This is a genomic window from Mycoavidus sp. SF9855 (genome assembly GCF_024582735.1).
In the GTDB taxonomy this organism is placed as follows: domain Bacteria; phylum Pseudomonadota; class Gammaproteobacteria; order Burkholderiales; family Burkholderiaceae; genus Mycoavidus.
On the sequence record NZ_CP102085.1, the window covers coordinates 340,001 to 455,343 of the forward strand.

General features: G+C 50.5%; 77 protein-coding genes, 2 tRNA genes, 2 rRNA genes and 3 pseudogenes (2 of these 84 running past the window's edge). 45 read left to right on the forward strand and 39 right to left on the reverse strand.

Translation table 11 applies throughout. The annotated features are described in order from the left end of the window. From NQD60_RS01535 to NQD60_RS01585, 11 genes are all read left to right on the forward strand, one after another. Positions 1 to 1,666, forward strand: a 23S ribosomal RNA gene (locus NQD60_RS01535); it begins 1,215 nt to the left of the window's first position. A gap of 88 nt (positions 1,667 to 1,754) precedes the next feature. Beyond that, positions 1,755 to 1,868 (forward strand): 5S ribosomal RNA (gene rrf, locus NQD60_RS01540). A gap of 346 nt (positions 1,869 to 2,214) precedes the next feature. Further along, on the forward strand, positions 2,215 to 2,865 hold the full coding sequence (locus NQD60_RS01545) for an SCP2 domain-containing protein (protein ID WP_257100778.1): 651 nt from the start codon (positions 2,215 to 2,217) through the stop codon (positions 2,863 to 2,865). After that, positions 2,865 to 4,415 (forward strand): ubiquinone biosynthesis regulatory protein kinase UbiB, encoded by a 1,551-nt coding sequence (ubiB, locus tag NQD60_RS01550; protein ID WP_257100779.1) that lies wholly within the window; start codon positions 2,865 to 2,867, stop codon positions 4,413 to 4,415. Before NQD60_RS01545 ends, ubiB begins: the two co-directional genes overlap by 1 nt. Positions 4,416 to 4,443: 28 nt before the next feature. Beyond that, positions 4,444 to 4,797 (forward strand): FmdB family zinc ribbon protein, encoded by a 354-nt coding sequence (locus NQD60_RS01555; RefSeq protein WP_257100780.1) that lies wholly within the window; start codon positions 4,444 to 4,446, stop codon positions 4,795 to 4,797. Positions 4,798 to 4,799: 2 nt separating this feature from the next. After that, positions 4,800 to 5,438 (forward strand): DUF502 domain-containing protein, encoded by a 639-nt coding sequence (locus NQD60_RS01560; RefSeq protein ID WP_257101228.1) that lies wholly within the window; start codon positions 4,800 to 4,802, stop codon positions 5,436 to 5,438. 109 nt (positions 5,439 to 5,547) lie between these two features. After that, the gene (aspS, locus tag NQD60_RS01565; protein ID WP_257101229.1) at positions 5,548 to 7,350 is read left to right on the forward strand and encodes an aspartate--tRNA ligase; all 1,803 of its coding nucleotides are present in this window, start codon (positions 5,548 to 5,550) and stop codon (positions 7,348 to 7,350) included. A 21-nt stretch (positions 7,351 to 7,371) separates the two neighbouring features. Further along, positions 7,372 to 7,848 carry a dihydroneopterin triphosphate diphosphatase gene (gene nudB / locus NQD60_RS01570; RefSeq protein WP_257100781.1) on the forward strand — a complete coding sequence of 159 codons (477 nt, stop codon included), beginning with the start codon at positions 7,372 to 7,374 and terminating at the stop codon, positions 7,846 to 7,848. 37 nt (positions 7,849 to 7,885) lie between these two features. After that, entirely contained in the window at positions 7,886 to 9,670 is a 1,785-nt protein-coding gene (locus NQD60_RS01575; protein ID WP_257100782.1) for an acyl-CoA dehydrogenase C-terminal domain-containing protein, read from the forward strand. Between the two features lie 101 nt (positions 9,671 to 9,771). Next, complete coding sequence (locus NQD60_RS01580) at positions 9,772 to 12,192, forward strand: 3-hydroxyacyl-CoA dehydrogenase/enoyl-CoA hydratase family protein (protein ID WP_257100783.1); 2,421 nt, start codon at positions 9,772 to 9,774, stop codon at positions 12,190 to 12,192. A 13-nt stretch (positions 12,193 to 12,205) separates the two neighbouring features. Next, positions 12,206 to 13,405 (forward strand): acetyl-CoA C-acyltransferase, encoded by a 1,200-nt coding sequence (locus tag NQD60_RS01585; protein ID WP_257100784.1) that lies wholly within the window; start codon positions 12,206 to 12,208, stop codon positions 13,403 to 13,405. A 43-nt stretch (positions 13,406 to 13,448) separates the two neighbouring features. Here NQD60_RS01585 and NQD60_RS01590 read toward each other — a convergent pair whose 3' ends face one another. After that, entirely contained in the window at positions 13,449 to 13,847 is a 399-nt protein-coding gene (locus NQD60_RS01590) for an acyl-CoA thioesterase (protein ID WP_257100785.1), read from the reverse strand. A 187-nt stretch (positions 13,848 to 14,034) separates the two neighbouring features. Here NQD60_RS01590 and NQD60_RS01595 point away from each other — a divergent pair, with 187 nt between their 5' ends. From NQD60_RS01595 to NQD60_RS01615, 5 genes are all read left to right on the forward strand, one after another. Then, positions 14,035 to 15,318: a Glu/Leu/Phe/Val dehydrogenase gene (locus tag NQD60_RS01595; RefSeq protein WP_257100786.1), complete on the forward strand. Its 1,284-nt coding sequence runs from the start codon at positions 14,035 to 14,037 to the stop codon at positions 15,316 to 15,318. Between the two features lie 75 nt (positions 15,319 to 15,393). Beyond that, complete coding sequence (locus tag NQD60_RS01600; protein ID WP_257100787.1) at positions 15,394 to 16,311, forward strand: glutamate/aspartate ABC transporter substrate-binding protein; 918 nt, start codon at positions 15,394 to 15,396, stop codon at positions 16,309 to 16,311. A gap of 179 nt (positions 16,312 to 16,490) precedes the next feature. Beyond that, positions 16,491 to 17,231, forward strand: coding sequence for an amino acid ABC transporter permease (locus tag NQD60_RS01605; protein ID WP_257100788.1), 741 nt, complete (start codon positions 16,491 to 16,493; stop codon positions 17,229 to 17,231). After that, positions 17,231 to 17,908 (forward strand): glutamate/aspartate ABC transporter permease GltK, encoded by a 678-nt coding sequence (gene gltK / locus NQD60_RS01610; protein ID WP_257100789.1) that lies wholly within the window; start codon positions 17,231 to 17,233, stop codon positions 17,906 to 17,908. The genes NQD60_RS01605 and gltK overlap by 1 nt, the downstream gene beginning before the upstream one ends. Further along, complete coding sequence (locus NQD60_RS01615; RefSeq protein WP_257100790.1) at positions 17,905 to 18,630, forward strand: amino acid ABC transporter ATP-binding protein; 726 nt, start codon at positions 17,905 to 17,907, stop codon at positions 18,628 to 18,630. Before gltK ends, NQD60_RS01615 begins: the two co-directional genes overlap by 4 nt. Positions 18,631 to 18,792: 162 nt before the next feature. Here the strand turns inward: NQD60_RS01615 and NQD60_RS01620 are convergent, their stop codons facing one another. Next, on the reverse strand, positions 18,793 to 19,980 hold the full coding sequence (locus NQD60_RS01620; protein WP_257100791.1) for an acetylornithine transaminase: 1,188 nt from the start codon (positions 19,978 to 19,980) through the stop codon (positions 18,793 to 18,795). A 24-nt stretch (positions 19,981 to 20,004) separates the two neighbouring features. Continuing rightward, positions 20,005 to 21,039, reverse strand: a complete 1,035-nt coding sequence (locus NQD60_RS01625) for a CDP-6-deoxy-delta-3,4-glucoseen reductase (RefSeq protein ID WP_257100792.1) — start codon at positions 21,037 to 21,039, stop codon at positions 20,005 to 20,007. Positions 21,040 to 21,095: 56 nt separating this feature from the next. Here NQD60_RS01625 and NQD60_RS01630 point away from each other — a divergent pair, with 56 nt between their 5' ends. The 3 genes from NQD60_RS01630 to NQD60_RS01640 all read left to right on the forward strand — a co-directional run bounded on the left by NQD60_RS01630 (position 21,096) and on the right by NQD60_RS01640 (position 22,997). After that, positions 21,096 to 22,019 (forward strand): NAD-binding protein, encoded by a 924-nt coding sequence (locus NQD60_RS01630; RefSeq protein ID WP_257100793.1) that lies wholly within the window; start codon positions 21,096 to 21,098, stop codon positions 22,017 to 22,019. A 61-nt stretch (positions 22,020 to 22,080) separates the two neighbouring features. Beyond that, entirely contained in the window at positions 22,081 to 22,392 is a 312-nt protein-coding gene (gene grxD / locus NQD60_RS01635) for a Grx4 family monothiol glutaredoxin (protein WP_223693504.1), read from the forward strand. Between the two features lie 5 nt (positions 22,393 to 22,397). Continuing rightward, the gene (locus tag NQD60_RS01640) at positions 22,398 to 22,997 is read left to right on the forward strand and encodes a UbiX family flavin prenyltransferase (protein ID WP_257100794.1); all 600 of its coding nucleotides are present in this window, start codon (positions 22,398 to 22,400) and stop codon (positions 22,995 to 22,997) included. 63 nt (positions 22,998 to 23,060) lie between these two features. Here the strand turns inward: NQD60_RS01640 and NQD60_RS01645 are convergent, their stop codons facing one another. Both NQD60_RS01645 and NQD60_RS01650 read right to left on the reverse strand, forming a co-directional pair. Further along, complete coding sequence (locus NQD60_RS01645; RefSeq protein WP_257100795.1) at positions 23,061 to 24,581, reverse strand: amino acid permease; 1,521 nt, start codon at positions 24,579 to 24,581, stop codon at positions 23,061 to 23,063. 261 nt (positions 24,582 to 24,842) lie between these two features. After that, positions 24,843 to 25,154 carry a hypothetical protein gene (locus tag NQD60_RS01650; RefSeq protein WP_257100796.1) on the reverse strand — a complete coding sequence of 104 codons (312 nt, stop codon included), beginning with the start codon at positions 25,152 to 25,154 and terminating at the stop codon, positions 24,843 to 24,845. 211 nt (positions 25,155 to 25,365) lie between these two features. Between NQD60_RS01650 and NQD60_RS09150 the strand changes: the two are divergent. Both NQD60_RS09150 and NQD60_RS01665 read left to right on the forward strand, forming a co-directional pair. Further along, positions 25,366 to 26,217: pseudogene (locus NQD60_RS09150) on the forward strand (acyltransferase domain-containing protein). A 170-nt stretch (positions 26,218 to 26,387) separates the two neighbouring features. Beyond that, positions 26,388 to 45,074, forward strand: coding sequence for an SDR family NAD(P)-dependent oxidoreductase (locus NQD60_RS01665; protein WP_257100799.1), 18,687 nt, complete (start codon positions 26,388 to 26,390; stop codon positions 45,072 to 45,074). A gap of 449 nt (positions 45,075 to 45,523) precedes the next feature. Here NQD60_RS01665 and NQD60_RS01670 read toward each other — a convergent pair. Both NQD60_RS01670 and fdxA read right to left on the reverse strand, forming a co-directional pair. After that, positions 45,524 to 45,599: transfer RNA gene (locus NQD60_RS01670), tRNA-Asn, on the reverse strand. Positions 45,600 to 45,753: 154 nt separating this feature from the next. After that, a complete protein-coding gene (gene fdxA, locus NQD60_RS01675) occupies positions 45,754 to 46,077 on the reverse strand; it encodes a ferredoxin FdxA (protein WP_223693513.1) in 324 nt (107 codons plus the stop codon). 163 nt (positions 46,078 to 46,240) lie between these two features. Here fdxA and NQD60_RS01680 point away from each other — a divergent pair, with 163 nt between their 5' ends. After that, positions 46,241 to 47,602: a sodium:proton antiporter gene (locus tag NQD60_RS01680; protein WP_257100800.1), complete on the forward strand. Its 1,362-nt coding sequence runs from the start codon at positions 46,241 to 46,243 to the stop codon at positions 47,600 to 47,602. A gap of 102 nt (positions 47,603 to 47,704) precedes the next feature. Continuing rightward, positions 47,705 to 49,102, forward strand: coding sequence for a DNA recombination protein RmuC (locus tag NQD60_RS01685; protein WP_257101230.1), 1,398 nt, complete (start codon positions 47,705 to 47,707; stop codon positions 49,100 to 49,102). Positions 49,103 to 49,104: 2 nt separating this feature from the next. On the opposite strand, the gene NQD60_RS01690 is transcribed toward NQD60_RS01685, so the two are convergent. The 17 genes from NQD60_RS01690 to NQD60_RS01770 form a co-directional block, all read right to left on the reverse strand. Beyond that, positions 49,105 to 49,374, reverse strand: coding sequence for a DUF3566 domain-containing protein (locus NQD60_RS01690; RefSeq protein WP_223693517.1), 270 nt, complete (start codon positions 49,372 to 49,374; stop codon positions 49,105 to 49,107). Between the two features lie 72 nt (positions 49,375 to 49,446). Beyond that, positions 49,447 to 50,301, reverse strand: coding sequence for a peptide chain release factor N(5)-glutamine methyltransferase (gene prmC, locus NQD60_RS01695; protein ID WP_257100801.1), 855 nt, complete (start codon positions 50,299 to 50,301; stop codon positions 49,447 to 49,449). Then, positions 50,301 to 51,383 (reverse strand): peptide chain release factor 1, encoded by a 1,083-nt coding sequence (gene prfA, locus NQD60_RS01700; RefSeq protein ID WP_257100802.1) that lies wholly within the window; start codon positions 51,381 to 51,383, stop codon positions 50,301 to 50,303. Before prfA ends, prmC begins: the two co-directional genes overlap by 1 nt. 75 nt (positions 51,384 to 51,458) lie before the next feature. Next, positions 51,459 to 53,111 carry a PhoH family protein gene (locus NQD60_RS01705; protein ID WP_257100803.1) on the reverse strand — a complete coding sequence of 551 codons (1,653 nt, stop codon included), beginning with the start codon at positions 53,109 to 53,111 and terminating at the stop codon, positions 51,459 to 51,461. A 29-nt stretch (positions 53,112 to 53,140) separates the two neighbouring features. Further along, positions 53,141 to 53,632, reverse strand: coding sequence for a peroxiredoxin (locus tag NQD60_RS01710; RefSeq protein ID WP_257100804.1), 492 nt, complete (start codon positions 53,630 to 53,632; stop codon positions 53,141 to 53,143). 44 nt (positions 53,633 to 53,676) lie between these two features. Further along, complete coding sequence (locus tag NQD60_RS01715; RefSeq protein ID WP_257100805.1) at positions 53,677 to 54,582, reverse strand: polysaccharide deacetylase family protein; 906 nt, start codon at positions 54,580 to 54,582, stop codon at positions 53,677 to 53,679. A 14-nt stretch (positions 54,583 to 54,596) separates the two neighbouring features. Continuing rightward, positions 54,597 to 55,640: a bifunctional UDP-4-keto-pentose/UDP-xylose synthase gene (locus tag NQD60_RS01720; protein WP_257100806.1), complete on the reverse strand. Its 1,044-nt coding sequence runs from the start codon at positions 55,638 to 55,640 to the stop codon at positions 54,597 to 54,599. 51 nt (positions 55,641 to 55,691) lie between these two features. After that, on the reverse strand, positions 55,692 to 56,606 hold the full coding sequence (locus NQD60_RS01725; RefSeq protein ID WP_257100807.1) for a formyltransferase: 915 nt from the start codon (positions 56,604 to 56,606) through the stop codon (positions 55,692 to 55,694). Next, a complete protein-coding gene (locus NQD60_RS01730) occupies positions 56,603 to 57,568 on the reverse strand; it encodes a glycosyltransferase (RefSeq protein ID WP_257100808.1) in 966 nt (321 codons plus the stop codon). Before NQD60_RS01730 ends, NQD60_RS01725 begins: the two co-directional genes overlap by 4 nt. After that, positions 57,565 to 58,719 (reverse strand): DegT/DnrJ/EryC1/StrS aminotransferase family protein, encoded by a 1,155-nt coding sequence (locus tag NQD60_RS01735; RefSeq protein ID WP_257100809.1) that lies wholly within the window; start codon positions 58,717 to 58,719, stop codon positions 57,565 to 57,567. Before NQD60_RS01735 ends, NQD60_RS01730 begins: the two co-directional genes overlap by 4 nt. A gap of 65 nt (positions 58,720 to 58,784) precedes the next feature. Further along, on the reverse strand, positions 58,785 to 59,156 hold the full coding sequence (locus NQD60_RS01740) for an SMR family transporter (protein ID WP_223693540.1): 372 nt from the start codon (positions 59,154 to 59,156) through the stop codon (positions 58,785 to 58,787). Between the two features lie 189 nt (positions 59,157 to 59,345). Continuing rightward, a complete protein-coding gene (locus tag NQD60_RS01745) occupies positions 59,346 to 60,197 on the reverse strand; it encodes a hypothetical protein (RefSeq protein ID WP_257100810.1) in 852 nt (283 codons plus the stop codon). A 31-nt stretch (positions 60,198 to 60,228) separates the two neighbouring features. Beyond that, complete coding sequence (locus NQD60_RS01750; protein ID WP_257100811.1) at positions 60,229 to 61,911, reverse strand: glycosyltransferase family 39 protein; 1,683 nt, start codon at positions 61,909 to 61,911, stop codon at positions 60,229 to 60,231. Positions 61,912 to 62,013: 102 nt separating this feature from the next. Beyond that, positions 62,014 to 62,403: an Mth938-like domain-containing protein gene (locus NQD60_RS01755; RefSeq protein WP_257100812.1), complete on the reverse strand. Its 390-nt coding sequence runs from the start codon at positions 62,401 to 62,403 to the stop codon at positions 62,014 to 62,016. 88 nt (positions 62,404 to 62,491) lie between these two features. After that, positions 62,492 to 63,304 (reverse strand): orotidine-5'-phosphate decarboxylase, encoded by an 813-nt coding sequence (pyrF, locus tag NQD60_RS01760; RefSeq protein ID WP_257100813.1) that lies wholly within the window; start codon positions 63,302 to 63,304, stop codon positions 62,492 to 62,494. A 280-nt stretch (positions 63,305 to 63,584) separates the two neighbouring features. Then, a complete protein-coding gene (locus tag NQD60_RS01765; protein WP_257100814.1) occupies positions 63,585 to 64,670 on the reverse strand; it encodes an ABC transporter substrate-binding protein in 1,086 nt (361 codons plus the stop codon). A gap of 345 nt (positions 64,671 to 65,015) precedes the next feature. Then, on the reverse strand, positions 65,016 to 66,275 hold the full coding sequence (locus NQD60_RS01770; RefSeq protein ID WP_257100815.1) for a 2-hydroxycarboxylate transporter family protein: 1,260 nt from the start codon (positions 66,273 to 66,275) through the stop codon (positions 65,016 to 65,018). A gap of 257 nt (positions 66,276 to 66,532) precedes the next feature. Between NQD60_RS01770 and NQD60_RS01775 the strand changes: the two genes are divergently transcribed. Beyond that, the gene (locus NQD60_RS01775; protein WP_257100816.1) at positions 66,533 to 67,477 is read left to right on the forward strand and encodes a LysR family transcriptional regulator; all 945 of its coding nucleotides are present in this window, start codon (positions 66,533 to 66,535) and stop codon (positions 67,475 to 67,477) included. A 4-nt stretch (positions 67,478 to 67,481) separates the two neighbouring features. Here NQD60_RS01775 and NQD60_RS01780 read toward each other — a convergent pair whose 3' ends face one another. Together NQD60_RS01780 and NQD60_RS01785 are read right to left on the reverse strand one after the other, a co-directional pair. After that, positions 67,482 to 68,786: an MFS transporter gene (locus tag NQD60_RS01780; RefSeq protein ID WP_257100817.1), complete on the reverse strand. Its 1,305-nt coding sequence runs from the start codon at positions 68,784 to 68,786 to the stop codon at positions 67,482 to 67,484. A gap of 292 nt (positions 68,787 to 69,078) precedes the next feature. After that, positions 69,079 to 70,305, reverse strand: a complete 1,227-nt coding sequence (locus NQD60_RS01785) for an L-fuconate dehydratase (protein ID WP_257100818.1) — start codon at positions 70,303 to 70,305, stop codon at positions 69,079 to 69,081. A gap of 427 nt (positions 70,306 to 70,732) precedes the next feature. Between NQD60_RS01785 and NQD60_RS01790 the strand changes: the two genes are divergently transcribed. Further along, positions 70,733 to 72,649: an ATP-binding cassette domain-containing protein gene (locus NQD60_RS01790; protein ID WP_257100819.1), complete on the forward strand. Its 1,917-nt coding sequence runs from the start codon at positions 70,733 to 70,735 to the stop codon at positions 72,647 to 72,649. Positions 72,650 to 72,777: 128 nt separating this feature from the next. Further along, positions 72,778 to 74,763 carry a DNA topoisomerase IV subunit B gene (locus NQD60_RS01795; RefSeq protein WP_257100820.1) on the forward strand — a complete coding sequence of 662 codons (1,986 nt, stop codon included), beginning with the start codon at positions 72,778 to 72,780 and terminating at the stop codon, positions 74,761 to 74,763. A 158-nt stretch (positions 74,764 to 74,921) separates the two neighbouring features. On the opposite strand, the gene NQD60_RS01800 is transcribed toward NQD60_RS01795, so the two are convergent. From NQD60_RS01800 to NQD60_RS01825, 6 genes are read right to left on the reverse strand one after another with little or no spacing between them, the layout of a single operon-like run. Continuing rightward, on the reverse strand, positions 74,922 to 78,245 hold the full coding sequence (locus NQD60_RS01800) for an AMP-binding protein (protein ID WP_306438075.1): 3,324 nt from the start codon (positions 78,243 to 78,245) through the stop codon (positions 74,922 to 74,924). Then, on the reverse strand, positions 78,211 to 81,282 hold the full coding sequence (locus NQD60_RS01805) for an amino acid adenylation domain-containing protein (RefSeq protein WP_257100821.1): 3,072 nt from the start codon (positions 81,280 to 81,282) through the stop codon (positions 78,211 to 78,213). The genes NQD60_RS01800 and NQD60_RS01805 overlap by 35 nt, the downstream gene beginning before the upstream one ends. Next, positions 81,279 to 82,850, reverse strand: a complete 1,572-nt coding sequence (locus NQD60_RS01810) for a carbamoyltransferase C-terminal domain-containing protein (RefSeq protein ID WP_257100822.1) — start codon at positions 82,848 to 82,850, stop codon at positions 81,279 to 81,281. The genes NQD60_RS01805 and NQD60_RS01810 overlap by 4 nt, the downstream gene beginning before the upstream one ends. Positions 82,851 to 82,860: 10 nt before the next feature. Then, positions 82,861 to 83,886: a radical SAM protein gene (locus NQD60_RS01815; RefSeq protein ID WP_257100823.1), complete on the reverse strand. Its 1,026-nt coding sequence runs from the start codon at positions 83,884 to 83,886 to the stop codon at positions 82,861 to 82,863. An 8-nt stretch (positions 83,887 to 83,894) separates the two neighbouring features. Further along, positions 83,895 to 84,533, reverse strand: a complete 639-nt coding sequence (locus tag NQD60_RS01820; protein ID WP_257100824.1) for a nucleoside deaminase — start codon at positions 84,531 to 84,533, stop codon at positions 83,895 to 83,897. Then, on the reverse strand, positions 84,530 to 85,495 hold the full coding sequence (locus tag NQD60_RS01825) for an isopenicillin N synthase family oxygenase (RefSeq protein ID WP_257100825.1): 966 nt from the start codon (positions 85,493 to 85,495) through the stop codon (positions 84,530 to 84,532). The genes NQD60_RS01820 and NQD60_RS01825 overlap by 4 nt, the downstream gene beginning before the upstream one ends. Positions 85,496 to 85,917: 422 nt before the next feature. On the opposite strand from NQD60_RS01825, the gene NQD60_RS01830 reads away from it, so the two are divergent. The 3 genes from NQD60_RS01830 to NQD60_RS01840 are packed head-to-tail and all read left to right on the forward strand — an operon-like array spanning position 85,918 to position 88,835. Continuing rightward, a complete protein-coding gene (locus tag NQD60_RS01830) occupies positions 85,918 to 86,640 on the forward strand; it encodes a YqcI/YcgG family protein (protein WP_257100826.1) in 723 nt (240 codons plus the stop codon). Between the two features lie 32 nt (positions 86,641 to 86,672). After that, on the forward strand, positions 86,673 to 88,007 hold the full coding sequence (locus tag NQD60_RS01835) for a hypothetical protein (protein WP_257100827.1): 1,335 nt from the start codon (positions 86,673 to 86,675) through the stop codon (positions 88,005 to 88,007). Between the two features lie 6 nt (positions 88,008 to 88,013). Then, a complete protein-coding gene (locus NQD60_RS01840) occupies positions 88,014 to 88,835 on the forward strand; it encodes a hypothetical protein (RefSeq protein WP_257100828.1) in 822 nt (273 codons plus the stop codon). Positions 88,836 to 88,937: 102 nt separating this feature from the next. On the opposite strand, the gene NQD60_RS01845 is transcribed toward NQD60_RS01840, so the two are convergent. Continuing rightward, on the reverse strand, positions 88,938 to 90,290 hold the full coding sequence (locus tag NQD60_RS01845; protein WP_257100829.1) for a pyridoxal phosphate-dependent aminotransferase family protein: 1,353 nt from the start codon (positions 90,288 to 90,290) through the stop codon (positions 88,938 to 88,940). 236 nt (positions 90,291 to 90,526) lie between these two features. On the opposite strand from NQD60_RS01845, the pseudogene NQD60_RS01850 reads away from it, so the two are divergent. From NQD60_RS01850 to parC, 3 genes and pseudogenes are all read left to right on the forward strand, one after another. After that, positions 90,527 to 90,664 (forward strand): annotated as a pseudogene (locus NQD60_RS01850) (transposase); the annotation flags it as partial. A gap of 399 nt (positions 90,665 to 91,063) precedes the next feature. After that, positions 91,064 to 91,666, forward strand: a complete 603-nt coding sequence (locus NQD60_RS01855; RefSeq protein ID WP_257100830.1) for a hypothetical protein — start codon at positions 91,064 to 91,066, stop codon at positions 91,664 to 91,666. A gap of 79 nt (positions 91,667 to 91,745) precedes the next feature. Beyond that, entirely contained in the window at positions 91,746 to 94,055 is a 2,310-nt protein-coding gene (parC, locus tag NQD60_RS01860) for a DNA topoisomerase IV subunit A (RefSeq protein ID WP_257100831.1), read from the forward strand. A 13-nt stretch (positions 94,056 to 94,068) separates the two neighbouring features. Here the strand turns inward: parC and NQD60_RS01865 are convergent, their stop codons facing one another. Then, positions 94,069 to 95,277: an amino acid aminotransferase gene (locus NQD60_RS01865; RefSeq protein WP_257100832.1), complete on the reverse strand. Its 1,209-nt coding sequence runs from the start codon at positions 95,275 to 95,277 to the stop codon at positions 94,069 to 94,071. A gap of 138 nt (positions 95,278 to 95,415) precedes the next feature. Here NQD60_RS01865 and uvrB point away from each other — a divergent pair, with 138 nt between their 5' ends. Together uvrB and NQD60_RS01875 are read left to right on the forward strand one after the other, a co-directional pair. Next, the gene (gene uvrB, locus NQD60_RS01870; protein WP_257100833.1) at positions 95,416 to 97,506 is read left to right on the forward strand and encodes an excinuclease ABC subunit UvrB; all 2,091 of its coding nucleotides are present in this window, start codon (positions 95,416 to 95,418) and stop codon (positions 97,504 to 97,506) included. 64 nt (positions 97,507 to 97,570) lie between these two features. After that, positions 97,571 to 97,647: transfer RNA gene (locus tag NQD60_RS01875), tRNA-Arg, on the forward strand. 179 nt (positions 97,648 to 97,826) lie between these two features. On the opposite strand, the gene NQD60_RS01880 is transcribed toward NQD60_RS01875, so the two are convergent. The 4 genes from NQD60_RS01880 to NQD60_RS01895 all read right to left on the reverse strand — a co-directional run bounded on the left by NQD60_RS01880 (position 97,827) and on the right by NQD60_RS01895 (position 102,089). Further along, positions 97,827 to 99,245: an NAD(P)(+) transhydrogenase (Re/Si-specific) subunit beta gene (locus tag NQD60_RS01880; RefSeq protein WP_257100834.1), complete on the reverse strand. Its 1,419-nt coding sequence runs from the start codon at positions 99,243 to 99,245 to the stop codon at positions 97,827 to 97,829. Then, positions 99,242 to 99,586, reverse strand: a complete 345-nt coding sequence (locus tag NQD60_RS01885) for an NAD(P) transhydrogenase subunit alpha (protein WP_257100835.1) — start codon at positions 99,584 to 99,586, stop codon at positions 99,242 to 99,244. The genes NQD60_RS01880 and NQD60_RS01885 overlap by 4 nt, the downstream gene beginning before the upstream one ends. A 121-nt stretch (positions 99,587 to 99,707) precedes the next feature. Continuing rightward, complete coding sequence (locus NQD60_RS01890; RefSeq protein ID WP_257100836.1) at positions 99,708 to 100,880, reverse strand: Re/Si-specific NAD(P)(+) transhydrogenase subunit alpha; 1,173 nt, start codon at positions 100,878 to 100,880, stop codon at positions 99,708 to 99,710. Positions 100,881 to 100,937: 57 nt separating this feature from the next. Next, positions 100,938 to 102,089, reverse strand: coding sequence for a hypothetical protein (locus tag NQD60_RS01895; RefSeq protein ID WP_257100837.1), 1,152 nt, complete (start codon positions 102,087 to 102,089; stop codon positions 100,938 to 100,940). Between the two features lie 94 nt (positions 102,090 to 102,183). Between NQD60_RS01895 and mnmA the strand changes: the two genes are divergently transcribed. The 11 genes and pseudogenes from mnmA to NQD60_RS01950 all read left to right on the forward strand — a co-directional run bounded on the left by mnmA (position 102,184) and on the right by NQD60_RS01950 (position 114,097). Beyond that, complete coding sequence (mnmA, locus tag NQD60_RS01900) at positions 102,184 to 103,284, forward strand: tRNA 2-thiouridine(34) synthase MnmA (protein ID WP_257100838.1); 1,101 nt, start codon at positions 102,184 to 102,186, stop codon at positions 103,282 to 103,284. Between the two features lie 177 nt (positions 103,285 to 103,461). Continuing rightward, the gene (gene purB, locus NQD60_RS01905) at positions 103,462 to 104,859 is read left to right on the forward strand and encodes an adenylosuccinate lyase (protein WP_257100839.1); all 1,398 of its coding nucleotides are present in this window, start codon (positions 103,462 to 103,464) and stop codon (positions 104,857 to 104,859) included. Between the two features lie 433 nt (positions 104,860 to 105,292). Beyond that, the gene (locus tag NQD60_RS01910; protein WP_257100840.1) at positions 105,293 to 105,406 is read left to right on the forward strand and encodes a SapB/AmfS family lanthipeptide; all 114 of its coding nucleotides are present in this window, start codon (positions 105,293 to 105,295) and stop codon (positions 105,404 to 105,406) included. Positions 105,407 to 105,580: 174 nt separating this feature from the next. Further along, positions 105,581 to 108,271, forward strand: a complete 2,691-nt coding sequence (lanKC, locus tag NQD60_RS01915) for a class III lanthionine synthetase LanKC (protein WP_257100841.1) — start codon at positions 105,581 to 105,583, stop codon at positions 108,269 to 108,271. A 154-nt stretch (positions 108,272 to 108,425) separates the two neighbouring features. Then, positions 108,426 to 108,677 (forward strand): annotated as a pseudogene (locus NQD60_RS01920) (cytochrome b); the annotation flags it as partial. Positions 108,678 to 108,799: 122 nt separating this feature from the next. Then, a complete protein-coding gene (gene recA, locus NQD60_RS01925; RefSeq protein WP_257100842.1) occupies positions 108,800 to 109,900 on the forward strand; it encodes a recombinase RecA in 1,101 nt (366 codons plus the stop codon). A 39-nt stretch (positions 109,901 to 109,939) separates the two neighbouring features. Next, on the forward strand, positions 109,940 to 110,389 hold the full coding sequence (gene recX / locus NQD60_RS01930; protein WP_257100843.1) for a recombination regulator RecX: 450 nt from the start codon (positions 109,940 to 109,942) through the stop codon (positions 110,387 to 110,389). Between the two features lie 51 nt (positions 110,390 to 110,440). Further along, complete coding sequence (gene sucC / locus NQD60_RS01935) at positions 110,441 to 111,601, forward strand: ADP-forming succinate--CoA ligase subunit beta (RefSeq protein WP_257100844.1); 1,161 nt, start codon at positions 110,441 to 110,443, stop codon at positions 111,599 to 111,601. Between the two features lie 106 nt (positions 111,602 to 111,707). Beyond that, a complete protein-coding gene (gene sucD / locus NQD60_RS01940; protein WP_257100845.1) occupies positions 111,708 to 112,589 on the forward strand; it encodes a succinate--CoA ligase subunit alpha in 882 nt (293 codons plus the stop codon). Between the two features lie 46 nt (positions 112,590 to 112,635). After that, entirely contained in the window at positions 112,636 to 113,331 is a 696-nt protein-coding gene (locus NQD60_RS01945; RefSeq protein WP_257100846.1) for a TerC family protein, read from the forward strand. Positions 113,332 to 113,506: 175 nt separating this feature from the next. Further along, entirely contained in the window at positions 113,507 to 114,097 is a 591-nt protein-coding gene (locus tag NQD60_RS01950; RefSeq protein ID WP_306438076.1) for a pilin, read from the forward strand. Here NQD60_RS01950 and NQD60_RS01955 read toward each other — a convergent pair. Further along, a protein-coding gene (locus tag NQD60_RS01955) for a DEAD/DEAH box helicase (protein ID WP_257100847.1) crosses the window boundary here: on the reverse strand, positions 114,094 to 115,343 show its final stretch. 3,115 nt of this gene lie beyond the right edge of the window; only the last 1,250 of its 4,365 coding nucleotides appear in the window; its start codon lies beyond the right edge, outside the window — the gene reads right to left on this strand; its stop codon occupies positions 114,094 to 114,096. The two genes, NQD60_RS01950 and NQD60_RS01955, sit on opposite strands and share 4 nt — an antisense overlap.

A 115,343-nucleotide genomic window follows, 5' to 3' on the forward strand; every position in this document is an offset into this window, starting at 1 on the left:
AAGGTATGCTGGAGGTATCAGAAGTGCGAATGCTGACATGAGTAGCGATAAAGGGGGTGAAAAGCCCCCTCGCCGAAAGCCCAAGGTTTCCTACGCAACGTTCATCGGCGTAGGGTGAGTCGGCCCCTAAGGTGAGGCAGAAATGCGTAGCTGATGGGAAGCAGGTTAATATTCCTGCACCGTCGTTAGATGCGATGGGGGGACGGATCGCTAAAGGTTGTCCGGGTGTTGGATGTCCCGGTCCCTGCATTAGAGAAGGCGCTTAGGCAAATCCGGGCGCGGAATTCAAGGATGTGGGGCGAGCAAACGTGAGTTTGCGAAGCAATTGGAAGTGGTTCCAAGAAAAGCCTCTAAGCTTCAGTCTAATGACGACCGTACCGCAAACCGACACAGGTGGGCGAGATGAGTATTCTAAGGCGCTTGAGAGAACTCGGGAGAAGGAACTCGGCAAATTGGTACCGTAACTTCGGGATAAGGTACGCCCTGGTATCTTGACTGGCCTGCGCCAGAAGGGAGAAAGGGTTGCAAAAAATTGGTGGCTGCGACTGTTTAATAAAAACACAGCACTCTGCAAACACGAAAGTGGACGTATAGGGTGTGACGCCTGCCCGGTGCCGGAAGATTAAATGATGGGGTGCAAGCTCTTGATTGAAGTCCCGGTAAACGGCGGCCGTAACTATAACGGTCCTAAGGTAGCGAAATTCCTTGTCGGGTAAGTTCCGACCTGCACGAATGGCGTAACGATGGCCACACTGTCTCCTCCCGAGACTCAGCGAAGTTGAAATGTTTGTGATGATGCAATCTACCCGCGGCTAGACGGAAAGACCCCATGAACCTTTACTGTAGCTTTGTATTGAACTGTGAACCGGTCTGTGTAGGATAGGTGGGAGGCTTTGAAGCGTGAACGCTAGTTTGCGTGGAGCCAACCTTGAAATACCACCCTGGTTTGTTTGCGGTTCTAACCTTGGCCCGTAATCCGGGTCGGGAACAGTGCATGGTGGGCAGTTTGACTGGGGCGGTCTCCTCCCAAAGCGTAACGGAGGAGTACGAAGGTACGCTAGGTACGGTCGGAAATCGTACTGATAGTGCAATGGCATAAGCGTGCTTAACTGTGAGACTGACACGTCGAACAGGTGCGAAAGCAGGTCATAGTGATCCGGTGGTTCTGTATGGAAGGGCCATCGCTCAACGGATAAAAGGTACTCTGGGGATAACAGGCTGATACCGCCCAAGAGTTCATATCGACGGCGGTGTTTGGCACCTCGATGTCGGCTCATCTCATCCTGGGGCTGTAGCCGGTCCCAAGGGTATGGCTGTTCGCCATTTAAAGAGGTACGTGAGCTGGGTTTAAAACGTCGTGAGACAGTTTGGTCCCTATCTGCCGTGGGCGCTGGAAATTTGAGAGGACCTGCTCCTAGTACGAGAGGACCGGAGTGGACGAACCTCTGGTGTACCGGTTGTCACGCCAGTGGCATCGCCGGGTAGCTATGTTCGGAAGAGATAACCGCTGAAAGCATCTAAGCGGGAAACTCGCCTCGAGATGAGATTTCCCGGGAATTCGATTCCCCTGAAGGGTCGTTCGAGACCAGGACGTCGATAGGCTGGGTGTGTACGCACAGTAATGTGCTTAGCTAACCAGTACTAATCGCCCGTGAGGCTTGACCCTATAACTTGTGTGTCTTATCTATTACCTAATTACTTCTTCCCCCCTTTTTGATGAATTGAGATCGCTCTCAGTTCTTCTACCCTTTACGCCTGATGACCATAGCGTGTTGGAACCACCCCTTCCCATCTCGAACAGGGCCGTGAAACAACTCCACGCCGATGATAGTGCGGATTACCCGTGTGAAAGTAGGACATCGTCAGGCTTCTCTCTTTAACCAAAAAGCCTCCCCACAAGGGAGGCTTTTTGTGTTTTATTCGTTTCTTTTTGATGCGTTTTCCTTTCTATATCATCTCAACGATATTTATCCGCCTTTTTATATTCATCAGACATTCCCTTCACGCGCCACAATCACATTTAGAATAACGCGCGTCTTTTCGGTCTTCAACCTAGAAAACTTAAACGAAATATCGAGTCAATAATTGAGCTTCATCTAGGCTCTTTAAAATTAAGCAGAGGGTTTTCACGGTTAACGTCATGAGTCTCTTAGCCATGGGCTACAATACTGCCTCGGAGTGCGTTTTAAGGTTTGTTATATCGCTTTTTTCTTTATGTCTATCGCTGCACATTCGGTCGCTACTGCCATTAATTACTTGCTAAGCCATGAAGCATGGGCACGTGCGCGCCTGATGCCTTATGCTGGCCGTAAAGCTTGTGTGGCTACGCCGCCGCTGCTGATGGTCCTGACCGTGCAAAGAGATGGACGAGTGAGTGTAGATGAACTAAACGAGCAAATGGCACTCGAAGCGCCACCCTGTGATGTTTCTATTACTTTGCCGTCTGCTGCGCTTTTTGCTTCTTTATTTAAAGGGCGTGCGGCCGTGATGAAACAAGTGAAAATAAAGGGCGATGCTGAATTTGCCACACTCTTGGCACAGCTTGCCGAGCATCTGCGTTGGGAACCTGAAGAGACATTAGCGCAGCTGATTGGCGATGCTCCTGCATATCGCCTGATGCGAACGACACGAATGTTGCAGCAACAGTTACGGAATAGCGGGCGCAATTTGCTTGAAGCTGTGACTGAATATCTGTTTGATGAAGACCCGAAACTGGTGCGCGATGCAATGCTCAATAGTTTTGAAGTGGATATCGTTAACTTGAATGATGATGCGGCCCGTCTTGAAAAACGCGTAATCCAAATTGAGCAAAAAATGAAAGTACGGATGCCAATCGATACGTTCCCTCATAGGGTTTCTAACTAATGCAACTGCTGCGTTCTTGGAAAATTATTTTCACCTGCTTGCGCTTTGGCTTAGACCAAGTTGCGTTGTCGCATTTTAAATATCGCTGGGTCAAATTTACGCTTCGGGTCCTGACTGTAGGGCGTAAATTTGATCTGCCGCGTGGTGTACGCTTGCGGCTTGCGCTTGAGACTCTTGGTCCGATTTTTGTTAAATTCGGACAAATTTTGTCGACGCGGCGTGATTTACTCGCACCCGATATTGCGTATGAACTTGCTAAATTGCAAGACCAGGTGCCACCCTTTGATTCACAGCTTGCAATAGAACTCATCGAGAAAGCGCTCGGCCAATCAATCGATACTGTTTTTGATCAATTTGAGCGTGTTCCAGTGGCGAGTGCATCTATCGCTCAAGTCCATTTTGCAAATCTGAAAATCGGTAAATATGCGGGCAAGGAAGTGGCCGTGAAAGTGCTGCGACCCGGCATGTTAACGGTAATAGAAAGCGACCTTGCATTATTAAATAAACTTGCTTGCTGGATCGAGCGTTTATGGACGGATGGCAAACGGCTTAAGCCACGCGAAGTGGTCGCCGAACTCGATAAACACTTACACGATGAGCTTGACCTGATGCGAGAGGCCGCAAATGCAAGCCAGTTACGGCGCAATTTTGCCGGCAGTGGTTTATTGCTTGTGCCTGAAATGTATTGGGACTTTTGCCGCTCAAATGTGCTGGTGATGGAGCGTATGACCGGGGTGCCAATTAGTCAGGTCGAAAAATTGCGCGCCGCGGGTGTCGATATTCCTAAGCTTGCGCGAGAGGGCGTTGAAATTTTCTTTACGCAAGTTTTTCGGGATGGTTTTTTTCACGCAGATATGCATCCGGGCAATATTCAGGTGAGTCTTGATCGCGCGGATTTCGGACGCTATATTGCGCTTGACTTTGGGATTGTGGGCGCTTTATCTGATTTTGATAAAAATTATTTTGCGCAGAATCTCCTGGCATTTTTTAAGCGTGACTATCATCGCGTTGCCATGCTTCACCTTGAGTCTGGTTGGGTCCCACCAGCGACACGCGTAGAGGAACTTGAGGGCGCGATTCGTGCAGTATGTGAGCCTTATTTTGATCGGCCATTAAAAGATCTCTCGCTTGGGCAAGTTTTGTTACGTCTTTTCCAGACATCACGGCGCTTTCACGTAGAAATACAGCCGCAACTAGTATTGCTGCAGAAAACCTTGTTAAATGTCGAAGGACTTGGACGCGAGCTAGATCCAGAGCTTGATTTATGGCAAACCGCAAAACCTTATTTAGAGCGTTGGATGAAGGAGCAAATCGGCTGGCGTGGCTGGCTGGAGCGTCTCAAATATGAGACGCCTCAATGGAGTAAAACATTACCGCAACTGCCGCGCCTAGTGCACCAAGTTTTGGCATCAGCGGCTAAGACACCGCAACATACACATACTCATGAGCTTGTGCAGCAGCTATTGATTGAGCAAAAGCGCACAAATCGTTTGTTATGGATAGGGCTGTTGGCAGGGGTAGTGGGCCTGACGGCATGCTTTTGGCTATAATCTATAAATTAAATCCGGAATATACATTATGCCTATTTACGCTTACCGTTGTGAATCGTGTCATCAGCCACATGAAGCGCTGCAAAAAGTCAGTGCTGCGCCTTTAACCGAATGTCCTGCTTGTGGACAAGCTACGTTGCGTAAGCAGCTAACCGCGGCCGGCTTTCAATTGAAAGGATCTGGCTGGTATGTCACTGATTTTCGCGATAATGCTAAAGCTTCTGAAGCCAAACAAAAAAGTGAAACAAAGCCAAGCGGAGAATCGAGTGAGCCTGCTAAGGCGGCGGGCCCAGCCGACAGTACAGCTAAACCCGCTAGCGTGAGCGCTCCAATTGTAGATAAAACAACTCAATCTCCACCTGCGTTGACAAAGCCATCATGATGATGATCAAAAAAGCCACACTGAAAACTTATTTTTTAACCGGTTTACTGGTTTTAGTTCCACTTGCCATCACTTTATGGCTGCTGGGTTTGGTCATTGGGACTTTGGATCAAACCTTGACCTTATTACCCGAGGCGTGGCGACCGGAGCGTGTGTTGGGCTTTTATCTGCCTGGCATTGGAGCGGTTTTGAGCGTAGGCTTTATTTTGATCGTGGGTATTTTCACGCAAAATTTTATTGGTCAGGCTTTAGTTCAATGGTGGGAAGGACTGCTACGCCATATCCCGGTGGTCGGGCCGCTCTATACGAGCGTTAAACAGGTCTCTGATACTCTCTTGTCGAGCAATGGCAATGCGTTTCGCAAAACGCTTTTAATTGAATATCCGCGTAAGGGCGTGTACACAATAGCCTTTCTCACCGGTACCCCGGGCGGAGATATCGTCAATCATATCAAGGGCGATTACGCGAGTGTGTATGTGCCGACCACGCCCAACCCAACTTCGGGCTTTTTTCTTATAGTGCCGCGTGCGGATGTAGTTGAACTTGATATGACAGTTGATGCCGCATTGAAATACATCGTCTCAATGGGGGTGGTTGCGCCACTGGTGCCGCACCACCGTGCAATTGAGCCGACGGTATAAGGCTAGCCATCGCTTAGGGTGAGTCAGCGTTTGATATTTTGCATAAAGTTTAATCTTTTTGCGTAGGCAAAGTGATTTTTGCTTACGTTCCTTTTATTTCTAATATTTCCTGTTGATGAGAACTGAATATTGCGGTTTGTTAACCGAAGCCTGGTTGGGCAAAACCGTTTCACTCTGTGGTTGGGTGCAACGCCGACGCGATCATGGCGGGGTAATTTTTATTGACCTGCGTGATCGAGAAGGTTTAGTACAGGTCGTTTGTGATCCCGATAGCCCGGCTATGTTTGAAATTGCCGAAAGCATTCGGAACGAATATTGTGTGCAGGTGCACGGCGCTGTGCGGGCTCGGCCTGAAGGGGCAGAAAATACTGACCTTATTAGCGGTAAAATCGAAGTGGTTTGTCAGCAATTGACTGTGCTCAATGCGTCCGCCACACCGCCTTTTCAGTTGGATGACGATACGCTATCGGAAACCACTCGTCTGACCCACCGTGTGCTTGATTTGCGTCGCCCGCAGATGCAGCACAATCTAAAATTGCGCTATCGCGTTGCAATGGAAGTGCGCCGTTATCTTGATGAGCATGGCTTTATCGATATTGAAACCCCAATGCTGACTAAAAGTACACCTGAAGGGGCTCGAGATTATTTAGTGCCTTCACGTGTGCATGCTGGTCATTTCTTTGCACTGCCTCAATCGCCGCAACTTTTTAAGCAGTTGCTAATGGTCGCGGGGTTTGACCGTTACTATCAGATTGTTAAATGCTTTCGTGATGAAGACTTAAGAGCGGATCGTCAGCCTGAATTCACGCAGATTGATTGCGAAACATCATTTCTAAATGAGCAAGAAATTCGTGATTTATTTGAGGTGATGATCCGTACAGTCTTTAAAAACTCAATTGGGGTTGCGCTCGCTGAGTCATTCCCGGTGATGAGTTATGCTGAAGCAATGCGGCGTTTCGGCTCGGATAAACCTGATTTACGCGTTAAGCTTGAATTCACTGAGTTGACCGATGTGATGAAAGACGTTGACTTTAAAGTTTTCAGCGCACCTGCCAACATGGCCGCGGGCCGCGTGGCCGCTCTCTGTATACCGCAAGGTGGCCAGTTATCGCGCGGCGAAATTGACGGTTACACTGAATTTGTGCGCATTTATGGAGCGAAAGGGCTTGCTTGGATTAAAGTCAACGAAGCCGCAAAAGGCCGCGAAGGTCTACAAAGTCCGATTGTAAAAAATCTGCATGATGCGGCGTTAGCTGCCATCCTTGAGCGTACGGGTGCGCAAGACGGTGATTTGATTTTCTTTGGCGCGGATCGTGCAAAGATCGTCAATGATAGTTTGGGCGCCTTGCGGTTAAAAATCGGCTACACCCCTTTTGGCACAGAGAAAGGGTTCTTCGAACCTGGCTGGCAACCGTTGTGGGTGGTTGATTTTCCGATGTTTGAATATGATGACGAAGCGGCGCGCTGGGTCGCTTGTCACCATCCATTCACTAGTCCAAAAGATGAGCACCTTGATTTATTGGCGACGGACCCAGGCCGTTGTACCGCAAAAGCGTATGATATGGTGATGAATGGCTGGGAGCTGGGAGGGGGCTCGGTGCGGATTCATCGCGAAGAAATCCAGCGCAAAGTCTTCGAGGCATTGGCCATTGATGCGGATGAGGCGCAACAAAAATTTGGTTTCTTGCTTGAGGCATTGCAGTACGGTGCGCCACCACATGGTGGCATTGCGTTTGGCCTAGACCGGGTTGTCACTATGATGGCCGGTGCTGACTCAATTCGAGATGTTATCGCTTTTCCAAAAACGCAACGCGCTCAATGTCTACTGACGCAAGCGCCAAGTGAAGTGGATGAACGCCAGCTACGCGAGTTGCATATCCGGCTGCGCTCGACGGAGACGCTTAAAGCTTAAAGTAAAAAATGCACGCTCAGCATGGACTCTTACAAGCTACCGGAATCTGCACTCATTGTTATCTACACCGCCGAACTTGAAGTGCTGCTCATCGAGCGTACCGACTACCCAGGTTTCTGGCAGTCGGTGACTGGCTCGAAAGATCATCAGCAAGAAACACTCGATGAAACTGCCAGACGTGAAGTGCTTGAGGAAACGGGTATTGTCATCGGCAGTTCGCTAGTGCCACTTGATGCGTTGGTCAATTGGCACTGGCAAGTTGCATATCCAATTTACCCGATCTGGCGCCATCGCTACGCGAAAGATGTCACGCATAACACCGAGCATTGGTTTGGACTTTTAGTGCCGCGTGATATAGCAATCATGCTCGCGCCGCGCGAGCATACCGCTTATACTTGGTTGCCGTATCTCGAGGCCGCTGCACGCTGTTTCTCGCCATCGAATCGGGCCGCAATTTTACAGCTGCCAGCGCGCTCGATGCCAAAAATTTCCATATAATGACTTAATAAATAAGCACTTCATACAGGAGAAAAAAATGGGACAGTACACCGCACCTTTGCGTGATATGCAGTTCGTCTTACATGAATTGCTTGATGTGCAAGCTGAGTTGGCGCATTTGCCCGCCCATGCTGGGCTTGATACTGACACCATTGATCAGGTGCTCGCTGAAGCGGGAAAATTTTGTGAAGAAGTGTTATTTCCGTTGAACCATAGTGGCGATCAACAAGGTTGTCATTATAGCGACGGTGTTGTCACCACTCCTGTAGGATTTAAAGCGGCTTATCAAAATTACATAAAAGCAGGGTGGCCGGCGCTTGCCTGTGACCCTGAGCATGGCGGCCAAGGTTTGCCAGTGTTTGTAAATAATGCGCTTTATGAAATGCTTAACGCGGCTAATCAAGCGTGGACGATGTACCCAGGTCTCTCGCATGGCGCTTATGAATGCCTACATGCGCATGGCACGCCAGAGCAGAAAAAAAACTACTTACCCAAGCTGGCTGAAGGGGTTTGGACAGGTACGATGTGTTTGACGGAGCCGCATTGTGGCACAGATCTTGGCCTACTTTATACCAAAGCAGACCCTCAAGTAGATGGTTCATATCGGATCAGCGGCACTAAAATTTTTATTTCGAGCGGTGAGCATGACCTGGCTGAAAACATTATCCATTTGGTGCTTGCGCGCTTGCCAGGTGCACCCGCTGGCACCAAAGGCATTTCTCTATTCGTAGTCCCCAAGTTTGTGCCTGATGCCAATGGTGAAGTGGGTGAGCGTAATGGCGTAAGCTGTGCTTCAATCGAACATAAAATGGGTATTCATGCCAATGCGACCTGTGTCATTAACTTCGATAACGCTCGCGGCTGGTTGGCTGGAGAGCCGCACAAAGGGCTCAATGCGATGTTTGTGATGATGAATGCAGCACGGCTTGGGATCGGTATGCAAGGGCTGGGCCTAACCGAGGTTGCTTATCAAAATTCACTTGCTTATGCGCGGCAGCGGCTGCAAATGCGTGCGTTAAATGGCCCTAAAGCGCCAGATAAACCGGCTGATCCGATCATTGTGCATCCCGATGTACGCCGTATGCTACTCACACAAAAAGCCTATGTCGAAGGCGGTCGCGCTTTTGCATACTGGGTTGCGCTTTTAATTGATAAAGAGCGGTCACATCACAATAAAGCAGTGCGGACTGAGTCTGCAGAATTAGTGGCCTTATTGACCCCAATTGTTAAAGCGTTTTTAACCGACAATGCTTGCGAGGCCACTAATTTGGGTATGCAGATATTTGGCGGACATGGCTATATCAGTGAATGGGGCAGCGAGCAATACGTGCGTGATGCGCGGATAGGTACAATTTATGAAGGCACGAATACCATTCAGTCGCTTGATTTGCTGGGCCGAAAAGTCTTGGCAGATATGGGTGCTAAGCTGAAGAAATTTGGTGCGTTGGTGCAGGATTTTATTGAGCAAGAAGGGGTTAAGCCAGAAATGCAAGAGTTCGTGAATCCATTAGCCGAGCTCGGCGATAAAGTACAAAAACTCACGATGGAAATTGGCATGAAGGCAATCACTGATCGCGATGAAATAGGGGCTGCAGCCACGCCTTATTTACGCGTTGTGGGTCATTTGATTTTTGCCTACTTTTGGGCGCGCAGCGCTCGGATTGCGCTGGACAAACAAGCGACTGGCGATCCCTTTTATCAAGCTAAGCTTGCTACGGCACGTTTTTATTTTGCCAAACTATTACCCGAAACAGCTTGGCAAATCCGTTCTGCGCGCGCCGGCGCAAAGTCGCTGATGGAGTTGGATGAAGCATGGTTTTAATAAAAAAGTGGACGGGTTGTTGAGTTAAACTGGCTGTCAACGCTATGTTTGATTGAGATAAATAATTGCAAAAAACTGTACAATCTTTGCGGAGAAAAAAAGTGGGTCATTTAAGCATTCGAAAAGTTGCTGTGCTTGGCGCGGGTGTAATGGGGAGCCAGATTGCCGCCCACTTAATCAACGCAAAAGTACCTGTAATACTTTTTGACTTGCCGGCTCAACAAGGACCTAAAAATTCAATTGCACAAAAGGCCATCGCGCATTTGCGCAAACTGAATCCGGCCCCGCTTGGCGTGAGCCATGACGCTTCTTATATTGAGCCAGCCAACTACGAGGACGATCTCGCTAAACTCAACGCATGTGACTTGGTGATTGAAGCGATTGCTGAGCGTATTGATTGGAAACATGATTTATACAAAAAAGTGGCGCCGGCCATTCGTCATGATGCAATTTTTGTCTCCAATACTTCGGGGCTGTCGATTAACACGCTTGCTGAAGGCTTAGATGCTGAGCTGAAATTCCGTTTTTGTGGCGTGCATTTCTTTAATCCCCCGCGTTATATGCATTTGGTTGAGCTCATCCCCGCCCAACAGACACGTGCAGATATTCTAGATGGCCTTGAAAGCTTTCTAACTAGCACCTTAGGCAAGGGTGTCATCCGTGCCAAAGATACGCCGAATTTCATCGCCAATCGGGTCGGTGTTTTTTCTGTGCTAGCCACAATCAAGGAAGCGGAAAAATTTGAGCTAGGTTTTGACCTGGTTGATGATCTTACCGGTCGCCGGCTCGGCCGCGCTAAATCAGCGACCTTTCGCACCGCCGATGTGGTGGGTTTAGATACGGTGTCGCATGTGATTAAAACGATGCGAGATAATCTGCTTGATGATCCATTTTTTCCAATTTATAACGAACCTCCCGTGCTTAGCGCATTGGTTGCGCAAGGTGCGCTTGGCCAAAAAAGCGGGGCAGGGTTTTATAAAAAAGAAGGTAAATTAATTAAAGTACTGGACGCTAAACAGGGCGCATATATTGCCAGCGGCGCACGGGCAGATGCTTTAGTTGAGCGTATCTTAAAGCGACCTCCTGCTGAGCGTTTTAAATTGCTGCATGAATCTACCCATCCTCAAGCGCGTTTTTTGTGGGCAATTTTCCGTAATGTTTTCCATTACAGCGCCGTACATCTAGAGCACATTGCGGATAACGCGCGTGATCTTGATTTCGCGGTGCGCTGGGGGTTTGGTTGGAACGAGGGCCCCTTTGAGAGTTGGCAAGCAGCTGGCTGGCGCCAATTGGCCGAATGGGTGCAGGCCGATATTGATGCGGGAGTTGCTTTGTCGAAAGCGCCATTGCCGGCATGGACGCTAGATGGACTCGTCGCCGAACAGGGTGGCGTGCATAACACAGCCGGCTCATGGTCGCCTAAAGCACGTACATTTGTGCCACGTAGCGCGCTCGCAGTCTATACCAAACAGGTATTTCGCGCGCCCTTAAACGGAGAGGTTGCGGCCGATCCGCGCACGGCTGGCAAAACGTTGCATGAAAATGAAGCGGTGCGTATATGGGTTGACGCACGTGCCGGTCAGGATGATATCGCGATTGTTTCGTTTAAGAGCAAGATGAATACAATTGGCCCAGCCGTCTTAGATGGCATAGTACAAGCCATTGAGCTCGCCGAACAAAACCATCGCGGTCTGGTGGTTTGGCAGCCCTCTGCACTGCAAGCGGGGCCGTTCTCAGCTGGGGCAAATTTGGAAGGGTTGGTACCATCATTGATGGCGGGAGGAGCAAAAAAAATTGAACCTTTCGTTGCTCAGTTCCAACAAACCATGCAGCGTGTGAAATATGCAGCTGTGCCGGTGGTCCCAGCAATCGCAGGAATTGCCCTGGGCGGGGGGTGTGAACTGGTCATGCATAGCGCCAAGCGGGTGGCCTATTTTGAAAGCTATATCGGTCTGGTGGAGGTAGGGGTTGGCTTGCTGCCTGCGGGAGGAGGCTTGAAAGAAGGGGCGTTGCGTGCAGCTGAAACGGCTCGGCGCTTGGGCCAGAGAAATTTGCTTGAATTTCTAGTTAAACCTTTTGAGAATATTGCGCGGGCAAAGGTCTCTAGCTCAGCACTCGAAGCTATTGAGTTTGGCTATCTGTTGCCGTCAGATACGATTGTATTTAATCTGCACGAATTGCTGGCAACAGCTCTTAGCGAAGCGCGCGCATTGGCAAACGCGGGCTGGCGCGCGCCTTTGCCGGTACATGCCATTGCTGTGGCGGGGCGAGCCGGGATTGCCACGATTAAAGCGCAACTGGTGAATCTGCGCGATGGCGGTTTTATTTCAGTTCATGATTTCTTAATTAGCAGCAAAATTGCTGAAGTGCTGTGCGGCGGGGAGGTCGAAATGGGAAGTTTGGTTGATGAAGCGTGGTTGCTTAAACTTGAGCGCGCGGCTTTTGTCGAATTACTGGACATGAAGAAGACACAAGAACGGATTATAGGGATGCTGCAAACGGGTAAGCCTGTGCGTAATTGATGGAGCGAAAAAAATGAATAAACAAGTGCAAGACGCCTATATCGTTGCGGCTAACCGTACACCCATTGGCAAAGCGCCGCGTGGAACATTCAGGAATACGCGGCCAGAAGAATTATTGATTCACGCCATACGAGCGGTGGTGGCGCAAGTACCCGAGCTTGATCTACACGTCATTGAAGATGTGATGATTGGCTGTGCGTTTCCAGAAGCTGAACAAGGGCTGAATATCGCGCGTGTCAGCGCATTGTTGGCAGGGTTGCCAGTCAGTGTAGGAGGTGTAACGGTGAACCGTTATTGTGCTTCTGGCGTAACTGCACTTGCCATGGCCGCAGATCGCATCCGCGTCGGTGAGGCGGATGCATTGATTGCCGGCGGTGTGGAATCGATGAGCATGGTGCCGATGATGGGCAATACTCCATCCGTTTCGCCGCATATCTTTGAACGAGATGAACATCTTGGACTGGCGTACGGCATGGGCTTGACGGCTGAAAGAGTGGCGCAACGCTGGAACATTAAACGCGATGCGCAGGACCTTTTTTCATTTGCCTCTCATCAAAAAGCATTGCAGGCGCAAGCTACCGGCGAATTCAATGACGAAGTGGCGCCGTTTGAGGTGATCGAGCGTTTCCCAGACCTTAATCGGCGCGAGCTTGATTTAAGAAAGCAACTCACGTCGCAGGATGAGGGACCTCGTGCCGATACTTCGCTGGAGGCGCTTGCTAAGCTGAAACCCGTGTTTGCGAATGGTGGTTCAGTCACGGCTGGAAATAGCTCGCAAATGTCAGATGGCGCTGCTGCGCTGCTGGTGGTTTCGGAAAAAATACTTAAGCAATTCAATCTCACTCCGCTGGCGCGTTTTGTGAGTTTTGCGGTGCGGGGCGTACCGCCCGAGATTATGGGGATCGGCCCGAGAGAAGCCATTCCGGCTGCTTTAAAAGCAGCAGGGCTTAAGCAGGACCAACTCGACTGGATTGAGTTGAACGAGGCATTTGCTGCACAATCGCTGGCCGTCATAGAGGAGCTTAAGCTTGATCCTAAAAAAGTGAATCCACTCGGCGGGGCGATAGCGTTAGGTCATCCATTGGGCGCCACGGGTGCAATTCGCGCTACCACAGTTGTGCATGCACTGCGCCGACACTCCCTTAAATACGGTATGGTCACCATGTGCGTGGGCGCGGGCATGGGCGCCGCGGGCATTCTCGAGCGAGTTTGAGTGGATTGAGTGCATCACAAGCTCGAGTGAGCTTGTGATGCACTCAATTTGGTGCTGGCAATGCGCGCGGTCGGCGGTCGCTATCTGTGGCGACATAGATGAGCGTAGCTTCTGCTACTTTGAAAATCTCTTCCGCAAAATTGGGCCGCTGCGCGTACACTTCGACCGATACCGTGACCGAGGTGTTGCCAGTTTTGGCGATGTCTGCGTAAAAGCTAAGCAAATCGTCAACAAACACCGGTTGCTTAAAAACCAAGGAATTGATGGCCACAGTGACCACCTGGCCTTGTGCGCGGCGCGTCGCTGGAATCGAGCCGGCAATATTCACTTGCTCCATAATCCAGCTGCCGAATACGTCACCATGTATAGTCGCGTTAGAAGATTGTGGCACCACGCGTAAAGCGAGGGTTTTGCCATGTGGGAGGTGAGGGAGTGAATGCATGTTTTATTTCCGTTGTTATTTACACTAATGTTTCAGTTTTCGGACTTAGTTTTCGCGTACTTTGGATAAATAGTCAATCATTCTGAGACAATATCAAAATTTTGAGCGTAAGCCGCAACTAAAGCGCAAGGTTTATAAACTTTTTTTTAACCAGCGCGCAACTTTTTTCCGGGGATTAAGGAAGTTTATGTCGCAACATCATGTATTACCATCTTACCTTCAGCAAGATGAACTTGGCCCATGGGGCACTTATTTACAACAGATTGACCGCGTTACACCTTATCTAGGCTCATTGTCGCGCTGGATCGAAACTCTTAAGCGACCTAAGCGCGCGCTGATCGTTGATGTGCCTATCGAGCTTGATAATGGCACCGTTGCCCATTTTGAAGGGTATCGCGTGCAGCACAATACTTCAAGAGGTCCTGGCAAGGGCGGGTTACGCTACCACCAAGACGTGACGCTATCTGAAGTGATGGCGCTGTCTGCCTGGATGTCGATCAAGAATGCGGCAGTGAATGTCCCATACGGTGGCGCAAAAGGCGGAATCCGGGTTGATCCGCGGAGACTTTCACGCGGTGAACTCGAGCGGATGACCCGTCGCTACACCAGTGAAATCAATTTCATTATTGGTCCTAACACGGATATTCCAGCGCCTGATGTCAACACTAATGAGCAAGTGATGGCATGGATGATGGATACGTATTCGATGAATCAAGGACGTACCGCAACGGGTGTGGTAACGGGCAAGCCGATTGCGCTAGGCGGCAGTCTTGGACGTAAAGAAGCGACTGCCCGCGGGGTTTTCGTCGTAGCCTGCGAGAGTGCGCGCCAAATTGGTTTGGACATCGCTGGAGCACGGATTGCAATTCAAGGTTTTGGTAACGTTGGCGGGATTGCTGCGCGGCTTTTTTCTGACGCGGGCGCCAAAATCGTAGCAGTACAAGATCATACGGGCACTCTTTACCGGTCAGCTGGGATTGAAGTGCTTAAATTGTTTGAGCACGTTGCTCAAACGGGCGGCATTGTGGGTTTCACAGGCGCCGAGCCGCTAGCTGCGGATGAGTTTTGGGGGCTTGAAACCGATATTTTGATTCCGGCTGCACTAGAAGGGCAAATCACTGAAAAAAATGCACCACGGATTCGCACTAAGATTGTGGTCGAAGGCGCAAATGGGCCAACGACACCATTGGCTGACGATATTCTGAACGAGCATGGCATTCTTGTGATTCCTGACGTTATCGCAAATGCAGGTGGGGTGACCGTTTCATACTTTGAATGGGTGCAGGATTTCTCCAGTTTTTTTTGGAGCGAAGACGAAATTAATCACCGTCTTGAGCGCGTGATGCGTGAAGCGTTCGCATCTATATGGCAAGTTGCGCTTGAACACAAGGTCTCGGTGCGTACAGCGGCTTATATTGTTGCATGTACAAGAATTTTAATGGCCAGGGAGATGCGTGGACTGTATCCTTGAGATATATTTAAACTTTTTACTTTATAAATAAACCATTTGGGATATATAATCTATTTTTCAGAAGGGGGACTTAGTATGAAGTTTAAAAAAATAGTAACGGCATTGATGACGGCAGGTGTGGCGGCAGGTACGCTAACGTTCTCTTATGCACAGGCGCAGAGTGCTAGTACGACGGGCACTTTGCAAAAAATTAGGGATACGGGCACGGTTTCATTGGGGCACAGGGAATCGTCCATTCCTTTTTCCTATTATGCTGAGAACCAGCGGGTGGTGGGCTATGCACACGAATACGCGATGCAGATTGTTAAGGCAATTGAGCAAGAGCTTAATAAACCGCATCTAGATGTGAAACTCACGTCGATCACGTCTCAAAACCGGATTCCATTGCTGCAAAACGGTACGATTGACCTTGAATGCGGTTCCACCACAAACAATCTTGCGCGGCAGCAGCAAGCTGCATTTTCCAACACGATTTTTGTCGTCAACACGCGGCTGCTCACACGTGTTGATTCAGGTGTCAAGGATTTTGCTGATTTGCAGGGTAAGACGGTAGCGACCACAGCGGGTACTACATCTGAACGCATTTTGCGCGCAATGAATCAAGCAAAGAAGCTCGGCCTGAAGATCATTAGCGCAAAAGATCATAGCGAGGCGTTCTTGATGTTAGAAACAGGCCGTGCGGTAGCGTTTATGATGGATGATGCGTTACTTGCAGGAGAGCGTGCTAAAGCAAAAGACCCTAGCAGGTTTGTGATTGTGGGTACGCCGCAATCACAAGAAGCCTATGGTTGTATGTTGCGCAAAAATGACCCGGCATTCAAAAAGTTGGTTGATGACACCATTGCTAAACTGCAAACTTCAGGCGAAGCTATTAAGATTTATCAAAAATGGTTTCAAAAACCCATTCCTCCTCGTAATCTAAATTTGAACTTCCCGCAAAGCGAAGAACTCAAAGCATTGTTCAAGAGTCCGAATGATCAGGCGAAAGGTTAAGCCAGTTTGTTCGTATAGTGGCTGGCAACCATCACTGCCCTACCCGTTATGAGACTTACCAGCAATGGTGGTGCTGCGTTCGAGAGGGCCTCGGACGCAGCTGGGAAAGTTAGGCCTGGATAGTATGAAACAGGAAAAGAACTGTCTTAAAGTACTGTTTCTATAGCAATCTAAGGGTTATGAGTTATCAATGGAATTGGGGCATTTTGCTAAGTGCTGTGTCCACCGGCGAGCTAACGACGTATCTCGGTTGGTTCATTGATGGACTGAAGGTCACTGTTACGCTCTCTTTAGCGGCCTGGATCATCGCGCTTATCGCTGGCTCCCTATTTGGCATATTGCGCACGTTACCCAATAAATGGTTAGCAAGCAGCGGCGCTATTTATGTCGCGGTGTTTCGCAACATCCCCTTGCTTGTGCAATTTTTTATCTGGTATTTTGTGCTGCCAGAGCTTGTGCCTCCGTCACTGGGCGCTTGGTTCAAAGGATTGCCGCCCACGGTGCAATTTTTTTCATCAGCTGTGATTTGCCTTGGCTTATTTACCGGCGCGCGGATTTGCGAGCAGGTGAGAACAGGTATTCATGCCCTGCCGCCCGGCCAAAAAAATGCTGCCCTCGCGCTCGGGTTTACACTGCCGCAAACCTATCGCTATGTTTTAGTACCGAATGCGTATCGAATTATTGTGCCGCCTTTAACGTCTGAATTTTTGAATATTTTTAAGAATTCAGCGGTTGCTGCCACCATTGGTTTACTCGAACTTTCCGCACAAGCGCGCCAACTCAGTGATTATACAGCGCATACCTACGAGTCTTTCATTGTAGTGACCGCTTCTTATGCTCTGATTAATGCGACCGTAATGCTTTTTATGCATTGGGTTGAAAGGACCTCCAGGTTGCCAGGTCAAATTGGAGGGAAATAATGTATCAATTTAATTGGAGCGGAATTGCATCTTCTCTGCCTACCTTAGCGCAGGGCATGCTCATCACAGTCCAAATCACAGTCGCAGCTGTTATTGTTGGCATTGTTTGGGGAGCCATCCTGGCGTTATTGAGACTTTCATCAATCAAGCCGCTTGCTTGGTTTGCGCAACTATACGTGACGATTTTCCGCTCGATTCCGTTAGTGATGGTGCTTTTATGGTTTTTTCTATTGGTGCCGCAATTGCTCAAATCTTTGCTTGATTTGCCGCCTGATATCGATATCCGCTTTGCTTCAGCAATTATTGCATTTTCTTTGTTTGAGGCGGCTTATTATTCGGAAATCATTCGCGCGGGCATTCAGAGTGTCCCGCGTGGGCAGGTCTATGCGGCTAATGCGCTCGGTATGACCTATATGCAATCGATGCGTCTAGTGGTTTTGCCCCAGGCTTTTCGTGCCATGGTGCCGTTACTCTTAACGCAGGGCATTGTACTCTTTCAGGATACGGCTTTGGTCTATGTCATCGGCCTGGCAGATTTTTTCCGCACGGCGACCAATATTGGTGAACGCGATGGGCAACTGGTTGAGATGGTGCTCTTTGCGGGGGCATGTTATTTTGTTATTTGCTTGTTTGCCTCCACTCTCGTCGGGCGTTTTCAAAAAAGGTATGCAAGATGATTTCTCTTAAAAGCGTTTCTAAATGGTATGGCCCATTTCAGGTGCTAACTGATTGTAGTACTGAAGTGAAGCAGGGCGAGGTCGTGGTGGTATGCGGACCCTCTGGCTCTGGCAAATCGACCTTGATTAAAACGGTTAATGGCCTTGAGCCATTCCAACAAGGTGAGATTTGGCTTGATGGTCAGTCAGTGAGGGCCAAGGAAACCAATTTGTCTAAACTACGGGCCAAAGTCGGCATGGTTTTTCAGCATTTTGAACTGTTTCCACATTTATCGATCACGGAGAATCTAACGCTGGCACAGGTTAAGGTGCTCGGCCGCAGTGCAGAGGAGGCTAGGGCAAAAGGCATCAAGTTGCTGCAGCGAGTTGGCCTGAGCGCACATGCGGATAAATATCCGGGACAGCTATCGGGTGGTCAGCAACAGCGGGTGGCGATTGCTCGTGCGCTCTCCATGGACCCCATTGCGATGTTGTTTGATGAACCGACTTCCGCGCTTGATCCAGAGATGATCAATGAGGTGCTTGATGTGATGGTTGAGCTTGCACGTGAAGGGATGACCATGATGTGCGTCACGCACGAAATGGGGTTTGCCAAAAAAGTTGCCCACCGCGTGATCTTTATGGACAAGGGCGCTATTGTTGAAGATGTGCCTAAAGAAGAATTCTTTGAACACCCAAAATCAGAGCGCGCAAAGGAATTTTTAGCGAAGATTTTGCATTGAACTTAAACGTGTTTGCCCTATCACTTTGGGTCTATATTTAATTTGATCTGACATTTATATAGCGCAGGCATGATTCGCCAAGAAATAAAATGGCTGCGCTGACGAATGGCCCTTTATGCTCAGAGCTTAGAAGGGCGGAAAATGATGTTGGCTGATCTTATTTTAAACAATTGAATCAAGCACTTTACGTAGCATCACAAGCATCAAATCAATTTCATCTTTAGTGACATTAAGCGCTGGCATAAAGCGTATTAGGTTAGGCCGCGGTGCATTGAGCAAAAGGCCTGCTGGCTCGAGTTCCCGAGCTTTTTCAACGATTTCATGACCAATCTCTTTACCCAGCAATAGTGCACGTAGCAGGCCCTCGCCGCGTTCGCCGGCAAAACCATACTCATTAGACAATTTCAGCAAGGCGTCACTAAAATAAGCAGCGCGTTCGCGCACGCCAGCCAAAAAATCTGCTTGACTGATATGTTCAAGTATAGCAACGCCTACGGCGCACATAAGAGGGTTGCCATTATAGGTACCGCCCTGTTCGCCAGCCTCGAAACAAGCGACTTCATCACGCGCCAACAGCGCGGCAAGTGGCACACCGCCGCCGATGCCTTTACCTAATGTCATGATATCGGGTTCAATATCTGACCATTGGTAGGCAAAGAGCTGGCCGGTACGACCGCAGCCAGTTTGTACCTCATCGACAATTAACAGCAGATGGTGTTTTTGCGTGAGGGCGCGCAATTGCTGCATAAATTCGCGCGTGGCGCCAATCACGCCGGCTTCACCCTGCACGGGCTCTAGCATGATGGCAACGGTCTTGTCATGAATGCAACGTGCAACCGATGCAATATCGTTGAGCTCAGCTTTTGGAAAGCCCGCTACTTGCGGAGCATACATGGTGTCCCAGCCGGGTTTGCCGCTAGCAGACATGGTCGCCAATGTCCGGCCATGGAAGCTATGATTAAACGTGATAATTTCGTATGCGCCGTTTTTAAATTTACGCCCCCATTTGCGGGCCAATTTGATTGCGCCCTCATTCGCTTCAGCGCCGCTATTGGCAAAAAATACTTTCTGAAAGCAGCTAAAATCAGTCAGCAAGCCGGCAAGTTGCGCCGAGGGTGCGTTATAAAATGCTGGGCCTGGATTAATTAAGCTTTGCGCTTGTGTGGTGAGCGCGTGGATCATTGTTTTATGGCTATGGCCTAAGCAGTTCACGGCCCAACCTTGAATAAAATCGAGATAACGCTTACCTTCGCTATCGTATAACCAAGCACCTTCGCCACGCGTAAAAACAAGCTCAGGCCGGTTAGTGATGGTCATCAGCGAGCGAGTGGGGTAGTCATTAAAATGCATCTTCAAATTCCATTAAACACTGAGTTATGCGACTGGGTTCGCCAAATCTACTTCGCTGGTAAACGCATCGGCGTAAAACGCATCTTGAGGTAGACGATGATGCGCGGTGAAATCGCGCAAAGCGCTTTCAACCATCACCGGCGCGCCGCACGCATAGACTTCATAGGCGGATAAATCGGGCAGATCTGCCACCACTGCCTGATGCACAAAGCCAGTTCGTCCGTGCCAATTGTCTTCAGCTGCCGGCTCGGATAAAACCGGTACAAAAGAAAAATTGGGTAGCGTATTGGCCCATTGCTGAGCCAGTTCGGCCAGATACAGATCTTGGCTGCGGCGTGCGCCCCAATAGAGCGTGACGGGTCGCTCGATGCGTTTAAATATCATATGCTCGACGATCGCTTTGAGCGGAGCAAAGCCCGTGCCTGAGGCGAGTAAAATGATCGGCCGGGTGGTCTCTTCGCGTAAAAAGAAAGTCCCCAGCGGCCCCTCGAAGCGCAGCATATCGCGCTCTTTCATAGCGGTGAAAACATGATCAGTAAACACCCCTCCCGGCATATGGCGAATATGTAGTTCAAGCGGCCCATCATGATGCGGCGGTGTGGCAATTGAGTAGCTGCGCCGCTTACCGTCTTTTAAAATAAATTCAATATACTGGCCTGCGAAATACTGCAACTGCTGATTCGCCGGTAATTGCAAGCGCATAATCATGACATCATCAGCCACCCGCTCAAGCGCATTGACGCGACAGGGGAGTTTTCTAGCAGGCATATCGGTTGCGCCAGCTACTTCACGCACTTCAAGTTCGAGGTCAGATTTGGGCGCCGAGCAACAAAAAAGCGCCATACCTCGTAATTTTTCGTCATTGGACAAAGCTGAGGCTGAATGCGTTGCTTGTTCGATTTCACCGCGCAGCACCGTGCCTTTGCACGAACCGCACGCGCCGTTTTTACACCCATATGGCAAGCCAATGCCTTGCCGTAAGGCTGCTGCGAGCACGGGTTCATTAGGTTCTACTTGAAATTGCCGGCCGCTGGGCCGAAGAGTAATATTAAATGCCATAAAAAGACTGAATGTGACGAAACATTTCTAAGACCCGAATATATAATGATGCCACAATGATTCCAACCCGCAAACTTAAGCGTAAGCGAATCCTCATTATCGGCTGTGGCGATATTGGCTTGCGTTGCGCTAAGTTACTGTTGCCGCGCTACCGTGTGTTGGCCCTAACCCGTCACGCTGAGCGTTGCGTTAGTCTGCGCGCAATGGGTATTGTGCCTATCGTCGGTGACCTTGATCAACGTTCGAGTCTAAAGCGTCTTGCTGGCTTGGCAGATACCGTGCTGCAGTTAGCGCCACCCTTGCCACAAGGTAACGGTGACCCGCGCACGCGCTTCTTGCTGAGTGCCTTGGGCCGCTCATTGGCGCCGCCGGTATGGGTTTATGCCAGCACAACCGGCGTTTATGGTGATTGCGACGGAGCGCTGGTGGCTGAAACCCGGCCAGCGCAACCGGCCAATGCACGCTCGCTCAGGCGTATTTCAGCAGAGACTCAGCTGCGTGCAGCAGGCGCGCGCGCTGTGTTATCACTGCGTATTGTTCGCATTCCGGGCATCTATGCCGATAATCGGTTACCGCTTGCGCGCTTACAAAAAGGCATGTTCGCTCTTAATGCCGAAGAAGACGTGTATACCAATCACATTCATGCTGATGATCTTGCGATGATTGTGTTGCGGATAAAGCGGCTTGGTTGCCCGCAGCGGATTATACACGCGGTGGATGATACGCAAATGAAATTAGGTGACTACTTTGATCTAGTGGCGGATGCGCACGGGTTGCCACGGCCTGCGCGGGTATCAAGCGCCCAAGCGCAGCAATTGCTGGAACCAGGGTTGCTGTCATTTATGCGTGAATCACGCCGCTTAATGAATATTAGGCTTAAAATAGAATTAGGTTATCAACTGCATTACCCGACAGTGCAGCATTTTCTGCTAGAACATATCAGCAATTCTTTTGCTGGCGGCAAACCCGAATCACGCTGATCTTTGCAGAATCGGCTATCATACTAAATTACTACTAGACTTATCATTCAGTACACTTCCTATGGATACTCAGCAGCATATCAAACAACTTGTCACCGAACATCCGGTGGTTCTTTTTATGAAAGGTAGCGCACAATTTCCAATGTGTGGCTTCTCTGGCCGTGCAGTACAGATACTTAAAGCATGCGGTGTTAGCCGTTTACATACAGTCGATGTCTTACGCGACGAAGCAATTCGGCAAGGCATCAAAGAATATTCGGATTGGCCGACGATTCCGCAACTCTATGTCAATGGCGAATTTGTTGGCGGTTCGGACATTCTGGTAGAGATGTACCAGTCAGGTGAATTGCAACAATTATTCACAGCTGAATAGAGCGAGTGCTTAATACGGCATCTAACGCTACGCCGCGCCGCCTAGTCGTCGCCATTACAGGGGCTACGGGGGCGCTCTATGGCGTGCGTATTCTCCAAACAATACGTCGTATTGGCGGCGTCCAAACTCATTTGATTGTATCCAACGCAGGCTGGCTGAGCATTACGCATGAATTAGAACTGACCAAACCTGATCTAAATGCGCTGGCCGATGTGGTTCATAATATACGTGATGTGGGTGCCAGTATCGCGAGCGGATCATTTGCGACAGAGGGCATGATTGTTGCACCGTGTTCAATGAAAACGTTAGCAAGCATTGCTCATGGTTTTTCCGATAATTTAATTACCCGCGCAGCTGACGTGACTTTGAAAGAGCGCCGTCGTCTCTTGTTACTCGTGCGCGAAGCACCATTCAATTTGGCGCATCTACGCAATATGACGGCAGTAACTGAAATGGGTGGCGTGATTTTTCCGCCGCTGCCGGCACTCTACAATAAGCCCACTACGCTTGATGAAATAGTTGACCATACCGTTGGACGGGTACTCAGTTTACTGGGCTTTGAGTCAACGCTAGCCCCAAGCTGGTCTGGCATCCGCAACGCATAATACTTATCCGAACTTTTCAATAATTTACGGCAGCCTTAACAGGCTGCCGTGCGTTATAGTGGCTTAGATTGAGTCAATCTCTATAGGTTTATTTTCCAAACGGCGACGCAGGACACTATTGCGCTTACCATAACTAAAATAAATGATGAGCCCTAACGCCATCCAGATAAATAGCCGCATCCAGGTATCCGCAGGCAAACCCGCCATTAAAAATAGCGCGGCCAATGCTCCGCCTGGCGCGACTAGATAAACGGCTGGGGTTTTAAATACACGTTTGAGTTCTGGCTGGGTAATGCGCAGTACGAGCACGCCGACACAAACAATTAGAAAAGCAAATAGCGTGCCAATACTCACTAATTCACTCACTAAATTAATCGGCAGTAGGCCAGCTAGCGTCATCACCACTGCGCCGGTAATCAGCGTTGTGATATAGGGGGTATGGAAACGCGGATGGATTTTCTTAGCAAAGCTTGGTAGCAAACCATCTTTTGCTATCGTTTGAAAAATGCGCGGTTGGCTCATCAGTAAGACCAAGAGCACTGAGGTCAGCCCAAAAATCGCTCCAAGTTTGACCAGTGGCGATAACCATGGCATACCCAGCGCATCAATACCTACAGCAATTGGATCAGGCACACTTAATTGGTCATAACGGACCACCCCGGTCAGAACATAAGCGACCAGTACATAGAGTGTGGTACAGATGACGAGCGAAGTCAGCAGTCCGAGCGGCAGATTACGGCGTGGATTTTTAGTTTCCTGCGCAACACAGGAAACCGAATCAAAACCAATATAAGCAAAAAATACCACGGCTGCACCGCGTAGCATACCGCTCCAACCAAACTCTCCTGCTTGGCCGCTATTCGGTGGCATGAAATCACCATTAGGGTTAGCGGGCGTTATCCAGTTTGCGGTATCGACCAAGGCAAAGCCCGCCACGATAAAGGCGAGAATAATGGCTACCTTCACCACCACCATAATACTATTGACCCGTGCCGACTCTCGAATGCCAAAAATGAGCAGGAGTGTCATCAGGGCGACGACCAGAATGGCAGGCAAGTTGATCAGTGCGCCAGTATGTGTCCAACCGGTTGCGCTATCGAAGGCGAGCGGTGCTCTAGATAACACATCAGGAATATGAATGCCTAATGAATGCAGAAATCCTACGACATAACCTGACCAGCCAATGGCTACGGTAGTCGCGCCCAAACAATATTCAAGGATCAGATCCCAGCCGATGAGCCAGGCGATAAATTCACCCATGGTGGCATAGGCGTACGTATAAGCACTGCCTGCCACAGGCACCGTTGAAGCCATTTCTGCATAGCACAGGCCAGAAAAAGCACAGACGATTGCCCCCAAAATAAAGGACAACATGATCGCTGGCCCAGCATGTGTTGCCGCTGCATGACCGGTCAATACAAAAATGCCGGCGCCGACAATGCAGCCAATACCGAGCATGGTTAAATCGAATCCAGATAAAGCTCGTTTTGGATAATGCGAGCTGCCACTGACTGCGTTGTCGTCACCCAAGGCTGCTTCAGCCTCTAACATGGCGATCGACTTTTTATTCCATAAAGTTTTCATTAAATTTGGCTAAAAGAATACTTTTGTGAGCGCTGTTTTTTGGTGTAAAAAGGCGGATTAGAGGTGATGGTTCTAACTCTATCCTAGACGATCAAATATTATACTGTATTGATTTCTCGATAGCCGGGCAAAATTGTGCGATTTACATACGTCATTTCACTGTCTTTCATACCATTGCACTTAACATTTTTTTGAGTTCTCATCATTCACGGGTAAAGGTAAGCGAGCATTGAAATACCCTCTCTTATAAGAGAGCGACGCTTATGCACACTCGAATGTCTGAAATTGACCTTGCCCCCGTTTAGCGTATCCTTTAGCCGAACGAATTATGCTGCCAGCATGATCTGACTCGATCGCCTTCAAGCTCAAACCGCCAGTCCCAAAGTAACCAAGCAGACCAGCCTGACCTAATCGCACGACAAGATCCGTGGAAGCAGTACCGCGGTACATCGCGCCAGCCACATAGGCATACTTTAGACCGTAGCATGAGCGAAAAGCCATGCTACCCAGCCACTGGGCCTCGGAGGTAGGTACTACAGGTGCAACCTTCTCTATTTCATACATTTTTTGCATTGAATAATTTTAGTTTGGGTTAAGAATTAGGTATTCCCTTCGAGTCTAAAACTACCCAGTATAAGGTATGCTTACATGCGATACGGCAGGCTTGCGAGCAAAATTATCCGGCTCAATAGATTGCTGTTTTTTTTACAGTCTCAAAAACATCTTCTGCAGGATTGTAATGAGTGTCTATATGTTCCCAGGGCAGGGCTTCCAATCAAAAGGAATGGGTGACAAGCTATTTGCTGTTTTTCCAGAGTTGACAACAACCGCTAGCGAGATTCTCGGTTACTCAATCCAAGATTTGTGCGCCAAAGATTCACATAAGCAGCTCAATGACACTCGTTATACGCAACCGGCGTTATATGTTGTTAATGCGCTTTCTTACCAACAACGCAGTCACGAGACGGAGGCCAGAGCTAATCATTTGGTGGGACATAGCCTAGGGGAATTCAATGCACTACAAGCCTCAGGCGCGATAAGTTTCGAAGATGGTCTCAGGCTGGTAAAAAAATGAGGGGAATTAATGAGCATGGCCCCTGAGGGAACCATGACTGCCGTCATTGGGCTCACCGAAATGGCTATTAGGGAAATGCTACAAACCCATGGCCTCATAGACATCGATATCGCCAATCTCAATTCACCAACACAAATCATTCTCTCTGGTTTGAAAGAAAGCATTATCCGTGCAGCCACGTTTTTTGAGAGTCGCGACGTCCGTTACGTACCCCTGAATACCAGTGGTGCCTTTCATTCTCGTTATATGGAAGCAGTCAAACAAAAATTTGAAGCTTACCTGAAAAAATTTACTTTTCCGGCACCTTCGATTCCGGTTATTTCAAATGTTGATGCTAGCCGTTACCAGGCTAATCGCATTAGCATCAATTTAACCGCTCAGATTACGCATCCGCCCCAATTTCCACTATTGAACAGCCGTTTGCGCCGAATAACGACCGTGCGCAGAGACTCGCCGCACTGCACCAGAAAATTAGTGAATGGAACCGCAATTATCCGGTTGGCACCCAAGTCAAAACTGCCTCTCATAAAGGCCCTGTGGCAACAAAGACCAAGACCATGATGCTTTTTGGACACCGGGCTGCGATCTATCTGGAAGGTTATAACGGATATTTCGAGCTCAGCAGTGTTCAGCCCATCTAAGCAAATTAAAAAAGCACTAGATTGACCTGGCTGAACTGCCACTTATGCGGTAACGATTCATCAAGATATAAAGTTTTAGGGGATGTCACTATGCTAGATCTCATGATAGCGCAGGGAGATTTTAAAGACCCGCAGCAACTGATCACTGATTTAGCCGATCTGGGCATTCAGAATCCAGAAAGCATTTCGCACGTGAGTTCGTCTTTAGACGATCATGGCCTTTTTTTGCCAGAAGAAGGTGAGACGGTGGTTCAGCGACGAGGGGGATTAGATTATACGGGCGTGTACATTGCACGCGATGGCAGTAAAGTCCCCTTTAAAGCATTTTCTGGTCAGCAATTAGCCGATGCTTCGGCTTTTTTAATGGCGGCGGCTGAAGTTGGCCTATTTCCTAAGCCTGGTCTGTCACGTACTTTTCCTGAGAAGCGGATCTCTTTGCATTGTTTGGTCCCTCAGCCTTACACAATTCGTCATCCAGTACGAGCCGATCTATCTCGCCTGAAGCAACTGAATCAGATGTGCCAGCCAAGTGCGATGCGTATCTCTACAGCGGAAATAAAGCGGCGAGTGAGCGATTGTCCCCGGGAGCAAATGGTCCTGGAGTTTGACGGCCAAATTGCGGCTGTTTTGTATGCGCAGCGCATTGACTCTATCGAAGCATTACGCAGCATAAACTACGCCGAAGTTGGGCGTTTATATCGACCAGAAGGCAGCTATTTGCAACTTTTAGGGTTATTTGTTGCCCCCGAGATGTATGGGCGAGGGTTTAGTGATGCGCTCATTGACTTGATGCGGATCTATGGCCCCCTGCTTGATGGGGTAGAGGCTATTATGGGTGTCACGCGCTGCGATAATTATAGGCAGCATCGAGCCACATACAGCCTTGATCAGTATATTCAGTTACGCGACGAACAAGGCCATTTGGTCGATCCAATGTTGCATTTCCATGCTTCGCATGGTGCGGTGATACGCGAAGTGCTGCCTGGGTTTAGGCCGGGAGACATAGATAACGAGGAGGCCGGGGTTTTAATCGAATACGGCTTGCACGCTGAGCAGAAGGCCATCGCAAAACCTGAAAGGCCGCAAGCTGTGTCTGCCCCGCATACTAAGCTAGCCGCCGATCAGGTTGAACCAATCGTGCACAGCACGGTGATAGAGATACTGGGCAGTCAACGGGCCGCAGCCTATGATCCCCAAACGCCTCTGATGGAGATGGGGCTCAGTTCACTGGAACTGCTTGAATTAAGAAGACAGCTGAGTACTCGTCTGGGAGAATCATTGCCCTCGACGTTTTTCTTTAGCTATGGAACGTCTGAAGCAGTCATTGGGTATTTTATGGCCCAAGCTACCGTTCAACAGCCAATGCCGCAGACAATCGCTGCTCCAACGCTGGAGGCAAGCGTAGCTCCAGCACATGCGGACTATGCGTCAGCGAATAATGGCCCACAGCAGAAATCCACCCACCAGCATGAAGCAGTCGCGATCATTGGGTTAGCCTGCCGCCTCCCACATAAAGCGAACAACCCAGCCCAGCTCTGGCAAGAATTGCTGGCAGCGCGTGATGAGGTGGGTGCTTTGCCGGCTAACCGGCGCTTACTGTGGGGAAATCGAGCTGAGCCATGTCGTTGGCAAGGAGGTTTTCTGGACGACGTGGATTGCTTCGATGCGGGATTCTTTCGTATTTCGCCACGTGAGGCGGAATTATTGGATCCACAGCAACGTTTGTTGTTAGAGGTCGCTTGGGAAGCGCTGGAATCCGCCGCGATCGCGCCAGCGATGCTGCGTGGGACGCGCAGTGGAGTTTTCGTAGGCATGATGAGCAGTGACTATGAAGATGTGATTGCGTCAAATGGGCGCAAAGCGGATATCAATGCTCACTTTGCTACCGGTAACGCATGTTCGGTGGCGGCAGGTCGGCTGTCGTATTTCTTCGATTGGCAGGGGCCCGCACTCAGTATTGATACTGCTTGCAGCTCATCGCTGGTCGCTGTGCACACGGCATGCCGCAGTCTGTTAGGTGGAGAATGCAACCTGGCCCTGGCTGCCGGGGTCAATTTGTTGCTTGACGAGAAGCGGTTCCTGGCATACGAGCAAGCAGGCATGCTCTCGCCAGATGGGCGGTGCAAAACGTTTGATGCCTTAGCGAATGGATATGTGCGAGGAGAAGGTTGCGCGGCAGTGATTTTAAAACGCTTATCCGATGCGCAAGCTGATGGGGACCCGATCATCGCGGTGATTCGGGGCAGTGCCATCAATCAGGATGGCAGCAGCAGCGGCTTAACCGCTCCGAACCAGTTGTCTCAGCAGGCGGTGATCGAAGCGGCGTTAGCTCAGGCAGAATTAGCACCGCACGAGATCGGCTACCTAGAGGCGCATGGTACGGGCACCAAGTTAGGCGATCCAATCGAGGTGATGGCCGCTGCCCAAGTGCTTGGGACTGGGCGGCCAGATGATCAGCCTCTTTTGATCGGCTCACTCAAAAGCGTGATGGGCCATCTAGAAGCAGCGGCAGGCATTGCTGGGTTGATTAAGACTGTTCTGTCAATGCAGCAAGACGTGATTCCAGCGCAATTGCATTTTGTGACCCCAAACCCGCATATTCCTTGGGAGCGCTTGTCAGTGCAGGTCGTCGCACACACCCAGGCGTGGCCGGCCGGGCTCAAACGCGCGGGAGTCAGCTCATTTGGCTTTAGCGGTACCAATGCGCATGTCATCGTTGAAGAATACGTTGGGCCTCAGAAGGCACCGACAGAGGTGATTGGGCCCGTGGTAGTAGTGCTATCGGCAAAAAATGAAGAGCGGCTGCGGGACCAAGCACAGCAGTTGCTGTCGTACTTGGAACACCGTGCTCAGACAAATTTAGTCGAATTAGCGTACACCCTACAAGTGGGACGCGAGGCGCTGGGCGTTCGATTGGCGCTCGTGGTGAGGTCCATCAATGAACTGAAAGAGCGATTGTTGTGTTACATGCAAGACGAAGCGCTGCAAGAAAACACCTATCAGGGCGAGCTCAAGCGCAGCCAAGAGGCATTGGCGGAGCGAGCCAACGAGGATTCTCAAAAGCTCATCGAAGCATCGCTGGCACTGAGCCATCTTGACAAGCTGGCTCAGTTTTGGGCGCAGGGGCTAGAGGTAGAGTGGGCGCAGATATACGGTCAAATGAAACCGCAGCGGATCAGTCTTCCAACCTATCCGTTTGCTAAGGAGCGGTACTGGGTGCCGCAAACGGCAGTGCCGGAAGGCTCAGAACGTCAGTTGCATCCGCTGGTCCACCGAAACACGTCCTCCTTACGCCAGCAGTGTTTTAGTACAACACTCACTGGCGAGGAATTTTTCCTGCGTGATCATGTCGTGCAAGGTGAACGGATTGTGCCCGGGGCGGCTCAACTGGAATGGGCACGTGCAGCGGTGATGTTGGCTAGCGAGGATAAGGCCGACATGGCCGAGTCTTCGGTCTTATTGCAGGAGGTTACCTGGTTGCGACGCTTGGTGGTGCGAGAGCCACAAGAGGTGCATATTGGTTTGGAGGAAGAGGAAGACGCCCGTATCCATTTCGAGATTTATAGCGGTAGTGGGGACAAAAGGGTGGTCTACAGCCGGGGTTGGGCTCAACTGACTGAGGTAGGTGAAGCGCCGCGGATAGATCTGAAAGCGGTGCGGGAACAGTGTGAGCAGACGTTGACAGGTGAGGTGTGTTATGCGCGGTTTGCCCAACTGGGGTTCAATTACGGCCTAAGCTTCCAGGTTCTCCACGAATTGCAACTAGGCCGTCACATCGCAGTAGGTGCCTTGCATTCAACTGCGGCGTGGCCCGCTGGCTATGCGTGGGCGCCGAATATGCTAGATGGAGCGCTGCAGTTATGCGTGGGATTTGCGCCAGGCGCGGCCGATGCGTCCTTGGCGCTGCCATTCGCCGTGGAGCAGGTGCAACAATGGGGCGAAGTGCCAACGTCGGCGTGGGTGATAGTACAGCCGCAAACTGGCGATAGCGTGACTATACGTAAGCTCAATGTTGACATCGTCGATGCAAGCGGGCGGGTGGCGTTGCGCCTAAATGGTTTCAGTACTCGGCCTTTGCACGAGGCAACTGAGCAAGCGGTCATTCCCCCTCAGGCTGTTCTATTTGCGCCGCAATGGACGGCGCAAACTACTGTTCAGCCAACAGTCGCGCCGATCTATCAGAGGCATGGCATATTATTGTGTGAGATGAGCGAAGATCAGTCGGGGAGGATCGCTGAACTTGCTGCAGCCATGCCTGCAGCACAGTGTGTAGGGTTGATAGGGAGCGGCACTTTAGCGCAGCGCTATACAAGCTATGCGGTGCAGTTGCTGGAATGGATACAGAAAGAAGTCGCAGTCTATCCGGGCAAGGCGTTGTTGCTACAACTGCTTGTTTTTATCAAAGATGAAAGCATGGTACTGCAGGGTCTGGGCGGTTTATTGCGCAGCGCACAGCGAGAATATCCGCTGTTGACGTGCCAGGTGGTAGCTGTAGAGAGCGAGATATCGATACCGCTATTGGCACAATATCTACAAGCCGAAAGCGCCTCTCCTGCGCCGATGGTCCGCTATGTTGAAGGAAAACGAGAGGTATTGGGTTTTGTGCCATTGGCGCCGGCGGTTGAAGAGACGATGCTACCGTGGCGCGACAAGGGGGTCTACTTAATCACAGGGGGGTTAGGTGGACTCGGACAAGTGTTTGCGAGGGCGATCACGCAGCAAGTGCGTCAGCCCGTGTTGGTGCTGTCTGGACGCAGCGCGTTAAAGTCGGCACAAGAGCCAGTGCTGCAAGAGCTGCAGACGATGGGCGCGCAGGTCGTATATCGGGCAATAGACGTGAGCAACGCTGTGGCCGTGGCTGCCTTAGTGCGAGAAATAGTGGCGCAGTATGGGCAATTAAACGGCGTCATCCATAGCGCTGGGGTGTTGTACGATGGCCTGTTGGCACAGAAGAGTAGCGAGACTTTGCAACAAGTGCTAGTGCCGAAGGTAGCAGGTCTTGTTGCCTTAGATGAGGCGACAAAAGGTGTAACGCTGGACTGGCTGGTACTGTGCTCATCCGTGATGGGGGTATGGGGCAATATAGGGCAGGCAGATTATGCAGTAGGCAATAGCTTTTTAGATGCCTACGCACACTATCGAACTGGTTTGGTGGAGCAAGGACAACGCTATGGACTGACCGTATCAGTGAGTTGGCCGTTGTGGGCCGAAGGGGGTATGCAGCTCGACGCGGCAGCTCAAGAGCGGCTACGCAAAGAGACCGGGCTGGAGGCAATGCCAAATGCTGCCGGTGTAGCTGCTTTATGCCAGGCACTGATGCAGAATGTAGCGCATGTAGTAGTGGGATACGGCATTGCAAGCCACATACTGCAATACTTACGAGATACTTTTGAAGCGCCGGTATCACTTGCTGCAGCGGAGGTGCTGGACACTAAGTTAAGAGAGGTCTCAGCGGACGAATTACAGTCGCAGATAGAACATGTGTTGACCGGTTTAGTCTCGGTGCAACTAAAGATTGCGCGAGAAGAGTTGGACCACGATACGCCATTGAACGAATTTGGTTTTGATTCGATCACGCTGACGGAATTAGGCGATACATTGCATCAAAAGTACGGTTTGGCCTTGAGTCCAACGATATTTTTTGAGCATTCGACGATTGCCGCGTTGGCGGGTTATCTGGCGCGGGAACATCAAGCGGTGTTTGCTCCTGCATTCACGGCAACAACGACGAAAGCAGTTCAGAACCATTCAGAAGATACAGCTGTTTCCTCCCCATTTCTTCCCACTTCTCGGCGTCGGCAAAGACCTAATGCAGCAGCAATACCGCGAAATGATATCAGCGAGGGCAATACGCTCAAGCATGAGCCGATTGCCGTGATTGGCATGAGCGGCTGTTTCCCGCAAGCGGAGGATATCGATACGCTGTGGGCAAATCTATTATCTGAGCAGGATAGCATTGGGGTATTGTCAGGCAACCGGTGGGACCGTGGGCCGGCACCGTCGATTCGCCATGCTGGCGTGATTGAAAGCATTGATGAATTTGATCCGCTCTTTTTTGGCATTTCGCCGCGCGAAGCACAAGCGATGGATCCACAGCAGCGGCTGTTGATGCTCTATGTGTATCGCGTAATCGAGGATGCAGGCTACTCAGTGCGTAGCCTGTCGGGCAGTAATACAGCGTTATTGGTGGGAACTGCTGGCACGGGTTATGGACAGTTACTGGCGCAGGCTGGCGAGACAGTGGCGGGGTACAGCGCACCTGGAATATGGGTGGCAATGGGTCCGAATCGGATGAGCCACTGGTTAAATTGGCATGGTCCAAGTGAGCCAATCGATACAGCGTGCTCGAGTTCACTGGTTGCCGTGCACCGAGCGCTGGAACTGCTGCGCAGCGGGCAGTGTGATCAGGCAGTGGTAGGTGGGGTCAACACACTGCTGTCGATGGAACTGCACGAGAGTTTTACTCAGGCGGGCATGCTGAGCCCAGATGGGCGTTGCAAGACCTTTTCGGCACAAGCCAATGGCTATGTGCGCGGGGAGGGGGCAGGCATGGTGTTCCTCAAGCCGCTATCAGCAGCTCAGCGAGATGGGGACCATATCTACGGCCTGCTTAAAGGCAGTGCGATCAACCATGGTGGGCGAGCCAATTCATTGACAGCGCCAAATCCACGAGCACAAGCGGATCTGATCAAGGCTGCACTTCAACAAGCAGAGGTGGCGCCTGAGACCGTGAGCTATATCGAAGCGCATGGTACGGGGACCTCATTAGGGGACCCGATTGAGGTGCAGGGCCTTAAGAGCGCATTTGCAGAACTGGCTCCCGGGCTCTCAGCACAAAGTTGTGGTTTGGGTTCAGTGAAGAGCAATATCGGACATCTGGAGCTTGCTGCTGGTGTGGTGGGCCTGATTAAAGTGTTGTTGCAGTTGCAGCACCGGACCTTGGTCAAAAGCTTACATTGTGAAAAACTGAATCCTCTGCTTGCCTTAGACAACAGCCCATTCTATGTAGTGCAACAAACACGCCCGTGGGAAGCCTTACGAGATCGTCAAGAGCAGGCATTGCCACGTCGCGCCGGAGTTAGTTCGTTTGGCTTTGGTGGAGTGAATGCGCATGTCATCGTTGAAGAATATATTGAGCCTCAGAGAGTGCCAATGGCGGTGAATGGGCCTGTGGTAGTGGTACTGTCAGCCAAAAACGAGGCGCGGTTGCAAAATCAAGCGCAACACTTGCTGGCTTACTTGGAAAACCATGCTGAGACGAATGTAGTCGATCTAGCCTATACGCTTCAGGTGGGGCGTGAGGCGCTTGGGGTGCGATTGGCGCTCGTGGTGCAATCCATCAATGATCTCAAGGAGCGGTTGTTACGCTACGGGCAAGGTGAGGCGACCCAAGAAAATATTTATCAAGGAGAGCTCAAGCGTAGCAAGGAAACAATCGCGTTACTCGACGACGAAGAGATACGAAAGGCGATCGAAGTTTGGATCGCTAAAGGTAAGCTTAGCAAGCTAGCGCAGTTGTGGGTGCAAGGGCTGGAGATAGAGTGGAAGCAGTTATATGGTCAAACGAATCCGCGCCGAATCAGCCTTCCAACCTATCCATTTGCGAAGGAACGGTATTGGGTGCCACAAACAGTAGTCCGGCGTAATACTGAGCATGTAGAGATCGAGCCTGTAATGACTCAGCCCGAGGCTGTCCTACTGACGACGCAATGGAAAACACAAGCTATCGCACGAACCACAACAGTTCCTGTGTATGGAGAGCACGGAATTTTGCTATGCGAGGTCAGCAATGATGATTCAAAGGCAGTTGCTGAACTTGCTGCCGTAGTGCCAGCAGCGCAGTGTGTGCGCTTGACCGCAACAGGTACTCTGGCACAACGTTATACAGCGTATGCGACGCAGCTGTTGGATTGGATACAGCAGGGGATCGCTACCCATTTAGGCAGGACACGGTTATTACAACTGGTGGTTCCGAGTGCAGGTGAAGGTGCCGTGCTACAGGGTTTGGGCGGCTTACTACGCAGTGCACAGAAGGAATGTCCACTGTTGGTATGCCAGGTGGTAGCCGTAGAGATGGGGATATCGATGCCAATATTGGCGCAACTGCTGCGTGCCGAAGTGGCGTCCCCTGCACCGATGGTGCGCTATATCGATGGGCAACGAGAAGTCTGGGATTTTGCGCCATGGGAAAGTGAAGCGTCGTCGATACTTCCCTGTCGCAACGAGGGTGTGTATTTGATCACAGGTGGTTTGGGCGGTTTAGGGCAAGTGTTTGCACGGGCGATCGCCCAGCAGGTATACCGCCCACTGCTGGTGCTCACTGGGCGCAGTGCGTTGAAATCAGCTCAAGAACCCATACTGCAGGAATTACAAAAGCTAGGTGCGCGGGTTGTGTATCGGGCAGTGGATGTGAGCGATGCTGTGGCCGTGGCTGCCTTAGTGCGAGAAATCGTAGCGCAGTATGAGCAATTAAATGGCGTCATCCATAGCGCTGGCGTGTTGCGCGATGGCCTCTTAGCCCAGAAAACCAGCGAAACCCTACGGCAAGTGCTAGCACCGAAGGTGGCAGGCTTGGCGGCCTTGGATGAAGCGACACGAGAAATAGAACTGGATTGGTTAGTGCTGTGCTCCTCGATGACAGGGGTATGGGGCAATATAGGTCAGGTAGATTATGCAGTAGGCAATAGCTTTTTAGATGCCTATGCACACTATCGAGCTGGCTTGGTAGAACAAGAGCTGCGTCATGGATTGACCGTGTCAGTGAGCTGGCCGTTATGGGCCGAAGGGGGTATGCAGCTAGAGGCGGCAGCTCAAGCGCGTCTACGCCAGGAGACCGGGCTGGAGGCGATGCCGAGTGCCGTAGGTGTTACTGCTTTATGCCAAACACTGATGCAAAACGCAGCGCATGTGATGGTAGGGTACGGTGTGACAGACCATATACTGCAGCATCTGCAAGTGGCTTTTGAAGCACCGCTATTGCCCACTGCAGAGGACATACCACCTACCCAGCCGAAGGAAGTCGCAACGAACGAATTACAGTTGCGGGTAGAGCATGTGTTGACAGGAGTGATCTCGACGCAACTGAAGATTGCACGAGAGGAATTAGAACGTGATGCGTCCCTGAACGAATTTGGTTTTAATTCAATCACACTGACGGAATTGAGTAGTGCATTGCAGAAAAAGTATGGTTTGGCTTTGAGCCCAACAATATTTTTTGAGTATCCGACGATTGCAGCGCTGGCGGGTTATCTGGCGCGGGAACACCAAGCGGTGTTTGCCCCCCCGTTGACGGCAACGACAACGAAAGCCGTACAGAGCCATTCGGAGTCTCAGCACCAGCAAAAACACATTGCAATGGCAGCGCTGAGGAACGATATCAGCAAAAGCAGAAGTAATACGCCTAACAATGAGCCGATTGCCGTGATTGGTATGAGTGGCTGTTTCCCGCAAGCGGAAGATATCGATGCCCTGTGGGCAAATTTATTATCTGGGCAGGATAGCATTGAGATGCTACCAGCCAACCGCTGGGACCGTGGTGCGGCACCATCGGTTCGCCACGCTGGTGTGATCGAGAGCATTGACGAATTTGATCCACTCTTTTTTGGCATTTCTCCACCTGAAGCACAAGCGATGGATCCGCAGCAACGGCTGTTGATGCTCTACGTGTACCGAGTGATCCAGGATGCTGGTTACTCGGTGCAAAGCCTGTCAGGCAGCAACACAGCATTGTTGGTGGGAACCTGTAGCACGGGCTACGGACAGTTGCTGACCCAGGCGGGCAATGCCGTAGCATGGTACAGCGCGGCGGGATTAGCAGGGACGATGGGTCCGAATCGGATGAGCTATTGGTTAAATTGGCATGGACCAAGTGAACCAATCGATACGGCGTGTTCGAGCTCGTTGGTCGCGGTACATCGGGCGCTGGAGCTGCTGCGCAGCGGGCAGTGTACTCAGGCGGTAGTGGGTGGGATCAACACCCTATTATCAATGGAAGTTCAGGAGAGTCTTGCCCAGGCAGGCATGTTGAGCCCGGATGGACGTTGCAAGACCTTTTCAGCGCAAGCCAATGGTTATGTGCGCGCGGACGGGGTGGGCATGGTATTCCTCAAGCCGCTGTCGGCTGCTCAACGAGATGGGGACCATATCTACGGCCTACTCAAAGGCAGTGCGACGAATCATGGTGGGCGAGCCAATTCATTGACCGCGCCAAATCCGCGCGCGCAAGCGAATTTGATCAAAGCTGCACTGCAACAAGCAGAGGTAGCGCCTGCAACAATCAGCTATATCGAAGCGCATGGTACGGGAACCTCATTGGGCGATCCAATCGAAGTGCAAGGGCTCAAGAGTGCATTCGCAGAACTGGCGACAGAGCTGCCAGTGGGGTACTGTGGCTTGGGCTCGGTGAAGAGTAATATCGGGCACCTGGAAATGGCGGCAGGTGTGGCGGGCCTGATCAAGGTACTGTTGCAGCTACAACACCGGACCTTGGTGAAAAGCCTGCACTGCGAAGAACTAAATCCCCTGCTTGCCTTAGACAACAGTCCATTCTATATAGTACAGCAAGTACGCCAGTGGGAAGCCTTACGAGATCATCAAGGGCGGGTATTGCCGCGTCGAGCCGGAGTCAGTTCGTTTGGCTTTGGTGGAGTGAATGCGCATGTCATCGTTGAAGAATATATTGAGCCTCAGAGAGTGCCAACGGCGGTGAATGGGCCAGCGGTAGTGGTGCTATCGGCTAGAAGCGAGGAACCACTTCGAAGCCAGGCGCAGCACTTACTAGCCTACTTGGAACGCCAGGCTGAGGTGAACCTAGCTGACTTGGCATATACTCTCCAGGTCGGACGCGATGCGCTAGGAGTGAGATTGGCTCTCGTAGTCAGGTCCTTAGAGGAGCTCAAAGAGAAACTGTCACGCTACGCACGAGGTGAGAGAGATCAGGAGGATATCTATCATGGCAAGGTTACTTGTGAGCAAGGTGTCTTTCCAATGCTCCGAGCTGATGAAGAATTTCAGGAAACGGTAAGTAAATGGATTGCTCGCGGTAAGCTTGGCAAGCTCACTCAATTGTGGGTTCAGGGGCTGGAGTTTGAATGGAGGCAGTTATACGGCCAAACGAAGCCAAGGCGAATTAGCCTTCCGACCTATCCATTTTCCAAAGAGCGATACTGGGTTTCGTCTCTGCAATCCGGGATGCATGATAATAGACCGCTTGCCGCTCCCTCATTAGCATCCACTGCAGCGCCTCCTACAACGCATGCCAGATTAGTCACTGCGCTCAGCGAGATCAGTGGGTTGCCGGCCGAGCAGATCGATCCGCACGCTGATTTTGAGCAGCTGGGCCTTGACTCTTTGAAAATCACAGAACTCAATCGGCGTATCGCGACGTGGACTGGAGAAAACGATGCAACGCTGCTGTTTAAGTACAAGACCTTGGCAGATTTGGCAGCGTATCTAAACCCACGAATCGGGTTGGACACTTCCAGGAACACGCCTCCTTCTGCATCACAATCCAACACTGCGCACCATTCTGCATCAGGGTACGGGTATGTAAACGCCAAAAAGGAAAACGATCACGATAATGACGACGCGATTGCCATCATTGGTATGAGCGGACGCTATCCACAGGCGGAGACGCTGGATGCCTTTTGGGCCAATCTTGTCAGTGGTATGGATTGTGTCACGGAAATTCCACGTGACCGCTTCGATTATCGTGCGGTCTATCGGTCGGGTGCCAAAGGCAAAACCGGAACGATCTACTGCAAGTGGGGCGGCTTTCTCAGCGATATTTCACAATTCGATGCGGCGTTTTTCAAGCTTTCCACAAAAGATGCGGCGCTGATGGACCCACAGGAACGCCAGTTTCTCGAAATGGCCTGGACATGCCTTGAAAGCGCGGGATATCTTGATGCGCGTTGGCAGTCCCGGCCTCGTGACTTTGGTGTATTCGCTGGTGTGAGTTTCAACGATTATCAACTTATCGGCGCAGATGCGCTGAAGGCTTGCGCGCCTTTTTATCCGGCAAGCTCACAAACGTACTCGATCGCCAACCGGATTTCGTTCTTCTTCAATTTTACTGGGCCGAGTATCGTAGTAGACACGGCCTGTGCATCCTCCTTGTATGCATTGCACCTAGCTTGCGAAAGCCTTCGCAACGGTGAAACTGAGGCTGCACTCGCGGGTGGTGTCAATTTGATCTTACATCCGAGCAAATATCTCACGTTGTGCGAGTCGGGCTTTGCCGCAAGCGATGGCCGGTGCCATGCTTTCACGGTAGGCGGAGATGGCTATGTACCCAGCGAAGGGGTGGGTGTCGTTCTGCTTAAGCGATATGCTGACGCGATAAAAGCTGGTGACACCGTTCTCGCCTTGATCAAGGGCACGGGTGTTAGCCACGATGGCAAAACACAAGGGTTTACTGTGCCGAATCCTGTCAGCCAGACCAAGGCGATTAAAGCTGCCCTAGCGCGCTCAAAGGTCAGTGCTGATACGATTTCATATATCGAAGCGCATGGCACGGGAACGGCGCTTGGTGATCCGGTTGAGATGCAGGGGCTGGCGGACGCGTATCCGGCTGAGGTCAACTTCTCGCGAGCGATTGGATCAGTCAAGGCGAATATCGGTCATAGTGAAGCCGCAGCTGGTATCGCACAATTGACTAAAACAGTGCTACAGCTGCAGCACAAGATGTTGGTGCCTACTTTGCTGCATGGGCCTCTTAATCCTAATATTCCATTCGAAAAAGCAGGGTTTTATGTCCCTGAGCATGCAATGCCTTGGCCAGTCATCGAGCACAATGGGCGCGCTTTGCCACGCCGTGCAGGGATCAGTTCTTTCGGTGCTGGCGGCGTTAATGTGCACATGATTTTGGAGGAAGCTCCGATTGCTAAAGACTCTCATGCAGAACCTTATTCGGTGAGCTGTCCTGCGAACTCTTGTAACAGCACAACGCTGCTGACTCTCCCGCTTTCTACTCATGTCCCAGCACAGTTGTCAGAACAAGCGCGGCAGCTCGTGGATTTTCTAGATAATCCAATTAACGATGCTCACGCCTTGCACGATGTAGCTTTTACGCTGCAACACCGCAAGCCTGCATTCCGTCATAGGCTTGCGTTCGTAGCGCAGAACCGCGTGGATGCAATACACCAGTTAAGAGATTGGCTCGCTGCGCCAGATGCTGAACGCCAAAACGGCCTTTATTGGGGCGACAGTCTTGACGGCGTGCAGCAGCCACTGACATTCCCGTTCCCTGCAGATCCACATGCGCTTGCTCAAGCATGGGCAACCGGTTCGCTAATCGAATGGCCCGCTCTTGAGTCTCAAAACGGAGTGAGCCCAGTTGGGCGATTTGTGCCGTTACCAGGCTATCCATTTCTCACTAAGCGCTATTGGATTAGCGACGTGCTGGCACCCGAGGGCGCAGTTGTAGCGAAGCTGCCCTGCACCAAAGAAGATGTCACCGATCTTGATAGGTGGCTCATGCAGATAGATTGGAGCGAAGCAGGGGGGACTAAGGAGGCGGTAACAACGCCAAGTCCTGTCGTAGTGCTGTGCGAAGATGATGAAGTGCTGCACCGCTGGACTGCCACAAGGAAAGAAATCGCGCACTTGATCACTGTGGATCGCGACAATGTCTTTGACGAGTACTTGTCTCACTTGTTGCACTCGAGTGAGTGCGACACGTTTGTTTTTGTCCAGCCACACGCCAACTTAATGACAGCTAGCACGAACTCTGCGATGTTTGACGCTGCTTTCCAGGTCAGGGCTGATCAGCTTACTCGGTTTGTCAAACGGGCAGTTGATCTGGTTGGGCAGCGCAAGAGGCTCAAGCTTATCCTTGTCAATCTTACCGATCGAGGAGAAACTGACCCCATCCAGGAAGCCTTGTCTAAATACTTCAGCTTTCTGCGGTTCGAGGTGCCTGAGATTGGTAGCCTCATTATCGACACCGACTCGTTGGAGGAAGACGGACTGAACCGGATCCACAGCGAGTTACACTGCACGCAGGCCGATACAAGAGTTCGCCTCCAAGACGGCAAACGACTGTGCCAACGGATGCGCCCGTTATCAATCAAACGCATGACGGGCTCTCTGGATCCGTCCGGTGCGATGATCTTGACAGGAGGCTTCGGTGGCATTGGCCTCACCCTTCTTCGTTGGCTGGTCGACAAGGAAGTAAAACAACTGATCGTTATCGGTCGTAAGCCAACATCGTCAGTGTTGCAGCATCCGAGCTTGCCGTCTGGGACCCGTATCCAAGACTTTATCGATGAGCTTGCCCGCACCCGCAGTGTAATGCTCTGGTATATCCAGTCAGACTTGCGCGACGAAGAGGCGCTTGAGAGTCAAATTACCGACCTGAGAGTGACAATCGGTATGCCGATCACGGGCATATTTCATCTCGCAGGCATCACGACAGATGCAATCCCTATACGTGAGACAACGGCTGACATTTTGAGCGACGTTGTGCGTCCCAAGTTGGCCGGTGCGTATTGCCTCGATCGGCTTACTCGCAACGACCCTGTGCGATATTTTTGTCTGTTCTCATCGGTCTCATCGGTGGAGGGCATGCAAGGTCATGGGCTTAGCGCCTATGCCGCAGCCAACGCGTCTCTGGTCGGATTGGCCACAGCACGCCGCCGGGAGAAACGACCAACCCAGGTAATACAGTGGACAGACTGGGATGGTGCCGGCATGGCAGTGAAGCATAATCATCGGGCCTTTTTCGATGCACTGGGCATATCGATGCTCACACCTGAGCAGGGCGTGATATTGCTGGAGCGCATCTTGGTCCAGAATGTTGGCGAATCCATCGTATTCGATGCCGACTGGCATAAGTTCGCGCAAGTCAATCGTGCTGTACAGCGGCTACCGGTTTTCTCTTACTATGCTGCGCAATTGGGGAACGTTCAGCCTCGATCAGAAGATAACGCTGTCGAGGATACACAGGTCCCCGCGTTGGGAACTGAAATCATTGACGTGTTGTTAAACCAGTTAAGCATCTTGCTCGGTCAGGACGATTTGCATCCGGACCAGACGTTTGCTGAGATTGGTTTGGATTCAATCAATTCGCTCATCTTCTTTTCTAATTTGTCTGACCAGCTATCGCTTGAGATCCCGCCATCAGTCGTTTTCCGCTATCCGACTATTCGAGAGCTCGCCCGCTTCCTCGACGGGCAGCGAGGTGACTCAGCTTTGACGAGTACGAAAACGCAGATTCACTCAGCAGGCAAAACGAGCACCACGCCCTTAAGTGCGCCCGACGGCAGCCACACGAGTAATGACAGCATTGGCATCATCGGCATGTCTGGTCAGTTTCCCCAGGCACCAGATTTACCGACGTTCTGGACGCGTCTTACAGAAAAATTTGATGGAGTGAAGCATTACCCGAGCGCGCGGCGAGATCTGTTGGGTCTTAATGATTCATTCACTGACGAGGACCTTGCCACTGTCTTCGGGGGTTACCTTGACGATATTGATCTGTTTGATCCGGGCTTTTTCAATATCTCGCCACGGGAAGCGCGCCTAATGGATCCGCAGCAGCGCCTTCTGATGTTAAACGCGCACCGAGCGATTGAGAATGCCGGTATCAGGAAACAGGCAAATTTTGCCAATACCGGCGTATTTATCGCTGCGTATGCGAGCGAATATATGCAGTTTGTGAACGGCTACGACAAGGAAAACGCACTTTTCATCGTTACCGGTAACGCAAGCGCCATCGCAGCCAATCGCTTGTCCTACCACTATGGCTTTAAAGGGCCAAGCCTTGTATTGGATACAGCTTGCTCGTCAACCCTTGTAGCACTCGATGTCGCTTGCCAGTATCTGCACAGCGGGCAGATTGATTTTGCACTGGTGGGTGGCATTAGCCTCAACCTGAATCCTGACAAAATCCGGTTACTGCAAAAAGCCAATATGCTATCGCCGACTGGCAAATGCCATACGTTTGATGCGTGTGCCGATGGATATGTGCCTGGCGAAGGCGTCGGCATGATCGTGCTACAACGGTTTGATGAAGCAGGTCGACATCGCACGCACTCTCTGCAGCCTCGAATTTACGCCATGGTAGCGGGCTCTGCCATTAATCAGGACGGCAAGAGCAACGGCATGACAGCCCCTAATGGACTCGCTCAGGAAGAGGTCATTCGAGCCGCATTCCAGCAGGCAGGTCTTTCACCGGCACAGGCAGGCTACATTGAGACACATGGCACGGGCACCTATCTTGGCGATCCAGTGGAAATGGAAGCACTCGGGAATGTGCTAAACAAGGATCGGTCCGTTGACCGCCCCTGTATATTGGGGTGCCTGAAGACCAACATCGGTCATCTCGAACCCGCTGCCGGGATCGCGGGCGTCATCAAGGCCGCTCTGTGCTTGTACCTAGAGAAAATTCCTGCAAACAACCATCTCGATACCATTAACCCGCTGTTCAAAATCCCCGATCCTGGCTTTCAGTTTCCCGATAAGCCCATTCAATGGAGCGGGCCGGGCCGTATTGCTGGGGTCAGCTCGTTCGGGTTTGGTGGCGTCAACGGACATGTCGTACTGACTTCAGTGGATCAGGATAGTCACCTGACAACGGGACTGGACCGTGAGCGTCATTTCCTCGATACGTATCCTGCAACCGACCTTACCCTGAAGTCCTATTGGGTGCGCCGCTCAGAAAATCAACACCCGGCAGTGCCAATATACGACACAGCTAGTACGGCAACGGCTGCGGTGCAGTTTCTACCGCTCATTCATCTTCCGTCAGCGACCGAGACGTTATGTATCGAACTGATACTTCGGCCAGATGAAGATGGGCTCATGGACACAGGCAATTTCCACGTTGGGTTCTACCTTGACGTTATCTATCGGATATTTTCTCAGTATTTCAACCGCTTGCATCTTGCAATTCGGCGATTTGAATTTTTGTTGCCGCTCCTTATTTCGCCGAAGACGGATACGGCAGTCCAGGTGAGAGTGGAGGAGGAAGGGCAGCAGGGTTATCGCGTGACTTTCTATTATCAACCGATTGCCACAAAGACATCCGATTCTTTAGCCACAGCGAACGCCGTCTGGACGAAAACTGCCCAAGCGTGGGTAGAAGCAGGACCCAATGCAGACGTACGCCCCTCCGAAGCATGGTTAGCTTCGATCATGGAGGGGCGTCTTGGAATGCCTCAGCATACTTTCGACGAGACTGCATTCTATGGCCGATATACGGCGATGGGTTTCTCTGCTGAGGGTTTTGTCCGCGCGGTACATGAATGCCGCTTCTATGACCGATTGAGTTTAGCGACGCTGCGGCTCGATTTCGGGCGTGATGATTACGGCTTAGGTGCGCATCCCGGTTTTATCGACGCTGCGCTGCAACCGTCGATCTTGTTAGCAGATACAGACGGGGATCTTCCTTACATGACAACGGTCATGGAAAACATCTGGCTCTCCAGAAGCTTGGCACCTGGAGACAAATATCAATTGGTCAGCGTGCTGCTCCCCCAGCAGGAGAGTGAGGTCTCTGGCAATGTACCGGGCCAGGATGGTGCGCGGTGTTTCGCGACGGCTTGGGCCATTGTAGATAAGCAAGGGCGGAGCGTGATAACTTGCGGATTAGCTCGTTTGCAACGGCTTGGGCAGGGGAAGCGTACTGCATCGAAGCAATTAGACGCGTTGCTCAACAGCGGCGATACGCTAACGGAGAATAACCTGCTAACACTGGTGGCAGAGCTGCTAGATTGCGAGCAAGACGACATTGATCTCGACAAGGCTTTGCTAGACCTCGGTATGGATTCCCTGATGCTGATGAAACTGCAGAAGCAGTTGAACAATCACAGCATCCCGATCAAAAACTTATTCCAGTCCTCATTTCGCGATTTAGTCATGCAATTGCAATCGCATAACTTAGCGCCAGATGAAGTGCTTGTTTCGGTCACAGAGTCAGCCTGCGAATACACTCCCTTCATTGATCTCAAACCGCGGTCGCGGGAACGCAGTGCCTGGATTAGAGGGCAAGCCCAGAAGAAAACCCGTATACGTCTATACTGTTTCCCTTATTCACACATGTCTACGGCGGTGTTCAATGGTTGGCAAGAGCGCTTGCCGAATCACATCGAAGTGCGCCCCATCGAGTTGCCCGGCAGGGGAGATCGCTTTCGAGAGCGTCCGTTGCAGGATGTCTGGTCACTGGCCTCGACCTTGACTAACCTGCTTGGCGATGAACTGGAGCAGCCGTTCGCGCTGTACGGCCATAGTGCGGGCGCGCTGATGGCTTATGCCTGGAGCTTACATCTCAGAGCATCTGGTCTGCCTCTGCCGAAGCACCTCTTCGCTGCAGCCTATTCTGCTCCAATAGTAGGCACCGAAAATCCGTTAATCTGCAATATGCGACTGAGATATCGTCAGTACGGATTAGACTGTCTGCCTACGCTCGATGATATCTGCAACCCCAATGCAGGCCCTCTCCTTAAGACAGTTATTGATGCACTGGAGCATTCGATGCGCGAGGTCAGGATTCTCAATTTCAGCCACGACTTGATCTACGCCCACTTGCCCGCGCTCCTGTCAACGCTCAAGATGTTGGAAACATTTCAAGCAGGTATCGTACAATCTCTACCGATACCTGTTTCCGGTTTGCATGGAACAAGAGACCTCCAAGTTCAAGAAAGCGAGGTCCTGGCTTGGCAACAGCTGTGTAACGCATTTACATTGCGCTGCTTTGATGGCGATCATCTTTTTATCAAACCTGATCAATGCATGGGGGAGGTTCTTTCATATATTGGCGAAACTTTGATTACATGATAAAGATCGATGTAAAAACGGTATCTGATTGCATTTTAAAACGATCTTGAAAAACCGTATTTTTGATTAAAAGGTCGTTTAGATCTCGAGTGAGTTGTCAGCAGCAGTTATAAATTGATACAGGTCAGCGACGGAAAATTGATACACCGAATTGAGAAGACGTCCACTATTCCAGGCAAGGTCACCCTTGTACGGGAATAAACAGTTTTAAAGAATACGGCAGGGATATCTATATCGATGATGCGACTTACTTGGACACGCCAATGAAAAGATGACTCAAAGGTATGTCCGACACCGCAAAGGAAAACTGGTTAGTCCGACTAAATAACTCCCGTTTTGCGGAACTAATTCGAGTTGAAAATTGATGCAAAAAACACGAATTGCGGAACACCCCTCTGTTTTGCGGAACAAATAAAAAAGGCCTACATCGCTGTAGACCTTTTAGAATTTGGCTCCCCGACCAGGGCTCGAACCTGGGACCTGCGGATTAACAGTCCGTCGCTCTACCGACTGAGCTATCGAGGAATAAAGAACCCGCTATTCTATTGACGGGTTCAGAAATTGTCAACTAAAACCCTGTAATTTACGTGCAATAAGTTTCAACCTCAGTCTAATTTATGACGTTACATAATGACTACGAGTAAAGTGCAACGCCACTTATCTAGCTTGGTTGCACGTTTTATCGCTCGAGCAAGTCCAATTTATTGGGTTTATCTTTCCAATCATCCGCATCGGACAGAGGGGCTTTTGTTTTGGTAATGCTTGGCCAGTGCTTAGCGAGTTCTGCATTCAGCTCGATGAATTGCTGCTGTTCCCCAGGCAGGTCTTCTTCTGCGTAAATTGCGTTGGCTGGACACTCAGCAACACATACTGCGCAATCAATGCATTCTTCAGGATCGATCGCAAGAAAATTAGGTCCCTCACGGAAGCAATCGACCGGACACACATCAACGCAATCAGTATAGCGGCATTTGATACAATTTTCAGTTACTACATGAGTCATGCAACCCATCTCCTTGCAAAAAGCATAATGTCTTAAAGCTATTCAATCAATACAATGGCTAAAATTTATTGGTTCGCGCTCAATCTTAGCAGATTGGTAAAACACGCCAGTATAATCTTTGTTTTAGTGTGGTTAAGCTATGAACGATTTTTCACCGTAAAACATGATTGATATTTCATCTTCTGCGTCCGTATTGTCTGGTGAGTGGAGCATACCGTTTGCCGGTATGATCCTGTCGATTGCATTTTTGCCACTCCTCACCCCCGTTTTGTGGCACCGGCATTTTGGTAAAGTTGCTGCATTTTGGACCCTGGCGTTTATTGTGCCTTATGCAGCTATATTTGGCGTACGCGCGGCCAGTCAGAGTGTCGTGCATGCCCTGGTTGCCGACTATATACCTTTTATTATATTGCTAGCGGCCCTTTATACCGTGGCTGGTGGTATTTGTGTGCGGGGTAATTTACACGGCTCACCGCGGATGAATACAGCGCTCCTGGCGCTTGGTACCGTGCTTGCTAGCTTTATGGGCACTACCGGGGCAGCGATGCTGTTGATTCGCCCCTTGCTGCGCGCTAACGATAATCGCCGGCATGTTGCGCACATTGTCATATTTTTTATATTCTTGGTCGCTAATGTGGGAGGCTCGCTCACGCCGCTTGGTGATCCGCCATTGTTTCTTGGTTTTCTGAATGGCGTCGGTTTTTTTTGGACGACGGCCCATCTCATTAAACCCATGTTGTTTGTCACCCTTTTATTGTTGGCGTTGTTCTACTTGCTTGAGCGGTATTATTTCTACCAGCGTGAAGAAGAGCGCTCGCTTTTTTTGGACCCGACACCTGATTCAGCTTCGCTTTCAATCGATGGCAAAATTAATTTTATATTGCTTGCGTTGATGCTTGGGCTGGTATTCATGAGTGGTGTTTGGAAGCCTGGTATCACTTTTAACCTCTTGGGTACGCCGGTTGCATTGCAAAATCTATTGCGTGATGCACTGTTGCTGATAGTGATTTTAGCTTCCTTGCGCTATACCCCAAAGCCAGCACGCGTGGGTAATGCCTTTGTGTGGGCGCCTATTACGGAAGTCGCAAAACTTTTTGCGAGCATATTTGTGACGATTGCACCGGTTATTGCGATTTTGCGCGCGGGTCAGACGGGGGCATTTGGTTTTGTCACGCGGCTGGTCAATGATGAGCAGGGACAGGCTATGAATGCAATGTACTTTTGGGTCACCGGGCTGCTGTCGTCTTTTCTTGATAATGCACCGACTTACTTGGTGCTATTTAATACGGCCGGCGGCGATGCCGCTCATCTGATGCAGGAAGGGGCCTCAACCTTAGCGGCCATTTCCGCCGGTGCAGTTTTTATGGGGGCGTATACCTATATTGGCAATGCCCCAAACTTTATGGTCAAATCAATCGCCCAATCATCTGGCGTGCGCATGCCAAGCTTTTTAGGTTATATGGTTTGGTCAGGTGCTGTGCTGACGCCTATTTTTGCTCTAACGACGTTACTTTTTTTCTGTTGAAACGATCAACTTTCACTTTATGCAGGTCAATATTTCCCGATGTCAATATTAATGTTTGCGATTGCTGGTATAGGATTCGCCCTCGTGCTGATCGTTGTGTTGATGCTTTTTATGCGGCTCAGCATACGTGCTCAGTTGATAGCATTGCGCACGCGGCTGGAGGATATATATAATGCACAATCCCATGCTAGTGAGTGCCTTGGGCGCGAATTACGTAGCGATGTGACTGAAACTGCACGCATGATGCGCGTAGAGTTAAGTACGGGACTCGCTCAATTCCAGCAAAGTTTGTCTGCACAGTTGACTAGTATTGCTACCTTGCAAAACAATCAAATCGATTCTTTTGGGCAACAGCTCGCAAAGCTGACCGCGAGCAATACCACTCAGCTTGAAGCTATGCGATACAGTGTGCAGCAACAGGCCCAGCAGGCGCGCGAAGAACAAGGCATAGCCCTTAAACGCTTTAGCGATACGCTTAATCAGCAGTTGTCACAACTCTCTGAAGAAAATAGCCGCCGTATCACCGAAATGCGCGCCACGCTTGAGCAAAAATTAAAAGATATCGAAACAAATAACGCGTTAAAGCTTGATGAAATGCGTCATGTGGTTGATGAAAAATTACACGCTACCCTTGAGCAGCGGTTAGGTGAGTCGTTCAAGCTGGTTGGCGAACAGCTTGAACAAGTGTATCGCGGGCTTGGTGAAATGCAAACGCTTGCAACCGGCGTTGGCGATCTGAAAAAAGTTCTGACCAATGTGAAAACACGCGGTACCTGGGGTGAAGTGCAGCTTGGCGCATTGCTTGAACAGGTATTAACTCCTGATCAATATGCTAAGAATGTGGTCACGGTGCCCGGTAGCAGCGAGCACGTGGAGTTTGCGCTACGCTTACCTGGCCGTTACGATAACGCCGCGGATGCGAGCGGTCTTACTACGCCGGTCTGGTTGCCGATTGATGCAAAATTTCCTCGTGCCGATTATGAGCGTTTAATCGATGCTCAAGAACTCGCAGATCCGGTGGCACTTGAAGAAGCGTCGCGCGCATTGGATGTATGCGTGCGGCAAGCGGCGCGAACGATTGCGCAAAAATACCTTGCGCCACCGCATACAACTGATTTTGGCATACTTTTTCTGCCGACAGAAGGACTCTATGCGGAAGTGCTACGCCGTCCAGGACTGAGCGATGCTTTACAGCGCGACTACCGGATCACTGTTGCGGGGCCGACTACCTTGACGGCATTACTGAACAGCTTGCAAATGGGGTTTCGTACATTGGCCATAGAAAAGCGTTCGAGCGAGGTGTGGCGAGTGTTGGGGGCAGTGAAAACTGAATTTATGAAGTTTGGCGAAGTTTTGGCCAAGACGAAGTCACAATTAGAAACGGTCACGCGTTCAATTGAGGCGGCTGAAACACGTACCCGTGTTATGCATAAACAGCTACGCACGGTTGAGGCGCTACCGAGCGAGTCTGCGGCTCAGTTGTTGATGGACACTGAGTAAGCTTAGGCACTGATGTCATCCAGCGTGATCTCAATGCCGCCAACATACGAGGATACCCAGTTATAGATTTGGCACGCGAGCCATAAGAGCACAAAACCAACGGCAGCATTGATTAATAGTGCGCTAAGGAGCGTACTTATTTCAAATACGCCATAGCGCATGTAAGCTATTACCGCGCCCAATAAGACAATCGGTACCGAGAAAGTCAAGTAAATCAGGATCAAAGCTTTTGCAGCTTGGCCTGGTGCAATATATGAGATTTGCTTTTTCATAGGGTATTTTGCCATATCAGGAAACTCCCCTTTAGGTTGAGAATTTTTTATATTTATATATTACCGAAATTTTTAGGCTTTGAGGCCACCACTGGCCCGCTCGATTTGAGCTAGATCGCGCACTGAGCGAACCGTGCTAAAACCGTGCGCAATGAGTTGGGTGCGTACCGCAGCCGCTTGATCATAGCCGTGCTCAAGCCATAGCATACCGTCGTTTGTAAGCCAGGCGCTGGCTGGGGCGATGATTGTGTGCAGGGCGGTGAGGCCGTTTGCTTGATCGGTCAGGGCCTGTCGAGGTTCAAAGCGTAGATCGCCTTGGGTTAAATGTGGGTCGTGAGCGGCGATATAGGGAGGATTGCTGACAATAACATTAAAACGCCCATGCTGTGGCAGCGCTTTATACCAGTCGCCAGCTGCAAAATGGAGAGGGCCGCCCGGCCGGTCAACCGGCAATAGGTGGTGGGCATTCCATTGGGCAATGGCCAGCGCTGCGTCTGAGCGGTCCGTGGCCGTGATGATCGCATCAGGCCGTTGGTGCGCAATGGCAATCGCAATCGCGCCGCTGCCGGTACCTAAATCGAGCACCCGTGGCGCATCGATTGAGGCAATCGCGGCCAGGGCTAACTCAACCAGTAATTCTGTTTCTGGGCGTGGAATAAGCACCGCCGGGGTGATGCGAAAGTTCAATCCAAAGAATTCCCGCTGCTCAATGAGCTGTGCGATAGGTTCGCCAGCGATGCGGCGTTCTTCAAGTGCATGAAAGGCCACCACTTGGTCCACTAGCAGTTTCTGAGAGGCCCGCGTGATCAGTTCAGTGCGTTGCCAGCCAAGCACGTGAGCCAACAGGACACGGGCATCAATCGCATCAAGCGGCGACGCGCGTAGGAGTTGGCCTGGGGTAGTTGCCGGCAGGATTTTGGGCGGCATTAATTGGCGTCTCCCAGCGTGGCGAGCAAATCTGCCTGATGTTCGCTAATCAGCGTGTTAATGAGATCATCCAGATCACCATCCATCAACGCTTCAAGTTTATGGAGCGTTAGATTAACCCGGTGATCGGTCATTCTGCCCTGTGGGAAATTATACGTGCGAATGCGTTCTGAGCGATCTCCCGAGCCAATCAAGCGCTTGCGCGTTGCCGCCTCTTTTGCTTGTTGCTCATGGTAGCGTTGGTCCTGAATGCGCGCAGCGAGCACTTTTAGGGCGCGGTCCTTATTTTTATGTTGTGAACGATCATCCTGACACTCAACGACAATCCCGCTTGGTAGATGCGTGATGCGGACTGCTGAATCGGTTTTATTAATGTGCTGGCCGCCGGCGCCCGATGCGCGGTAAGTATCGATGCGTAGGTCAGCGGGATTGATTTCAACTTCGCCTAAGTCGTCGGCTTCTGGCATGACCGCTACCGTACAAGCAGAGGTGTGAATTCGTCCCTGCGCCTCGGTTTCTGGCACGCGTTGCACGCGATGTCCACCCGATTCAAATTTCAAACGTGAATAAGCGCCTTGACCGATGATCCGGATAATAACTTCTTTATAGCCCCCCAGTTCGGAGGGGTTTTCAGAGATGACTTCGACTTGCCAGCGTTTGCGTTCTGCATAGCGCAGATACATGCGCAGCAGCGTGCCAGCAAACAGCGCACTTTCATCACCGCCGGCTCCAGCGCGAAGTTCCAGAAAAATATTGCGCTCGTCGTTAGGGTCTTTAGGCAAGAGCATGGTTTGCAGTTCTGCCTCAAGCTGCGCCATGCGTGAGCGAGCATTGTGCAACTCGTCTTCAGCAAATGAGCGCATAGCCGCGTCCGCGAGCATTTCGTGCGCGGTTTGTTCATCAGTTAGGGCATGCTGCCATTGTGCATAATGTTCAACTAATGGCGCTAGCTCGGCATGCTCGCGCGTGAGTTTTCGGTATTGATCAAGGTCCGAAGTCACGCCTTCTTTGCTGAGTAATTGGTTTAATTCCTTAAGCCGCTGCGAGAGCTGCTCAAGTTTGTACTGCATACTTTGTTTCATAAAAATTAGGTGAGGGCAAGCGGGTGGTTTTTTATCAAGAGGCTTTTATCTGCTTGGATATCTCAATAAAATTGTTTAAAGGATTTCCGACGCATGGTCCGCTAGGCGAGATCGTTCGCCGCGTGCGAGCGTCACGTGACCGTTATGTTGCCAGCCTTTGAAGCGATCTACGACATAAGTCATGCCAGAACTGCCTTCAGTCAGATAAGGGGTGTCAATTTGTGCGATATTGCCTAGGCAAACAATTTTGGTGCCGGGTCCGGCGCGGGTGATGAGCGTTTTCATCTGCTTGGGCGTTAAATTTTGTGCTTCATCAATGATCAGGTATTTGCTGACAAAAGTGCGTCCCCGCATAAAACTCATACTCTTAAATTTTAGTCGTGAACGAATTAGATCTTGAGTTGCTGCTCGGCCCCATTCGCCCGCACTGCTATCTGTTTTCTGGAGAACCTCCAGGTTGTCGTCAAAGGCGCCCATCCAGGGCAGCATTTTTTCTTCTTCAGTGCCTGGCAAAAAACCAATATCCTCACCTACTGGCACGGTCGCCCGGGTAACGATAATTTCGTTATAACGCTTGTCATCAAGCACCTGCACTAAACCTGCTGCCAGCGCGATTAAAGTCTTACCCGTACCTGCTTGACCTAATAAGGTGACAAAATCAACGTCTGGGTCCATCAGCAAATTTAAGGCAAAGTTTTGTTCGCGGTTGCGTGCCGTGATGCCCCACACATTATTTTTGTAATGGCTATAGTCGCGCAAGGTTTGTAAAAGCGCAGTTTTGCCATGAATTTCACGTACCTGTGCGTGTAACCCTAGTTCGCCGTTATTGGGCTCAAAATAAACAAATTGGTTAATGAGGAATGATGCGCATTGTGGGCCGGTGATTCTGTAAAGCGTGGTGCCGGTTTTCGTATCTTGCCAGCTTTCCATGCCTTTACCATGGGTGCTCCAAAAGTCAGGCGCCAACGCCAACATGCCGGAATACAGAAGATCTTTGTCTTCAAGCACCTGATCATTGAAATAATCTTCAGCCGGTAAGCCAAGTGCATGCGCTTTAATACGCATGTTGATGTCTTTTGACACCAAGATAACCTGTTGCTCAGGATGCTTATTTTGTAGAGCATAGACAACGCTAAGGATCTGATTATCTGCCTTACCAGGGGGTAAACCATCAATTGGGGCAAAGGGTTGCAGCTGCGTTTGGAAAAAAAGATGTCCGCCGGCTTCACGATGTCCAAGGCGTGCCAAAGGGATACCGGTAGTGAGCAAATTACTGGCATTGGCGATCAATGCGTCTAGCGTGCGGCTTGCTTGACGCGCGTTGCGGGCGACTTCCGACATGCCTTTTTTGTGGTTATCAAGCTCTTCGAGCGTCATCATTGGCAGATAAATGTCGTGCTCTTCGAAGCGAAATAGGCTTGAAGGATCGTGCATTAAGACATTGGTATCCAGCACAAAAAGTTTACGAGCAAGATTGGCTGACGTTTCCTGATGAGCCGGCTGAGCGCCACGCGTTCGGCGGCGGGGCGGCGTGTTGGCGGCAACAGGCGCCGGCGTGCTGTTTGAGGGCCGTGGCACAGCGGCAACACTGGGCGCAGGCGCCGCTTTTTCTTTTTGGGGCTGTTTTACCGTATCTTTTTGGGGTTGTTTTACAGTACGAGCCTTGGCTTGATACATGTCAAGCGGTAATTGGCTACCAAGTTTGGTTGGCGCGGTCGGCAAAGGCATGGTCTTCCTTGATATTCAGTACATAGATTTTACGCTTTTGCGAGCGCTTGCACAGCGTGTAATACTTCCTCAACGTGCCCCGGTACTTTGACGCCGCGCCATAAGTGGCGCAAGATGCCTTGCGTATCGAGCAAGAAGGTCGAGCGTTCGATGCCCCGCACTTCTTTACCATACATGTTTTTGAGCTTAATGACGTCAAACAGCGAGCAGAGTTCTTCTTGCGCATCTGAAATCAAGATAAAGGGCAAATTGTGCTGCGTTTTAAAATTCTGATGAGATTTTAAGCTGTCACGAGAAATGCCGATAATTTCGGTGTTTGCTTGGCTAAATTGGGCATAGGCATCCCGGAAATCCTGACTCTCGGTGGTACAGCCTGGGGTGTTGTCTTTAGGATAAAAGTACAGCACCAGATTTTTCCCGCGTAGGCTGCTGAGCGAGATTTCGCCGTCTAACCCGGTTAAGGTACTGCTAATAGCGGCTGCACTGAATTCTGGCACGGCTTGATGAAGAGCGACGGACATCAAAATTCTCCTGTTTTTACGTTGTGATAAGACAACGGTTTGGGTTAGGGCTGCACAATCAATTCGCCAGAGCGTCCAGGGACTTCCCCCCAGCTGACAGGGTGCAAGGATAATCTATCGAGCTTAAGCGTTGCATAATAATCAGCCAATGCAACTAATGAATGGCCTTGTGCGCGCCAGCCAGAAAGGAGTTCGGCAAAAGCCGGCGCGAGTTTTTGCCCTTCTAATTCTGCATGTAGGGTGAAGACTTGAGCCGTATCCTGACCGGCTTGCTCTGGCTCAGTCAGCGCGAGCAATTGGCGTACGACTTCAGCGGCGCTGGCGCCATTGACCCCTAATTTCTCATCGAAGGTGGGCAAGGTGGTTGGGAGTTGGACATGGGCTAGCGGCTGGCCACCCAGCGTTGGCCGGTATGGACTGTGGCCGCGGCCGTCGGACGCATAGGCCATCTGCCAAGCGTCAATTTGGGCAAAAGCGAATTCATTCATTTGCCAGCCGGCGGCGCCGTGAGTCGCCGGCGCTGAGCCAAAAATTTCCATAAAACGCGCGTAGCTTTTTTGCATCTGGGCTAGTGTCCAGTCACGTTCGCGCTGACGCACATTGTCTTGCCAGCGAACATGATCCCAGGTGTGAATACCGCATTCAAAACCGGCATCGCGCACGGCGCGCATTTCAGCTGCTGCTCGGCGGCCTATATCTGGGCCGGGTAACAAGACGCCATACAAAAGAGTTTTTAAACCATAGTGTTCGAGTACTGAAGTGCGTGATACTTTTTTTAAAAAGCCTGGGCGTAGCGCCCGACGCAATGCCCAGCCGGTATGATCCGGACCTAGGCTAAACAAGAAGGTCGCCCGCGCGTTAGCGCGCTCTAATAAACGAGCGAGCGCTGGCACGCCTTCACGCGTGCCGCGCAACGTATCAACGTCGATTTTGAGGGCGATCTGAGCCACGTGTGAACGGTCAGCTATGCGACTAGAGTGCGTGCTTCGGCAGCATGGTTGCGGTACGCGTTGAAAATTTTGCGCAAGGCCGCATCCATGCCAATGGTGGGCTTCCAGTTAAGTTCAGCGCTGGTGTTATCAATGCTTGGCACGCGATTTTGTACATCTTGATAGCCGTCGCCATAGTATGCGCCTGACGAAGTTTCAACCAGCTTGACTTGCTCTGCGTTAGCCGCGTATTCGGGAAACTCAGCGGCGAGTTTGAGCATCATCTGGGCGAGTTCTCGCACTGAAAAATTGTTATGGGGGTTGCCAATATTGTAGATTTTGCCAAGCGCCACGTCGGCCGGGTTCTCAATCATGCGCACGAGGGCGTCAATGCCATCATCAATATCCGTAAAAGCACGTTTTTGCAGGCCGCCATCGACTAGATTGATGGTCTCGCCACGCAAGATATGGCCGAGGAATTGAGTCACCACGCGTGAGCTACCTTCTTTCTGGGTGTGGATTGAGTCGAGTCCAGGGCCAATCCAGTTGAACGGCCGAAACAAAGTAAAACGCAATCCTTCTTGCATGCCGTAGGCCCAAATCACACGATCCATCAATTGCTTTGAGCAAGCATAGATCCACCGTGGTTTATTAATTGGACCATAGGTGAGAGCTGAGCTTTGCGGATCGAATTCGCTATCCGCGCACATGCCATAGACTTCTGAGGTTGACGGAAAGACGAGATGTTTGCCGTATTTAACGGCTGAGCGAACGATGGGTAAATTGGCTTCAAAATCCAACTCAAACACACGCAATGGCTCTTTGACATAAGTCGCAGGCGTAGCAATTGCAACCAGCGGCAGAATCACGTCGCATTTGCGGATATGGTATTCAACCCATTCTTTATTGATCGTGATATCGCCTTCAAAGAAATGCATTCTCTCGTGTTGAGTGAGATCCCCCAGGCGATCTGCTTGCATATCCATACCGAACACTTCCCAATCGGTTGTGCTGAGAATACGCTTAGATAAATGATGGCCAATGAAGCCATTGACACCCAAAATGAGAACTTTTTTCATGAAATCAAAAACAAGAAATATGGAGAGGCATCTAAAGAGAGCATCCGTAGGCTAAGTATTCGTCATCTCTGTGAGCTCAGCCGAGCTAATAGAGCGTCCTTGGTGCTGCAAATCGTGAATAGCAATAGCACGGCCATCGCCGCATATGCCAAATAGCGTATTATCCACTATCTGTAGGCCTGGCGGCAAATCAGGGCAGGTTAACTGATCAACTGCGACGAGCCGGGCGCGGGCAATGACGAGGCGTTTGCCATTTATTTCAGTAAAGGCGCCAGGGTAAGGCGGGGCCACAGCGCGAATTAAATTATAGACCGTCTGTGCGGGCTGGCGCCAGTCGATACGCCCGTCTTCGGGTTTACGGGCGCCGAAATAACTGCCCTTGGCGAGAATGTTTGGCAGCCGAGGCGCTGTGCCTGAAAGTAATGCCGGTAAACTATTCCATAGGGTTTGCTCGGCGGCAACGGTGACTTTATCGAAGACTTGGGCTGCGGTGTCATCCGGTAAGATAGGCACAGCCGTTTGGGCCACGATCGCGCCCGCGTCAGGTTTGGCGGTCATTTCATGTAGTGTCGCGCCAGTTTGCGTTTCACCCTGCACAATGGCCCAGTTGACGGGTACGCGGCCGCGATATTTCGGTAGAAGTGAACCGTGCATATTAAATGCGCCTTGCCGCGCCAGCGCCAGCAGTTCAGGGCTTAGCATATGCCGATAATAAAAAGAAAAAATAAAGTCGGCGTTGGCGGCGCGTACCGCTGCGAGTAATTCGCTGGCGTGTCCATCTGTGGGCGTTAGAGTGGGCAGTCGGTGTTCGGCTGCGAGCGCAGCAACGCTGTCAAACCAGATATTTTCAGCCGGATTATCTTGATGCGTTACGACCAAGGCAACTTCGACGCCGCGCGCCAGCAACACTTGCAAACAACGCACCCCAACTTGATGATAGGCGAAGACAACAGCGCGCACGGTCATGATTGGCTAGGGGTTGTATGCGTATGATGGTTCGTTTCAAGCATGGTTTGGACCAAATAACGCGGCCGTGCGCGCACTTGTTGATAGATGCGCCCGATATATTCGCCAAGCAACCCCAACGCAAGAATAATCACCCCAAATAGAAAGAACGTAATCGCAAATAGCGTGAATACGCCTTGTACTTCCGCGCCCACGATGAAGCGGCGCACCATCAGCAAGATAAAGAGTGCAGCCGAACCCAGCGACAGGAAGATGCCGATGAATGATAGCCATTGCAATGGCGCCACCGAGAAACCTGTGACTAGATCGAAATTAAGCCGCATCAGGCTATAAAATGAATATTTCGATGTGCCAGCAAAGCGCTCTTCATGCGCTACTTCGATTTCTACCGGGCGTTGTGCAAAAGTATAAGCGAGGGCCGGGATAAAAGTATTCAACTCACCGCAGCGATTAATGGTATCGACAATATGGCGGCTATAGGCGCGCATCATGCACCCTTGATCTGTCATGCGGATATGCGTGATACGCTCGCGCAGTTGATTCATCGCGCGTGAGGCTTTACGGCGCCACAGGCTATCTTGCCGCTGATGGCGGATAGTGCCAACATAATCGTGGCCTTCGCGCATTTTTTGCACGAGCTTGCCGATTTCTTCTGGCGGATTTTGTAAATCGGCATCAAGTGTCACAATGATTTCACCGCGCGCAGCTTCAAAGCCGGCAAGTATGGCCATATGTTGTCCATAGTTGCCGTTGAGTAAAATCACGCGCGTGTTCTCGGGCTGTGCGCGAAACTGGTCAGCGAGTAAGGCTGCAGACTGATCTTGGCTGCCATCGTTCACAAAAATGACTTCGTAGGGTAGCGCGAGCGCGTCCAGGGCTTTATATAGACGATCAAATAATGCGCTAAGCCCAGCTTCTTCGTTATAAACCGGGATGACAACGGATAATTCAGGTGTTTTCATTTGACTGGATGAGATGAATATTGTTCGCAAATTTCATTAACCGCGGCCACGACCCGTTTGACCTCATGCCGCGGCATGGATGGAAAAAGAGGCAAGGTCACAATTCCAGCGCCAATGCGCTCGGCATGTGGAAACATATTAACGGTGAAACCGCGTGCTCGATACAATTTGAAAAGGTGAATCGCGGGATAGTGCGCGCCACTGCCAATGCCTCGTGCGTGTAGTTCAGCCATAAAGCCAGCACGGTCAAGTGTGAGTGCTGACAGCGGCAGCACAATCTGAAACATATGCCAATTGGTATGCTCAAAATCATAGGGCGGTAACTCTACGCCGAGCGCCACTGCTGCCCCGTTAGCAAAGTGTGCAAAATAATCTCGAACGAGTTCGCGCCGCTGCTCGGTAAAGCGTGCTAAATGTGGCATTTGTCCCAGGCCGACACGGGCGGCGACATCGCTCAGATTAAATTTGCCGCCAAGGACATCAACCTCCATGCCGTCAAAGCCGCTACGGGTTACGCCCTGTAGGCGGTACTTCTGTGCTAAAGATGCTTCGGCCTCATCATTGAGCACTAACGCGCCGCCTTCAATTGAAGTCAGATTTTTATTCGCATGAAAACTAAAGGACACCAAATCACCCATGGCGCCAATGCGTTGGCCGCCCCAGCTTGAGCCAAGCGCTTGAGCGGCGTCTTCAATCACCCGCAGCCCGTGTGCGCGCGCAATCGCGTATAGCCGATCCATATCGACTGGCAGCCCGGCGAGGTAAACTGGCATGAGCGCTTTAGTACGGGGCGTGATTGCTTGTTCGAGCAAATTAAGGTCAAGGTTGCGCGTGAGCGGGTCGATATCAACAAAAACAGGGGTTGCGCCAACCTCGATAATTGTATTACTGGTCGCCACCCAGGAGAGCGGAGTTGTGATGACTTCGTCACCTGGGCCTACTCCTGCGATGCGCAAGCTGATTGCAAGTGTTGCGGTGCCAGAATTGAAAGTCCGTACCGGACGTCCGCCGACATAATCGGATAAGGCTGCCTCAAAAGCGAGATTTTGGGGGCCAGTTGTAATCCAGCCGCTGCGCAAAACATCGGCAACACCAGCGATTGTTTCTTCATCGATCGTTGGGCGAGTAAAAGGCAGAAACTCCTGACTCATCAAGATATCCTTTACGAATTAAGTAATGGGGCGTAGTGAGTAATGATCATCGCGTAGCCGGCGCATTAACCGCGTGCGAGGACATAAACGCCAAGCAAAATGATGCCGGTACCTACTAAGCGCTGTAACGTCAGCGTCTCACCGAAGAAATAAGCGGCCAGCAGTGCATTCAACACATAGCCAAGCGATAACATTGGATAGGCGATTGACACATCAACTCGTGATAAGCCAACGATCCACACTACAAGGCTGAAAGCATAACAGACCAGGCCGCCGATAATAGGCCATTGCGCCATCAACTGTAGCCCGACGGGTACAATATTTGCTCGGCTGAACTCGAATGGGCTGACGGCATTGACGCCGGCTTTAAGTAAGAGTTGGGCGCTGGTGTTGAGTAACACGCCGCCTAAAATGCAGGATAAAGCGATTCGATTCATGCGCAGGATTCAGGAAAAGGATTAAAGTCGGATTCTAATCCTTTTCTGAGGCAACGCGAGACGGTCGAAAGCAGATCAAGCAATGTGGCTGCATATTGCGCCGTACCTTGGTAATCAGTCCAAGGCTCATAATCATTCGATTACCTGGCGGCTCAGTATTCATTGCTAAAGTAGGCAGGGAGAGCATTCTTAGCTTGGATCTTGAAGAACAGCTGCAAAAAGTTCGTTAAAAGCGCCAGGGTTTGCATTAAATGCTTTTTTCGCTTGCTGAATTTTCTCTAAAGTGAAGCCAACAAAAGAGACCGCACTCTCATTGTTCCCCGTCATTTCCACTAGCCGATCGGTAAGATCAGTGCTTGAAAGAATTTCCGGGACTTGCGATTCACTATCCAATTTATACCCATTTTTTTTCGATAATGCGAAGAAATGGTCAGCCTGATGCACAATTAGGCTTTCATAGCCTTTAAAATTGGGTGGATTGTTTTTATCAAATTCTGTTAGAGCTAATGGGAGTTCTAAATTATAAACTTCATTGACTATCCCAATAACGCGCATTACTTCCTTGAGCTCTCCTAGAATGCCATGGTGTTCTTTATATTCATGGAAATTCATTCTACTAGCATCTTCCAACCTAGACTCATTGAATTCTTTTTCCAATTCCTTTAATTTAGCTTCTTTGCCTTGAGCCGATTTGTAAAACTTCAAAAATGCCTGGTACTGTTTTTCTGTAATATAGTGAGATTTGAATGCTCTATCTTTAGCCGCTTTAGATTGTTTACTGTTATTAGGCGTTTTATCGTTCTTGGCAGCATAAATAAGCATCATATATTTTTCATAAGCCTCCGGTGTGATGAAAATTTCACCTAAAGCTTTATTGACTGCGTCGATAGCGCAGTTGTTTCTGTTGGTTATATCTTCAAAGTAGGAGGGTGTTGTGATCTCAGAGTGTTGAGTTTGCGCCTCCCCTTCCCCACCTCCACCCCCACAGGCAACAATAAATAGTTGAAAAAATATTATTAAAAAAAATTTAAGGGTTTTCATAAAAACCTCATCAGATCTAATTTATTTATCGCTATGCTGGCTTAGCAATAATCACGCGATGCGGATCACGCGCGATCACTCGCATTGGCACTCCGCGCGCAGCAAGTGATTCATAAAGTGACACAGGCAATAATGCAAACGCATACTGCTCTTGTTGCCAGCGTTGAATCCAGAGTTCGAGTGTGGCTACCCATTTGTGCGGTTCTTGCTCAATGCCAAAACGTAGTTCATCTGGATGCTCAACCATGATCATGGTGCGGCGTAAATAAAACGGCATCGTGTGGTCGAGCATCGTGACCGAATAAAACGGCGTATTAGCCGGCGCTTTTAAGAACTCGGCTTGTACGGTGCTGGCGAGTGGGGCGCCAGAGCTTATCCGGCCGAACACGTCATGGGCGTTGCCGGCAATGGTGGTGGCCGCTAACCAGCCGCAGGCATAAACGAATAGTGCCTGCATGGTCGCTGAGGGTTTATTGCGCGCGTTAATCCATGCAGATAGAGCAATGCCGATCAAGGCGGCGGCGAGCGCGAGATAAACCCAGCTTTGATAATTGCGATAAAGTGCATTTTCGGCTGGTGTACTGCCTAAATGGCCCAAATATAATGCGCCGGCGCAGCCAAATATAATGAGTACGGTTTGGCCGATCAGATGACGGCGCCATTGCGTTTTCTCAATCAAAGGTAAATAGCGGCCAAGCAAAAGTGCTAGCGCAGGCGCGATTGGCAAGATGTAGGAAATCAGCTTTGAATGCGAAGCACTAAAGAAAACAAAAATGAAAGTTGACCAAACCAGAAGTAGTTTGACTGGCGAGAAACCATTCGACTGCGGTGAGGATTTTAGTGCATGCCGTACACTTTGCCAAAGGATTGATAGCCATGGCAAAAAACCAATCATGAGCACTGGCACGAAATAATAAAATGCCCCAGGGCGGTTCTGCTCGGGTGTTAAGTAGCGGCGAAATTGCTGAACAATAAAGAAAAACTCGAAAAATGCAGGATGGCGTTGTTGAATCAGCACGAACCATGGCACTGTAATGGCCGCAAAGATCAAGCCGCCGCTTATCAAATGAAGCCGCTTCCAGAGGGCCCAATCGCGCGTGATTAGGGTATATAAAACGAGTACCGCACTGGGTAAGACCGCGCCAATTAATCCCTTACTTAATACCGCCAGTGCGATTGACGCCCAGCACAACCACATCCAATTGCGCATCGCAGTGGCTGAAATCCCTGGACGCTGCGCTAGCAATAACGCACATAAACCTGCTTGCATCCAAAATGCTAACCCCATGTCAAGCACATTGAAATGCCCAAGCAAATTCCAATAGGGCGCAGAGGCAAGTGCGAGTGCTGCAAAAAATCCCGCGCGCGCGCCAAAAATGCGGGCGCCAGTAAACCCTGCTAACAGCACGCCGCTAAAGCCGCACAATGCTGTGTACAGGCGCGCTTGCCAATCGCCAATGCCGAACCAAGCGAACGTCGCGGCGTTAAACCAAGTTTGCAGTGGTGGTTTCTCAAAATAGAGGTAACCATTGTAGCGTGGCGTGACCCAATCGCCGCTTACTAACATTTCCCGCGCTATCTCGGCATAACGACCCTCATCGGACGGCACCAAATGGCGGATATTTAATTGCATAAACCAGATCAGTGCGAAGAGGACGCACAACACAAGCAAAGTCGTGCGGGAGATGGGCTGTGATGAAGAAGTGTCATGCATAAATATATACGCGTAAGGGAGTTAGGATTTGGCTGTCTGAATATGTCGGCTTTTATTGTGTCTCATCGCGCGTTCACTGTAGGACTTACCTTGGCAAGCATCTTAAATCATTTCAATCAGCAGCGCGGCCACGACTTGGCGGCCTTCGGCAACTAAAATATTATAAGTACGGCAAGCTGCATAAAGATCCATCGTTTCAACGCCAATTCTGCGGGCCGTAAGTGTACGAATGAGTTCAGCGGAGGGGAAACGCAGCTGTGCGCCACTGCCAAAAATGACGATCTCAATCTCTTCGGCAGGCGCTGCGGTCGTTAACATGCTGAAATGCTCGTTACTTAAGGCGCTGAATGACGATACTGGCCAGGTTTGTACAGGCGTTTTAGGCCGTACCAGTACGCTGTGAGTGTAACGTTCTCGATTAATCTCAACGTATCCTGCACCATAGGCGGTGATAGTATTGTGCACCGATGATGGGTCTGGGTGTAATTTCAAGACGATATTTCCGAAAAGCCTAAAAAATAAATACGAGCTACAATTTGTCTAAAGGTACCAATGTGAAACGCCATTTAGGCGAGGCTGGTTAACGATATAGATTGATTGCATCACGCGTTTCCCGTGCCGCTTTGCCCGCTGCTGCCGCAAAATCATTGCCATTACTGGCATATAAGATTGCGCGTGAGGAATTGATTAACATACCCAAACCCTGTGCAGTACGCCCAGCTTTGATTGTGGCAGCGATATCGCCGCCTTGCGCGCCTATGCCTGGAATGAGCAATGGCATGTCGCCAACAATCTTGCGTACAGTGGCGATTTCATTAGGAAAAGTAGCGCCCACCACCAAACCAATCTGGCCGTTTGTATTCCATTTCTGGCTCGCATATTCGGCGACAATTTGATAAAGCGGGCGTCCATTGCTTTCAAGAAACTGTAAATCGGAGCCGCCTGGATTAGAGGTCCGGCAGAGCACAATGACGCCTTTATCTTGATAGGCGAGGTAAGGCTCAATCGAATCGAAACCCATATAAGGATTCACTGTAACTGCGTCTGCTTGATAGCGCTCAAAGGCTTCGCGTGCATATTGCTCGGCCGTACTACCGATGTCGCCGCGCTTTGCATCAAGAATGACTGGTAAACCAGGATATTCGGCGTGAATATACGCAATGAGTTGCTCGAGCTGAGCTTCGGCACGGTGCGCGGCAAAATAAGCAATTTGTGGCTTGAAGGCACACGCATAAGTAGCGCTTGCATCGACAATCGTGCGGCAAAATTCAAAAATCTTATCGGAACTTCTCGTGAATGGAGCTGGAAAACGTGCCGGCTCGGGGTCAAGGCCGATACAGAGTAGCGAATCAGTGCGTTGCCAAGCGTGAGTTAGGTTTTGAATAAAGGACATAGCAAAAAGCTCTGGCGATTGCGTAGAAAAAATAAGGGTTGCATACCAATATAAATTGGTTGGCAATTAATCTAATTGGTTAATTTAATGGGTTGTGAGAAAACATGACACAGGTGTTAAATTTAAACAAACTTAGGGAAATTGTAATGGCTATTGCTTTATTTGACACGTTAAAGTTTTGTAAGCGCTTGAAAGAAGCTGGGGTTCCGAGTGCTCAAGCCGAAGCAGAAGCAGAAGTTTTGTCCGAAATTTTTGCGGATATGTTTATGTTCGCAAAAGTTCAGGTGAGCAGCCAGTCGTCAAAACGCGTAATGACTTCCGCTTGGTGTTTCAGCCAATATGAACCATTATTATATAAACCTCGCTTGAGGCTGTCTGGAGATATTTGCAGTAACTTAGCGTGCTTAGGGTGAATATATTTAAGAGCATCAGGCTGAGTGGGCGTGATGGCGTAGGGTGCAAGTAGCGCTTGTCGCTTTGGATGTGAAGCAAATTGAATGAATTGACGACATAGTTCGGCGTGAGGTGTTCCCTTCAAAATGGCCCAACTCTCACAACTATAAATATGTTGATCCCATGCAATCGCAACGGGTGCGCCAGCGTCAATAATCGACTGCGCGCGGGCGGCCCAAACAGAGGTTAAATCTATCTCACCGGACTTTAGCATCTGCTCAGTCTGAGCTCCGCTTGTCCACCAGGCTGCAATGTGCGGTTTGATTTTTTCAAGGCTTTGAAATGCCTGTTCGAGATTGCATGGGTAGACTGTATTTGGATTGACGCCAGCAGCCATCAATGCTTGTTCAATGGTGTCAAAAGGATGCTTGCGAAGACTGCGCCGGCCAGGGAAATTCTGCACATCCCATAGATCCTTCCAGGATTGCGGCGGCTGGCGTTCCTTGAAGGCATCTGTACGGTAGGCAAGCACAGTACTATATATATTTATCCCAACACCATGCGGCAGGATAAAGTGCGGCGGAATCGACGAGATGACAGGATCGTTTTTAAATTCATGCGGCTCTAAATAAGGTGTGTCAGCGGTTAATGACAAAATGGAGAACCGGCTGATAGCGGCCATATCCCATAGATAGCGCTTGGATTCGACCATTGTCCGAATCTGTGCGATAGGCTCGGCAAGTGATGAAACACTGACAATTTTAATGCCGGTTGCTTTTGTAAAAGGCTCGTAAAACGCTTTTTTATAGATCTCTGTGAAAATTCCTCCTGCATCGCGTATGACAATTTTCTTTGAGGTTACTCGAGATGCAGTCCAAATAAATGGAGCCGCAATGACCGCTGCGCCAAACGTCGCGGCTTTCATGACTTTGCGACGATGCAGGCTTTGGAGTGAGCTCTTATTATTAACCATATGTGTATTCTTAATGCGTGGCTGAGAGTTCGGTAGAAGGCTGTATTTAAAGGCGCTGGGCGGCTGAGTTAAAGTGTAATCCTTGCGCCAGTTTTTAATAGAAGTGTGAGCCTCATGTCAGGTCAAGGACTTTTGATCATTGAGGCCTTCAACTTGAAGGTGCTGATTAAAGCTTATGGTTAAGCAAGCCGTTTGGTTTAACCGGTTGTAGCCTAAAAAAGGGGCATTCGCTGCGAGCACTCAAAAATTCTGGTTTTATATTTTATCGTCTTGACTCGGTTTTGAGCAATCATTAAACGATTTTTGAGTGCTGGTATAGCGCAGCATTGTGTCTGCAGATAGTCATTAACTTAAATTGCTTAACAACAAGAGAGCGATGGTAATGGTAAGCGCGCCTCCCAGCCGAGTCGCCATTTGCGCGAATGGCATAAGCTCTAGGCGATTAGCCGAAGTCAGAATGGCCACATCGCCAATGCCGCCCATGCCACTGTGGCACGCATTGAGAATCGCTCCTTCAATCGGGTATAGCCCAACCCACCGGCCTACAAAAAAACCAACCGTAGTGAGGGTCAACACAGTCACAACAATAGTGATGATATTCGCTAAATTAAAAGCTGCTACTAAATCACTCCAGGGAGTAATGGTGACTCCAATCGCAAAAAGTAGAGGGTACGTGACGGTCGTCGAGAAAAAGCGGTAAACTGAGCGTGCGCCATCCTCTAATTTTGGAGAAACCGCATAAGTCAACTTAGCGAGCACTGCCAGAAAGAGCATCGTGACCGGAGCGGGTAAGCCAATCAGTTTATGTGTGAGGATACCTAAGATATAGAGCGTAATCGCGATCATGCCGGCTGCGGCAATATTTTCGACCGAGGCTAAACTTGTATTGTTTTGCTTTAATAATCCGCCATCATCGGCGGCATGCAAACGCCCATTGCCGGTATAACCGGGGCGGCGTTTACCGAGTTGGTTAAGCAAGCCAGCGCAGATAATGGCGGTTAAATTGCCGAGCATCACCGCAGGTAAAACCTGGGCAAAGAGCTGCTGTTGGGGCAGATTCATAATATCGGCATAACCTAGGGTAAGAGGAATCGCCCCTTCACCGATACCGCCAGCCATGATAGGGATGACAATGTAAAAGAAAGTACGGTGTGCATCCAGGCCGAAGGCCATGCCAGTGAGGGTACCTAGGATAGCCGCGGCAATTGAGCCGGCGGCAAGGGGGATAAAGATTTTAGCGAAACCTTTTACGATGGTTAAGCGGTTCATACTAAGAATACTGCCAACGACTACGGAGGCGATAAATAGATACAGGATGTTGGTGGATTGCCAGAAATCGTTGATTGAGCTGACTAACTCGCTGGGCAAGAGTTTGTAGTAAACGAGGCAAGAAGGTAAAAATGTAGTGACAATGACGGGGCCGCCGATTCGGCGTAGAACAGGAATGCGGGCGCCCAATTCGGCACAAGTAAAGCCGAATACGGTGAGTACCGCGATCATGACCGAAATATCGTTTGGAATTTTGTTTAAAGCAAGCAGAACGCTCAGGCAAACAATGATGAGGCAGTATACCGGCAGTGGGACAATACCGACGCGCTGGTCCATACAGTGGTGCCAATTGTCCAACCAGGATTTTTTGCTAGACCGGAGCAATTTTGATGCAGAGACACTAGTTAAGGAAGTATGTTGCATGTATGCGTCCCCTCGTAGGTGCTGCCTATTTTTTTAACACCCTAATTTAAAAAATTTTAAGTTTTAGTTAACCTCAAGTTTCACACTGTAATTAGATAAGTGCTATTAGTCTAATGATTTTTTCTTTAAGGCTGATTCCATTTAGTTATCAAAATTTCTGAGAAATAAATATGCGTACTGCCTCACTCACTTTCCAGGCGCTTAGCAAGCAACTCAAATTTCGGCATTTGATGTTGCTCGATGCCTTGGCGCACACGAAAAATATGCGTTTAGCTGCGGAGCAAATGAATGTGACGCAACCAGCGGCCACTAAAACTTTGCATGATCTCGAAGAGTTAATGGGGGCTTCGTTATTTGATAGATTGCCGCGCGAGATGCGGCCAACTGAATTGGGCGCATTGGTCATTAGCTATGCCCGGCGTGCGCTTAATGATCTCGAAAGATTTGTGAATGAAATCAATGTGAGGAAAGAGGGAGGTTACGGCCATCTCGTCATTGGAGCTATCCCTGCTTCATTTGGTAATATTGTGACCGCTGCCATCAAAGCTATCAAACAACGGCGCCCATTACTAACCATTAAGCTTTTTGAGCAAAGTAGTGATCAATTACTTATTGGGCTTGAGCAGAAAAAATTCGATTTCATTATTGGGCGTTTCACCGAAAACCGACAGAAAGAGATTTTTAATTTTGAGAGTCTGATTGATGAGACGCTGTGGGTTGTTGTCAATGGACAGCATCCGCTTCTTAAGAAAAAGAAATTGAGCATAAATGAATTGGGAGATTGGCCATGGATTTTGCAGCCTGCCTCTAGTCCATCTCGTCAGCTGATGGAAGAAAGCTTCTCGCAAGCCGGTATGGCAATGCCCGCGAATCTGACTGAAACACCTTCGGCTTTCCCGATGCTGCAACTTTTACAGTCTAGTGAGATGGTTACCTTACAGCCGCGCTCAGCGGTGAGTGAATATGTTAAACGCGGAATATTAGGGCGCTTGCCGATCAAATTTGATCGTAAACTGAGCCCTTATGGGATAATCACTCACAAAGAAGATATCGTGTCTGGCAGCGCACAGGAGTTTATTGTTACGCTGCATGAAATCGTGCGTAAAATGCATTAAGCACTTAGTTATTTTTGCTCACAATAGGGCTGATTAACAATAATACGCCAATGACTCCGGCAATGGCTAAGGCCAACAGGCCAGCACGTTGGCTTTCGAGTAGTATTTCAACTGCTGTTTTGAGATTTGGCGCAAGGAACCCGCCGAGGTTGCCTAGTGCATTAATCAGTGCAATCCCCCCTGCTGAAGGGATACCGCCAAGGTAGCGAGTGGGCAGGGTCCAGAATAGCGGTTGCACTGCAACAAAACCAGATACTGCAATGCAGGAAGCAATTAATGCCAAGATCAGGTTTGTGCTGAAAATTAAAGTTGCAATTCCCAGTACCATCATGATTAGCATACCAATAGCGAACTGCTGATGGCAATTAGTACGATCGGCGTATCTTATTACAAAATACATCACGATGACCGCACATAGCCAGGGAATTGCGGTTAGCAAACCGACTGCGGTACCAACGTTCGAATCGAGTAAACTGGCAATGTGCGTTGGTAGATAGAAAATAATGCCGTATACATTGAGTTGGATAATAGAATAAATGAGCGCCAACCGCAGTACGCGCATATCAGTGAATGCTGAAAATAATGTTTTTGGGCCTGACAAGAGTTTTTGTTGATTTTCATGCGCAAGTTTACTTTCAAGCACTTCTTTCTCGGCCTCAGTCAACCATTTTGCCTTGTGCGGTCGATCGACAAGATAAAAAAATGCAATCACGCCGATTACTACGGCCGCGAATCCTTCAACGAGAAACATCCATTGCCAGTTTTTGAGCCCAAACACATGACCCATGTCTAGTAACATTCCTGATATAGGGCTGCCAAATAGTAATGCGAGTGGTAATCCGAAATAGTAAATACTGAGTGCCCGCCCACGCTGTTGGGCAGGAAACCAATAGGTTAAATACAGGATCACGCCGGGAAAAAATCCCGCTTCTGCTACCCCGAGCATGAAGCGTAATGCGTAAAAAGTCATTTCATTCTGGACAAACATCATTGCGGCTGACACAAAACCCCAGACCACCATAATCCGGCTTAGCCATAAACGCGCGCCAACGCGATGCAAAATTAAATTACTTGGGATTTCAAAACAGGCGTAGCCGATGAAGAAAATGCTTGCACCAAAGGCAAAAGCAGCGTTACTGATACCAACATCGGCTTGCAATACATTTTTGACAAAGCCAACGTTAGAGCGATCGATGATCGCAATTGCAAACATCAGAGCAACAAAAGGAACAAGCCTCATGCGGCTCTTTGCAATGGCGCTGGCTAAATGCTCACGGTTATTTTTGTGGATCATTTTTACCCCTTTCACTAATTTTCCCGGAGGAAGGGAAGGCTCTATTTTTTACTGCTAATGCCACAGTCGACTGCTTCTAGCAAATCATTGACAATAGTTAATATAGATGATCTTACGTTTTTTGTTGTATTTTTCTTGCTGAGGGAGTCGTTATGCCGACCCGCTGAGCAATCCAGGCTGTTGCAAAGGGAGTCAGAATATAGCTGAAGCATGATGATCTCCTGATATCAACTTATAAAATAGCTAGCATCAAAACGATTAATTCGGTCTAAATTGGGATGGGGGGTCATCGCCGTGCTTTGTCGAATCACTGCTTCCATTCCGCCCCTTGCGGAAACTCAAAGCGATTAAGTGACTCTGTATGCATGGTGATGCTATAACCGGGTTTTTCTGGTGGCATATAATGCCCATTCTTGATTGCAACCGGTTCGATGAAATGCTCATGCAGGTGGTCTACATACTCTAGCATACGATTTTCGAGGGAGGCAGACACCCCGATGTAGTCAAATATTGAGATGTGTTGCATGTATTCACATAGCCCCACGCCACCCGCATGTGGACAGACTGGGACGCCAAATTTCGCAGCCATCAGAAGCACAATAAGTACTTCATTTAAACCGCCAAGCCGTGCTGCGTCAACCTGGCAGAAATCGATTGCACCGGCTTGTAACAATTGCTTAAACATTACGCGATTATGTGCATGCTCACCAGTGGCTACGCCAATGGGTGCAATGTTAGCGCGAATTCGAGCATGGCCGAGAATGTCATCCGGGCTAGTTGGCTCTTCAATCCACCATGGTTTAAATTCAGCTAAGCGACGCATATTCATAATCGCTTCATCAACATCCCACACTTGATTTGCATCCATCATGAGCGTACGTTGCCAGCCGATTTCTTCTCGTAACATACGTGCCCGTTTAATGTCTTCCTCAATGTCACCGCCGACTTTTTGTTTAAAATGTCTCCAGCCTTGTGCTATACCTTCGCGTGCAAGATGACGTGTTTTTTCTTCAGAATAGCCAAGCCATCCGGCTGATGTTGTATAGGCTGGATAGCCGTTTTCACGCATTTCGCGTTCACGCGCAGCGCGGGTAGGAGCGTGGCGTTGCAGTATTGCCAACGCCTCGTCAGGTGTTATGGCATCTGTTACGAAGCGGAAGTCTAAACAGCGAATAAGCTCTTCCGGGCTTAGGTCCATTAATAATTTCCATACGGGTTTGCCTTGTGATTTAGCCCATAGATCCCATACAGCGTTAACCACGGCAGCTGTTGCAAGGTGGATTGCGCCTTTTTCGGGCCCGATCCAACGTAGCTGGCTATCGCTTGTGGTGATATGCCGCCAGAATTTGCCCATATTCGCTGTGATTTCTTCTAGTGTCAGTCCAACTATGAGCGGAGCGAGGGATTTGACGGCCGCCACGCAAATCTCATTGCCTCGGCCAATGGTGAACGTTAGCCCATGCCCTTCGAGACCTGCAGGACTATCCGTCTTAAGCACCACATAAGTCGCAGAATAGTCAGGAGCCTTATTCATGGCATCGGAGCCATCAAGCTCACGGGAAGTTGGGAAGCGAATGTCTCGGACGATAAGATTGTTGATGGTCGTATTTATAGCCGCACCTTTGAATCAGAAAACTAAAAAATTTCGCGCCTTTTGCGCCCAGCTGAAAAAGTACTAAGTGACCTTCCTTTTAAGCTGCTACGATAGCGCGCTGAGCATACATTGATGGCTTCAAACGTATGGGTGTCATATAAAATATGGTAACACGAGATCCTAATGGTTTTTATTAAAGACTTAACGGAGCGTATAGAGATTGGCCCTGTACGTCATGGCTGCGGTGCTTTTCATGGTGGCTCTGCTCACGCTGATGGTGCCAGCGAAGCTGGTTAATCGCTAACAAACTTAGACCTGGGGAAAAGGCGGGCGGTACAATGTCTGTTTTATTGGAATTACCGCTGCTATGTCGCTCTTTTCTATTACCGGTGCGCAACTTGCGTTTGGCCATGTTGCGCTGCTGGACCGTACAGATTTCTCAATTGAAACTAATGAGCGCGTTGGCCTGATTGGTCGCAATGGGGCCGGTAAATCGTCGCTGCTGAAAATCGTAGCGCAGCTGATTGTGCCTGATGATGGTGTGAGCGCGCGGCAGCAGGGTCTAGTCACGGCGTATGTGCCGCAAGAACCTGTCTTCGCCGATGGCGAAACGGTGTTTGAGGCAGTGGCCTCAGGGCTTGCCGCCGGCCGTGCGTTGCTTGACGAATTTAATACTGTGACTGCGCAGTTGGCCGAAACACATGAACCGAGCCAATATGATGCACTGCTGGTGCAAATGACAAACCTGCAAGCCAAACTGGATGCAGCGGATACATGGCAGTGGTCTGCGCGGGTTGAGACTCTTTTGACTCAGTTGGCGTTGGATGGCAATGCGCTTGTGCAGACTCTCTCGGGAGGCGGGCAAAAACGCGTCGCGCTGGGTGCGGCGCTGGTGGCGCGCCCTGATTTATTATTGCTTGATGAGCCAACGAATCATCTTGATTTTGACGGCATGCGCTGGCTTGAAGAATTACTCATTTCACAACGCGCCAGTGTCTTGTTCATTACCCATGATCGGTCTTTTCTTGATCGGGTGGCGACCCGCATTGTTGAATTGGATCGCGGCCGCTTACTCTCTTTTCCAGGTAATTTTGGCGCTTATCAGGTTCAAAAAGCACAGCAGCTAGAAGTTGAGCGCATCGAGAACGCAAAATTCGACAAACTACTTGCGCAGGAAGAGGTGTGGATTCGTAAAGGGGTTGAGGCGCGTCGCACGCGTAGCGTAAGCCGGATTGGGCGCTTAGTTGAAATGCGCACAGAACGCTCCCAGCGGCGCTCAGTGCAAGGCAATCTCAAACTGAATGCCAGCCAAGCAGAAAAGTCAGGCAAGTTGGTGGCGGAACTCAATGAAGTGTCAAAGAGCTATGACGCGCGTGTGCTGATTAAAGACTTTTCAGTGACCGTGACGCGCAGCGACAGGATTGGTTTAATCGGTCCGAACGGGGCCGGCAAAACAACGCTATTGAAGCTTATCCTTGGTACTGTGCCACCAGATCAAGGCCAGGCGCGTACCGGCACCCAGTTACATATTGCGTATTTTGATCAGATGAGAGCGCGACTCGATCCTGAGCAAACCCTGCTTGAGACAATTAGCCCAGGCAGTGAGTGGGTCGAGATCAATGGGAAAAAAAAGCATGTAATGAGTTACCTAGGTGATTTTCTATTTGCGCCTGAGCGCGCGCGCTCACCTGTAAAGTCCCTATCAGGCGGCGAACGTAACCGGTTGTTGCTGGCACAGCTTTTTGCCCGCCCCTCGAATGTGCTCGTATTGGATGAACCGACTAATGATCTGGACATTCCGGCGCTTGAGTTGCTTGAGGAATTACTCGCCGAGTATGATGGCACGGTGTTATTGGTGAGTCACGACCGGACTTTTCTCGACAATGTTGTAACCTCAGTCATTGTGGCTGAAGGGGGCGGCGAGTGGCGCGAATATGTGGGCAGTTTTACAGATTGGCAGATTCAACATGCGCGCGCAGCGCAAAGTGCACCAGCCGGAGCGACCAAGAATACAGGTACTCCCGCATCCAAAGACCGTGCGGCAGATCGTCCTATACAGCGTGCGCTTAAACTGTCTTACAAGCAGCAACAAGAGTTGAGTGCCTTGCCCGCTAAGATCGCGGCGCTTGAAGCCGAACAAAAGGCAATCAACGAACAACTTGTAGAAGGCTCGATTTTTATGCAAGATGCGCAACAAGGCGCGCGACTGGCCGAGCGTCATGCGGAGATAGAAGATGAATTACTCGCGGCACTCGAACGCTGGCAGGCGTTGGAAGCAAAATAGAAAAGCGAGGATCTCACTTAAACTCTAAGCCAAGTGTTGTTTAATGAATGACAAACTCTTGCGAATCCAACGATAAAGTTTGCTTAAACATTTGTAAAAAATACGCTACATTTTTATCCTTTTTCCTCATGGCTATTAAAAGAAATCTCCCTGCATATAGCGAAGCGTCGATTAAAGTATTGAAGGGCTTGGAGCCGGTCAAACAGCGGCCAGGCATGTATACCCGTACTGAGAACCCTTTGCACATTGTGCAAGAGGTGATCGATAACGCCTCCGATGAAGCGCTTGGCGGTTATAGCCGGCAAATTATTGTCACTTTGCATATTGATGGTGCGGTGAGCGTTGAGGATGATGGGCGGGGTATTCCATTTGGCTTGCATCCTGAAGAAGGCACGCCGGTGGTTGAACTCGTCTTTACACGGCTTCATGCGGGCGGGAAGTTCGATAAAGCGGCAGGCGGCGCCTACACTTTCTCGGGGGGGTTGCATGGCGTCGGCGTGTCAGTGACCAATGCATTATCGACGCGGCTAGACGTCACTGTATGGCGAGAAGGTAAAGTTGCACAAATTGGTTTTGTGCATGGTGAACTCGCGCAGCCGTTAACTGTGCGCTCAGTTGGTCGCGGTGAAAAAAAATGCGGCACGCGAGTCACCGCATGGCCGGACCCGAAATACTTTGATGCTGCACATTTGCCAGTAGGAGAGTTGCAACGGTTACTACGTTCAAAAGCAGTTTTATTACCAGGTGTTGAGGTTTGCCTCGTTATTGAAAAAACTGGCGAGCGGCAACGCTGGCAATATGAAGATGGCTTTCGCAGTTATTTACAAGAGGGGCTAGCGGGCGCTGAGCTACTCATCCCCCTTTTTGAAGATGAGCGTTTTGTTGGCGCAAACCGTAACGGTGACGAGAATTTCGCCGAAGGGGAGGGCGCCGCCTGGGTGGTTGCTTGGAGCGAGGAAGGTCCGCTGGTGCGTGAGTCCTACGTCAATCTGATACCGACTTCCGCCGGCGGCACTCATGAAGCTGGCTTGCGCGATGGCCTGTTTCAGGCAATTAAGGGTTTTATCGAGCTGCATAGCCTGCTACCAAAGGGGATTAAATTACTGCCGGACGATGTGTTTTCGCGCGTTTCATTTTTGCTCTCAGCCAAAATCCTTGATCCACAATTCCAGGGGCAGATTAAAGAGCGTTTAAATAGCCGCGATGCGGTGCGTTTGGTTTCATCTTTTGTGCGTCCTGCGCTTGAATTATGGTTGCACCAACATGTTGAGTACGGCCGTAAACTGGCCGAATTAGTCATTCGACAGGCACAGGCTCGTACGCGTGCTAGCCAGAAAGTAGAAAAACGCAAAAGCTCTGGGGTGGCGGTGTTGCCAGGCAAGCTCACGGATTGCGAATCGACGGAGATCGCGCGCAACGAGTTGTTTCTGGTTGAGGGAGATTCTGCTGGCGGCTCCGCTAAAATGGGGCGCGATAAAGAATTCCAGGCGATTTTGCCCTTGCGTGGCAAAGTGCTGAATACTTGGGAAATGGAGCGTGAGCGGCTCTTTGCGAATAATGAAGTGCACGATATTGCGGTCGCCATTGGGGTGGACCCGCATGGGCCGGCTGATACGCCAGATTTATCGGGTTTGCGCTATGGCAAGATCTGTATTCTGTCCGATGCAGATGTGGATGGCTCACATATCCAAGTATTATTGATTACTCTTTTCTTTAAACACTTTCCGCAACTCATCGCGCGCGGTCATTTATGTATTGCACAGTCGCCGTTATTTCGGGTTGATGTGCCTGCGCGTGGCAAAAAGCCAGCGCAAAAACTATATGCTTTGGATGACGGTGAACTTGTTTCTATTCTCGATAAGCTGAGCAAAGATGGGGTGCGGGAGCAACAATGGAGCATTAGCCGCTTTAAAGGGCTAGGCGAAATGAGCGCTGAGCAGTTGTGGGATACGACGATGAACCCTGATACTCGGCGTTTGCTGCCAGTTGCTCTGGGCGCGCTGGGGTTTGAGGCGACGGTAGACATGATGACGATGTTGATGGGCAAGGGTGAAGCGGCTGCGCGGCGTGGCTGGCTTGAAGAGAAGGGGAATGAGGTTGAAGCAGACGTTTAAGGTTATGGCAAAATAGCGGCCGCCTGCACAATTTATCAGATTGAGACAGGGGGTAGCGGACTGTAGGCAACAAGCGTACGGACACCTCCCCGCCACGTTTGAAATCATCGTCGTAAATAAACCATCGACTTGTCTGGCGAGGCCACCCGGCATAGGCCTCATGGACGAGGTGGTTCGTCGAGGAGAAGGTGTTGTAGCAGCAGCGCGTTGGCCTCTATATTCTCCCGCCCGATGACGGTGTTGTGGTGGCCGACAGCGAGATAGCTGGTGACGGTGGCGTCGGTGAATTTTGCCCAGGCGCATGATGGGTCCGTTCGCATCGAGTGGCTCAGCACCAAGGCAATGGGGGCAGCAATTCGCTCATGCTCGTATGCCTGGTAATGGGCTCGGGTGTAAGCTTCGATCCGCGCGAGGGTTTCAGGTGTGTGCGCTAGCGGCCCAGTGACGCTGTTTTTCGTAAAATCAAGCGCATCAATTTCGCTAAATCCGGCTTCGCCACACCGTGGTTCGGAATCAATGAGCACCAGGCGTACGACATTAAGCGAGCGGCGTTCCAACTCGAGCGCTACTTGATGGGCAAGGTTGCCGCCCGCAGAATAGCCGCAAAGTATCACCGGCTTACCCGCTGTTATCCGAACGATGGTGTCAGCGTAGCGAGTGACGCGATCCGGTTGAGCAATGAAGTCAAACGCAAACAGCTGCGCGTGCTCAATGCGTTCGGCAAGCGGCGCAAACACCCAACCGAGCCCGGTGATCGGAGGAAAGCAGAAGATGGCTTGGCCGAGTCCTTCCTTTAGGAAGCGGCCGATTGCTTCGTCGGCGATGGTTGCATGGGTCGAAATCAGTTGCGCGTGGCCGCGCACAGTGCAATCGCGGTGTAGATCGGCCAAGGACGGCGCATAGCCGAATGCCTGCCTTAAGAGGCTTTGCAACATGACTAGGGCGAGGCTATGGCCGCCGACCAAAAAAAAGTTGTCGTCGACGGTGAGCGCCCGTTCGCCTAATACCCGGGTCCAAGCTTGCACCACCTGCCGCTCGGTCGGATCAGTGGGGATTTGCGCAACTGTCTTGGCCGTGGTATTCAACGGTAATGCGCTCAGCGCTGTACGATCAAGTTTGCCATGGGCACTGCGTGGCAATTCGCTGATGCGGATGAAGCGACTGGGCACCATTGCTGTGGGCAGCTTGTTCGCAAGTAGAACGGTCAGGCGGCTATCGTCCGGGATATTGTTGCCTGTAACAAAAGCGAGCAGCTGCCGCTCTGCCGCTACGGTGCGGCAGACGGCTGCGGCGTCGTGCACGCCGGGGAGAGTGCGCAGATGGGTTTCGATCTCGCCGAGAGTCATGCGGTGGCCGCGGATTTTCACTTCGTCGTCCTGCCGACCCATTAGCTCGATTTGACCGTCTTCACGTTGCCATGCAAGGTCGCCAGTGCGGTACATGCGCCCGCCAGGATGAAAAGGATCGGTAACGAACCGTTGCGCAGCCAGCGTTTCATTACCTATATAGCCGATGCCCACGCCTTCGCCTGCGATGCATAATTCACCCACGGCGCCGGCTGGCAACAGACGTCCCGCGCTGTCGAGAATGTAGCAGCGGTTATTGTAGATGGGTCGCCCAATGGGTAGCGTTGTGGTATCAAGCAGTTCCTCCGGTCGCCATGCGCCGGCGGTGGCAATGTCTGCGCATTCAGTCGGGCCATAGATATTAGCGAAGTTTGAGAGCTGGCAGGCTGATGAGCTGAGCCAGTTGCGTAGCCGGCCAAGATCAGGCTTTTCACCACCGAGCGCTAGTACTTGCAGTCCGGATAGCTGCTCATATCCACCCGCCGCGGCCAGATCGACTAGAGGGTAGAACTGGCTGGGCACGCCGGGATTGAGGACATTTATTTTTTCCCGGTGCAGGATATTCAGCATGAGCTCTGGGTCGTAAGAGGTCTCTGGATAAGTGACGATGGTGGCCCCTGAGGCAATCGGCGCTAGGTAATTCTTAATTGAGGCGTCGAAGCTGCTGGCGATCACTTGATAGACTCGTTTGCCCGGCGCTAACGCGCAGAACTCTATATACCAATTGCAAAGATTAACCAGAGACCGCATCGAGTTGACGACACCTTTGGGCGTACCCGTGCTGCCAGAAGTAAAGATGATATAGGCCTTGCCCTGTGGGTCGCTAGCATGAACCGCGGGCACCTTGGTGTATGGCTCCAATGCGCGTCGGTCCAAACGCCGCCGGCGGCGCGATCCGAGTGGCTGTGCCGCACAGCGCTGCCGCCTCAGGTGCAGTATACAATCGAAGCTGTAAGCCGTCAGTTCGTTCTGAGCGCGCGCTGCCATGGGCGTGATCTCAACCTTGACGATCTCTGGGAATTCATGCTGGAGGTCAAGCAGGAATTCGCGTGCTACGAACAGTGCATCGTCACTTTCGGCCTGCGCTCCAGTGGCGGCGTAGGCATCGCGCATGCTAGCGTCCCAAAGGTGGCCTAGGAACACCACCGCTTCGTTGGCGCATAGCGCCAATGCTTCGGCAATCACTTGCCGCAGATAGCTGTAGCCGCTAAAGCTCTGTACTACACTGTTAAGGATAATGACGTTGAACTCGCTCTCGCCGAGGTTTTTCAAATCGTGGGCAGCTAGATGGTGAAAGCGAATCTGATCTAGGCCCCGCTGTCGCGCACTTGCTGCTGCTGTGTCGATCATCGAGCTGGAGAGATCAGTAGCGAAATAGCTGCCTACCAAAGAGGCTAGGGCGAACAGCGTTAGCCCGGAGCCGCAGCCGATTTCCAGCACCTTAGAGTCTGGCCTAAGATGAAACGCGAGCTTTGTTCGGACGTTGTCGGCATAATCCTGCATGACCCACTCTGGGAGCTGTTCGCCAGTGATGGCACTGCGCCAGCCGCCGCCACTGATGGCGTCGTCGGCGGTCTCAGCGATATGGTCCCATAGCCCCTCGTCCATACGGAGCTTGCGCGGCTCCGTTTCACTGTCAAGGTCGTCACTGTCCAGGCAGAGGATGGTAGCGAGCTCAGGACATTCCCACAGATGCGCCTGCGCTAGGTGGACGTGGTGGCGGCTGCACAGCAAGATGGGTGTAGCGGTTAGACGCAGCATCATCTGTTGCCTGCGGAGTGGGAAGGCTGGGTTGAGCGGGGTATAGATCGCGCCTGCGCGTAGAATACCCAGCAATGCTGTGAGTAGCGTGAAGGAACGTTCCGCCAGCACTGCGACTGGGGCTGCTCCAACTTTACTGTCCAGCAGGAAGGCCGCAATTCTGTTCGATTCCCGGTCCAATTCGCAGTAGCTGTATTGCCGACCCTGTTCGATTAGGGCGATGGCGTTTGGCATTGCCTGGGCCTGCTGCGCGAACAACCTATCAATAGTCGTTTCGGGGATGGGACGATCAGTGTGATTGACGTTCGTCTCAAGGTTCGGTAACTCAAACAATGAAATGTTAGACAGTTTCATGCGTTTTTTCTTGGTGGTCATGTGTGGCAAGCCGATCCATCAGGTCGAGGAAGGCGTGAAGCCAGCGTTGCGCCTGAGCAGGGACGACCGTGGCAGTGCTGTATTCCAGCGCTAATTCTAATGCCTCGCCGTTAGGGTAGACGTTCAATGATAGATCGAATTTTGCCTGGCCAAAGGAGAAATCAAAGCGCTCTAACTGGTCGCCAATGACCACAGGCAAGGGCGACTGTTGGCCATTGGCGACTTTCTCATAGCTTTGCCACGCGAACAGTATATTGAAAGGAGGACCCCCGCCAGGAACCAGTTGGGCGGCCATGGTATCCAGTGGTAGGGACTGGTGTAGTAAAGTTTCGCGCATCTGGCGTCCGACCTGTTCGTAGATGCTGGTCAGCGCGGCGTCTTCCGCTAGCTTGATGCGGATCGGGACGACATTGACGAAGCAGCCGAGGCAGCGGTCAAAGGCTCCATGGGGTCGATTGGCAACGCCCATGCCAACGCACAGATCATGCTGCAGTGTCAGCCGGTTTAGCAGGATTAGGTAATGAGATAGCACAATAACCGCTGGCGTGACCGCGTGGTGCTGCGCTATAGAGTCGATCAGCTGCTTGAGTTTAGGCTTGACAGTGAGCCGGACCTGTCCTCCGCTGGCGGAATCGTTGCTGATGCCGCTCGACGGCAACACAATTGGCAGTGGCGGTGGGGTCAATACGTCTTGCCAGAACCGCATGTCGTCTGATCCGTCGCGAGTTTGCTCCCAGTGAGCGAAGTCGACATAGGGGCGCACGGCTGCAAGCTTGGCGTTTGGGTTGTGATAGAGTTGGTTGAACTCCTCTAGAAGGACCGAAATGGCCCAACCATCCGCCTGGCAGTGGTGCAAAACCAGCAGGAAATGCCAGCGGTCTTGCGCTAGTCGGAGTAGGCGCAAGCGGAATAGGGGGGCATGGGCGAGCTCAAAGGGGCGCCTGGACTCCTCGGCAGCAATCAACCTCGCTTGCGCCTCAGAATCGGTGGCAGCGCTCAGATCGTCGACCGCAAAAGGAAAGTCGATGTCATCGTGTATCAACTGTCGCAACTGGTTATCGCGTAGTACCAAAGAAGTACGCAGGGCAGGGTGCCGCGCCATCAACTGGTGCATAGTAGCGTGCACCCGAGCGGGGTCAAGCTCCCCCGTTTCTCGGTAGACAGGCACGTTGTAAAGATGGCTATTATCGCCAAGCTGGGTCAGATACCACAGCCGCTTTTGGGCCGATGAGGCGATATAATCGTCCCCTGGCGGCGCGCAGGCGAGTTCCGCGCTGATGGTGCGCTGTTCCATCAGTTGTTGCTCTAGTTCGGCTAGGGTGATATTGGAGAGCACTGCCTCGAGCGAGACCTCGGACTGGAAACGGCTGCGCATCGCCGCGACCAGCCGAATCGCTGCGATACTGTCTCCGCCCAGCGCTAGGAAACCGACATGTGGATCGGCTTTAACCCCACCCAACACTTCTTGCCAGAGATGCGCGACGGTTCCGGACGCGCCTTGCTGAACAACCTCTGGCCCGCTGTCCGTGAGCAAAGAGATGAGCATTTCTCGGTCTACCTTGCCGTTGTGCGTTAGGGGCAAGGCCGGGCCGAGATGGACAAAAGTGCCGGGAACCATATAACTAGGTAATAACTGGATTGCCTGGGCGCGTAAGCGTGTGAAGTCAGGCGGCGCGTCAGCGGCGACAAAAGCAATCAGCCGGCCGCCATGCTCACGCTGCTGATAAAGGGCCGCGAACTGATAGAGGCCATTGATGGATTTTAGCCGCTCTTCGATCTCCTCAAGCTCCACCCGCTGGCCCGCGATCTTGACTTGATTGTCTCGCCGGCCACGAAATTCCAGCATGCCATTGGCGCTAAAGCATCCCAGGTCGCCCGTGCGATACATCACTCCGCTACCCGCGTGGTGGTTGTACACGAAGGTACGGGCGGTGGTCTCTGGCCGGTTCAGATAACCGCGGGCAAGGGCGATGCCGGTTAAATAGATCTCGCCGGTGGCGCCTGACGGTAGGATCTCTTCCTTCTCGCCAAGGATTAAGACCTCAGTGCCGGGCAAGGCTCGGCCGAGCGGGATCCGGTCTAGTGTGGCGATCATGTCGGCCTTAATGACGAAACAGGTCGAGTCCACACAGTTCTCAGCGGGTCCGTACATATTGACCAATTCTAGGTGTGCAAACGCTGGTTCAGCAAAAAGCCGCCGAACCAGTGGCAGCGGCAGCGCTTCGCCGCCGGTGACGATGCGGCGTAGCCACGGTGCGGTGCGGATCAGTCCGTTCTCCAGCAACAGAGCCAGATGGCTGACCACTACGTTGATTTGAGAAATTTGGTGGTGCTCTATGTAAGAGACTAGAGCAGCCGGATCTTGGCGCAACTCGTCGGGCACGATGTGTAGGCTGCACGCTCCGGTCAGGGCCGAGAACACCTGCTGTACGACCACGTCGAAGACGAAAGGTGCGCTCAAGATCTCCTTATAATCTGCGTTCGCTTCACGGTATAGTATGCCTTTAACTGCTGTCACCAGGTTTGCCAGCGGCCCATGTTCCATCAGTACGCCTTTAGGCCGCCCGGTAGAACCCGAGGTGTAGATCACGTAAGCCAAATCAGCTGGCGTAGGTTGGACCATGGCCGTTGGTCGTTGCCCCGTGTCGGCAATGTCAATGCGGGGCCCCGACCATGCCGGGTCAGGCATGCCCGCAGTCGTGACTAACGCCCGGCAGCCTGCATCTTCCAGGATAAGATTGAGCCGTTCAGTGGGCCAGGAAGGGTCAAGTGGGAGAAAAGCTCCGCCCGCGAGCATGCAGGCCAGCATCGCGGAGGGCATAGAGCGGTCACGCGGTAGCAGCAGGCCGATCCGATCTTCCCGGGTAAAGCCGGGCAGCCTAGACAGCTGACCGGCGAGGACTGTCGCCGCCTGCCACAGCTGGCTAAGTTTGACTGAGCCGCGGTGATCTATAATCACGGGATGATCAGGAATACGGACGCACGCTTCGGCAATACGATGAACAACCGTATCTGAGACGGGGATGATCGGTGTCATGAAAGGCGCCGACGGTAAAAATGGTTGCCGACAACAAACCCATCCATGCCTGTGTTCTCCACATAGGTGATGAGATCACTCATGCGGTTGATAAAGCCGCGTCCGTTGAAGTTGAGGGAAGTATTGCATAGCACGCCATAGCCGGTGCGCTGGGAAAAAGCGTTGAGTAAGCGGTACATCGGCGGATTTTGGCTAGCATTGACGGTTTGAACCCGACAGGTATTATCCACATGAGTGACGGCGCCTAACTGAGCATCGCGCACGTGGTGGAAATGCAGCATATACGGGCTTGGACTCGCACCGTCGAAATGACGAGTTGCCTCCTCCTCTAGACAGATGCAGGCAACGGGACGGTAGCCCTCGCGTTTTTTGATGGCATTCAGCCTGTCGCGTGTCTCAGCGGAGAAAGGCGCGGCGAGGATAGAGCGGTTGCCGAGTGCCCGCGGCCCCATTTCGTACTGGCCCTGGACCCAGGCGATAATGCCACCCGTCGCGATAAAATTCGCTACCACGTTTTCGTCCAATGGTTCAGCAGTGAAGGTATCATTGGGGCAGGGAATATCCTCGACAAAGTTCTCGCCAGCGTAGACGCTCCAGTGCTCTATCTTGGCGTTGCCGGTTAGGCGGGCCTGAGCTTCAACTGCGGTTCCGAGGGCCGAACCGGTATCGTTGGTGCAAGGGGGAACAAAAACATCAGCGAATAGGCCGCTATCGTGCCAGCGGCTATTCCATTCGCAATTTAGGCCACAGCCGCCGCTGATTAACAAGGGTAGGCCTTTGGTCAGGTGCTTGCGGGCGAATTCATAGAAGCGGTTGTAGATCATATCGGAGAAATGACCGGCCAGTTCCATGAAGGCCGGATCGGTGACCCCAATATTGTAGTATCGTGACCAGGAAAATTCGTCTTTGGCTATGTTTTTGACCAGACCATCTGCTTGGATTAGAGCGTCGAGCAGCCGGCGTCCGTCATCGTCCAGTGGTGTGCGTTTTGAGAAGGCGGCTAGGGCCATTAGCTTGCCGGCGTTGGAAAAACGGAAATGCCCCTTGAGTGAAGGAAAGGTAGGATCGGCGATACCAAAGAGCTGAGCGTATTTGTTACCCGGATCCACCAGCGGCCAACCGAGCCGGGTGACCGAAAGATCGGCGCCGATCTCATAAAAGCAACCGAGATTCCCCTCCCAAACCAGGGCATAACACGGTTCTCCCTGCGGGAAAGGGGAGAGGCCGTAACTGCAGAAAATATGCGAGCGTTCATGGGTCGAGGTAAAGAGTTGGATGTCGCGTCCCATAAAACGCATCGAGGAAAGGCGGCCACAGTCCTCTGCCCAGCCGAAATAGCCGCCGTTCACGGGTGGTTCGACCGAATGCCATCCCTTGACCCAGCCACTGACGGCTATGACGTCGGGAATACCTTCAAGATATTTGCCGGCACGCACCAGAAGATCCGCCGTGATTGTCTCGTAGCGAGGGAAAGAATCTTTCTCTGCTTCAATCTGCCACCGCAGTGCATGATCTTCTAAGAGTGCGAAATTGCCATCATGGCCTGCCTTCATTGCTAAAATTTGCATCGTACAATTCCTATCGGTCAGAGGGGCGTTGGGAATTGGAGACAATGCATTGCTTAAGTAGCGTTGAGGAGAAGTCATCACGACCGCGGTAAGTATCCTCGCTACCCGATAGACCTTCAGAGGTCAGACCATAATAGATGCGCACGCCTTCCTTTTGCTTTGCTTGGGCCAGAGCCAGCACGTCGGAAAGTCGCGGTGGCTGGTAACCTCCTGGTTGTGCCATAGCTTTATGAGCCCAAGGTGTGCCGCGGGACACGTACATTGGATTGAGGCGGACGATCAATGGAATGGAGCGCTGGGCGCACTGTTCGGTGAGGAAGTCGATGGACGCTTCGGCTTCGTCCTTAGCCTCAACATCGCTCATGGAGGGACTGGGTTTGAAGAGAACGTAGGCGGTCAGTTCCACTCCGCCAGCAGCGATCTCGTCTAAGCCAGAGAGGAAGGCTTTCAATGGTTCGCGCTTGTCCAACACTTTGTCCCGGATGGTTTCGTCCAAGGTCTCAAAACCGGTCAAGATGTCGATGGACTTGCCGCTTTCCGCCTTAAACCTCCTTAGCACATCAGCTTGCACAAACTCTAGCCGACTTTCGATGACTAATTTACGGATATTCGGCAAACTGCGCGTCGAACTGACGATCTCTTCCAATGCGTCTAGAGGAAAGGTAGTGCTGTCAAACACCGACCCTTCGTTGGCGATGGTCAGTCGTTCGAACACACCGATGGCATGACGGACCTCCTGCACGACATTTTTAAACTGTTGCACGACCAAATCTCGCCCAATCCATTCCTTACTCGCCTTATAGGGTAAAGCACAGAATTTGCACTGGTAACGACACCGCTTAGTATTAAAAAGGATCGCCAGATCCTGCTCGCCCAAGAAATTTCGGTGTAGAAAAAAGTGCGGCCACTCGCGATCCTCGACGATATCGTTCATTGGCTTTGGCGGCCCGAAGCGCCGGTACATGTCAGACAGAAATGCATCAAGAGCCATGTCTTTAGCTACGTTGTTATTCATTATGCTAATTACGTTATTCATGCTATCTCCTAGAGAACATCGTTATTTACGGCATTAGATTTACGGCATTGGACGAAGTTTTTTAGCGCTTCGAGGTTAAAGTGAAAAATATCGTGGGCACAGTCGATCAGATTGGCGGAGCAGGAGGCGGGGCCGAAATACTGCGAACGCGATTCTGCTAACTCTCTGTAGCCTGGGGGAAGATTGTCAAAGCGACGCACCATGCCGCATTCGTCATCATTGGCCGCATATAAAACTCGACCGATACCTACATTGATCAGGCGAATGGTGCACATCGGGCAACATTCGAGCGAGCTATATAAGCTGCACTCAGCAGGTGGCACATGTGGGTGGTCCTGTTCCAGGGCATTCAGCGCATCCATCTCGGCGTGTAGATCACTGCGCACCTGCGGCCAGAAGGCGCGGTTGCGACCTTCGGCGATAACGCGGCCGTTATGCACGATAACCGCGCCGACGCCGTGGTTGCCTTCTGCCACTGCCGCCAGAGCTAGCATGCAGGCGTATCGGACGAACGCGTCATCGGCTTGTATCTGCTGGGGTTCGGCCTGTAATTGGATCCGCAAGGCTTCTAGAGGAGGAGCAAGCAGCGGTGGCAGTCGCTCAAGGTGACGCTGCTCTGGAGTGGGGCTTGGGTCAAATAAACTCATTGCGCGGTCAGGGCTGAGCGGGCCTTCGCTTGGGCTAGGATATATGGCCCACAAGCGATAGCTGCGTTATTGCTTAGCGGCTGGTTGGCGCTGCCACAGGAAGGCGGGCAGGTCAACTCGGCGTCGAAATTAGGATTGTAGAACATGGCGATTGAGAAGCGCTGTCGACCTGGAACAGTGACAACGCGATGTCGCAGCGCCTTGAAGCGGCCGTTGCTCCAGTAGTTCATGAGCCCACCCAGAAATACGACTAAAGCTCCTTGGGTTGGCTGCAGTGGTCGCCACAGCTCAGTACTATCCTGATATTCTAGGCCTCCTGTACCATCTTGCGAGATGAAGCTGAAAGCGCCGAAATCAATATGCGGGGCCATTGGGAAGCCGTCGGCTTCCAGCGTCTGTTCCGCGTTGGGATAATGCAGTAGCCGCATGGTTGAGAGGGCATTGCCGTAGTACTCCTGGAACCACTCGTTAGGCAGCCCTAGTCCCAAGGCCAGCGCCTCCTGCAGAGCGAACCCGAAGTCCCGAAGTGCTTGGAAATAGCGTTCAACTGTGGAGCGGAAGCCTGGTGCGTCGGGCCAATGGTTCGGACCGTGAAACGGTTTGTTGCCGAGCACTCGCGGGTCATCGGCTGGAATGTCGATACCGATATCAAATGCTTCGCGCAGGTCAGGGGGAAAGCCAGGCTTGCGGTTGGTCCGCAAAGCGAGAAAGCCGCGTTGCCACTGGTTTATCCCCAACGCTTGCCGCCAGGATAAGGGCTGTGCAAAAAACCAACGGGAAGCGGTGAAAACATCCTCGACTAAGACTGGATCCACGCCGTGATTAATGGCGTAGATTCCACCGATCTCCTCAAAAGCCGTTACGATCTCCCGCCCCAAGGCTTCCCGACTGCTATGGTTTCCGCCGCGCAGAGCGGCAAAATCGATCGTCCGTATCGGTCCGCTGACTTCTGTACTGTTCATTGAGCTCCTCCCCCCCTCGCCGCTTATATGAATCGAGATAACTTATGCTACTTTTATATCTTTCCCTTCTACAGTACAAAAATTTCTATGGCACTTAAGTAAAAAATTGATTGCGTCGCAAATAACTGGCGCTGACCATTAGTCTATTCGGGTAAGCCGACAACAAACGGTATTAGCCAGTGGATGCCAGCTTGGCTATGCTCTTATAACCGGCATTCTTGCGTGCTTCTCAGTATTTGGCATCAGAGGCTAGCGCCGTTTACCAAACACAAAGACTGCTCCTAAATATTCTTATTGTGTGGCAGAATATATTAATATTTTAAAAGTTGCAATAGACCGAGCAACTGCACTTACGCTTATAAAAAGTTGCAATAGACTGAACAACTGCAGTTACGCTTATATTCTGATCAAAGGGGGAATGTATGTCTAAAGAGTCTTTGTGTAGTTACGCACGCAGCGGGATGCCTTTTAATATTGAAGATGCTGAGAAAAATTTTCCATCGGTCCAGAATTTCACGCCACTCAAGGTAAAGACCCATTGCATCTATTCGCCCGGGTCTCGGCTTTGGGGCAGCCCGCCTCTCGACGAAACCTTATCCTTTAAGGACAATATGCGTATCGTCGCGCAGCATATGGCTCACTTCATTAATCTGTCGCAAGCATTCAAGGTTGACGGTTACGTGATTGACCTAGCCAATCCGAAATACGGCAATAATATTGAAGTGTTGGCGAAATTCACGCACGCAGTTCTGCGCTATCTGAGTGATTTGGATCCGGCGGGCGAACATTGTATGGACCAGGAAATTGAGGATCCGGCATGGTGCTTTGCCTTTGGCGGCGAAAAGATTTTTGTCAACACCTTTGCTCCGTGCTACCCAGAGAATCATGCACGCTATAGCTTTGGTTCACAATCGACCATGATCGTTATGCAGCCACGGCACACTTTCGCGCAGGCAATGCGAGTTGGCGAGTCGTCGCTGTCGCCCTCCATTCGTCAGAGAATCCGGCGAGTTTTCAACGAAAACGACCGAGCTTACAGCGGGACGCTTGGCATGATGCCGTATGAGGCGTATCGCTGCATCCGGCCGATGCAGCCAGACGGACCGGCGGTACGCTGGTGGGAAACCTCGCTCGATGGTCTTTGACCCGATACCATCTATACTTCTAAGATCAAGTCATGACTTCTTCTATTCCTCCTTCAAAAAATCCCCCGGCAGCCGCCAAAATATTCCGCCTTGGCGTTGAATCCCAGGCGGAAGCCGACATTCTCAGCCTTGACCAACTCGTTGCACCGGCGGTTAGTTTTGACGCCTGGGTCCGACCGCTGCCTCGGCTGACGATAGCCGAAGTCCTGTCCTACCGTTCGGCCTGGGGCCACTATGGCTTGCAGCTGGACCCCATCGGCAGCGTCGCTTTTGTGCCCGGCAAGCCGCGTCAATGGGTTATGGTGCAAAAATTCGTCGCTTTTCCCGCGGAAGAATTCACCTTCGAAGCCGTGTTGTGCCCTTATCGTGCCAATTCTTGTAGCACCATCTTCTCCTACAGCTGCGTACATACCAGCACCACTTGTGATGTTTTGCTGCAGGATAAGGGGACGGAGGGGCTAGTGCTGTCGATCAATGGCAAAAAAATTGTCACCGGCTTGCACCTCGATTTTCACCAGTGGCAGCATATCGCGCTGACGTGGCGTTCCACCGATGGTCGGGTGTGTTTATATAAAGAGGACGGGGTTGCCGCCATTGCTGCCTTGGCTGAGGGGCGCACAATTGACTTTGGGCCGCCGGTCTTTGTCGGTTCATTAGCGGCGGGCGAGCACATAGCAGATGGCGGCTCTTTGGTCATTGGCCAGGAGCAGGGGACTCCTGGCGTACTGTCCGACTTTGTCCCTGATGCCGAGTTCGTTGGCGGATTGCGCATGGTGAGATTGTGGAGTAGGGCGCATGATCTCAACACGTTGAACCACCACAAGTCTGGTTGGCTGAGTGGCGATGAGCCAAGGCTGATCGGCTGCTGGTACTTTACCCGGCGCGCTCTGGAGATCGGCGAGTGTCTGAATGCCTGCTCCAGCACTGACAACATTGGGTTAATTGGCGGACTGACAGTGGCATCGCTGTGCGACATACAGCTTTACCGTCTGCTGATCATCGCCGCTGACCAGACTGTAGCTAGCCGCGTGCCGCTGACGGCGCAGCGATGGCAGCATATAGCTGTGACCTGTCGCGGCCAAATGGTGGGTTTGCCTGTTGACCCCAGCCTAGAGATTGACGGTATACCGGTGCCTGTTCGCCCGCTGACGGCGGCGGACGCCCCCCCTCCACAACCGCCTCATTTCCGTATTGGGCCGATGGCTAATAGCCTAATGGCGGAGTTGCGTCTGCGGCAAGCGGATAACGGCGACTTGTTGGCTCATTACACTGGTGATCTGACGCCAGACGGTCGATTGCGTGACCAGTCTGGGCGGGGCTTTGACTTGTCCGTTACTGGCGAATTCAAACTTGAACCTCGGGACTGAACAGCGATGATGAAGCAACGTCGTGAAATCGAGCCGCTTGGCAGCTTCTTCGCGCAGACGAAGGACGGCTACGTGATTAATCCAGCCTCGCCCGAGCGGCTGGTTTCTCCGTGGCTCGAAGCGCTAGAGGAGATTCGCCAAATCTATATCCAGAAACTGGGTGAGCAGTTGCATAGCGTTTATGTTCGAGGTTCCGTCGCTTTTGGTACGGCGATCGCCGGCTTTTCCGACTTGGACAGTTTTTGTCTGGTTTACCCCCGCGGGGCTGAGTGTGTTATCTGGCAAGCTTTGCCATGGTCTGATGACGCGCCTGTTCAGCAACTAGGCTTTCCTTGCGCAGTAGAATTTGTTTCGGTCACTTTCCATCACAACTTTGCGCAGGTGAACCCAATTGTCTCCATGATTATCAAAACCCAGTCATTGTGCATCCATGGGCCGGATATCGGACCGGCTTTACCGGATTGCCGCCCTGGTTTGGCAATGATGATGGATGCGGAACTCCTCGACCGGCAGCTGTCTGCTGTCGAGGCCGAGTTGACGAGCGGAAGGCCGGTTTCACCTGAGCAGGTCCAGTCACTGATGAAAAGGATTTTGCGTACTGGTTTTGAACTGGTGATGGAGCGTGAGAGCTGTTATGCGACCAGTCTTTATCTGCTTTATATGTGTTTTTCAAGACATTACCCGGAACGGGAGGCTGATATGCGATGGGTCCTGGAGACTTTTCTGAACCCTGATGTATCGCCGCTCCAGCTACGCGACCGGCTCACCGATTTTGGTATCTGGCTACGTCAAGAAGTGGCTTCGGTTCTGGCTTGGGGGGTAAAGTAAGCTCAGTTGATTGACATCCTCTTCTTCCTTTCAATTTCAGTCAAAGAGATGTCAAGGGCACCGTTTTAATAAACGAATGCCCACGGTAAGTTAATTTTTCGCCTACGAAGTTTCAAGTTGGGGGTCATTTGATTTCAGTCGCTGTTCAGCCGACTCGATGGCCCCAGACTTTAGCGTTTCATCCTCAATACTGGCTATAGCCATAGCCATCCTGAAAAAATCGGCGCCGTCAGTGATATCTTTGTTTGTATGGTTAGCCATAACTTGAAAGCGGAAACGGGCAGCTCCTTTCGCAACGGCTGGAAACTCGACCAAATTGGATAGAAGCCCGATCGTCGGTAAGCAGCGGCTAACGAGACGTGCCAAGCCCTCACTCGCTATTTTAACGGAAACGATGGGCGACGGCTCGCCGTACGTGTCAAAGTGAGAGTCATTCAACAATTGACGCAGTAGCATTACATTGTTCATTAATTTGCGGCGCAAAGCCACGCCTTCGCCAGAAGCGGCGATGTCGAAGCACTTGCCAACAATAGCCGCTTGTGAGGGTGACAGGGCATTAGAACCAATATTGGGCGAGCTAAAATAACGTAAATACTCTTTCACACTTCGCTGGCTACTGGCAACAAAGCCTCCACTAGAGGCGAAAGTTTTTGAGAAACTGCCCATGACTACATCAATTTTTCCTATCATGTTTTGCAGTTCAAGATGACCTCGTCCATTTTCGCCCAAGCTGCCGAGATCGTGCGCGACATCGACGACCAAAGTAGCGTTGAATTCGTGTGCCAACTCTTGCAGCGCTTTAAGGTCTGGGCTATCAGAGTCCATCGAGAACAAACTTTCTGTCACAACTAAGATGCCGTTTTCTGTGTCACTGGCGCGAATTTTCTCCAACTTTTCACGCGCCATTTCAAGATTATTATGGCGGAAGAAATGTACATTCTTAGTTGCGGCTCGAGCACCTTGCTGCAGACAAAAATGAGATAGCTTATCCATGACAATATGGTCATTGGATCGGACCAAGCCTTGAATGACACCAAAGCCAGCGGCCCAGCCGGTTGGATAGAGAATAATATGATCGGCACTGAGGAATTCCGCAATCTTATTCTCAAGTGCAAGCGATAGTGATGTATTGCCAACAAAGGCAGGCGCACCTGCGCTATGAACGCCAAAGCGTTGTATGGTTTCTATCGCTACGTTAAGCACTTCCGGATGAGAGGACAGGCTTAAATAATCTTGGGATGCGAAATTAACGCCTTCGAACAAATTTCCATCATCGGTACGTGCCAGGCATCTACTGTGCGGCCCATTCTCAGTAGAACGGCCATATGGCCAGAGACCCGCTTGGCGGCGCGCTTGCTGCCAATTATAGAAGGCCGCAGTCCTATTAAGGAGATTAGCTCCAGGTATATGAAGAAAATCACCCATGCTGCCACTTAACACATTGAAATTATCCACAATATAGCTCCTCCTTATTTTTGTTTAAATTATGATCTGTCCTAATCAAGACGTGATCTCATTCAGGTTGGAAAATCTCCTATTGACTACAAACAACACTGTACCCATAAATCTTACTCTACACCACACCAATTTGAATGAGGCCAACTGACTGGGCGGAATTTTCGGCGTTTCCCGCTCTGTCTCTTGAATGGCCGCATTCGCGCAAGCGAAGCCGAGATTGCGTGCGCTTTGTTGTGGATCTCACCCGCATTCATGGTATCAACACCGTTACCGCGCTGACGGTGCTCGCAGAAGTGGGCCCCGATCTATCGCGCTTTAAAAATGCTAAGCATTTCGCCTCGTGGTTAGGCTTGTGCCCTGGCACCAAAATTATTATGAAGAGCGCTATCGCCAACGGGTGATCCACCATCTCTCTGAGCGCGCCGAAAAACTGGGCTTTCAGCTTACGCCTGTTATACAATAAATTTAAAAAATCTTTATAAATCAATGGCTTGTAATTTGTTTCTTAAGATATTTATTGTGCGGGCTGGTGATTGTGTGTGTAAGGACATACCTATAAAATTTAATAAGAGAAAAAGTATTTTTAATAAAGTATAAAAAAATAATAAAAAAGTCTTTTGAGAAAATATGAAATTAAGAATAAGAAGGGTTGTATTTGTGGTTATATTGGCTTGATTAAAACATTTTTCTGGTTTATCTTAAGTTGAGCTTTTCTAAAAAGCTTAATATTTTGTGGAAGTGAAAAAATCTTTTTTAAATTTTAAATTGAGATGAAAATGCTAATGAAACTAACTTTGGTAAGTGCGATGAGCATATCGCTTGTTGGTTGTGGAGGTAGTGACAGTAATGATAGTAATACTATTAATGATAGTAATACTAGTCATACTAAGGCGACTAAAGCATCTGTAGGTAGTGTATTGTCAGCGCAAAATATAAAATTTAGGCTTGGACCCAGCGAGGATGGACGAGCTTCATTGTTTCTTCATGGAAGTGGAACAATAGGTTTTATGGGTAGTGCTAAATTTAGTGTTAGAGTTTCGGAACCTAAACCTGAAACATTGCCTAGCGGTTTGTTGTATGAAATTGTAGGGGAAAGCGAGGCATATTCTTTGTTCGAGAAACGTGAATTAAAAATTCAATTAAATTTAAGGAGCGAAGTGGGCTTGTTACAAATTCAGCATGCAGATACTAAGGATGGAACCTACAATCCAATTCATGATGTAGAGGTTTCTGGGTACAGCGAACAAACGGAAGAAGATGGTCAAGTGTATTATTCTGTAGAGTTAAAAGCCCAAGTGTCAGGACCAGGTTATTACTTTGTTCCATTAGAAGATCTTGGTATTCTTATGCCTTCTCTGAAAAAATCTTCATAAGCTATTGTGGCAAAAGCAGCTTAACTTTATATGGGCTAAGCTTGACACTCATTCCAGCTTAGCCCAATATAAACATGGAATGGAACAACAAAACATCAACTTCACTACCCCCAATGGGGCAGACACTGAATTTCTAACGCTCGGCGACTACGCAGAACGCGCCTACTTAGATTACGCCGTCAGCGTAGTCAAAGGCCGTGCGCTGCCCGAAGTGGGAGATGGGCAAAAACCTGTACAGCGCCGCATCTTGTTCGCGATGAGCGAGATGGGGCTCGCCGCCGATGCTAAACCCGTTAAATCGGCGCGCGTGGTGGGCGATGTGCTGGGTAAATACCACCCACATGGCGATCAATCCGCTTATGACGCTTTAGTACGGCTCGCGCAAGATTTTTCATTGCGTTATCCATTGATTGACGGCCAAGGTAATTTTGGCTCGCGTGATGGAGATGGCGCTGCCGCTATGCGTTATACCGAAGCGCGCTTGACGCCAATTGCCCGGCTTTTACTGGCTGAGTTGGATGAAGGCACGGTCGACTTCATGCCGAATTATGATGGGTCGAACGAAGAGCCTCGGGGCTTGCCGGCACGCTTGCCTTTTGTATTGCTGAATGGTGCTTCGGGGATTGCGGTTGGCTTAGCAACTGAAATTCCATCTCATAATCTGCGTGAAGTGGCGCAAGCGGCGATTGCGCTGATTCGCAATCCAAAGCTTTCCCATGCAGAACTCATGACAATACTTCCTGGGCCGGATTGCCCGGGAGGTGGTCAAATTATTTCAAGCGCTGATGAAATAGCTTCTGCCTACCAGACCGGGCGGGGTAGCCTGAAAGTGCGCGCACGCTGGAAAATCGAGGAGCTTGCGCGTGGCCAATGGCAGTTAGTGATTACCGAGTTGCCGCCAAATGCGTCGGGGCAGAAGGTGCTTGAAGAAATTGAAGAGCTGACTAATCCAAAGCTGAAGTCCGGTAAAAAAACACTCACACCCGAACAGCAGCAGACGAAACAACATCTCCTTTCCTTACTCGATACGGTGCGTGATGAATCCGGGCGGGAGGCAGCGGTGCGCCTTGTGTTTGAGCCAAAATCAAGTCGTATCGAGGTGGATGAATTTATCAATACGCTGCTTGCGCAGACCAGCATGGAGTCCAATGTCGCACTTAATTTGGTGATGATTGGCACAGATGGTCGGCCGCGCCAAAAACCATTGATAGAGATTTTGCGTGAATGGGTTGCGTTTCGTTTTGTGACGATCACGCGGCGTAGCCGCTTTCGGCTGACGAAGATGGAGGATCGCATTCATATTCTTGAAGGGCGGTTGATTGTCTTTTTAAATCTGGATGAAGTGATTCGTATTATTCGTGAAGCGGATGAGCCGAAGCCTGCATTGATTCATGCATTTGGTTTAAGTGAGCGACAAGCTGACGATATTCTTGAGATCCGTTTGCGGCAGTTAGCACGGCTCGAAAGTATCAAACTAGAAAAAGAGTTAGCAGAGCTGCGCGATGCGCGCACCAAGCTGCAAGAGCTGCTTGGCAGTGAGGCGGCAATGAAGCGTTTACTTATCCGCGAGATAGACGCGGATGCTAAACAATACGGTGATGAGCGGCGTACGCTGATTCAACAAGAACGGCGCGCAGTGATTGAGGCGCGTGTGGTCGATGAGCCCATCACGGTTGTCATTTCGCAAAAAGGCTGGGTCCGTGTGCACAAGGGCCATGGACTGGATGCCGCTCAATTTGCGTTTAAGGCGAGTGATCAGCTGTATGGCGCATTTGAATGCCGCACGCCAGATACTTTAATTGCCTGGGGTAGCAATGGCCGCGTTTATTCTGTCCCGATTGCAATCCTGCCCGGTGGGCGTGGTGATGGGGTGCCGCTCACGTCGTTGCTTGAACTGGCGGCAGGCACGCAGCTTTTGCATTACTTTGCCGCACCGATTGAACAGCGGCTTTTACTGTCGATGAGCACCGGTTTTGGTTTTATCGCCAAGATTGGCGACATGGTGAGCCGTGTTAAGGCGGGCAAAGCATTTATGACACTCGATGCACAGGCCATGCCGCTATTGCCGGTGCCGTTATTGCCGCAGGCCTCATATGTCGCATGTTTATCAAGTAGCGCTCGCTTACTTGTATTTAGCCTAGATGAGCTGAAGATTTTAGCGGGTGGCGGGCGTGGCTTGACCTTGATTGGCTTGGATGACGGAGAAACGCTGGTGCAAACAGCTGTTTTTGGAGCGGCTGGTTTAGTCTTGACTGGTGTTGGGCGTGGCGGGAAACCAGCCGAAGCAACTGTGTCGCTTGCGGCGCTGGCGCCCGTGTTAGGTAAACGCGCTCGCCGTGGCCGCGCGCCAGCGGTCAAGTTCAAACCAACCGGTCTGCGGCCCGCGTAAGCTTAAAATATTTTCATACAGTTGTGTCCAGCACATGCGCAATCGCTTGTGCAACGACTTCAACGTTCTTCGTATTCAATGCCGCCACGCAGATACGGCCGGTACTGACGGCATAAATGCCAAATTCTGTTTTTAAACGCTCAACCTGCTGAGCGTTTAACCCTGAATACGAAAACATGCCATGTTGACGGCTGACAAAGTCAAAGTCGCGTTTTGCACCATATTGTTTCAGCTTGCTAATGAGGCTGCTGCGCATCGATAGAATCCGGCTGCGCATTTCGCTGAGCTCTTCTTCCCAAAGCGTGCGTAATTCTGGCGAGCTTAGGATGGTCGCAACCAAGGCTGCGCCATGAGTGGGCGGGTTTGAGTAGCTGGTGCGGATCACTTGCTTGAGTTGTGATAGTACGCGCATGGCTTCGTCTTGGCTTGAGGTGATCACCGACAGCGCGCCAACGCGCTCGCCATATAGCGAAAATGATTTTGAAAATGAATTCGCGACAAAGCTATTGATGCCCGCCTCGGCAAATAGCCGGATGGCCGCAGCGTCCTCCTCGATACCTGCGCCAAAACCTTGATAGGCAATGTCAAGAAATGGAATGAGTTCGCGCTCTTTAACAATCTGAACCACTTGTTGCCATTGCTCGGGAGTCAGATCAACGCCGGTTGGATTGTGGCAACATGCATGTAATATGACGATCGTGCCTGGTGTATAAGTATTTAATGTGCTACTTAAGCCAGCAAAATCAACGTTTTGTGTTTCAGCACTGTAGTAAGGATAGCTCAGAACCTCAAAGCCGGCAGCTTGAAAGATCGCACGGTGGTTTTCCCAGCTTGGATTGCTGACCGCGACTTTTGCATTTGGGTTGAGACGTTTCAGAAAATCTGCGCCGATCTTTAATGCGCCGGTGCCGCCTAGAGATTGGGCGGTGACAATGCGACCTTGCGCGATCAGTGGTGAGGCATTGCCAAATAATAATTTCTGGACGGCAGCATCGTAAGCGGCGATGCCATCGATCGGCAGATAACCGCGGGGGATAGCGGCTTCAATGCGCGCTTTTTCTGCTTCACGCACGGCGCGCAATAACGGCAGGCGGCCTTCGTCATTAGTATAAACGCCAATCCCGAGATTGACTTTAGTTGGGCGTGTATCGGCACCAAATGTTTCATTTAGGCCCAAAATAGGGTCGCGTGGTGCAAGTTCAACGGTGGCAAAGAGAGTCATAAGGGCTGCTCAAAAAAAGGACAGGGTAGAATAAGGACATTCCGCCTAAGAACCAAAGGCGCCGGTTGAGTCTATCACTCAACTGGCGCCTAGCAAGACATTACGGTTATTTAGGCTCACCCCATTATTTTATCCAAAATGACTGATCTGCGGGAAAATCAAGGTAAGCTGGACGAATCGAAATTTATCACTTTCGGCGACTCCCCTTATCAATTGTACCAACCCTATCTCCCTGCTGGCGATCAGCCAGCGGCGATTGAGCAGTTGGTCAGTGGGCTTGAGGATGGTTTGTCATTTCAGACGCTGCTGGGCGTAACCGGCTCGGGTAAAACTTACACAATGGCAAATACCATCGCGCGGCTTGGTCGGCCGGCGATTGTATTTGCACCAAATAAAACCCTTGCGGCACAACTGTATTCGGAGTTTCGAGAATTCTTCCCACGTAATGCGGTTGAATACTTTGTCTCTTATTACGACTACTATCAGCCAGAAGCCTATGTGCCGCAGCGCGATCTTTTTATCGAAAAAGATTCATCCATTAACGAACATATTGAGCAAATGCGGCTGTCGGCAACCAAAAGTTTGCTGGAGCGGCGCGATACGATCATTGTGGCAACGGTGTCGGCCATCTATGGGATTGGTAATCCAGGCGAATATCATCAAATGATTCTGACGCTGAGAATGGGCGATAAGCTCGGCCAGCGAGAAGTCATTGCGCGCTTGATCTCAATGCAATACACGCGCAATGAGACAGATTTTCAGCGGGGTACCTTTCGGGTGAGGGGCGATACGATTGATATTTTTCCGGCCGAGCATGCGGAAATGGCGGTGCGGGTTGAGTTATTTGGTGATGAAGTTGATTCCTTATATTTATTTGATCCGTTAACTGGCCATATCCAGCGCAAACTTTCGCGCTTTACTGTATATCCGTCTTCTCATTACGTCACGCCACGCGATACCGTTCTGCGTGCGATTGAAACCATCAAAACGGAGTTGCGCGATAGACTCGAATTTTTTAATGGTGCAGCAAAATTACTCGAAGCGCAGCGGATTGAACAGCGCACCCGTTTTGATCTTGAGATGCTGCAAGAACTCGGTTTTTGCAAAGGGATCGAAAACTACTCACGTCATTTTTCGGGAGCAGCCCCTGGTGAGCCGCCGCCAACGCTGGTTGACTATTTGTCGCCCGACGCTTTGATGTTTCTTGATGAGTCGCATGTATTGATTGGCCAATTAAATGGTATGTACAACGGCGATCGGGCGCGTAAAGAGAATCTAGTGAACTATGGTTTTCGTTTACCGTCTGCACTTGATAATCGGCCACTTAAATTTGCCGAGTTCGAGGGCAAGTTACGCCAAGTCATTTTTGTTTCGGCGACACCTGCCGATTATGAGCAACGCGTATCTGGGCAGGTGGTTGAGCAGGTGGTTCGGCCTACGGGTTTGGTCGATCCGGGAATCGAAGTACGTCCAGCCAGCACGCAGGTGGATGATGTCTTGGCAGAAATCCATCAGCGTGTGCAGGTGGGCGAGCGCGTACTCATTACCGTATTGACAAAGCGCATGGCCGAGCAGCTGACCGAATTTTTGTCTGAGCATAACGTCAAAATCCGTTATTTACATAGCGATATTGAGACCGTTGAGCGGGTCGAAATCATTCGCGATTTACGGCTCGGTGTGTTTGATGTGCTGGTGGGGATTAACTTGCTGCGCGAGGGGCTCGATATTCCAGAGGTTTCGCTGGTCGCAATTTTCGATGCAGACAAAGAAGGTTTTTTGCGGGCGGAACGCTCGCTGATTCAAACGATTGGCCGCGCCGCACGTAATGTAAATGGTAAGGCGATTCTTTATGCGGACAAAATCACCGGTTCAATGAAACGGGCAATGGATGAAACTGCGCGCCGGCGTGCTAAGCAGCTTGCGCACAATCAGGCTCATCAAATTACACCAACTGGGGTGGTCAAGCGGATCAAAGATATTATTGACGGTGTTTATAACATTGATGATGCACGCGCTGAATTGAAGGTTGCCCAAGAGCGGGCGAAATTTGAGGGGATGAGCGAGAAGCAGCTTGCCAAAGAAATTAAACGACTCGAAAAGCAGATGATGGAGCACGCGAAGAATCTTGAGTTTGAACAAGCGGCTCAAGCCCGTGATCAACTCGCTTTACTACGGGCGCGATTCTTTGGCGCGGATACGCACGATGCGCTGAGCAGCGCAAGCGGGTGAGATAATCTTAACGATAAGTCATTTCCAACTTGAGAGCAAGCTGCTATAATGTCGTCCTTAGTGTGCGGCTGTAGCTCAGTTGGATAGAGTACTTGGCTACGAACCAAGGGGTCGTGGGTTCGAATCCTGCCAGCCGCACCAGTAATTCTCTTTAAAAATTAGCTACTTAGGTTCTAAACCACCGAAGTGGCTTTTTTTTCGTGGGTAGATTTTGGGTCACTTGCGTTTGACGTGTATCCCGATCGTGCGCTCAGTTCATTAAAGATATGGGGATGGAATCGTTAACTCGCTAATCGTGTCGAGCGAGCAGAGCATGTCCGTTAATCAACCGCTTTAACGATATCCTCCACAACTTTTTTGGCATCGCCAAATACCATCATGGTCTTATTCATATAAAAAAGTTCATTATCCAGCCCAGCGTAACCCGCAGCCATTGAACGCTTATTCACAATCACCGCGCGCGCTCTATAGGCATCAAGGATAGGCATACCTGAAATGGGTGATTGGGGGTCGTTTCTAGCCGCTGGATTCACAATATCATTTGCCCCGAGTACAAGCACTACATCAGTTTGGCCGAATTCAGCATTAATCTCATCCATTTCAAACACTTGTTCATAAGGGACTTCGGCTTCAGCCAGCAGCACATTCATATGGCCGGGCATCCGTCCGGCCACGGGGTGAATCGCATAACGTACTTGTATGCCTTTGGCGGTGAGCTTGCTGGTTAATTCTTTGAGCGCATGTTGTGCGCGCGCTACGGCGAGTCCATAGCCTGGCACAATCACAACTGATTCGGCATTGGCGAGCATAAAGGCGGCGTCATCGGCGGAAGCCACTTTCACCGGGCGCTCAATATGCTTTGCGTGACTTGCCGACAGCGGGTGATTACCGACGCCGCCCAGTAATACGTTTAAAAATGACCGATTCATCGCGCGGCACATAATGTAAGACAGAATCGTGCCTGACGAGCCAACCAGAGCGCCAGAGATAATCAGCATAGGGTTATTCAATGAAAACCCGATACCTGCTGCTGCCCAGCCTGAGTAAGCATTAAGCATTGATACAACAACTGGCATATCAGCGCCGCCGATTGGGATAATTAGCAGTACGCCAAGGGCGAAGGCGAGTACCGTCATTAAAATGAATGGCAACCAATTTTGTGAGAGTAAAAAGAGGCTTCCAAAGCCGACCATGGTGAGCGCCAGCATCAAATTCAATCGATGTTGACCTGCATAAACGATTGGACTTCCTTGAAAAAGCCGGAAGCGATATTTGCCAGATAGCTTGCCAAATGCAATTACTGAGCCAGAGAAGGTTATGGCGCCAACGCAGGCGCCAATAAAAAGCTCAGCGCGATTACCATAAGGCAGTACGCCTGTCGTGGAAAGCATAAAAGCGGCGGGTTCAGCCACTACTGCATAGGCGATGCAAACTGCCGCTAGCCCAACTAATGAATGCATAGCCGCCACAAGCTCAGGCATTTTTGTCATTTCAATGCGGGCCGCCGCCAACGCCCCCAGCCCGCCCCCTATCGCGAGCGCGCCAAGCAGCCAGGCCGACCCTGCTCCTGGTGCTTGTTTAGCGATAAGCGCCAAGGTAGTGAGAATCGCAAGCGCCATGCCGACCATGCCGAATAAATTGCCGCGCCGCGCATTTTTGGGGTGGGATAAGCCTTTTAACGCCTGAATAAAACAAACCGACGCAATCAAATAAAGCAGAGTAACAAGGTTCATATTCATTGGGCATCCTTGTTTGATAGTCCGCCAGTTATTTCGTGCGAAGGGGTTTTCGGCGCTTTCTTTTTAAACATTTCTAGCATGCGGCGAGTGACCAAAAAACCACCAAAGACATTGATGGCGGAAAGCAATACCGCGAATACGCCAAAGAGTCGACCTGTACTGTCGGTAGTGAGCGCGGCGGCGAGCATGGCCCCGACAATCACAATCGCTGAAATAGCATTGGTCACCGCCATTAATGGGGTATGTAGCGCAGGCGTGACATTCCAGACAACGTGATAGCCGACATAAATGGCGAGCACAAAAATGATCAAATTAATGATTGTGTGATTGATGATATCCATGGTGAGTCTCCATCGCAAAACGGATCGGGCGCTATCAGATAAAATTTTTGCCACCAGTGGTACAGATCCGCCATATTAATATCAGACGGATAAGCGGTGCTAGATGGCGAGCAATCAGCGCTTATATTGATCTGATAACAGTGGGTGACGGGTTATGAGCGGGTTTTAATAGTTTGCCATCGCGACACAGTAGCGTGGCGGCTACAATATCGTCTTTCATGTTAATCGCCAAGGCACCGCTTGAATCCATGATCAGTTTCAGAAAATCAAGCACATTACGTGCATAAAGTGCGGATGCGTCTGTCGCGGCCATCGCAGGCAAATTTGTATAACCAGCGATTTGTACGCCATAGCGAGTGACCACTTTATCTGCTTCGGTCAAAGCGCAATTGCCCGCGCCCGGATTAGATGGGCCGCCGCGTCCAGCCGCAAGATCCACAATCACTGAACCTGGTTTCATTGTTTTGACAGTGTCTTCGCTCAGTAATACTGGTGCTGGGTGGCCTGGAATGAGCGCAGTGGTGATGATGATATCGGCGTGTTGCGCGCGCTCCCGTACCTGCGCTGCTTGGCGCTGTAGCCAACTCGCCGGCATAGGCCGCGCGTAGCCGCCGACGCCTTCGCCTGCTGCGCGCTCATCATCGGTTTCATACGGCACACTGATAAATTTTGCGCCAAGCGATTCAATTTGCTCTTTAACGGCTGGCCGTACATCGGAGGCCTCTATCACCGCGCCAAGCCGCTTTGCCGTTGCAATCGCTTGCAGGCCGGCCACTCCTGCACCGAGGACCAAGACCCGTGCAGCCTTCACGGTGCCTGCTGCAGTCATGAGCATCGGCAAGAACCGCTGATACAAAGAAGCCGCCACTAGCACAGCGCGATAACCGGCAATATTGGCTTGCGAAGATAAAACATCAAGGCTTTGTGCGCGCGTCGTGCGAGGGGCGGCCTCCAGCGCAAAAGCGATCAGGCCAGCTTCGGCGAGCCGCGCTACCTGCTCGTGATCAAACGGATTCAGCATCCCTACCAAGACGGAGCCGGCTTTGCTCAACGCAAGTTCAGCATCATTGGGCGCATGGACTTTAAGTACGAGATCAGCCGCCAAGGCGGTACGCGCATCGCCAATCTCAGCGCCAGCTATAATGAACGCCTGATCAGTGAACCAAGCGCGCGCGCCAGCCTCTTTTTGCACCGTGACGTAATGACCCTGGGCCACGAGTTTGCTAACGGTCTCGGGAGTCGCCGCGATACGCGCCTCGCCCGGATAGGTCTCCAGCGGGATGCCGATATGCATCTTACTTTTCCTTGGTGTTGTCATCAGCTCGGTTGCATTTTGTGCATTCTAACCTGATTAAACTGAAATCGATATGGGTCTCCGTGTATGCCGAAACCACTCAGCAAAACTATCATCTTCAAGCGCGTAAGCCCCGCGTCCTGATTGCCAAATAAAGCCGCGCTCACGTAGACTCTGGATGGCAGTTTGCACTGAAGCAACCGTCAGTGTAGGTTGTTTGCTCAGTAGCCGATAACTTGCCATTGAGGATTCGGAGTAGGGTGACCAATCACGACTCTTTAGCACCATGACCTCTAAAATGGCCTGCTGCAATGAAGTAAGTGCATTAAAATCACTCTCAAACTCTTCCCAAATCCGCTCATGCCAAGTCTCAGCATTTTGGGAGAGTAAATCAGCAAAATTGGCGGCGTTGCCACTAATTGCGATTTTGCCCGCAAGCTGACGCAGGATTTCCGGCCGATGCCCTGCTAACTTAAAGGCCGCCCACATACCTTCTTGGGTAAACTGGTTATTCTGAGATAGACTCTGATTAGCCCAAGTCGTGAATGCATCTGTAAACCCCTTATCCAGTAAAGGAAACTGAATCACGTCACTGCCAAAAAAAGGCTGGTCCTTTTTAAGTACGAGATGCGCAAGCTTATCTTGATTGGAGCCGGTAAATACTAGCATCAGCGTTGGCATGCTATGGCCGCTATTGAGTTGATCACGAGCGGATTTGAGTGCAAACATAGCATTTAGGCCGGCTTCAGTGGTGAGCGCGCATTGCGCCTCATCTACAATTAAGACAATTGGCTGTTTGGTAATATGGTGCAAAATGCGCAACGCATCAGTCAGGGTCGTGTTGTGGGGCAAACCGGATTGCTTAAAATCCAGTATAAGCGTACCCATCACAGCAACCTTGTCCAGTTTCGCCGCTTTTGCTAGGCGGGTGATGATGCTATCAAAGGCGCCGATTTTGGTTTTGATCGCCTCGGCAATTAGAGTTGCTGGATTAGTATTTTTGTCTGACCATAGATCGACGTAAACGGCTATCCATTTGCGTGCATGCGCTTCTGGCACCAGATCCTCATTAAGGAAAGTACTTTTGCCGACGCGCCGTGGCCCGGCTAAAAACAGGCCGGAACGTGAATTAGCAATCCCTATGCCGGCCAGACTATCGCACAGGCTACGGGCTAATTCCGGCCGTTTATAGGTGAATTGGGTGTGCATCAGGAGATCCTTTTATGGAGATATATTTTGAGCGCCATAAATTATGGCTGAGAAAATAATTTACCATAAAAGACCATTATTGAAGTAACAAATTATGACTAAGCAACGTATCGTAGTGGGCATGTCAGGTGGCGTCGATTCGTCGGTGACTGCCTGGCTGCTCAAACAACAAGGCTATGAAGTGATCGGCCTTTTCATGAAAAATTGGGAAGACGATGATGATGATGAATATTGTTCAACGCGTCAGGACTGGCTGGATGTGGTGTCGGTTGCCGATTTGCTTGGCATTGATCTTGAAGCGGTTAATTTTGCGGCCGAATATAAAGATCGTGTATTTGCCGAATTTTTGCGTGAATATGCAGCGGGGCGTACACCGAATCCAGATGTGTTGTGTAATGCTGAAATCAAATTCAAAGCTTTTCTCGATCATGCGTTTGCTTTAGGTGCGCAAAAAATTGCAACGGGACACTACGCGCGCGTGCAGCAGACGATGAATGGCAGCTTTCAGCTACTGAAAGCCCATGATCTTTCGAAGGACCAAAGCTATTTTCTACACCGGCTGAATCAACATCAGTTGGCCCGTACCTGCTTTCCTTTAGGTGAACTGCCTAAAACCAAAGTACGTGAACTTGCCGCCCAAATTGGGCTGCCCAATGCGCAGAAAAAAGATTCAACAGGGATTTGTTTTATTGGCGAGCGGCCATTTAGAGATTTTCTGAATCGCTATTTGCCGCATCAACCGGGTCCGATGAAGACACCAGAAGGGCGCGTAGTGGGCAAGCATATTGGGCTAGCGTTTTACACGCTTGGGCAGAGGAAAGGCATTGGGCTGGGCGGCTGTCGGGACGGCAATGGCGAACCGTGGTTTGTGGCGGCTAAAGACATTGAGAGCAATACGCTCTATGTTGTACAAGGGCATGATCATCCATGGTTAACGAGTCTAACGCTTAAAGCTGGCGATGCGAGCTGGGTTGCTAGTGAGCCGCCGCCTGACGGATTTATATGCAGTGCGAAAACGCGTTATCGTCAGGTTGATGCACACTGCGTTGTGAAGCGTATAGACGGTAATCGTTTTGCATTAAGTTTTAGTGAGTCGCAATGGGCTATTACACCTGGGCAATCAGCAGTGTTGTACGACGGTGACATATGCATAGGCGGTGGGGTGATTGATAAAGTTAACGGTAGCAACCTGTAATTAAAAACGCCTGTTTTTTATCCTATGGTGCTAAATAGCAACGAATCAATAGTGGTAGCGGGCAAAATTAGACTTTTTCAGGGACAACTAACTATTGGCCCAGGCACCAGCGGCAAGCTGGATTTCATTGCATGACGACAGTGCTAAAATCACATTTCTATAAAAAACGGCTTTCCCATGGTTGATACTACCTTTACCTCTTCTGATCACACTCATACACTAACCGTACTCTCTCCGCTCGACGGCCGCTATGCGGCAAAGACCGAGGCGCTACGCACCTGGCTTTCAGAAGCCGCCTTCATGCGCCATCGTGTCACGGTTGAAATACATTGGCTGCTCGCCTTGTCTGATGCAGGCTTAACTGAAGTGCCTCGTTTTTCTGCGCAATCTGAAGCTTTTCTCCTGCGGCTTATTGAGAAATTTAGCGCAGAAGACGCTATGCGCATTAAGGAAATTGAGCGGGTCACCAATCACGATGTCAAAGCGGTCGAGTATTGGCTCAAGGAATCCGTCAAAGGGCAGGCTGAATTGGAACGCGCAAGTGAATTTATTCATTTTGCCTGTACCTCAGAAGATATCAATAACACGGCTTATGGGATGATGCTCAAGGGCGCGCGTGCAGATGTCTTGTTGCCAGCGTTAAACGCGTTGCAAGAGCGGCTGGTTGCAATGGCGCATACCCATGCTGCGCAACCTATGTTGTCACGCACGCATGGGCAACCGGCTAGCCCAACTACGCTTGGCAAAGAAATCGCCAACGTTGCCGCTCGTTTATCAAGGGCTATTGAGCGTATTGCTGCGGTGCCTCTATTAGGCAAGATGAATGGCGCGGTGGGCAATTACAATGCCCATTTAAGCGCTTACCCAGAGCTTGACTGGCCCGCGTTTTCGCGTGCAGTGATTGAACAACGGCTTGGGCTCACCTTCAATCCGTACACGATTCAAATCGAACCCCATGATTATATGGCTGAGCTGTTTGATGCGATTACACGTGCAAATACTATATTGCTTGATTTGAATCGCGATCTGTGGGGCTATATTTCAGTCGGTTATTTCAAACAAAAAACCAAAGCAGGTGAGGTCGGTTCGTCCACCATGCCGCATAAAGTCAATCCAATTGATTTTGAAAATTCAGAAGGCAATTTGGGGCTGGCCAATGCGCTATTGCGGCACTTAGCCGATAAGCTGCCAGTTTCGCGTTGGCAGCGTGATCTGACGGATTCGACGGTACTACGCAATATCGGCGTGGCTTTTGGCCATGCCTTGCTAGCCTATGACTCTTGCTTGCGTGGGCTTGCCAAACTTGAGGTCAATCCGCCGCGACTTAGCGCTGATCTCGATGCGTGTTGGGAAGTGCTGGGCGAAGCTGTACAAACGGTGATGCGGCGTTATGGTGTGCCTAACCCGTATGAGCAACTCAAGGAATTAACCCGTGGCAAGAGCATGACTCGTGAAGTATTGCATACATTTATTAGTACATTGCCTATTCCGGCAGATGCAAAAACGTATTTGTTAGCTCTTACTCCAGCCTCCTATATTGGTCAGGCGATTGAATTAGCGGCGCATGTAAGTTAGTTAAAATAAATGATAAAGATCCCTTGCTAAGTATAAATTATTGGATAATAATTAAACCCACAAAGTTAATTTGTGGGGTGGAAAACGCTATATGGGGTCATCCCGGAAAACGGCTCGCAAAGTACGTTAGTGCGCTAGGAGACCAGGAAAGTCTTGTATAGCGAGGAAATAAAAATTCATGTTATTCCAGAGTGGTGCGGATGTTGATCTTGCCCGGGCCCAGGATATTTAGATGAAAAACTCTAATTCATTGGCGGCGTTGTGGCCGTTAAGCCGATCATATTTTTTCAAGTAATTATCCTGTCCCTGTTAAAAAAAATGCTGGTTAAATTTGTTTCTTCTCCTACACTACAGAGCGGATAACTTTAATCAATCTTACTTTTGTAAGTATATTGAAGTTATCCGCTTCTCATCACGTAAAAGGAGAGTAAAAATGCAACGTATTCTTGATCTTCAAGAGTTAGATATTTCCACCGAGGCAAGTCTGGATAGTGAGTTTGAATGTAATGCCGGAGGGTCAGAAATAAGTCTTCTGATATGTGGCTAACATCACTTTGGATTAATTGTTCCTTAATTTATTAGTGATGGTTTGGTATGGTCAACTTGGCTTAAGATTTGCTTATTCTAATAAAGTTAAGTTGACCATTTTCATTTTATAATGATCAAGCTAAAGTTTCAATGGCAATAATAGATTTTTTTGTTGCTGAGGAGGGGGATGATAATGGCGGCAATGCAAGAAAGGCGTATCGCCTTCGAATTTATCGGTAGCCAATTCTATGAAACGTTGAATCAATATAAAGCAGATACATCGCATTATATTAATTTGGCGAATCAGTATATTCCAAAAAAATGGAAATCAATTCATCAGGGCATTTGGAATCACTGCTATTCTCCTTTGCACACTCTTCCCACACAGGGCTGGAAAATCCACCTGAGCGCGACGCCATATAATGCGCGCACGGTCCTGGCCACGGCTATTCCTATGCTTGTCGAAATGGATACCGCTTTTAAGTTTGCAGCGGATCGCGCCATCTTTTCCATGATGACGGGGAAAAATTGGGCGCGTGGTTCAAGTGGTAAATTTATTACAATCTATCCTCAGGATGAGGATAGATTCCGCGAAATGATTGAGCGTATTTACACAGCAACGAAGGGATTTGTTGGACCATACATTTTAAGTGATCGCCGTTACAAAGACAGTAGTATCGTCCATTATCGGTATGGCGGCATGCAAAAGATGTCGATGCTGAATGAGCGAGGCGAACTCCAAAGTTACATTTGCAAGCCATCGGGCGAACGTATCGTTGATGAGCGACGCCCGAGTTATCAAATCCCAACGTGGCTTGAAGAGCCGTTTCCGTGTAAAGCACAAGACGAGGGGGAGCCAGGAACGCTCAAAAAAGGGCGTTATCTGATCAAGAAAGTTTTAGCGTTTAGAAACTCGGGGGGCGTTTATCTCGCGCTGGACCGCATGCATGATCGCGAGGTTGTTATCAAAGAGGCAAGACCATACGTCGGTGGTCCGACGGCTGAGTCCGATGCGATCTCACTCCTGCAAAAGGAATATCGTATTCTAAAAACAATGGAGGAGAGCGGGTATACGCCAGCCGCTTACGATCTATTCCAAGATTGGGAAAACTGGTTTTTAGTCGAAGAATATATTGACGGAGAAATCCTAAGAAAGATACCGTCGCATGAATCTATTGTATTACGCGGCCAAGTTGATGAAAGCGATATTCGGCGTTTTCATCAACGCTTCATCGCAATTTTTCTTAGCGTTTCAAAAGCGATAATGGAATTTCATGAACGTGGTATTGCGCTGAACGATCTCTCTCCAAATAATATTCTGGTTTCTAAAGAGAACACCCATATTACGTTTATCGATTTTGAGGCGGCATGCCAGGTTGACACCGATCTGTTGATCAAGATGAAAACGCCTGGCTACGCGCCGCCTGAACATGCTAAACAGACGGAGATTGAGTTTACCAGCGATTATTATGCTCTTGCAGCCATGATGCTGACCTTCATCTTCCCGGCAAATTTGTTTTTTCGTCTCGAATCCGGCCGTATCCCGGAAATAGTCAGAGAAATTTTCGCCGATGCAGCATTTCCTGAGGAGATTGCAGCAGCGGTAATTGCTGGCTTGTCACCCCATGCAGAACTTCGTCCTGCCGCATCTGAAATAAACGCCAAGCTTAGTTCAGCCGACTGGAGTTGCGCTGTAGTCGGCTCACGTCAGGCGCTTATGCCAGAGCCAAGCTATTTTGATACCACAATTGACGGAATACGTTCCTTCATTGAAGCAAATGCTATTTTATCTCGCGCCGATCGTTTGTTTCCGTGTGATTTTCGTGCTTTTGATACCAACCCTTTGAGTCTTGGATGCGGCGCATATGGCACGCTCTTCGGTTTGCATCAAGCAGGCATCGCAATCGACCCGGCATTTCGCGATTGGGCTCAGCGTTGTCCGATTACCAATGAAGGCTATACGCCAGGATTTTTGATGGGCCAGGCGGGCATCGCGTGGATAATGACTGAGCTGAAGGAAGTAGAACAAGCAAGCGTGCTATTAACGCAAGCGCGTGCGCATCCATTATTCGATCGTTCACACTCTCTCTTCGAAGGTAAGGCCGGCTGGGCATTCTCTGCACTCCGTCTATTTTTGGAAACGCAAGATGAGCAGTTCCTCGATGCAGCGCTCAATGTGGTTGATGAACTACTGTCGCAGGCAAAGGTGGATGCTGAACAGAGGATCTACTGGCCTCATGCTGATGGCAAAGTCCATCTCGGTCTTGGTTATGGCGCCTGCGGCATTGCGCTCGTCTTGCTTTATGCGGCGTTACTGACAAATCGGGAGCACTATATCGAAGCTGGGATGCGCGCTTTGCATTATGACATTTCCTATGGCCATAGCACGCGGGGCTGGTCGTATATGACAGATAGCAGTAATACTTTATTACCTTATTATATGTACGGATCCGCGGGTATTGGAACTGTACTTTTGCGCTATCAGTATTTCGCTGGTATCGATGCGTTTGATCAGACACTGGAGGATATCTACGCTCATACTGATGGTAAGTATTCGGTTGGATTCGGAAAATTGATGGGACTTTGTGGTATTGCAGGGTTTCGCTTGGATGCTTGGCATTACACAAAAGAAGAACGACATCGTACCGCCTTAGCAAGATTACTCAGCGGAATGGATATGTTTCGGGTGCAAAGCGAGGAGGGCCTTGCCTATCCTTCCTTAATAGACCGGATTTCATGTGATTTTGGTTATGGTACGGCAGGTATTCTTACGCTTCTAGCGCGTATACGACAATGGACGCCTGATGAACTGACGCTTGATCGTTATTTTGATAAGTGCAAAAAAGGCATGGTCATAGACGATACGATAGCTGTTTATAGCTGAAACAAACTGCTAAATTGATGCCTATCGAGGTTTTTCTGGGTCCTCGACGGTCGTTGTCGAAATCGCCTCGAGTAGCGAAAATGACGCCTCTTGGTAAGAAAAGCAAAGAATCGGGCCCATTGGTCGTTTGGCATACCGCTCCGGCCGGGAGTTTGCTGTGCCGTTGTCTGGTTATTTATTGAGTTCGTCAGTGGGCGCGCCAGTGGTTTATTTAGGCCTGGTGCCGTTACCAGCGCTGATTGAGCCTAACCCAGCGCTTAAACCAATTTTTAGCATGTCGCATATTTATCTGAACTATGCGTTAGCAACCTTGGTTGTGCTGCATCTGCTGGCAGCGCTTAAACATCAATTTATTGATCGAGATGGTGTGCTGGCGCGCATGTTGCCGTGCTGGAAAAAAAATTGATGCTTTCTAACCATATGGCCTTGCTAAGACACCTGTTTTTTTATACAGTATGTGGTATGCTAATTTGGAAAGCGGCATTTACATTTAGACGAAGCGCCGTTTACCCCCACAAAGGATGATTCATGGAAGAAAGCAAGAAAGGCCAAGCGGGCTTAACGGCTGAAAAAGGCAAAGCGCTTGCCGCTGCGCTGGCGCAGATTGAAAAGCAATTTGGCAAAGGCTCAATCATGCGCCTGGGCGATGGGGAAGTGGTTGAAGATATTCAAGTAGTCTCTACTGGCTCGCTGGGACTTGATATTGCGCTTGGGGTAGGCGGTTTGCCTCGCGGTCGTGTGGTTGAAATCTACGGGCCGGAATCCTCGGGCAAAACCACTCTCACTTTACAAGTTATTGCTGAGATGCAAAAACTCGGTGGCACCTGCGCATTTATTGATGCAGAGCACGCGTTGGACGTCCAATATGCAGCAAAGCTTGGCATCAACGTGTCTGATCTCTTGATTGCACAGCCTGATACAGGTGAGCAGGCGCTTGAGATTACAGATGCATTGGTGCGCTCGAGTTCGGTTGATTTAATTGTCATCGATTCCGTCGCCGCACTGGTACCCAAGGCTGAAATTGAGGGGGATATGGGCGACTCTTTGCCTGGCCTGCAAGCGCGCTTGATGTCACAGGCATTGCGTAAGCTTACTGGGACCATTAACAGGACAAACTGCCTAGTCATTTTTATCAATCAAATTCGGATGAAAATAGGGGTGATGTTTGGTAGTCCGGAAACCACAACGGGCGGCAATGCATTGAAGTTCTATGCATCAGTACGGCTTGATATCCGCCGCATTGGCTCAATCAAAAAAGCAGATTCGGTCATTGGCTCTGAGACGCGGGTGAAAGTGGTCAAAAATAAAGTTGCGCCGCCTTTTCGTGAAGCCATATTTGACATCCTATATGGTGAAGGCATTTCGCGTGAAGGCGAAATCATTGACCTTGGCGTGCAAGCGAAAATTGTTGAAAAGGCTGGCGCATGGTACAGCTATAATGGCGAGCGCGCTGGGCAGGGCAAAGACAATGCGCGTGAATATCTGCGTGAAAATCCAGAGATTGCCCGTGAAATTGAAAACAAAGTTCGCATTTCATTTGGCGTGGTGGCCATGCCTGCAACGGATGAAACTCAAGAAAACACTGAAACTAAAACGCCAAAGCGGCAATCAGCGCCAACTCTTGGGTGATTGTTTGTACATTTGCTTTGGAGATGTCTCATTTGTGAAATGATGCGTGCTAATCCTAGTTTAAAAGGGCGTGCATTGGGATATTTATCGCGCCGAGAATACAGTCGCGTTGAATTACAGCGCAAGTTGTCCTCTTATACAGATAGCGAAGCCGATGTCGATGCGCTACTCAACACGCTGCAGCATGAGGGTTGGTTATCTGATACTCGCTTTGCCGAAAGCGTGGCGCGCCGCCGCGCGGCGCGTTGCGGCACGCATCGAATTATTCATGAGCTCAAGCAACATGTGCTTGATGAAGAGCTAATCGAGCGCATTGGCACTGAGTTACAAGAAACCGAATTCTCCCGTGCCAAGGCTGTTTGGGAGAAAAAATATGGTGTTTTACCCGCAACCCACGTTGAACGTGCGCGGCAAGCCCGTTTTCTGATGATGCGCGGGTTTGCCAATGCAATAATCGTAAGGTTGCTCGGAGGCTGCGATGAAGATTGATAGCTATGTTAAAATCAAGGGTTTTAAAGGCCTGTTTAAAGGGATCAGCGAATGAAGATTCACGAGTACCAGGGTAAGGAAATCCTGCGCAAATTTGGTGTTGCTGTACCACGCGGCAAACCGGTATTTACAGTTGATGAGGCAGTGCAAGCTGCGCAAGAGCTTGGTGGCCCGGTATGGGTTGTTAAAGCACAGATTCATGCAGGTGGCCGTGGTAAAGGCGGTGGCGTGAAAGTGGCAAAGTCGATTGATCAGGTGCGCGAATATGCCGGCGAGATTCTTGGCATGCAATTAAAAACGCACCAAACCGGTCCGCAAGGTCAAAAAGTGCGGCGTCTGTTGGTCGAAGAAGGCGCGGACATCAAAAAAGAGCTTTATATTGGTCTGGTCGTAGATCGGGTGACGCAACAAGTGACCGTCATGGCGTCTAGCGAAGGCGGCATGGAAATTGAAGAAGTTGCCGAAAAAACGCCTGAATTGATCCATAAAGTAGCGGTTGACCCAACTCAGGGCCTAACCGACGCGCAAGCGGATAAACTGGCAACAAGTATTGGCATCCCTCAAACTTCATTGGCGCAAGCGCGCACTATATTGCAGGGACTCTATAAAGCATTCTGGGAAACAGATGCCTCGCTCGCTGAAATCAATCCGTTGATCCTGACGGGTGAAGGTCAAGTCATTGCGCTGGATGCAAAATTCAATTTTGATTCAAACGCGCTTTTCCGTCATCCGGAACTGGTTGAATACCGTGACGTAGATGAAGAGGACCCAGCCGAAGTCGAAGCTTCAAAATTTGATCTTGCTTATATTTCGCTTGATGGCGATATTGGCTGCTTGGTTAATGGCGCGGGTCTGGCGATGGCGACCATGGATTCAATTAAGCTCTTTGGCGGTGAACCTGCTAACTTTCTCGATGTGGGCGGCGGCGCCACCACTGAGAAAGTCACAGAAGCCTTCAAGATTATGCTCAAAAATCCAGAGCTCAAAGCAATTTTGGTCAATATCTTCGGCGGCATTATGCGCTGTGATGTGATTGCTGAAGGCGTGATTGCTGCCTCGAAGGCGGTGCAGTTGAAAGTGCCGCTGGTCGTCCGCATGAAAGGGACCAACGAAGACCTTGGCAAGAAAATGCTTGCTGAGTCTGGTTTGCCCATTATTTCGGCCGATAGTATGGAAGAAGCTGCGCAGAAAGTGGTTGCAGCGGCTCAATAAAGTTGAGCTTCTTCTGACTTAACCCCGGATACGGATACATCATATTGAACTGAGTGCGTACATGGCGCGCTGAGTTCAAACGAAAAAGCTGAAAAGAGGCTGATATATGTCGATTTTGATTAACAAAGATACAAAAGTTATCACGCAAGGGATTACGGGTAAGACAGGGCAGTTTCATACCCGTACTTGCCGTGATTATGCTAATGGCCGCGCTGCTTATGTCGCGGGCGTCAACCCTAAAAGGGCCGGCGAAGATTTTGAAGGCATTCCGATTTTTGGCAGCGTGAAAGAAGCCAAAGCGAATACAGGTGCTACCGTATCGGTGATTTATGTGCCGCCAGCCGGTGCTGCTGCCGCGATTTGGGAAGCCGTGGAAGCTGAGCTTGAGCTTGCGATTTGTATTACCGAAGGCATTCCTGTGCGCGATATGATCGAACTCAGAGACCGCATGCGCCGGGAGAATCGTAAAACCTTGTTATTGGGGCCAAATTGTCCAGGCGTGATTACCCCTGACGAACTCAAAATCGGCATTATGCCGGGCCATATCCATAAAAAAGGCCGGATTGGCGTGGTTTCACGTTCGGGTACTTTGACCTATGAGGCGGTTGGCCAATTGACGGCGCTTGGCCTAGGGCAGTCTTCGGCAGTGGGTATCGGTGGCGACCCAGTGAATGGCTTGAAGCATATCGATGTCTTGCGTCTTTTCAATGACGATCCTGAGACGGATGCCGTTGTGATGATTGGCGAAATTGGCGGCTCAGACGAAGAAGAGGCCGCTGAATGGGTCAAAGCCCATATGAAAAAACCTGTGGTCGGTTTTATCGCAGGCGTCACCGCGCCTCCAGGCAAACGGATGGGCCATGCTGGCGCCATCATCTCTGGCGGTAAAGGCACGGCTGATGAAAAACTGCAAGTTATGCAAGCCTGCGGCATTAAGGTGACAAAGAATCCATCTGAAATGGGTCGTTTGTTAAAAGCAGCACTGTAAGCTTATTAATGTAGACAGCTTTCAAACCCCATTAGGAGAGATGTTCATGCTAGCACTGCTGACTGACCTTCATTGGGGGGCGATTGCCCAGATCGTAGCAATTGATCTTTTGTTGGGCGGCGATAATGCCGTGGTGATTGCGCTTGCTTGTCGTAATTTACCTGCTCAGCAACGTATGCGCGGTGTGTTATGGGGGACCGCGGGCGCGATTGTGTTGCGCGTGTTGTTGATCGGTTTTGCGGTCACCTTGCTCTATATTCCGCTGTTAAAAATGATGGGCGGTTTGTTGCTGTTTTGGATTGGCATCAAGCTTATGTTGCCCGAAGTTAATGCTCATAATGATATTCGGTCTAATGACCGGCTCTTAGACGCAATCAAAACCATCATCGCCGCAGATTTTGTGATGAGCCTTGATAATGTCATCGCGATCGCTGGCGCAGCAGAAGCAGCGCAGCCTGAACAGCGTTTTTTCCTTATCCTCTTCGGCCTAATTCTCAGTATCCCAATCATTATCTGGGGTAGCCAGTTGGTATTAAAATTATTAACCCGTTTTCCACTGATTATCGCAGCAGGTGCTGCTTTACTTGGCTGGATTGCTGCTAGGCTCATTACGAGCGACCCATGGGTACAACAATTCAAACTATTCGCTACGCCGGTTGCCGGTTACATAGCGAGCGCCTTTGGCGCCGCGCTGGTAGTGGTGTTAGGCACGGGACTCAAACGGCGCACTGCCCGCGACTAGACCGGTACTTGTTCAATCAATATAGCCAAACGGCCAACTACTGGGATGCCGCTTAATTTGGTACTCTCCAAGCTACAAGTACAGGAGGCAAGCAGCGGATAGACCATCCGGCGGCCCTCGCTAACTATGCGTGACCTTCTGCCTCTTATTTTCTTTCTGCATACGGAAGGGTGCGATGGCAAAGTGGTTATACGGTAGCCTGGTTCGTTTTTGGTTTTTTGCCCAACGTACACGCTTGCGTGCAAGTTTTCGCTGGTTGGGTTTTACGCTGATTGAGCTGATGATCGTGCTGGCGATTGTTGGTATTGTGGCTTCCTACGCGATTCCCGCGTATCAAGATTACTTAGCTCGCAGTCGCGTAGGAGAAGGTTTGTCGCTCGCCGCTTCAGCGCGGCTTGCGGTTGCCGAAAACGCAGCTAGTGGTATGCCGTTTGACAGCGGATTTAACCCACCTAGCGCGACGCGTAACGTTGAATTGATCCATATTGTTCCGAACAATGGGCAAATCGTCATTTCATATATGTCGCGTGTGGCGCCGGCCGGTTCAAACACCCTGGTGCTGGTCCCTTCTGGACCCAATGATCCGGCTTCACCTAATGCTCGTATTGGCTTGGTAGCGGACACTGCGCAGCCAGGTTCACTAAGCTGGGAATGTTTTGCTGCAGGTAAGGCGGCTTCATCCTTACCTGCGCCTAGCCCTGGGCCGTTACCGTCTGAGCCAGCTACATTACCGCGTCGGTTTGCACCCTCGGAATGCCGCCTTTAGCCCAAACGCCGTTTTTTTCGCTGCGCTTTGCATACGATACAAATATGCCCATATCCCCCTTGCCCTGCACTGAGCGTCTGATCAAAAAAAGCCTCTTTGTTTTTAATTTCTTGGCAGCGGCGGCAAATCTTTGCGCTGCCATCGTCGAGCTCTTTAATACCACTATGAATGTCCGTCACCACGGCTGCATGAGCAACGTGACGGGCGGCGTCCACTAAAGCGAACAAGCGCTCAGAGAGCGCTTGTACCGGATCTTCACCCAGATTAAAGCGATTCAGCCTAATAAAGGTGTAGCCATAGGATTCTAAGATGAATTGCTGTTCAATATCTTGGGTGCGGTAATAGGTGGGCGACAGGGAGGAATGGTCTGAGTTGCCGTTTTGGGCGGCATTTTCTTCAAAATCATCATATTCCAAGACCGCATTCACGGTTTTTTGTCCGCCATAAAAACGCAGTAGCAGATCAATCCGCCTGACGGGATGCTGGTACGAAGGGTCGAGCTGCTGCAAGTAAACGCCCACTGGAAAGGGCGAGACAATTTCAATCTCATCTTGATTAAGCTGGTAAAACGGCGTCGCCAGCAACCATCCTAGTACTTTTTGAGCGAGTGGTGAATTTGATTGCGCAGGGGAGCTTGCTTGGTCCGTTCTATCTCGTTGCAGTATGCTTTGATAGTGCGCCAGAACTTGGCCAATCGAGCCCTTATAGTGTTCGATAGGCTTAGAAAGAACAAAATGCATCTTCTCTTTAGCACGTGAGAAGCCAACGTTAAGGCGCTGCACTTTAAGGGCATCTTCTGCCCGTTCGGCGATATCCTCAAGGGTGAGCGGGAAAATATAATTCAGTGAATCGTGGCTCGGCACGGCTACCATTGAATAAATTACAAGGTCACGTTCTTCACCCTGGCAGGTGTCAAAGGTCATAATCTTAAGGCGCAAGCACTGTTCAAACTGACTGGCATAAGGATCATGAAAAATTGTTTTCGCCAAATATTGCTGCTGTTCACGAAATGGCGTAATGATGGCGACGCTGTGCGGATTAGCCTCATCAATCATTGTGCGCAATAAAGCGACGATGAACTCGCCTTCGGCGGAATTGACGTTGCGGTAAGGCTCGTGGGTATTGGCAGGCGTTACCCACGAGAATTCGAGAATTTCATTGATTGGTTTACTGCGTACCTTAATCGCTTGCAGCGCATTATCATAGAAAAATTTTGAACTCAATGAAATCAGCGCTTGATAGCCTC

Bases quoted from the DNA above. Each gene is read 5' to 3' on its own strand.
- NQD60_RS01775 (WP_257100816.1), top strand. From the start codon at position 66,533: ATGCGTACTGCCTCACTCACTTTCCAGGCGCTTAGCAAGCAACTCAAA.
- NQD60_RS01725 (WP_257100807.1), bottom strand. From the start codon at position 56,606: ATGACCGTGCGCGCTGTTGTCTTCGCCTATCATCAAGTTGGGGTGCGT.
- NQD60_RS01750 (WP_257100811.1), bottom strand. From the start codon at position 61,911: ATGCATGACACTTCTTCATCACAGCCCATCTCCCGCACGACTTTGCTT.
- NQD60_RS01800 (WP_306438075.1), bottom strand. From the start codon at position 78,245: ATGACCACCAAGAAAAAACGCATGAAACTGTCTAACATTTCATTGTTT.
- NQD60_RS01620 (WP_257100791.1), bottom strand. From the start codon at position 19,980: ATGCATTTTAATGACTACCCCACTCGCTCGCTGATGACCATCACTAAC.
- nudB (WP_257100781.1), top strand. From the start codon at position 7,372: ATGGACTCTTACAAGCTACCGGAATCTGCACTCATTGTTATCTACACC.
- NQD60_RS01710 (WP_257100804.1), bottom strand. From the start codon at position 53,632: ATGTCCGTCGCTCTTCATCAAGCCGTGCCAGAATTCAGTGCAGCCGCT.
- NQD60_RS01740 (WP_223693540.1), bottom strand. From the start codon at position 59,156: ATGAATCGAATCGCTTTATCCTGCATTTTAGGCGGCGTGTTACTCAAC.
- NQD60_RS01720 (WP_257100806.1), bottom strand. From the start codon at position 55,640: ATGAAAAAAGTTCTCATTTTGGGTGTCAATGGCTTCATTGGCCATCAT.
- NQD60_RS01865 (WP_257100832.1), bottom strand. From the start codon at position 95,277: ATGACTCTCTTTGCCACCGTTGAACTTGCACCACGCGACCCTATTTTG.
- NQD60_RS01895 (WP_257100837.1), bottom strand. From the start codon at position 102,089: ATGCACACCCAATTCACCTATAAACGGCCGGAATTAGCCCGTAGCCTG.
- NQD60_RS01590 (WP_257100785.1), bottom strand. From the start codon at position 13,847: ATGCATTCACTCCCTCACCTCCCACATGGCAAAACCCTCGCTTTACGC.
- lanKC (WP_257100841.1), top strand. From the start codon at position 105,581: ATGGCGGCAATGCAAGAAAGGCGTATCGCCTTCGAATTTATCGGTAGC.
- NQD60_RS01545 (WP_257100778.1), top strand. From the start codon at position 2,215: ATGTCTATCGCTGCACATTCGGTCGCTACTGCCATTAATTACTTGCTA.
- NQD60_RS01685 (WP_257101230.1), top strand. From the start codon at position 47,705: ATGCTTTTTATGCGGCTCAGCATACGTGCTCAGTTGATAGCATTGCGC.
- NQD60_RS01890 (WP_257100836.1), bottom strand. From the start codon at position 100,880: ATGCATATCGGCATCCCGCTGGAGACCTATCCGGGCGAGGCGCGTATC.
- NQD60_RS01825 (WP_257100825.1), bottom strand. From the start codon at position 85,495: ATGAACAGTACAGAAGTCAGCGGACCGATACGGACGATCGATTTTGCC.
- NQD60_RS01820 (WP_257100824.1), bottom strand. From the start codon at position 84,533: ATGAGTTTATTTGACCCAAGCCCCACTCCAGAGCAGCGTCACCTTGAG.
- recA (WP_257100842.1), top strand. From the start codon at position 108,800: ATGGAAGAAAGCAAGAAAGGCCAAGCGGGCTTAACGGCTGAAAAAGGC.
- pyrF (WP_257100813.1), bottom strand. From the start codon at position 63,304: ATGTCCTTTATTCAAAACCTAACTCACGCTTGGCAACGCACTGATTCG.
- NQD60_RS01730 (WP_257100808.1), bottom strand. From the start codon at position 57,568: ATGAAAACACCTGAATTATCCGTTGTCATCCCGGTTTATAACGAAGAA.
- NQD60_RS01830 (WP_257100826.1), top strand. From the start codon at position 85,918: ATGTCTAAAGAGTCTTTGTGTAGTTACGCACGCAGCGGGATGCCTTTT.
- NQD60_RS01765 (WP_257100814.1), bottom strand. From the start codon at position 64,670: ATGGTTAATAATAAGAGCTCACTCCAAAGCCTGCATCGTCGCAAAGTC.
- NQD60_RS01665 (WP_257100799.1), top strand. From the start codon at position 26,388: ATGCTAGATCTCATGATAGCGCAGGGAGATTTTAAAGACCCGCAGCAA.
- NQD60_RS01600 (WP_257100787.1), top strand. From the start codon at position 15,394: ATGAAGTTTAAAAAAATAGTAACGGCATTGATGACGGCAGGTGTGGCG.
- NQD60_RS01835 (WP_257100827.1), top strand. From the start codon at position 86,673: ATGACTTCTTCTATTCCTCCTTCAAAAAATCCCCCGGCAGCCGCCAAA.
- NQD60_RS01585 (WP_257100784.1), top strand. From the start codon at position 12,206: ATGAATAAACAAGTGCAAGACGCCTATATCGTTGCGGCTAACCGTACA.
- NQD60_RS01615 (WP_257100790.1), top strand. From the start codon at position 17,905: ATGATTTCTCTTAAAAGCGTTTCTAAATGGTATGGCCCATTTCAGGTG.
- NQD60_RS01810 (WP_257100822.1), bottom strand. From the start codon at position 82,850: ATGCAAATTTTAGCAATGAAGGCAGGCCATGATGGCAATTTCGCACTC.
- sucD (WP_257100845.1), top strand. From the start codon at position 111,708: ATGTCGATTTTGATTAACAAAGATACAAAAGTTATCACGCAAGGGATT.
- ubiB (WP_257100779.1), top strand. From the start codon at position 2,865: ATGCAACTGCTGCGTTCTTGGAAAATTATTTTCACCTGCTTGCGCTTT.
- recX (WP_257100843.1), top strand. From the start codon at position 109,940: ATGATGCGTGCTAATCCTAGTTTAAAAGGGCGTGCATTGGGATATTTA.
- sucC (WP_257100844.1), top strand. From the start codon at position 110,441: ATGAAGATTCACGAGTACCAGGGTAAGGAAATCCTGCGCAAATTTGGT.
- NQD60_RS01855 (WP_257100830.1), top strand. From the start codon at position 91,064: ATGAAAATGCTAATGAAACTAACTTTGGTAAGTGCGATGAGCATATCG.
- NQD60_RS01805 (WP_257100821.1), bottom strand. From the start codon at position 81,282: ATGACACCGATCATCCCCGTCTCAGATACGGTTGTTCATCGTATTGCC.
- NQD60_RS01605 (WP_257100788.1), top strand. From the start codon at position 16,491: ATGAGTTATCAATGGAATTGGGGCATTTTGCTAAGTGCTGTGTCCACC.
- NQD60_RS01815 (WP_257100823.1), bottom strand. From the start codon at position 83,886: ATGAATAACGTAATTAGCATAATGAATAACAACGTAGCTAAAGACATG.
- NQD60_RS01645 (WP_257100795.1), bottom strand. From the start codon at position 24,581: ATGAAAACTTTATGGAATAAAAAGTCGATCGCCATGTTAGAGGCTGAA.
- NQD60_RS01735 (WP_257100809.1), bottom strand. From the start codon at position 58,719: ATGAGTCAGGAGTTTCTGCCTTTTACTCGCCCAACGATCGATGAAGAA.
- NQD60_RS01795 (WP_257100820.1), top strand. From the start codon at position 72,778: ATGGCTATTAAAAGAAATCTCCCTGCATATAGCGAAGCGTCGATTAAA.
- NQD60_RS01745 (WP_257100810.1), bottom strand. From the start codon at position 60,197: ATGAAAACCCTTAAATTTTTTTTAATAATATTTTTTCAACTATTTATT.
- parC (WP_257100831.1), top strand. From the start codon at position 91,746: ATGGAACAACAAAACATCAACTTCACTACCCCCAATGGGGCAGACACT.
- mnmA (WP_257100838.1), top strand. From the start codon at position 102,184: ATGACTAAGCAACGTATCGTAGTGGGCATGTCAGGTGGCGTCGATTCG.
- gltK (WP_257100789.1), top strand. From the start codon at position 17,231: ATGTATCAATTTAATTGGAGCGGAATTGCATCTTCTCTGCCTACCTTA.
- NQD60_RS01945 (WP_257100846.1), top strand. From the start codon at position 112,636: ATGCTAGCACTGCTGACTGACCTTCATTGGGGGGCGATTGCCCAGATC.
- NQD60_RS01880 (WP_257100834.1), bottom strand. From the start codon at position 99,245: ATGAATATGAACCTTGTTACTCTGCTTTATTTGATTGCGTCGGTTTGT.
- grxD (WP_223693504.1), top strand. From the start codon at position 22,081: ATGGATACTCAGCAGCATATCAAACAACTTGTCACCGAACATCCGGTG.
- NQD60_RS01950 (WP_306438076.1), top strand. From the start codon at position 113,507: ATGGCAAAGTGGTTATACGGTAGCCTGGTTCGTTTTTGGTTTTTTGCC.
- prfA (WP_257100802.1), bottom strand. From the start codon at position 51,383: ATGAAACAAAGTATGCAGTACAAACTTGAGCAGCTCTCGCAGCGGCTT.
- NQD60_RS01555 (WP_257100780.1), top strand. From the start codon at position 4,444: ATGCCTATTTACGCTTACCGTTGTGAATCGTGTCATCAGCCACATGAA.
- NQD60_RS01840 (WP_257100828.1), top strand. From the start codon at position 88,014: ATGATGAAGCAACGTCGTGAAATCGAGCCGCTTGGCAGCTTCTTCGCG.
- NQD60_RS01770 (WP_257100815.1), bottom strand. From the start codon at position 66,275: ATGGACCAGCGCGTCGGTATTGTCCCACTGCCGGTATACTGCCTCATC.
- fdxA (WP_223693513.1), bottom strand. From the start codon at position 46,077: ATGACTCATGTAGTAACTGAAAATTGTATCAAATGCCGCTATACTGAT.
- NQD60_RS01790 (WP_257100819.1), top strand. From the start codon at position 70,733: ATGTCGCTCTTTTCTATTACCGGTGCGCAACTTGCGTTTGGCCATGTT.
- prmC (WP_257100801.1), bottom strand. From the start codon at position 50,301: ATGCCGCCCAAAATCCTGCCGGCAACTACCCCAGGCCAACTCCTACGC.
- NQD60_RS01705 (WP_257100803.1), bottom strand. From the start codon at position 53,111: ATGCCTTTGCCGACCGCGCCAACCAAACTTGGTAGCCAATTACCGCTT.
- NQD60_RS01625 (WP_257100792.1), bottom strand. From the start codon at position 21,039: ATGGCATTTAATATTACTCTTCGGCCCAGCGGCCGGCAATTTCAAGTA.
- purB (WP_257100839.1), top strand. From the start codon at position 103,462: ATGGTTGATACTACCTTTACCTCTTCTGATCACACTCATACACTAACC.
- NQD60_RS01785 (WP_257100818.1), bottom strand. From the start codon at position 70,305: ATGAATAAGGCTCCTGACTATTCTGCGACTTATGTGGTGCTTAAGACG.
- uvrB (WP_257100833.1), top strand. From the start codon at position 95,416: ATGACTGATCTGCGGGAAAATCAAGGTAAGCTGGACGAATCGAAATTT.
- NQD60_RS01595 (WP_257100786.1), top strand. From the start codon at position 14,035: ATGTCGCAACATCATGTATTACCATCTTACCTTCAGCAAGATGAACTT.
- NQD60_RS01575 (WP_257100782.1), top strand. From the start codon at position 7,886: ATGGGACAGTACACCGCACCTTTGCGTGATATGCAGTTCGTCTTACAT.
- NQD60_RS01650 (WP_257100796.1), bottom strand. From the start codon at position 25,154: ATGCAAAAAATGTATGAAATAGAGAAGGTTGCACCTGTAGTACCTACC.
- NQD60_RS01910 (WP_257100840.1), top strand. From the start codon at position 105,293: ATGCAACGTATTCTTGATCTTCAAGAGTTAGATATTTCCACCGAGGCA.
- NQD60_RS01885 (WP_257100835.1), bottom strand. From the start codon at position 99,586: ATGGATATCATCAATCACACAATCATTAATTTGATCATTTTTGTGCTC.
- NQD60_RS01630 (WP_257100793.1), top strand. From the start codon at position 21,096: ATGATTCCAACCCGCAAACTTAAGCGTAAGCGAATCCTCATTATCGGC.
- NQD60_RS01560 (WP_257101228.1), top strand. From the start codon at position 4,800: ATGATCAAAAAAGCCACACTGAAAACTTATTTTTTAACCGGTTTACTG.
- NQD60_RS01690 (WP_223693517.1), bottom strand. From the start codon at position 49,374: ATGAAAAAGCAAATCTCATATATTGCACCAGGCCAAGCTGCAAAAGCT.
- NQD60_RS01680 (WP_257100800.1), top strand. From the start codon at position 46,241: ATGATTGATATTTCATCTTCTGCGTCCGTATTGTCTGGTGAGTGGAGC.